The organism is Nocardioides sp. CCNWLW216, assembly GCF_037120545.1.
Taxonomy (GTDB): Bacteria; Actinomycetota; Actinomycetes; order Propionibacteriales; family Nocardioidaceae; genus Nocardioides; species Nocardioides lianchengensis.
In genome coordinates, this window is record NZ_JBBBBJ010000002.1 from 530415 (window position 1) to 635812 (window position 105398).

Sequence of the window (105398 nt, forward strand, 5' to 3'; positions counted from 1 at the left end):
GATCGCCATGGCGTCAGGTCTCCTTTCGTCTCACGGGGTGTCGAGACGGTCGCTGCTCGACCTCCTCCACCACCGGTGGGGCTAGATGTCGAGCGTGCAGTCGCCAACGACGGCGGTGACGCAGGTCTGGACCTGCTCGTTGGGCTGGCCGAACTCGTCGCCGTTGCGCAGGTCGCGCACCGTGCCGGAGACGAGGGTGACCGTGCAGGTGTGGCAGATGCCCATCCGGCAGCCGTAGGGCATGCCGACGCCGGCCTCCTCACCGGCCTCCAGGACCGTGGTGGCCCCGTCGACCTCGACGCTCTTGTTGGAGTTGCGGAAGGTGAGGGTGCCGCCCTCCCCGCCCTCGCCGCCGAGCTGGAGGGAGAACCGCTCGAGGTGCAGCCGCTCCTCCAGACCCGATCCCTCCCAGTGCTCGGTGATCGCATCGAGCATCGGGCCGGGCCCGCAGGCCCAGGTGTCGCGGTCGGCCCAGTCCTCGCAGAACGCCTCGATCTCGGCGAGGTCGAGCATCCCGTCGGTGTCGGTGTGCAGGCGGTGCACGGTCAGCCCGTCGTGCTGCTCCTCGAGCCGGGTCAGCTCGTCCCGGAAGATCATCCGGTCAGGCGTGGGCGAGGAGTAGTGCAGGACGACGTCGGGCATCGTGCCCCTCCGATCGAGGGTGCGCAGCATGGCCATCACCGGGGTGATCCCGCTCCCGCCGACCAGGAACAGCAGCCTCGGCGGCGGCGGGTCGGGCAGCACGAAGTCGCCCTCGGGGAGGGCCAGTCGGACGATGGTCCCCGGTTCGAGCCCCTTCACGAGATGCGCCGAGAGCAGCCCCTCGGGCATCGCGCGCACGGTGATCGCGATGGTCCGCCCGGAGCGCTTGGGCGGTGAGCTCACGGAGTACGAGCGCCACTGGAACCTGCCGTCGACCTGGACGCCGATGCCGACGTACTGGCCGGGGCGGTGGTCGTAGCGCCACCCCCAGCCCGGCCGGATCACCAGGGTCGCGGCGTCGTCGGTCTCGGGGACGACCTTCTCGACCCGACCGCGCAGCTCGCGGCTGGTCCACAGCGGGTTGAGGAGGCGGAGGTAGTCGTCGGGGTCCAGGGGCGTCGTCAGCTTGGACCCGAGGCCCCGGACGCGGTCCCACGGAACGGTGCTGGCCATCGGGTCAGTGAACACTTGTTCTCTGAATGCGTCAACGCCCCGGACGGGTGAGGCGCGCTGGTGTGCCGCCGTACGCTGGAGCCATGGGTTATGACGTGGAGAAGACCGACGCCGAGTGGCGCGAGCAGCTCTCCCCCGACGAGTACGCCGTGCTGCGCCAGGCCGGCACCGAGCGCGCCTTCACCGGCGAGTACACCGACACCGAGACGACCGGCGTCTACCGCTGCAAGGCCTGCCAGACCAAGCTCTTCGAGTCGGACACCAAGTTCCACTCGGGCTGCGGCTGGCCGAGCTTCTACCAGCCGATCACCGACACGATCGAGTACATCGAGGACGTCTCGCACGGCATGAAGCGGGTGGAGGTCCGGTGCGCCAACTGCGGCTCCCACCTGGGCCACGTGTTCCCCGACGGCTACGGCACGCCCACCGGCGACCGCTACTGCATCAACTCGATCAGCCTGACGCTGGAGCCGGTCGAGTCGAGCTGATCGGGGCCGGTCTCGAAACGCTGGCTGGCGCTCACGAGACAAACGAGCGCCTCGACCGAGGAACCGACTCGTTGGTCGAGTAGCCCCGCGAGGAACGAGCGGGGCGTATCGAGACCTCACGCGTACCAGCCCGACGGGCTGAGCTCAGAGCCCATCCGCGGGACGTACTGGTCGAAGTAGATCCGCGAGATCAGCTCGCGGCGGCTGCGGACGTCGGCCTTGTCGAAGACCGACTTCAGGTGGTCCTGGACGGTGTACGTCGAGACGTGCAGCGTCGCCGCGATCTCCTTGGTGTCGACGCCCTGCAGCACCAGCTGCGTGACGTCCCGCTCGCGCTGGGTGAGGTCGAAGGCGGCGACGACCAGGGCGACGATCTCCGGCGGCCGGGCCTCCTCGATGGTGACGACCACCTCGCCCTCCCGGTCACCGGCGCCGCTCAGCGGTGACGCGTGCACGACCAGCCACATGCCGGACTCGCCGCGCACCCGCGCCCGCGGGGGTACGGCGGACTCGCCCCGGGCGTAGCGGCGGGCCGCGCCCACGACCGCACCCACGACGCTGGTCGGGTCGCACGAGCCGTCGCCGACCCGCAGCCCGCGGATCCGGTCCTCGGCCCCGGCGCTCATCTGCAGGACCCGGTCGTCGGTGCCGACGATGAGCACCACCGGGCCCTGCTGGGCCGGCGGCGAGGTCGTGGCCATCCGCTCCAGCAGTCCGCCGCGGACGCCCCGGGCGAACAGCTTTGACAGGGACGCGAGGTAGGCGACGTCCTCGGCCGCGAAGGCGGTGTCGTCGCTGCCGCGGAAGAGCGCCATCGCGCCCCAGGCCCGTCCGTTCTCGCGGAAGAGCAGGCGCGCCTCGTCGCCGAACCCGAAGTGCGGGACCATGAACGAGCTCATCCGGACCGAGCGCTCGATCTCGCCGTCGTGGGTGAGATGCACGCCGGCCGCGGGCCGCTCGGCCGCGGCGATCTCGTAGAACCCGGTCGGCTCGACCGCGCCGTACTCGATCAGCGCGAACTCCTGGTCGTGGCTGTCGACGTCGCGCAGGCCGCCGTACTTCCGCGCGCTGGTCAGCAGGTGGATCCCCGGGTCGTGGGTGGCCAGGCAGGCGGCCTCCCAGGGGACGGCGCGGCGCACCGACTCGGCGGCCTCCTCCAGGAAGGTCTCCAGGTCCAGGCCGCCACGGGACAGCACCTCGACGTCCTGGCGGACGCGCTCGGCGGTCAGTCCTCGGGGCATGGCAGCAGTGTCGGCGCGACCGGCCCGCCCGCACATCCCAGATTTCTGGGTGGGCTGGACCACCAGGGTCGTCGACGCGGAAGTCCCCGCTGGCCGGGGATGGTCGGGCGCCGCCTCCACGCCGGAGGGTTCTGGCCATGACGACGATCTCCCTCACCGGGCCGGTGGACGACGCCGGGCGGCTGCTCCACGAGGACGACCTCGCCGCCCAGGTCGCGCTCTCGCTGGCTCGCCTCGAGGCGGCACTCGCCGAGCGCGGGTGCCGCCCCGCCGACCTCGCCGCGCTCCGTGTCCTGGCCCTGGACCCGGTCGGGGCCACCGGCGCACTCGACGTGCTCGGCGAGCGTCTCCAGGCGACCGGCGCCGATCCGGCGATCACCGTCGTCGCGCACCGCCTCCCGCTCCCGGGCATGCAGGTGGCCCTCGAGGCCGTGCTCCGGGAGCCCCGTGGTCCAGACCACGCAACCAGGCGCCCGACCCGGGCGTATCTGTCACGCCTCTCCCGCCTCCTCACCCGGAAGCCGAACGAAGGAAGCCCCATGACCGTCACCACCCCCTCCTCCCCCGCCGCCATCCTGCGCGGCGCCTGCGAGGTCCACCTCCCCGGCGACCCCGGGTACGACGTCGCGCGCCGTGCCTGGAACCTCGCCGCCGACCAGCGACCCGCCGCCGTCGCCATCCCCACCTCGGTCGCCGAGGTCGTCTCGGTCGTCCGCGCCGCCGCCGCGGCCGGCCTCCGGGTGGCCCCGCAGAGCACCGGCCACGGCGCCTCGGCGCTGGCCGAGCAGGACCTCTCCGAGGTCGTCGTCGTCCGCCTCTCGTCGTTGACCGGTGTGAGCATCGACGCCGCGGCGCGGACCGCGTCGGTCGTCGGCGGCACGCTGTGGCAGGACGTCGTGGACGCGGCGGCGCCGTACGGCCTGACGGCGCTGCACGGCAGCGCCGCCGACGTCGCCGTCGCCGGCTACGCCCTCTCGGGCGGACTCTCGTTCTACGGACGCACGCACGGCGTCGCGGCCAACTCGGTCCGGGCGGTCGACGTCGTCACTGCGGACGGCGCGCTCGTGCACGCCGACGCCACGGAGCACGCCGACCTCTACTGGGCCGTCCGTGGCGGCGGGGGCAACCTCGGCGTGGTGGTCGGGCTCGAGCTCGACCTGCTCCCCTACGCCGACGTGTACGCCGGCATGCTGCTCTGGGACCGCGAGCGCGCCCCGGAGGTGGTCCGCGCCTGGGCCGCCTGGTCCCGCGAGGCGCCGGAGTCCGCCACGACCAGCCTGCGGGTGCTGAGCTTCCCGCCGCTGCCGGAGCTGCCGCCCTTCCTCAGCGGCCGCGACCTGGTGATCGTCGACGGGGCCGTCCTGGAGGACGACGACCGGGCCGCCGAGGTGCTGGCGCCGCTGCGCGCGCTCGCCCCCGAGATGGACACCTTCGCGCGGATGCCGTCGTCGGCGCTCCTGCAGGTCCACCTGGATCCCCCCGCCCCGACCCCCGCGGTCTCCGACCACCGCGTGCTCGGCGAGCTGACCGACGCCGCGCTCGGCGCGTTCCTGGACCAGGTCGGCCCGGGGACCGCGAGCGGCCTGACGTTCGCCGAGCTGCGGCACCTCGGCGGTGCCTTCGCCCGACCGGTCGAGGGCGGCGGCGCGGTGTCGCACGTGCCCGGCGAGTACGCCCTGTTCTGCGTCGCGGTCGCCCCGTTCCCCGAGGCCGCGGTCGCCGGCCGGGCCGCCGCCCGCGGCGTGGTCGCGGCGATGGCGCCGTGGTCGACGGCCAGCCTGGTGCCGACCTTCGCGGAGAGCCGGGTCGACACGAGCGCGTTCTACGACGGCGAGGACTGGGTGCGTCTGGCGCGGCTGCGCGAGCAGCTCGACCCGACCGGCGTCATGGTCGCCAACCACCCGGTCTGACCCCCTGACCGGCCGGGCCCGGCTGTCCCCCTCCCGGGTCCCGGTCAGGCGTCGACGAGGAGTGCGGTGACCAGCACGACCCCCACGCCGTACTCCTCGTCGGCCCACTCCTGCAGCGAGCCGTCGTCGTACATCACCTCGACGGTGACCTGCCCCTCGCCCACGTAGGCGCCCTGAGCGCCAGGCAGCTGCTCCACCTCGGTGCGGATGCCCTCCAGCTCGCCCGCGGAGTAGACCTTCTCGGGGGTCGGGGTCGCGCTCGGCTCCAGCGGGGCCGGGTCGTAGAGCGGGCCGGGGACGGCGTCGGTGACCTCGAAGGCCGTGCCGTCCCAGGCGCCGGTGACGGAGTAGGTCCCCCAGCGGGTGCCGTCCTGCTCCTCGAACATCTCCTGCCCGTGCGTCGCCCAGTCCCAGTTGGCGATCTCGGGGCCGCCGCACTGCGGCGGGTACGACTCCGCGACCGGGCCGAGGCACAGCTCGGGCGTCCCGGTGTCCATCACCGTCGCCAGGTTGGCGGTGTGGACCGAACCGGCCGGCAGCGGAGCCTCGGACGGCACAGCGGAGGCGTCGCTCGTCGAGCCACCGGAGGCGCCCGGGTCGGCGGCGGTGTCGTCCCCGTCGGAGCCGCAGGCGGTCAGTCCGGTCAGAGCGAGCAGCAGGGCGGCCATGGCCACGAATTTCCTCATGGCCCTGAGACGCTAGCCCGCGCGGCCCGGTTCCGAGACCGGCCTCAGCACCGACTCCACCGCGACCATCCCGGGTCCGTGCTCCTCGTCGAGACGCCGCTGCAGGCGTCCGTCATCGTGGGCGACGGTGATCTCGACCCGCTGGTCGCCGATCCCGGACACGAGCAGCCCCGGGAGCGCCCGGACCTCGCGCAGGAGCCGCCGGAGCTCGCGCGCGCCGTGCTCGGCGCCGGTCACGCACAACGCGCCGCGCCAGAGCTCGCGCAGCTCGGTCTCCGCCGCCGCCGGGTCACCGCTCACCCGGACGTTGACCGTCCAGCCGGAGACGTCCCCGACGCCGGCGGCGAGGTCCTCGTCGGTCTGCTCCGGCGACCGGCCGTCGCGGGTGGAATCGAGCCACGAGTCGGCGTACCCGTCGAGGCGGGAGGCCGCGGCGAACGTCCGGTCGACGGTCGCCTGCGTCGCGCCCTCGTGCACCGGCCAGCCTCCGTCCGGCTCCGGGCAGGGGGTCGTGAACCCCGCGGGCTCGTCGATCTCGGGCTCGCCCACGAGCGTTGCTGCCACGACCTCGGTCGGCGTCATCGTCGCGCCGTCGTAGGTCCCGGTGACCACGAACTCGCCCCACCGCGTGCCGCCGACCTCCTCGAACCGCCCCTCGTGCTCCGTCCAGTCCCAGCCGACCAGCCGGGGCCCACCGCACTGCGGCGGAATCGACTCCAGCACCGAGCCCAGGCAGAGCTCCGCGCCGCCACCGTCGTCCAGCACCGTGAGCGGGTACGCCGTGGTCAGCAGCGGGTCGACCGCACCCTCGGGCTCGCCCCCGGGCGGGTCGGCGTACCGGTCCGAGCCGCAGGCGCACAGTCCGCTCAGGGCGAGCAGCAGGGCGGCCGGGGTCGCGCAGATCCTCATGGGCCTGGGACGGTGGGGCGGGCGGTGGGGTTCCGGCCGCCTGGATGATTCACCGGCCGGCAGGTGAACCTGGCACTGGGAGGCCGAAGTTTCAGCCGCCCAGTGCCGGGGTTGCCCATCAGGAACCGCGACTCGCCGGACCGGCGGTGCGTCAGCCACCGATCGGCGCTGGCAAACGGTGGCCAGCTCACCGCCACGCGGCCCGTCCCCGACCGCCTGGATGATTCACCGGCCGGCAGGTGAAGCCTGCGCTGGGAGGCCAAAGCATCCAGCACCGAGACCCCTCCGGTCAGGGCAGCAGCTGGACCAGGTCGGCGATGGGGGTGAGCGCGCCGGTGTAGAACGGCACCTCCTCGCGGACGTGCCGGCGGGCCTCGGAGCCGCGCAGGTGCCGCATCAGGTCGACGATCCGGTAGAGCTCGTCGGCCTCGAAGGCCAGGATCCACTCGTAGTCGCCGAGCGAGAAGCTGGCCACGGTGTTGGCGCGGACGTCGGCGTAGTCGCGCGCCATCTTGCCGTGGTCGGCGAGCATCCGGCGGCGGTCGGCGTCTTCGAGGAGGTACCACTCGTAGGAGCGGACGAACGGGTAGACGCTGACGTGCCGCTTCGGCTCCTCGTCGCTGAGGAAGGCCGGGACGTGGCTCTTGTTGAACTCCGCCGGCCGGTGCAGCGCCATCTGGGACCAGACGGGGGCGAGCCGGCGGCCGAACGCCGTACGACGGAACCGGTGGTAGGCCGCCTGCAGCTCCTCCGAGGTCGTCGCGTGCACCCAGATCATCACGTCGGCGTCGGCGCGCAGACCGCTCACGTCGTAGGTGCCGCGGACGACGACGTCGGCCTCGGCGAGCTCGGCGTACAGCTTCTCGACCTCGGCCGCCTCAGCAGCGCGGTCGGCGTCCTCCCCCAGCACGGAGTCGAGCCGGAAGACCGACCACATCGTGTAGCGGATGGAGGCGTTGATCTCCTTGACCCGGGCGGCGTTCGACGTCATGGCCCCATTCTGCCCCGCGCCTCCCGCCCGACCGGAGCGGGCACGGATGATCGGGACGTAGGTCCCGGGGATCGGTGACGCTGGTCCGGACAGAGAGGAGGCGGCCGTGATCGCGGAGCTGAACCGGGTCGTCGCGGTGGTCGAGGAGCACCTGACGACGGACCCCGGCGAGCTGGACGTCGCCGTACTCGCCCGGGACCTCGCGACCACCGAGCACCACCTGCGCCGGATGTTCTCGGCCCTGGCCGGGATGCCGCTGTCGGAGTACGTCCGCCGGCGCCGGATGACGGTCGCCGCGGGCGCCGTCGTCGCCGGGCGCGAGGACCTGCTGACGATCGCGGTGCGGCACGGGTACGGCTCGACCGAGGCGTTCGGCCGGGCGTTCCGCTCGGTGCACGGCGCCGGCCCGTCCGACGTACGACGCGACGGCGGCCCCCTCCGCACACAACCGCGGCTCAGGTTCGCCCTGAGCGTCGAAGGGAGCACCCCCATGGACACCCGCATCGTCGAGTCCGACGCGTTCCGGCTGGTCGGCCGGGCCACGCGCGTGCCGCTGGTCCACGCCGGCGTCAACACCGCCATCCAGAGATTCGTCGGCGCCGTCGCGCCCGAGGAGCACCTCCGGCTGAAGGCCCTCTCCGACCGCGAGCCCGCCGGCCTGCTGGCGGTCAGCGACGACCTCGACCCGGACCGGCACGAGGGATCACCGCTGACCTACCTGCACGGCGTCGCCCGCGACGGCGACGTCCCGGACGACCTCGACGTGATCGAGGTCGCCGCCGGGACCTGGGCGGTCTTCCGGAGCAGCGGGTCCTACCCCGCGGCGCTGCAGGAGACCTGGGCCGCGACCGCGACCAGCTGGTTCCCGTCGAACCCGTGGCGGCTGCGTCCCGGGCCGGAGATGGTGGCGGTGCTGGAGCGCGCCGACGACTTCAGCACCGCCACGACCGAGCTGTGGCTGCCCGTGGAGTCCGCTCAGCGCACCCGCACCGTGTAGGCCTTCGCCGCGGAGGCATGCGTCGCGGAGCCCGCGTAGGCCACGGCGACCTTCCACCTCCCCGTCGCCAGCCTCGGGAGGCGGACCGTCGCCCGGCCACGCGTGAGCGTGGCCCGGACCGCCTTGCGGGCCTTGCCGGACGTCAGCTTCAGCGTGACCCGGCCGCTCGCGGCGGCGGGCGTCGCCGACGCGACGGTGACCACCACCTGGCCGCGCTTGCGGCGGGTCGGCTTGGTGGTGACCTTCAGCCGCGGCTTGGCGACGCCCGCCTTGGCGACGCTCAGCGCCCCGGCCGCCGAGGCGGCCAGCAGCCGGTCGTCGCCGGCGTACGACGCCCGCAGCGCGTAGCGGCCCGGGCGCAGGGCGGCCGGCAGCGCGAAGGTCGCGCGACCGCCCGCGACGGGTGCGGTCAGGGCACCGCCCACTCCGGTCAGGGTGACGGTGCCGGTCGCGGTCGCAGGGGTGACCGCGACGGTGACGCGGCTCGCGCGACCGTACGACGTGGCCGGGGCCGAGACGCCGAGCGTGGACGCGGCCTTCGGCTCCTCGTGGGGGGCCGGGGTGGTGTCGACGGTCAGCGGGAGCGCCAGCTTGTTCTTGTCGACCGAACCCCCGGAGGAGTACCAGTACGCGCCCTGGCCGGTCAGCTGCTGGAAGTTCGCGAAGCTGGTCGGGAACGAGCCCCACCAGTCACCGGTGCGGACCTGCTGGACCCCCTGGGCGGGCGCGTCGTACACGACCTCGCGGTAGGCCGGCGTGGCGACCAGGCCCTCGGCCGTCACGTCGACACCGGACAGCGTGGCCAGGGTGACCTGGGTGTCGGGCAGCTGGACCCACTGCGACATGTCGTCCATGTCGGTGCCGTAGCCGCCCAGCGTCGCGGTCACCGTGCCGACGCCGTCCTCGACGGTCAGCGTCGGGTCGCTGACGTAGAAGAACGTGTAGCCGGAGTAGTAGACGACCGTGAAGTCGCCGTCCCAGCTGATGTCGACGGAGTCCGCCTCGGCGTCGAGCGTGCCCGTGCCGTTGTCGATCACGACCTGGTGCTCGGAGAACTTGGTGCTGCTCGAGTACGGCGCGAGGCTCACGCCGTCCTTGTCGGTCTTCGTCCCGGCCCAGGTCGCCGGGGCGTAGCCGCCGTCGGCCCGCAGCTTCTCGATGTGGACGTTGCCCAGCCGGGGCTTCCAGCCAGCGGCCTGGCCGCCTGCCCAGGTGGTGCCCTCGTTGGCGTTCGACAGCAGCTGGGAGGACCCGGGGTTCCCGAGCTTGCCGGCCGAGAACAGGTTGAACGTGCCCGGGGCCGCGCCGCGGTTGTTGGACTCGTGGTTGAAGCCCCAGCGGAACTGCACGCCCGTGACGGAGACCTCCGCGGCCTGGGCCGGCGCGGCGGTGACGGACAGGGCGGCGGTGGCGGCCACCAGCGCGGTGAGCGCGGCGGCCGTACGGGTGGGGCGCATGGATCCTCCGAGGACAGATGAGTTAGGTAAGCCTCACCTTACTAGGAGTCCTGACTGGTCGCGCCCCTGCTGTCGAGTGACGCGAGATGGCTCGCCCGGGGCGTCCTGAGGAGCCATCTCGCGTCGTTCGACGAGGACCCGGGCTACCGGGCGGCCGCCAGCTCAGCCTCGGCCTGCGGGCCGGGGACGACGTGGGTCCGGGCGCGCACGACCGGGACGAAGAGGGCCACGATCGCGGCGAGCGTCGCCGTACCGACCAAGACGGCGAAGCCGTGGGTGTAGCCGGCCTCGACGGGGATCCCGTCGGGGCGGGCGCCGGAGGTGACGACGGTGGCGAGCACGGCGCTGCCGATCGCGCCGCCGACGGTGCGGATGTTGGCGTTCATGCCGCTGGCGACACCGGTCTGCGACTGCGGCACGGCCTCGACGACCAGGTTCGACATCGCGGCGAAGGCCAGGCCGAAGGCGAAGCCGAGGATCGTGGTCTCGACGACGACCTGCCAGACCTGGTCGTGGGCGACGACCAGTCCGAGGGTGCCCAGCGCGGTGAGCGCGGCGCCGACGAACAGCAGCGGCTTGGAGCCGTAGCGGGCGGCCAGCCGACCGGAGAGCAGCCCGGCCAGGAAGGTCGCGACGGTCTGGGGCAGCAGGAGCAGGCCGGACTCGGTGACCGACGCACCGAAGCCGTAGCCGGCCGCCTCGGGCACCTGGAGGAAGGCGGGCAGGAAGGCGAACATGCTGTACATCCCCATGCCGAAGAGCAGGGCGACCAGGTTGACGGTCCACACCGTGGGGATCCGCATCATCTTCATGTCCACGAGCGGATCGGCGCTGCGGGCCTCGGCCAGCACCCAGACCGGCAGCAGCACCGCGGCGGCCACGAACAGGGCGACGACCTCGACCGAGCCCCAGCCCCAGCTGTGGCCCTGGCTGACGCCGAGCAGCAGCGCGACCAGCCAGGCCGAGAGCAGCAGCGCCGAGCCGACGTTGATGCGACCCGGGGTGCGCTCCGGCGACTCCGGCACGAGTACGGCGGCCGCGACCGCGGCGAGCACGGTGATGATCATGGGCAGCCAGAAGAGCCAGTGGTAGCTCAGCGCGTCGACCAGCGGGCCGGCGAGGACCAGGCCGATGCCACCGCCGACGGCGAGCAGCGCGCCGGAGACGCCGACCGCGCCCGCGACCTTCTCGCGCGGGAACTCGTCGCGGATGATCCCGAAGGTCAGCGGCAGCACGCCGCCGCCGATCCCTTGCACCGCGCGGGCGGCGATCAGCACCCCGATGGACGGCGCGAGCGCGGCGACCAGGGAGCCGACCGCGAGGGCGGACAGCGCGAAGACGAGCATCTTCTCCTTGCCGACCTTGTCGCCGACCCGGCCGATGATCGGGGTGAAGACCGAGGCGGAGAGCAGGTACGCCGTGAGCACCCAGGTCGCGGTCGCCTGGTCGGTCTCGAGCTCGCGCGCGATGGTCGGCAGCACCGGGTTCACCATCGACTGGAGCAGCGAGAACGACGCCACTCCCAGCAGCAGCACCACGAAGGTGATCCGGTAGTCGGTCCGTCGATCCAAGGCAGAGGTCACGGACCGTTGCAACCGTCAACCATCAGGGGGCATTCCCCGGTCAGCCGGTGATCTGCGCCACCGCGGCCCGGGCCGAGCCGATCACGGCCGGGATCCCCACCCCGTCGTACGACGCCCCGCACACGGCCAGGCCGGGGACGGAGGCCACCGCCGCGCGGGCCCGCGCGATCCGGTCGAGGTGCCCGAGGGCGTACTGCGGCAGCCCACCGCCCCACCGCTGCACGTGCACGTCGACGGGCACGGCCCGCAGGCCGGTGGCGTCGGCCAGGTCGGCGAGCGACCACGCGACCAGCTCCTCGTCACTCGCCTGGAGCGCGACCTCCTCGCCGTGCCGCCCGAGCGAGGTCCGCAGGAACAGCAGTCCGGCCTCGCGCCCGGCCTCGCGCACCCAGGCCCACTTGGCGAAGGAGAAGGTCGACGCCTTGATCCGGCGCCCCTCGACCGGCGGCACCAGGAAGCCGGACGAGCCGAGGTCGTCCAGATGTCCCGCGTCGGCGACCCGGAACGCGAAGGTGACCACCACCATCGACGCCGCCTCGATCGCGGCCAGCTCGGTCGCCGCAACCGGCGCCACGTCCGCCAGCAGCCGGGCGCTCGGCGCGGCCGGCGTCGCGAGCACGACCGCGCCGGCCTCGACGGCGACCGGGTCGGTCGTCGGACCGGTGACCAGCCGGAAACCGGTGGGTGTCCGCTCCAGGGCCCGCACGGTCACGCCGGTGCGGACGTCCAGTCCGGCCGCCACCGCCTCCGGCAGCGACCCCATCCCGCCGGGCAGGCCCGCGAAGACCGGCCCGTCGTACGACGGCGGCAGGGCCGCGGCCCGCTCGAGCACGGACCCGCGACGGGCCAGCGCGAGCAGCTGCGGCACGGCCGCGCGGGCCGAGATCCGGCGGGCCTGGCCGGCGTACACGCCGCCGAGCAGGGGCTCCACGAGCCGGTCGGTGACCTCGGGCCCGAACCGTCGGTCGACCAGGTCGCCGACCGTCAGGTCCTCGTCGAACGCCGCCGCGGGCTCCGGGGGCAGCGACGGCTCCTGCCGGACCCGGGCCAGTCCCTCGGGGCTGAGCACCTCGGAGGCGGCCAGCGCGTCGAGGTCGAGCGGAACGCCCATCAGCGAGCGCGGGAGCGGGCGAAGCACACCCCGCGACCAGATCCGCGAGGAGACGACCGCCGGGTGCTCGACGGCCAGCCCGACCGCCCGGGCCAGGTCGACGCCCTCGGAGCGGCGGTGCAGCATCGCCTCCGCACCGACGTCGACCGTGACGCCGGCGACCGGCTCGCGGCGGAGCTTCCCACCGACGCGGTCGGTGGCTTCCAGCACGACGACCTCGTGGCCCGCGGCCACCAGGTCGCGGGCGGCGGTGAGGCCGGCGATGCCGGCCCCGACGACGACGGTGCGAGGGCTCACGCCCCGAGGCTATGCCCCGGGGTCAGGCGGTGTCGGAGAGCCGCCCGAAGCCGCTGCGGTGGAAGACCAGCGGCAGCGAGGTGTCGGCGTGCTCGACCGCGTGCAGCTCCAGCAGCACGATCGTGTGGTCGCCGGCCTCGACCTCGCGGTAGATCGTGCAGTCGAAGCGGGCCAGCCCCTCGTCGAGGGTGACCGCGCCCTCCCCGCTCACGCTGACCGGTACGCCGTCGAAGCGCTGCGCGACCGGTCCGGCGAGCTGGCGGCAGAGCGGGCCGTGGTGGTCGGCCAGGATCGTCACGCCGAGGTGGCTGGCCCGGCGCAGGTCGGGCCAGGTCTTGGAGCTGTTGGCGATCGAGAACGACACCAGCGGCGGCTCCAGGCTCACCGAGGTGAAGGAGCTGGCGGCGAGCCCGGTCAGGGCGCCGTCGACCTCGGCCGCGACCGCCACCACCCCGCTCGGGAAGATCCCGAAGGCCTCCCGCAACCGGGTGGGGTCGAGGTCCTGGTTGGTGGTGAGCTCGTGGGCGACGGCCGTGCCGGGGCGACTCACGACGCGGCCGCCTTCCGTGCCGGGGCACCGAACGGCACCGAGGCGGTGGCGCCGGTCGTGGGCGCGGGGTGCTCCCAGAGGCCGCGGCGGGCCAGCTCGGGCAGCACGCCCTCGCCGAACCAGTAGGACTCCTCGAGGTGGGGGTAGCCCGAGAGCACGAACTCCTCGATGCCGACCTCGGCGTACTGCTCGACGAGGTCGGCGATCTCGGCGTGACTGCCGACCATGGCCGTGCCCGCGCCCCCGCGGACCAGGCCGACCCCGGCCCAGAGGTTGGGGTGGATCTCGAGGCCGTCCTTGCTGCCCTGGTTGAGGTCGAGCATCCGACGCTGGCCCTCGGACTCCGAGCGCTTCAGACCGGCCTGGACACGGGCGATGTCCTCCTCCGAGATGTTCTCGAGCAGCCGGTCGGCCTCGGCCCAGGCGGCCGCGGAGGTGTCGCGGGCGATGGTGTGCAGCCGGATGCCGAAGCGCAGCTCGCGGCCCTGCTCGGCCGCCTTCTCGCGGACCCGGGCGATCTTCTCGGCGACGGCGGCCGGCGGCTCGCCCCAGGTGAGGTAGACGTCGGCGTGCTTGGCCGCGACGTCCAGCGCGGCCGGCGACGAGCCGCCGAAGTAGATGAGCGGCAGCGGGTCCGGGATCTGGCTGAGGACGGCGTCCTCGACCCGGAAGTGCTCGCCCTCGAAGTCGACGGTGTCGCCGGTCCAGAGTCGGCGCACGACCTCGAGGAACTCGTCGCAGCGCGCGTAGCGGCCGTCCTTGTCGAGGAAGTCGCCGAACATCCGCTGCTCGTGGCTCTCCCCGCCGGTGACGACGTTGAGCAGCAGCCGGCCACCGGAGAGGTTCTGGAAGCTGCCCGCCATCTGGGCCGCGAGGTACGGCGCCGTCAGCCCGGGGCGGAAGGCCACCAGGAACTTCAGCCGCTCGGAGAGCGAGCTGAGCATCGCCGTCGAGATCCAGGCGTCCTCGCACCACGCGCCGGTCGGGGTCAGCGCGGCCTCGAAGCCCAGCTGCTCGGCACTGCGGGCGATCTGGCCGAGGTAGGCCACCGAGGCCGGCCGGCCCGAGCCGATCACGTCGGCCCCGTGGCCGCCGCCGACGACGTTGCGTCCGTCGCCGCCGTTGGTGGGGAGGAACCAGTGGAACTTCAGGTGGCTCATACGTTTCTTCCTTCCGGTGGTCGAGTAGCCCGTGAGGAACGAGCGGGCGTATCGAGACTCAGAGCTGGCCGTGGTTGGGCGGGAGGGTCCCGTCCACGGCGTACCGGCCGAGGTGCTGGACCTTCCAGGCAGCCGGGTCGTGCAGGGTGTGGGTGCGGGCGTTGCGCCAGTGCCGGTCGAGGTTGAGCGACGCCAGCGCGGAACGGGTGCCGGCGACCTCGAAGAGCCGACTGCTCACCCCGACGGCGGCCCGGGCCCCGGCGGCACGCGCGGCGGCCACGGCGAGGCTGGCCTCGCCCGCGCTCTCGGGCCCCAGGTCGCGGTCGGCGTCCTCGACGGCCAGCCCGGCCTCGGCGAGCAGCGCCTCCGCCGCGCGCACCTCCAGCTCCATCTCGCCGAAGGCCTGGACGACGAGCGGGTCGTCGGCGGCCCGGTCGACCCCGGCGTCGGGGTAGGGCCGGCTGCGGGTGCTCACGAAGTGTGCGGCCTCGCTGAGCGCGGCCCGGGCGATGCCGGCGTCGATCGCGGCGTGCAGCAGCTGGGCGAAGGCGCCGAAGGTCTGCGGCCCCTCGAAGGTCAGGTGGTACGGCGTGATCCGCGACGCGTGGACGCTCACGCCCTCGAGGCGGACCGTGCCGCTCGCGGTCGTGCGCTGGCCGAGCCCGTCCCAGTCGTCGAGGACGCTCACGCCGTCGGCGTGGCGGTCGACCCAGGCCACGTGCATCGGTCCGTCCTCCCCGAGGTGCGCGAGCACCGGAATCCAGTCGGCGAAGAGAGCGCCGGTGCTGTACCCCTTGACCCCGTCGAGCACCCAGCGGTCCTCGCCGGCCGGGCGCAGGGTGGTGCGGAAGTCGCGGACGTGCTTCGTCCCGGTCTCGGACTGGGCGTTGCCGAGGCGGCGGCCGGCCAGCACCTCGCCGAGGAAGAAGGCCTGCTGGGCGCTGGTGCCCTGGTGGCGCAGCACCCCGACGTAGACGAAGTGGCTCTGCGGGATCTGGGCCACGCTGGGGTCGCCGACCGCCAGCAGGCGCATCACCTGGGCCACCGTGCCCGCGCCGAGCCCGGCACCGCCGTACTCCTGGGGGACGGTGATCGCGAGCAGGCCGGAGCGCGACAGGACGTCGAGCTCCTCCGCGGGCAGCAGGCGGTGGGCGTCGCGCTCCGCGGCGTCGACGGCCAGCGCGGCACCGAGCCGCGCCGCCTCCTCGACCGCCCGTTCGGCGTCGAGGACGGGGACGGTGCCGGGGGTGACCAGCGTCGTCATCCCACCCGCTCCAGCTCGGCGGCCTCGAGCTCGCGGACGATCGGGAGGACGTGGGTGCCGAAGTACTCGACGTCCTCCAGGTAGTGCAGGAAGCCGCAGAGGATGAGGTGCACGCCGCGCCGCTTGTACTCGAGCATCCGCTCGGCGATCTGCTCGGGCGTGCCGACCAGGCCGGTGCGGAAGCCGTCGTTGTACTGGACGAGGTCGGCGAACTCGGAGTCCTGCCACATGCCCTTCTTGTCCCCGGTCGCCTGCCCGGCCTGCTTGACGGCCGAGCCGAAGCCCTCGACGGCCTCACGATCGGCCTTGTCGATGATCTCGCGCAGCACGTCGCGGGCCTCGGCCTCGGTGTCGCGGGCCACGACGAAGCCGTTCACGCCGAAGCGGACCGACCGGCCGTGGACCTGGGCGACCTCGCCGACATCGCTGACCTGCTCGGAGATCCCCTCGGGGGTGTTGCCGTTCATGAAGTACCAGTCGGCGACCCGGCCACCCATCCCGCGGGCGTCGGTGGAGTTGCCGCCCATGAAGATCTCGGGGTGCGGGCGACCCTCGGCCGCGACCGGCTTCGGCTTCAGGTCGAAGTCGTGGAGCCGGTAGAAGTCGCCGGAGTACTCGGCCTGCTCGGAGGTCCAGATCTCGCGCAGGTAGCGGATGAACTCCTCGGAGCGGCGGTAGCGCTCCCCGTGCTCGAGCCACGGCTCGCCCAGCTTGGTGAACTCGTCCTTGAACCAGCCGCTGACGACGTTGACGGCCATCCGGCCCCCGGTCATCACGTCGGCGCTGGCGACCAGCTTGGCGAGCACCCCGGGCTGCCACAGACCGGGGTGGACGGCGGCGATCACCTTCAGCCGCTCGGTCGCCAACGCGATGGCGAGGCTGATGCTGGTGGACTCGTGCTGGTAGGCCGCGCCGTACGACGCGATGTAGCGCACCTGCGACAGGGCGTACTCGAACCCGTTCACCTCGGCGAGCTGGGCCAGCCGCTTGTTGTAGTCGTAGCCCCAGTCGGTGCGCTGCTCGATCTTGCTGACGACGAGCCCGCCACTGACGTTGGGCACCCAGTACGCGAACTTCAGGGGCTCACGGACCGGTTCGTTCGCTGCGTTCATCGGGGCGACTCCTCCACTTGACCTCTTATGTTCATAACCTTGATGGACATTGACGCCCGATGCAAGGCAAGGCGGCTCACGGCGCGGCAGAGCGTGGCGACGGGGTGATCGGCGAAACCGATCACCCCGCTGCCCTTCAGTCCCGAGCGGCCGGATCGTGTCGTCGTCGGGCGTGCAGGCCGCGCCACCAGGCCTCGGGACCGTCGACCCAGACGTCGAGCGCGACACCGACCTCGAGACCCAGGTCGAGGGCGACCCGACGAGCCGCACCGGCCGAGGCCGTCAGCTCGGGGTCGCGATCCCCGCCGAGCAGGCCGACCGCCCGCTCGACGAGCGCCTCAGCGACCGCGAGGCGGCCACGCAGCTCGGACGACGCGGCGAGCACGGCGTGCCGGCGGTCCGGAAGGTCCCGGACGCCCGCCGCGGCCGTCGCGAGCGCACCATCGACGAGGCCGAGGTAGAGGTGGGCGAAGAGCAGCTGCACGAGCGGGAAGAGTCGCTCGGGCTCCTCGTCGGACGCGCCCACCCCTACCCGCACCCCGTCGACCAGGGCGTCCCCGACCTCCGCGCGACCCGCCTCGCCCGGTGCACCGAGGAAGTGGATCCCGGCCTGGTCGGTGGGGACGACCGTGGCGACCCGCCGTCCACTGCCGTCGACGACGCCGACCAGCACGGCCCGGTCGCTGGCGCAGCCACCCGCGGGGAACGAGGCGGCACCCAGGAGCACCAGGTCGTCGCCGACCTCACGGGCCCGCAGGCCGACCGCGCGCGGGTCGAGGGCGCCCGTGACGAGCAGGGCCTCCTGCGTCAGGCGGGCGAGGGTGGCCGCATCCCGGGTCGCCGCCCACAGGTAGTGGTAGCCGAGCAGCTGCGCGACCACGCTGTCGGCGGCCGCGACGGCCCGGACGACCCGGAGCGCGGTCGACCAGGTCTGCCCGCCGCCGCCGTACTCCTCGGGCCCGAGCAGTCCGACCAGGCCCGAGTCCTTCAGCAGCCGCACCTCGGCGTCCGGCGCGGGTGCGACCTGGTCACACCCGATCGCGCCGACGGCGAGCTGGGTGGCGACGGCGCACGCGCGCGCGACCCACCCCTCGCCGGTGACGGGCGCGGTCGAGACGGACAGGTCCGGCACGTGCCGGGCCGACTGGGTGGTCATGGCCGACCCCTCCTGGTGGTGGAGCAGTAGAATCCTGAACTTCACATACTTTCTAAACTAATTTACTAGACTTAACGCAGAGAGCAAGAGGCAGTCCGTGCGCATCGAGCAGCTCGAGTACATCGCCGCCGTCACCCAGTACGGCTCGCTCCGCAAGGCGAGCGAGAGCCTCCACGTCTCCCAGCCCGCCCTCAGCGAGGCGGTCTCCAAGCTGGAGCGCGAGCTCGGCGTGATCCTGCTCGACCGACGCCGCTCCGGAGCCCGGATCAGCCGCCGCGGCCGCGAGCTGCTGCAGAACATGGTCGAGGTCCTGGAGGCCGTCGACCGGCTGCGCACCGCCGCAGGCGACCAGGCCGCCGGCCACCACGTGGTCCGGGTCGGCACGGTGAGCGCGGCGACCTCGACCGTGCTGGTCCCCGCGGTCCGCGACTTCCGGGCCGCCCACCCCGGCCGCACCGCCGAGGTCCTCAACATCCAGCAGGGCGAGATCGACCAGGGGCTGCGGGAGGGGGCCCTCGACCTCGGCCTGGTCAACGTGCTCGCCGGCGACGACACCCCACCCGACCTGGTCGACCTCGGCCTGGTGCACGGACGCCCGGTGGCGGTGCTGCCGGCCGGCCACCCGCTGGCGGCGTACGAGGAGGTGACGACCGAGCAGCTGCGCGCCGAGCCTTTCGTGGCGATGCGGGCCGGCTACCTCATGCACCGCTTCGCGCACCGGCTCTTCGGCGTCGACATGCCCGAGATCTCCTACACGACCGACGGGGCCGAGCTCGGCAAGACCATGGTCGCCGAGGGCCTCGGGGTCACCGTGCTCCCCCACTACAGCGTCGCCGGCGATCCCCTGGAGCGGGCCGGCCTGATCACCCATCGTCCGCTGCGACACGACAGCACCGCCGTGACGCTCGTGCTGCGGCAGCGCCGCCAGCAGCACGTCCCGCAGCCGGTGCGCGACCTGGCCGCCGCCCTGGTCGCCCGGGCCCGCACGCAGGAGGGAACCACCTCTCGCCCGGTGGCGTCCGAGACCGCATGAGACGCACCCTCGCCGCCGTCGCCGCCACCGCGCTCCTCGCCCTCACCGCCTGCTCGTCCTCGGACGGCGACGGGGGCGGCGACTCGGCCGGCGCGAGCGCCCAGTACGACGAGTCGACCTCCGAGGCGCCGGCCGAGCCCGAGGCCCTGACGGCGTACGACGAGGACAGCGCCGCCGACCCGGCGCGCGCGGACGTCGTGTCGCAGACCGCCCCCGACGCCGAGGCGCGCTCGGTGATCTCGACCGGCGACGTCGCGCTCCGCAGCAAGGACGTCGCCCAGGCCGTCCTCGACGTCCGCCGGGTGGTCGACACGGTGGCGGGCCGGGTCGAGACCGACCAGGCCGAGACCGACCGGAAGGGCGCGCTGGTGCGGTCGCAGATGGTGCTCCGCGTGCCCTCGGCCCGCTTCGACGAGGCGATGCAAGCGCTGAAGGGGACCGCCACCCTGGTCTCGTCCGGCGCCGACAGCAAGGACGTCACGACCGAGGTCCTCGACGTGGACGTCCGGGTCCGGGTCCAGCGCCGCAGCATCGAGCGGATCGCCCTCCTGCTGGACCGGGCCGAGAGCATCCGCGACATCGTGAGCATCGAGGCCCAGCTCTCCCAGCGCCAGGCCGACCTCGCCGCTCTGGAGCGGAAGCAGACGGTGCTGGCCTCGCAGACCTCGATGTCGACGATCTCCGTCTCGGTCGAGCGCACCGAGAAGAAGCCGGCCGCGGACGAGAAGGAGCAGGACGAGGCCGGCTTCCTCACCGGGCTCGACGCCGGCTGGGACGCGCTGAGGACGTTCGGCGTCGGCTTCGCCACCTTTTTCGGCGCAGTGCTGCCGTGGACCCTGGTGCTGCTCGTCCTCGCCGTACCCGGTGTCGCGCTGCTGCGCTGGCTGCGCCGCCGCCCGGCCGCACCGCCGACCGCGCCCGCGGCCTAGGCCGATCGGCCCGGTCGGGCCGATGAGAGTTTCATCGGCTGGCCGACGAAACTCCTCCCTGGACGATGAACCTTTGTCGTCCCGGCATGAGGTCTGTCGGCCAGCCGATGAAACTCTCTGGCGCCGACCCGCTCAGCCCTCGTAGGTCTGCACGAACTCCGTCAGCCGCGCGAGCTGGTCGGGGTCGGTGGACGGGATCACGCCGTGCCCGAGGTTGAAGATGTGCCCCTTCGCCGCGCGGCCGGCCTCGATGACCTCGGCGGCGCGGGCGGTCATCACCTCGGTCGGGGCGAAGACCAGGGTCGGGTCGAGGTTGCCCTGCACGCCGCGATCGCCGACCTGCGGGATCGCGGAGGCCAGCGGGGTGCGCCAGTCGACGCCCACGACGTCGGCGCCCGCCTCGCCCATCAGGCCGAGCAGGTTGCTGGTGCCGACCCCGAAGTGGATGCGCGGGACGCCCAGCGCGCCGGCCCGCTCCAGCACCCGGGCGGAGTGCGGCATCACGTGCTCGCGGTAGTCGCCGGGCGTCAGCGCCCCGGCCCACGAGTCGAAGAGCTGGACGGCGGAGGCGCCGGCCGCGACCTGGACCTCGAGGTACGTCGCCGCGATGCCGGCGATCTTGCGCATCAGCGCGTCCCACACGTCGGGGGCGCCAAACATCATCGCCTTGGTCTTGGCGTGCTCCTTGGACGGCCCGCCCTCGACGAGGTACGACGCCACGGTGAACGGCGCGCCCGCGAAGCCGATGAGCGGCGTGCCGCCGAGCTCGCCCACCAGGCCGCGGACCGCCTCGGTGATGAACGGGACGTGCTCGGGCGTGAGGTCCGGGATCGCCTCGACGTCGGCCAGGGTGCGCACCGGGTCGGCCACGACCGGGCCGATGCCGGGCTTGATGTCGAGGTCGACGCCGACCGCCTTCAGCGGCAGCACGATGTCGGAGAAGAAGATGGCGGCGTCGACGCCGTAGCGCCGCACGGGCTGCATCGTGATCTCCACGACGAGCGACGGGTCCATGCAGGACTCGAGCATCCCGACGCCCTCGCGGAGCTTGAGGTACTCGGGCAGCGAGCGGCCCGCCTGGCGCATGAACCAGACCGGCGTGTGGGGCACCGGCTCCCCCCGGGCCGCCTTCAGGAAGGCGCTCGCGGCGAGGTCGGGGTGGGGCTGATCGGTGCTCACGACCGCAAGGGTGACACCTGTCCCGGCGTGTTCGCACATCGGTTCGAGCGAGGCGGACCTACTGTGGAGCCATGGTCGTGCGTCAGGAGACGCACCCGGACACGGGTGCGGCAGGCAGCCCCCCGGAGTTCCGCGCCGCCGTGAGCACCATGCAGGCCGCCCGGCTGCGGCCCGAGGTGCTCTGCGAGGAGATGCCGGCACCGCAGCGGATCGCCCCGCACGCCGCAGCGCTGTCGGCCGACGTCACCGTCGACGACACCGACCTCGGCACCGGCCGGCTGATCCTGCTCCACGACCCCGCCGGCAACGACGCCTGGGACGGCACGTTCCGGTGCGTGGCCTACGCGCGCGCCGAGATCGAGGTCGACCTGATCACCGACCCGATGCTCGCCGACGTGGGCTGGTCCTGGCTCACCGACGCGCTCACCGGCCACGGGGCGTCGTACGCCGCCGTCTCCGGGACGGTCACCCGGGTCGCGACCGAGAGCTTCGGCGGGATGTCCGACGAGGACGGCACCGCCCAGATCGAGATCCGCGCCTCCTGGACGCCGGTCGCCGTCGGCGACGCTCCGCTCGACCTGGCCCCGCACGTCGAGGCCTGGGGCGAGCTGCTGTGCACCGCCGTCGGTCTGCCGCCGGTGCCCGAAGGGGTCGCCGTGATGCCGAGCCGGCGGGGGCAGCGGGGCTCGACCCGCTGATGACCGACCCCGTCGACCCCACACCGGAGCCCGGTCCCGAGGCCCCGGTGGAGCCCGAGGCCGAGCCGGCACCGCTGCTGACCCTGCGGGACGGCCTGCCGCCCGTCATCGACACGCCGCCCGCGCTGGCCGACTACTGCCGGCTGCTCGCCGCCGGCAGCGGCCCGGTCGCGATCGACGCCGAGCGCGCGTCCGGCTACCGCTACTCCAACCGCGCCTACCTCGTGCAGCTGCGCCGCGAGGGCGCCGGCACCGCCCTGGTCGACCCGATCGGGCTCGACATGGCCCCGCTGCAGGAGGCTCTGGCCGGCACCGAGTGGATCCTGCACGCCGCCACCCAGGACCTCCCCTGCCTGGCCGAGATCGGCCTGCACCCCGACGCCCTCTTCGACACCGAGCTCGCCGGCCGGCTGCTCGGCCACCCGCGGGTCGGGCTGGCCACGCTGGTGGAGACGGTGCTCGGCTTCCGGATGAAGAAGGAGCACTCGGCGGTCGACTGGTCGACCCGGCCGCTGCCCGGACCCTGGCTCGAGTACGCCGCGCTCGACGTCGAGGTGCTCGCCGAGCTGCGCGAGGCCCTCGGCCGCGAGCTCGACGAGGCCGGCAAGGCGGAGTGGGCGCGCCAGGAGTTCGACCACCTGCGCTTCTTCGAGCCGACCCCGCGCGTCGACGCGTGGCGTCGTACCTCCGGCATGCACCGGGTCCGCGGCCGCCGCGGGCTCGGCGCCGTCCGCGAGCTGTGGACCACCCGCGACGAGCTCGCCGAGCAGCGCGACGTGACGCCCGGCCGGATCATCCCCGACGCCGCGATCGTCGCCGCCGCGCAGGCGCTGCCCGAGGACCGGGCCGCGCTGCTGGCCACCAAGGGCTTCCACGGCCGCGGTGCCGAGCGCTACTCGTCGAAGTGGATCGCCGCGCTGCGCAAGGTGGCCGAGCTCGAGGAGCGCGATCTGCCGACCCGCTCGCCGCGGGGCGACGGCCCGCCGCTGCCGCGCGCCTGGGCGGAGAAGGACCCCGTCGCCGCCCGCCGCCTGGTGATCGCGCGCGAGGCGATGGCCGCCCTGGCCGAGCAGCACCACCTGCCGGTCGAGAACCTGCTCACCCCCGACTTCCTGCGCCGTACGCTCTGGACGCCGCCGAGCAGCCGCGACCCCGAGCAGCTCGCCACGGAGGTCGACGCCGCGCTCACCATGCTCGGCGCCCGACGCTGGCAGGTCGACCTGACCGGTCCCGTGATCGTCGACGCGATCCTGCGTGGCGACGAAGAGCCGCCTGCCGCCCCGGCCGAGGTCGAGTCGGACTAGCGCCGACTAGTCCGTCGACTCCGGGTCGGCCGGGCTCTCGGTGCCGTCGGACTCCTCGGGCTCCTCCGGGTCCAGCACCGTCCGGGAGGCCTCGTCGATGCGGCCCGTGAGGTCGTCGAGGTCGTCGAGGACCGGGACGGTGAACATCTCGTCGAGCAGCGGCGCGACGGACTGGTCGAGGGCCGGCCACACGTCGAGGCGCGGGAGGACCTGCAGGTCGCCGACGCTCGAGGTGAAGACCGCGGCGTGCTCGGGCTGGCGGTCGGGCTGGAGGAAGTCGTCGGTCAGGGCGACCGCCTGGTTGACCGGCACGATGTAGCCCGACCGGGCGACCGTGCGGACCGCGTCGGTCGAGAGCGCATAGACCAGGAAGTCGGCGGCCGCCGGCACGTTGTCGCCGCCGCTCCCGATGCAGGCGCCGGTGATCTCGCCGATCGTGGCGGGCGAGTCGAGCGTCGGCATCGGCATCACGTCGAAGTCCAGGCCCTCGACCTCGCGGAGCTCGGGCACCATCGAGCGGTAGCCCTCGATCATGCCGAGCCGGCCCCGCTCGAACCACTCCAGCGGCGTACGACGCGCCAGCTGCTGGTCGGAGAGGGTGACCGTCGGGTCGCGCAGCACCTCCAGCGTGCGGGTCAGCGCCTCGCGCGAGCTCTCGTCGGAGAACGCGAACGAGGTGGGCTCCTCCTCGTCGTCGAAGAGCTTCCCGCCCCCGGAGTAGAGGAACGGCGCGAGGCTGTGAGCGGTCGGGTCGACGTGGACGCCCTTGTTGCGGGGGCGTCGGGCGGCGAAGCGGGCCGCCTCCTCGAACTGGTCGAACGACCAGCGGGCGTTCTCGGCCGACGACGGCACGTTCAGGCCGCGCGCGGCCATCCGCTCGAAGTTGACGAGCCGGGTGTTGTAGAAGATCACCATCGGCGAGATGGAGTAGGGCATGCACTGCAGCCGGCGGTCGTCCGAGAAGGCCTCGAGCGCGGCGCGGGAGTACTGGTCGCCGAACTCGACGCCCCGCTCGTCCAGCATCTCGTCGACGGGGACGTTGAGGTCCTCGTCGCGCAGCCAGACCAGGTCGTCGCGGTCGGCGAGGAAGACGTCGGGAGCCTTGCGTCCGCCGGCGCGGACCGCGGCCTCCAGGGCCGTGTTGTCGGGGTAGGCCAGGACCTTGACCTGGGTCAGCTCGGAGGTGGCGTTGTAGGCGTCGACCATCTCCTGGTACGACGCGACCTCGGCCTCGCTGCCCCAGACCCCGAAGGTCAGCCGGCTCTTCTCGACCGCGGCGGTGGTGGGGGCCGGCGACGGGCCGACGTCGGGGCCGGACTCCGTGTCGCACGCGGCCAGCCCGAGGGCGACCCCCAGGGCCAGGCCGGCCGCCAGGACCCGTCGTACACGCCTCGCAGTCACCCGCACCCTCTCCGTCACACCCGTCCACTCACGCCGGGCACACCCTACCGACCGAGCGCCAACGGTTGCGCTCCTCAACCGAGGAACGGGAGAGCGGCGTTGATCACGCTGTCGAAGACCGCACGGTCGAGGGCCGCGCCCTCGCGGCGCACCGCGGCCGGCTCCAGCACCAGGAGCCGGTCCAGGCGGACCTCGCTCGGGCGCCGCTGCCGGTCCCAGCCACCGGACCCGACGTCCATCCAGTGCCGGCCGTAGCGGGCCTCGTCGGCCGCGTCACGGTCGTGATCCTTGCTGGTGAGCATCAGGCCGAGCAGGCGGTCCCCGCGCCGACCGATGACCACCACCGGACGGTCCTTGCCCTGGCGCGGGTCGTCCTCGTAGGCGACCCAGGCCCACACGACCTCGCCGGGGTCGGGGTTCCCGTCAGGTCGGGGGTCGTAGCCGAGCTGGTCGCCCCGGTCGGCGGCGGGCCGGCGGACCGACGTCGAGGCGGGCCGACGGCTGGGCAGGAGACGGGCGAGGAGGCGACGCATGCCCCGAGACTAGAGAACACGCCGGACCGGGAGCGCCTCACGGCGCGTGGCCGCTCGTAGCGGCTTATTTTGGGACCCGGGGCTGCCACGGCCCGACGTGCTCTCCTTGAGTCTAACGGCCGGGGCCAGGCGGATCTAAGAGAGTCGGTGCTCGAGCTCGAGGTGGCCCGCGGCCTCCAGCTGCTCCGAGACCAGCAGCATCCGGCGCAGGTCGCCGTCGTCGCCGCTCGCCCGGCCGGCGGCCACGACCCGGGCGAAGGCCGCCCCGCGGAACAGGACGTCGGCGAAGTCGCCCTCGACGATGCCCCGCAGCACCTGGTCGACCATGGCCTTCAGCTGCTCGGGCCCGGGCGGGTCGGCCACGCCGGCCACCACCCGCGCCACCTGGGCCCGACTGCGGCCCTCCTCGAACTCCCGCGCGGCGGCCACCGGGTCGGCGTACACCCACGACCGGAGGACGAAGAGCCGCCACAGGCACCCGGCCAGCGAGTCGGCCGGCGACCCGGCCCAGACCTCGGCGATGGTCTCGATGCCCTCGGTCTCGGCGAGGTGCAGCAGCCGCTCCGCGACCGCGTCGTCACCGCTCGCCCGGGCCCCGCGCACCAGCAGGGTCGCGGCCCGGTCGGCGGCCTCGCTGACCAGTGCCGGGTCGGTGCCGCCGACCAGGTCGTCGAAGTACCGGTCACCCGGCTTCATCGGGCGGTGGTGGCGGCGCTCGGACATGCGGTCAGGCTACGACGCCACCGTCAGCCGAGCGCCTTGCGGATCCGCTGGTCGCTGACCGGCGCCGGGGTGCCGAGCTGCTGGGCCCACAGCGAGACGCGGTACTCCTCCAGCATCCACCGCACCTGTCGCAGCCGCTCGCCCGGCGGGCGGCCCTCGGGGAGGGCCGCGAGCTGGTGGAGGTAGGCCTCCTGCAGGTCCCCGACCCGATCGGCCAGCTGCCGGTCGCGGGCGGCCGCCTGGCCGCCGTCGTCGAGCCGCGCGCGACGTTGCTGGAGCGCCGCGAGGTACGTCGGGTACCGCCGCAGCTGGGTCGGCCCGGCCTCCCCCACGAAGCCCCGGTGGACCAGGCGGGCCAGCTGGGCCTTCATGTCCGACAGCGCCGGCAGCTGGTGCATCTCCGCCCGCCCGCTGAGTGCCTTCTCGGCCTGTCGCCACGCGTCCAGCACCCGGATCACGTCGGCCAGCAGCCCGCGCAGCGCGGCCTCCTGGTCCCGGGCCGCCTCGGCGCGGAGGGCGGCGTACGCCTGCTCGTCGCGGACGGCCGGGCGGGCGTCGACGACCGCGCCGACCACCGCGGACCGGCAGTCCTCGAGCAGCTCGGCGACCGTCGGGTACGGCGACCCCGCGAGCCCGAGCTTCTCGGTGTTGGAGAGTCCGTCGAGGATCGCCTTGACCGGCGAGCGGGTCTCCAGGAGCAGCAGTCGCCGGACGCCGAGCCGGTGCCGCGCCTCCTGCTCCTCGGCGGAGCCGAAGACCTGCAGCCCGACCGTGGTGCCCTCGTCGACCAGCGCCGGGTGGGCCTGCACCTCGTGGCCGGCCCGCTTCTGGGTGAACGAGCGCTCGACGGTGCCGAAGGCCCAGGTGGTCTCGCCGGTGCGGGCGAGCCCGCTCTGGGTGGCGACCTCGGCCATGGCCTGCGCGAACTTCGGGCGCAGCGGCTCCTTGAGCGCCTCGAGGTCCTTGCCCCGGGCCTGCTCGCGCCCGCTGTCGTCGACCACGCGGTACGTCGGCCGCAGGTGCTCGGGCATCTTGGTCCAGTCCCAGGCCCCGCGCGGGACGACGACACCGGCGGTCGAGCGGCACCAGCGCTCCAGGGCGTCCAGCAGCGGCTCCTCCCCCGCCGGGACGCTCGCGAGGAACTCTCGTGCCTTGTCGGGCGCGGGCACGAAGCTCACCCGGAGGTTCTTGGGGAGGCTGCGGATCAGCCCGGTGACCAGCTCGTGCCGCAGGCCCGGGACGTTCCAGGAGAAGTCGTCGGCCTCGACCCGGTTGAGGGTCGCGACGGGGACGTCGATGGTCAGCCCGTCCTCGGCCGCGCCCGGCTCGAAGTGGTAGCTGATCGGGAAGGTCAGGCCCTCGGCCTCCCACTGCTGCGGGTAGTCGCCCGCGGCGACCTCCTCGACCGTGTCGTGGGTCAGCATCGCGGGGTCGAAGGTGAGCAGGTCGGGCTGCTCGCGCCGGGTCTGCTTCCACCACTGGTCGAAGTGGGCGCCGCTGACGACCTCGCGACCGACGCGGGCGTCGTAGAAGTCGAACAGGGTGTGCTCGTCGACCACGATGTCGCGGCGCCGGGCGCGGTGCTCCAGCTCGGCGGCCTCCTCGAGGAGCCGCTGGTTCTCGGCCAGGAACCGGTGGCGGGTGTGCCACTCCCCGTAGACGAGGGCGTGCCGGATGAACAGCTCGCGCGACAGCTCGCGGTCGACCCGGCCGTAGGAGATCAGCCGGTCGGCGATCAGCGGTACGCCGTACAGCGTGGCCCGCTCGTGGGCCATCACGGACGCGCGCTTCTTGGACCAGTGCGGCTCGCTGTAGGTGCGCTTGACCAGGTCGCCGGCGAGCCTCTCGGCCCACTCGGGCTTGATCGCGGCGTTCTGGCGGGCCCAGAGCCGGCTGGTCTCGACGAGCTCGCCGGCCATCAGGAACTGCGGGTTCTTCCGGGCCAGACCGCTGCCCGGGAAGATCGCGAACCGCGCGCCGCGGGCGCCGAGGTACTCGCGCATCGGGCGGCGACCGCGGGGGCTGCCCTTGCCCTTGTCGACCTCCTCCAGGAGGCCGATGTGGCTGAGCAGGCCGGACAGCAGGGCCTGGTGGATGCCGTCCGCGTCGTACGCCGCGCCGCCTTCGGTGGTCGAGTGCCCCGCGAGGGACGAGCGGGGTGTGTCGAGACCCATCTCCTTGCAGACCTGGCGGAGCTGGGACTCGAAGTCCTGCCACTCCCGGACCCGCAGGTAGTTGAGGAACTCGGCCTTGCACATCCGGCGGAACGCGCTGCCGGAGAGCTCGCGCTGCTGCTCCTTCAGGTGCCGCCACAGGTTGAGCAGGGTGAGGAAGTCGCTGGTCTCGTGCTTGAACCGGGCGTGCAGCTGGTCGGCCTGGGCGCGCTGCTCCTCGGGCCGTTCGCGCGGGTCCTGCAGCGACAGCGCGGCCGCGATCACGATGACCTCGCGGACGCAGCCGAGCCGCTCGGCCTCCAGGATCATCCGCGCCAGCCGCGGGTCGATCGGCAGGCGAGCCAGCCGCCGGCCGAGCTTCGACAGCCGGCCCTCCCGGAGCGCGCCGAGCTCCTCGAGCAGCTGGACGCCGGACTGCACGTTGCGCTTGTCGGGCGGTTCGACGAACGGGAACCGACCCAGGTCGCCGAGGCCGAGCGAGGCCATCTGCAGGATGACGCTGGCCAGGTTGGTGCGCAGGATCTCGGGGTCGGTGAACTCCGGGCGGCCCTCGAAGTCCTCCTCGGAGTAGAGCCGGATCGCGATGCCGGCCTCCACGCGGCCGCAGCGGCCGGAACGCTGGTTGGCCGAGGCCTGGCTGATCGGCTCGATGGGCAGCCGCTGGACCTTGGTGCGCAGCGAGTAGCGCGAGATGCGGGCCACGCCGGTGTCGACGACGTACCGGATGCCAGGGACGGTCAGCGACGTCTCGGCGACGTTGGTGGACAGCACGACCCGGCGGGTGGCGTTGCCGTGGGAGGAGAAGACACGGTGCTGCTCGGCGGCGGAGAGGCGGGAGTAGAGCGGCAGGATCTCGGTGCGCGGCAGGTCGCTGAGCGCCTCGGCGGTGTCGCGGATCTCGCGCTCGCCGGGCAGGAAGACGAGCACGTCGCCCGGCCCCTCCTGCGCCAGCTCCTTGACCGCCTCGACGATCGCCTCGGTCTGGTCGCGGACGACGGCCTCCCCCTCGTCGTCCTCATCGGGCAGCTCCATCAGCGGCCGGTAGCGGACCTCGACGGGGTAGGTGCGCCCGGAGACCTCGACGACGGGGGCGTCGAAGTGCTGCGCGAACCGGTCGACGTCGATGGTCGCACTGGTGATGATCAGCTTCAGGTCGGGACGCCGGGGTAGCAGCCGCTTCAGGTAGCCGAGCAGGAAGTCGATGTTGAGGCTGCGCTCGTGGGCCTCGTCGATGATGATCGTGTCGTACTTCTTCAGGTCCCGGTCGCGCTGGAGCTCGGCCAGCAGGATGCCGTCGGTCATCAGCTTGACCCGGGTCGCCCGCGACGTGCGGTCGGTGAAGCGGACCTGGTAGCCGACCACCCCGTCGGCGCCACCCAGCTCGGTGCCGAGCTCGCTGGCGATCCGCTCGGCGACCGACCGCGCGGCGATCCGGCGCGGCTGGGTGTGGCCGATCAGTGCCTTCTCGCCGCGACCGAGCTCGAGGCAGATCTTCGGCAGCTGGGTGGTCTTGCCGGAGCCGGTCTCACCGGCCACGATCACGACCTGGTGGTCCCGGATGGCCTCGGCGATGTCGTCGCGACGCTGGCTGACCGGCAGCTCGGACGGGTAGGTGATCTTCACAGCCCGACCATCATCCCAGGCCACGCCAGCGGTTTCGCCCTCCCGGGTTCCGCTTGACTAGAACCTGTTCTAGATTCAGCGGGTGAGCGAGACGCAGCAGTACGACGTGGTCGTGGTCGGGTCCGGCGGCGGGGCGATGACCGGGGCGCTGCTCGCGGCCCGGGCGGGCCTGCGCACGGTCGTCGTCGAGAAGACCGACCTGATCGGCGGCACCTCGGCGTACTCGGGAGGCGCCTGCTGGCTCCCGGGCAGCGCCGTGCAGCAGCGGGCCGGGATCGGCGACTCGACCGAGGGCGCCCGCGCCTACCTGGGCGCGATCCTCGAGTCGCCCGACGCCGCCAAGGTCGAGGCCTTCCTCGCCCACTCCCCCGAGCTGGTCACGGCCCTGGAGGAGGCCGGCCTGCCATTCGAGTGGCTGCCGTTCGCGGAGTACTACGACGCGCCCGGCCGGGTCGCCATGGGGCGCTCGATCCAGCCGGTCAGCATCAAGCGCGGCGAGCTGCCGGCCGAGGTCGCGGCGCTGGTGCGGCCGCCGGTCGAGCGCGACCGCGCCGGCGAGGGCGGACGCAACACGCTCAGCGGCGGGCAGGCGCTGATCGCCCGCCTCGCGGTGCTGTACGTCGAGGCCGGGGGCGAGCTGCGCACCAACCTGCCGGTCACCGGCTTCGTGCTGGACGACTCCGGCGACCGGGTCGTCGGCGTGGCCGCCATGACCCCGGAGGGGCCGGTCGTCCTGCACGCCTCGCGGGGCGTGCTCGTCGCGGCCGGTGGGTTCGAGGGGAACGCGGCCCTGCGCGCGGCCCACGCCGTACCTGGAAAGGTGGCGTGGACGATGGCGCCGCGCGACACGAACACCGGCGAGCCGATCGAGGCCGGGCTGGCCCTCGGCGCGGCCGGGGACTTCAGCGGGGTCGGGTGGTTCTGCCCCGGGCTGGAGCAGCCGGACGGCGGCGGATCGTTCACGCTCGGCTTCCGCAGCGGCCTGATGGTGGACGGCCACGGGCACCGCTACGGCAACGAGTGCCTGCCCTACGACCGGTTCGGACGCCTGATGGCCGAGGCGCCGGAGCGGATCCCGTCGTGGTTCGTCTTCGACTCCCGCGAGGGCGGCCGGCTGCCGGCGATCGCGATGCCCGAGGGCGACCCGGCCGAGCACCTGGCCGCCGGGACGTGGGTCCGGGCCGACACCCTCGAGGACCTGGCCGCCGCGACCGGGCTGCCCGCCGCCGACCTCGTCGCGTCGGTCGAGCGGTTCAACAAGCTCTGCGCCGACGGCGTCGACGAGGACTTCGGGCGCGGGGAGGACGAGTACGACACCTTCTTCACCGGCGGACCGGGCACCGCGCTGGTGCCGTGCGACCAGGCGCCGTACTACGCCGCCCGGTTCGTGCTCTCCGACCTCGGCACCAAGGGCGGCCTGGTGACCGACGCCGCCGGCCGGGTGCTGCGCCCCGACGGGTCGGCCATCGCGGGCCTCTACGCCTCGGCCAACTCGGCGGCCTCGGTCTTCGGCGGCGTCTACCCCGGCCCCGGCGCGCCGCTCGGCAGCGCGATGGTCTTCGCCTCGCTGGCCGTGCGGGACCTGCTCAGCTGACCCGTTCACGGATCGCCGCGACGACCTCGCGCGGCTCGTCGGCGAAGAAGCGCACCTCGGCGACGTCGTACGACGTCCCGTGGACCTCGACCACCAGCGGCGCGACAAGCCGGAGCGTGACGTTGGTGCGACTGCCGACGACGACGTGCAGGACGCCGTCCTCGACCTGGACGCTGCGCGACGACTCACGCCCCTTCTCGGCGACGACGACGGCGGCGACCTGCGACCAGGGCACCTCGACCGCGGGCATGCGCTTCGCCGTCCGCAGGCGGAGGCCGGCGTCGTCGAGCAGGTGCGGGTAGACGTAGTGACACGCGGTCATACCGAGGCACCAGGCCAGGCCCCAGATCCCCACGACGTCGGCGGCCAGCCGCACGGCGTGCCACGGGATGATCAGGTGCAGGACCACGAGCTCGACCGCCGAGACGATCGTGATGCCCCAGAGCAGCGCCGCGACGGCGCCGACGTAGCGGACGGGCATCGTCCCCGGCGGTACGTCGGGCCGACGGCGGACGAGTCGGAGCAGGCCGCCGTACATCTGGAGCTCGAGGCGGACGACCAGCACCACGAGGTCCCGGACCCGCCTCATGCCGACCCCTCCGTCAGCGCGCGGAGCCGGGCCACGACCTCGCCGAGGACCCGCGTGAAGGCGGGCAGGTCCTCGTCGAGGCCGGCGAAGAGTCGGCCGGCGAGCTCCCGCTGCCCGGCCACCAGCCCGGCGCCCAGGGCCGCCCCGTCCTCGGTCAGCGTCACGAGCGTCGCCCGCCGGTCGGTCGGGTGCGACTCCCGCGTGACCACCCCCGCAGCGCCGAGCTCGTCGACCAGGGTGGTGACCGTCCGCGGCGTCACCCCCAGCGCGTCGGCCAGGACCCGCTGGGTGGTCGGCCCGGCGTGCTGGACGGCGAAGACGAGGTGCGCCTTGGTCTCGGTGAGCCCGAGCTCCCCCAGGCCGCGGCGCATGTCGTCGCCGAGCAGCACGGTGAGCTCAAGGACGAGGTCGAGGGCAGCGGTCTGAGCACTGGCCATATCGTGAGCCTACTTCACCATGAGATGTTGCCACTAAAAGCACGCGCGCCCGTGGCCCTGCCGAAGGATCTCGGTCAGGGCTGCGGGGTGGTGGTGCCGGTGTGGTCGCGCGTGAAGGTCAGTCCGTCGGGGCTGCGCCAGACGAACGTCGTGTCGTCGACCTTGTCGTAGCGCCAGCGCGTGTGGGTCTTGGCGCGGTGATGTCGTCGGCACAGGGGGGCGATGTTGCAGTCGTAGGTCGGACCGCCGTGGGCGGCTGGGTCGCTGTGGTCGTGGTCGCAGGACCTCGCTCGCCGTCGGCACCACGGGAACACGCAGGAGTGCTGGAGCAGGGCCTGGCGTTCCTTCAACCTGTCCGGGACCTCGTAGGCGTCCACGTGGACGTGACCGGCCAGGTCGATGAGGGGCTTGATGACGACCTGGCTGTCGCTGTCCTGGCACCAGCTCTTGACCTGCTCGACGGAGATCATCGACCGGGTGTTCTCGACGCGGGCGATCGCGGCGTCGGCGAGGTGGACGTGCACGACGACCTGACGGGGGCGTTGGCGGTCCGGGTCGGGCTCGGCATTCAGGTCGAGGGCGAGCTGGCGGCGGGCGAGGGGGGTCTAGACGGGCGTTCAGGACTTCGTCCTTCACTGCTCGACCACCTGCGACAGGGACCGGCGGCAGGGGTCGACCTACCGGCGGTCGCTTGTTGGCTGCGGGGGTCTCGACGGGCGTTCAGGACTTCGTCCTTCACTGCTCGACCACCGGAGGGCGACCTGCTCGAACGAGGACGGAGTGAGGGCTGCAGGGGTCTCGACGGGGTCGAGCACCGGCGGGACCACCGGGAACGCAGAGGACGCCGTACCGGGGCTGTTGGGGCGCTGTGCGAGTCCTGAGATCAGCACAGAGCCGTCACAGGAATCCCACAGGTAGCCTCGCCATCGTGTCCGGCATGGAGCTGACCCGACCCGATGGATCCCCGCTGCGCGTGCTCGTCGTCGACGACGAGGTCAACATCGCCGAGCTCATCTCGATGGCGCTGCGCTACGAGGGCTGGCAGGTGACGACGGCCCACACCGGCACGAAGGCGGTGGCCGCGGCGAAGGAGACGCAGCCCGACGCGGTGGTGCTGGACATGATGCTGCCTGACTTCGACGGCCTCGAGGTGCTGCGCCGGATGCGTGGGCTGGACCCGGGCCTGCCGGTGGTGTTCCTGACCGCCAAGGACGCGGTCGAGGACCGGGTCGCCGGCCTGACGGCGGGCGGTGACGACTACGTGACCAAGCCGTTCTCGCTGGAGGAGCTGGTCGCCCGGCTGCGCGGCCTGATGCGCCGGGCCGGCGCCCAGCAGGCGGCCGAGTCGTCGGTGCTCAGCGTCGGCGACCTGACTCTGGACGAGGACAGCCACGAGGTCTTCCGCGCCGGGCAGGAGATCTCGCTGACGGCGACCGAGTTCGAGCTGCTGCGGTTCCTGATGCGCAACCCCAAGCGGGTGTTGAGCAAGGCGCAGATCCTCGACCGGGTCTGGAACTACGACTTCGGCGGCCAGGCCAACGTCGTCGAGCTCTACATCTCCTACCTGCGCAAGAAGATCGACGCCGGCCGCGACCCGATGATCCACACCATGCGCGGCGCCGGCTACGTGCTGAAGCCGGCGGCCTGAGCTCGTGCTGACCCGACCCCGGTCGCTGACGTCGCGGTTGGTCGTCACCGCGGTCGCGCTGGTTGCCTTGGTGTCGCTGCTGATCGGGGCGGCCACCACGGTGGCCATGCGCTCCTACCTCTTCTCCCAACTCGACGATGAGATCGAGAACGCCAGCAACCGGGTGGCCCTGGTCGACCCGACCCGGTTCAACCCCTCGGACCGCAGGGATCCCCCGATCGGCCGGGGTCCCCGACAGACCAACGGCTCACTGTTCGCCAACGACGTGACCGGCGAGCTCAGCGGGGGCGTCGTCACCGACGACCCGTCTCCGAGCCCACTCTCCGACGCCGTCCTCGATGCCCTCGACGACATTCCGGCCGACGGCCAGGCGCACGCGGTGGAGCTCCCCGGGCTCGGCAACTACCGGGTGGCGGCCGCCACCAACGCCGACGGGATCACCCAGCTCAACGGGCTCCCCACCTCCGAGGTCGACGACACCGTCTCGTCGCTGATCCAGGTCGAGGCATTGCTGACCACCCTCGGCGTCGTACTCGCCCTCGGCGCCGGCCTGGTCGTCGTACGACGCCAGCTGCGGCCACTGCGCGAGGTCGCGGCGACCGCCCACACCGTCGCCGAGCTGCCGCTGGCGGAGGGCGAGATCGACCTGTCCGAGCGAGTGCCCGCCCACCTGACCGACGAGCGGACCGAGGTCGGCCAGGTCGGGTCGGCGCTGAACACGCTGCTCGCCCACGTCGAGGACTCCCTCTCGGCCCGGCATCGCAGCGAGATGCAGGTGCGGCAGTTCGTCGCCGACGCCTCCCACGAGCTGCGCACGCCGCTCGCGACGATCGCCGGCTACACCGAGCTGGCCCGCCGCCGGCCCGGTGACACCGAGGCCAGCACGATGGCGCTCGGCAAGGTCGAGGAGGAGTCGCGGCGGATGACGGCGCTGGTCGAGGACCTGCTGCTGCTCGCCCGACTGGACGCCGGCCGGCCGCTCGAGCGCGAGCCCGTCGACCTGACCCGACTGCTGCTGGAGGCGGTCTCCGACGCCCGAGTGCTCTCCCCCGGCCACCATTGGCGCCTGGACCTTCCCGAGGAGGAGGTCGAGGTCGTGGGCGACGAGCAGCGGCTGCACCAGGTGGTGACCAACCTGCTGACCAACGCCCGCAAGTACACCCCCGAGGGCACCACGGTCACCGTCAGCGCCCGTCCGGGCGGCTTCGCGGTGCACGACGACGGGCCCGGCTTCGCGCCGGAGCTGGTCGACCACGCCTTCGAGCGCTTCGCGCGCGGCGACGCCTCTCGCCATCGAGAGGGCGGAGCGGGTCTCGGCCTCGCCCTCGTGCAGGCGATCGTCAGCGCCCACGGCGGCACCGTCTCGCTGACGAGCACGCCCGGGGACACGCGGATCGCCGTACAGCTGGGCTGATCCGGCGAAGTGCCCCCGTGGGCATCGAGAACCTGGCAGCCTGTGCGCACCCCGGCCGACCCACGGCCGCCCCCTGGGAGCTCTCGTTGCGCCGTGTCCTCACCGTCCTGATGACCCTCGCCGCCCTGGTGGCCGGCCTGCTGGCCGCGAGCCCGTCGACGGCCCAGGTCGCTGCCGTGGCCGCCGATCCCGGACCTGCCCAGGAACGACTGAACCGCGGGCGCTACGAGACGGGCACGGTGCCGACCCCGGCCCCCTTCCCGACCGTGGAGCTCAGCCAGAACGGCGTCTTCCACCTCCACGCCGGGATCGTCCACTCCCAGCGGTACGGCGCACGCACCCGCTTCCCCGGCGCTCCCGTCGACTGGTCGCCGGGGCCGCAGTCGGCCTCGGCCGCCAGCGGCAGCGGTGACTACGTCGTGGCGGCCACCGCGCTCACGAACGGCGCGGCGGTGCAGGTACGGGTCGAGACGGTCGCCGTGGCCGCCACCACCGCGGTCGACCGGCCCTCCCCGTCCGTCCCGTCGACCGACGGCGCGACGACGCGTCGCCTCGACCTCGCTGCGTCCGGCGACCACGTCTTCGTCGCCGTGGTCCAGGGCAGCGCGGACGGCGCCCGCTCCGCCCTCCTCCTCCGCAGTCCGGACCGCGGCCAGACCTGGGAGGCACCGCTCGACCTGCTCGCGCTCGCCGGGCTCGACGCCGAGGGCGGTGTGCCCGTGGTGAGCCTGGCGGCGGAGGGCTCCACCCTGGCGATGGTCCTGGGTGACGCCGACGAAGCCGGTTCGGCACTCGTCAGCGACGACCGGGGTGCGACGTTCGACGCCCCCGTGAATCTCGATGCCCTGGAGGCCACGCCGGGCGCCGTACGACGTCCGGCCGCCGTCGGGACGGACGGCTCGTCAGTCCGGGTCGCGTGGCTGCGGAGCACCTCCGGCTCCGCACCGGTCCTGCTGAGCGCCCTGGTGGGCGCCCCCGGCTCGCCGGTGACCGTCCCGACCGCACCCAGCACCTTTCCCGACGGCGTCGGCGCCGAGGTCGTGCTCGCCCACCTCGGTTCGACGTACGCCGTCCAGGTCGAGGGCGGGCGACTCTTCTCGCTCGACCCGGACGGCGTCTGGCGCTGGCCGCTGCCCTTCGAGCCCACCGACACCGAGGCCGGCTGCGAGCCGTCCTGTCCGACGATCCTGCCCGCCGCGGTGTACGGCGACCGGCTGGTCCACCGGGATCACGGCTACTTCTCCTACTGGTTCATCGACCGAACGCCCGCCCGGATGACTGTCCAGCAGAATCCCGGCGGCCTGCTCGAGGACTGGCAGACCGTAGTGCTGGAGTTCCAGGACGCCGGTGGGATCGACTCGACCCGGAGTACCTGCCACTTCGACGGCCGGCGCCGCGAGTTCCAGCAGAACTGGCCGGGCATCACGTGCTCAGGCCCACCCTCCGTCCGCCCCGGCCGGCACGAGATGACCGCCACCATCGTCGACCTGGCCGGGAACGTGACGACATTCCGGCACGCGTGGACCACCGTCACGCGGAGTCGGGCCCGCTGGGTTCGCAAGCCGCGGCCGGAGAGCATGCCCGGACGCTCCACGGTGCGATGGCGGGTGGCCACCAAGCTCCCGTTGCAGCGCCAGTGGCTGGTCGTAGAGACCACGGAGCGCTCGCGCACCGTTCAGCAGCGGATCCCGGTCTCTCCCGGCCACGGCCAGCGCAGGATCCGCCTGCGCGCGGGCACGCGGATCTGCCTCGGCGTGCAGGCAGTCGGGACCGGCGTGGTCCAGCACTGGCCGGCCCGCACCTGCACGACGGTGCTGACCGACGACGCGCGCGGCATCGCGGGCGGTCGCCGCGTCACCGGCAGCCTGTTCCACCGTGGATCGGCCACCGAGCTCGTCACCGGGAGCACGGCCACCGCCCGCAAGATCACCCGCGGGAAGGCCCGTTCGTGGCACCTCCGGGTGCTCACCTGTCCGACCTGCGGCGAGCTTCGTGTCGTCGACGGCGAGCGCACCCATCGCTACCGCCTGGACTCACCCCGGCCGCGGATGGTTTCCCTCCGGTGGTCCCCCCGCCGTACCCACCGCACGATCCGGCTCCATGGATCTGGCGGGCGGGTGGTGGTCGACGGGTTCTGGGCGGAGTAGGCACTCAGAGACTGACGCCGTGCTCCTTCAGCACCGCCACCGGGTCGACGGCGTCACCGCCGTCGGGGTGCACCTCGAAGTGCAGGTGCGGTCCGGTGGAGTTGCCGGTCGAGCCGACGAGGCCGACGACCTGGCCGGTGGTCACGGCGTCGGTCGCGGTGACGTCGATACGGGAGAGGTGGGCGTACCAGGTGACGGTGCCGTCGGGGTGGGTGATCTCGACCTTGTTGCCGTAGGGCCCCTGTCGGCCCGCGAAGGTGACGATGCCGGCCGTGGCCGCGCGCACGTCGGTGCCGGTGGGCGCGGAGAAGTCCTGGCCGGTGTGGATCGACTCCCAGTGCGGGCCGGTCTCGCCGTAGTGGCTCGACAGCCGGCGGTACGACGCCACCGGGAGCACCCAGGTCGCTGAGACCGGGCCCCAGTCCTTCATGGTCTCCCGCGCCAGCGCGGCGAGCTCGCGGGCCGCCCGGCGCTCGCGGCGCAGCTGGGCACGCCGCTCGGCCTTGCGGGCGGCCTTGCGGGCGGCCTTGCGGGCGGCCTTCCGGGCCTGGGCCGCGGTGGTGACCGGAGCGACCGACGGAGCCGCGGCGACCGGAGCAGCGGGCGCCGGCGAGGCCGGGGCGGACGACGACGGTGCGGCCGGTGCCGGCGCCGCGGAGGCCGACTCAGCCGGGGCGGGCGGCTCGTACGACGCCGAGCGCGGGTAGGCGGGTGCGGCTGCCGGCTCGACGTCGTCGACCAGGGCATCGGCGGGACGCTCGGCCGCGGGCTGCTCGAGCAGCGGTACGGCGACCTGGGCGGTCGCCGTACCGACGACGACGAGAGCCGCCACGCCGAGGGCGCTGCCGACCAGACCGGAGGTCCACCACGGGGCGTCAGCGGACACGGAGCGCTTCCTGAACAGGGGTCACGTGGGGCCCTTCGGCGCGCTCACGCCGGACCTGACCACTTCGCAGGTTCGTGATCCGACGTCATCTTCGTTAGCCTGGACCCCAGATTGTCAGACAATCCTGGTGAATGATCCGAGGAGGCGAAACGATGACGGCCATGGCCACCACGACGAGCACGACGAGCACGCAGCACGAGTCGAGCACCGAGCTGTTCCAGCGCGCGGAGTCGCGCACGGCGCACAACTACCACCCGCTGCCGGTGGTCGTGGAGCACGCCGCCGGCGCCTGGATGACCGACGTCGACGGCACCCGCTTCCTCGACCTGCTCTCGGGCTACTCCGCCCTGAACTTCGGCCACAGCCACCCGGTCCTGCTGCAGGCGGCGCACGCCCAGCTCGACAAGCTGACGCTGACCAGCCGGGCGTTCGTGCACGACCAGTTCGCCGACTTCTGCGCCGCGCTCGGCGACCTGTGCGGCAAGGACCTCGTCCTGCCGATGAACACCGGCGCCGAGGCCGTCGAGACCGCGATCAAGGTCATCCGCAAGTGGGGCTACGAGGTCAAGGGCATCGCCCCCGACCAGGCCGAGATCATCGTTGCGGCCGGCAACTTCCACGGTCGCACCACCACCATCGTCGGCTTCTCCGACGACCCCGACGCCCGCGACAACTTCGGTCCGTTCGCGCCCGGCTTCGTCATGGTCCCGTACGGCGACCTCGCCGCGGTCGAGGCGGCGATCACCGAGAACACCGCGGGCATCATCATCGAGCCGATCCAGGGCGAGGGCGGCGTGGTGATTCCGCCGGACGGCTTCCTGCGCGGCCTGCGCGAGCTGTGCACGCAGCGCGACGTGCTGTTCGCGGCCGACGAGATCCAGGCCGGCCTGGGTCGCACCGGCAAGACCTTCGCCTGCGACCACGAGGACGTCGTCCCGGACCTCTACCTGCTCGGCAAGGCCCTCGGCGGCGGCATCGTGCCGGTCTCCGCGGTCGTGGCGAACCGCGAGATCCTCGGTGTGCTGCGTCCGGGCCAGCACGGCTCGACCTTCGGCGGCAACCCGCTCGCCTGCGCGGTCGGCACCGCCGTGGTCGGCATGCTGGCGACCGACGAGCCCCAGACCCGCGCGGCCGAGCTCGGCGTCGTCCTCCGCGAGCGCCTCGAGGCGATGATCGGCCACGGTGTGCTCGCCGTACGCACCCGCGGTCTGTGGGCCGGCGTCGACATCGACCCGCAGGTGGGGACCGGCCGCGCGGTCTGCGAGAGGCTGATGGCCCGCGGTGTCCTGGCCAAGGACACCCACGGCTCGACCATCCGCCTCGCTCCCCCGCTGGTCGTCTCCGAGGAGGACCTCGTCTGGGGCCTCGACCAGCTCGCCGCGGTCGTCCGCGGCGACTGAGCCCCTCGCCGAGTCAGCATCAGTTGCGGGCCGAGTCAGCACTACTAGTGCTGACTCGGCCCCACGTCAGGGCTGGAGGAGGGTGGCCTCGACGAGGGGGCGGAGGCTGCCGGCGAGGATGCCGATCAGCTCCTCGCGGGTGACGCCGTTCGGCTCGACCTTCCAGGTCAGGACCAGCTCCTCGGTCATGGCCGACCACCCCCGCACGACCAGCCGGACCGCCGGCGTGTCGGGCAGGATCTGGTTGCCCGCGTCCTCACGGAAGATTCGGTCGGTGAGCGCGGCCCGCGCCTCCTCGTAGATCGCCCGCAGGGCGGCGTTGCCGCTGGCCGCCCCCTTCACCAGCGAGAGGTAGCCCTCGTAGTTGGCCACGACGTAGTCGAGGTAGGCGGCCATCGAGACCAGGAGCCGCTCCTCCGGCTCGCCGTCGACCGGCGGTGCGGTCTGGGCGATCAGGTCGTCGGCGGCCCGTCGTACGACGGCCTCGCGGAAGTCGTGCTTGCTCCCGAAGTAGTGGTAGAGCAGCCCGCGCGAGATGCCGGCCTCCTCGGCCAGCAGGTCGATGCTCAGCTCGTCGAGCGACCGGGTCGCCAGCAGGCGCACGCCGAGGTCGAGCAGCTGCTCACGGCGTTCGGCCGGGCTGAGCCGGGTGCGTGCGGACTGGGTCACGCCGACCATCCTATCTATTGACAGTCGTTCAATAGGAGGTACGGTCAAATGCATGTCCCTCCCTCCCCGGAACGCGCCCGCCCGCGTCGAGCACCTCGTCGTGGGTGCCGGGTTCGCCGGCCTCTGCACCGCGATCAAGCTGCAGGAGGACGGCGAGACCGACTTCCTCGTGGTCGAGAAGGCCGACGACGTCGGCGGCACCTGGCGCGACAACACCTACCCGGGCGCGGCGTGCGACGTCCCGAGCCAGCTCTACTCGTTCTCGTTCGCGCCCAACCCCGACTGGACGACGTCCTTCTCCCAGCAGCCGGAGATCCAGGCCTACCTGCAGCGGGTCGCCCGCGAGGCCGGCGTGCTGGACCGGTTCGCCTTCGGGACCCGTCTCGAGGACGCCCGCTGGGACGACGACGCCCGCGAGTGGGTGACCGTGCTGTCCGGGACGGTCGCCGGCGAGGTCCGCTCCCGCACGCTCGTGCTCGGCGCGGGTGCCCTCTCCGAGCCGAAGCTGCCCGACATCGACGGCCTCGACGGGTTCGGCGGCGAGATCTTCCACTCGGCGCGCTGGGACCACTCCGCCGACCTGACCGGCAAGCGGGTCGCCGTGATCGGCACCGGCGCGTCGGCGATCCAGATCGTCCCGGAGCTGCAGCGGACGGTCGGCCACCTCGACGTCTACCAGCGCACCGCGCCGTGGATCATCCCGCGCGCCGACCGCCGCTACTCCTCGCTCGAGCGCGCCGCCCTGCGCTCGGTCCCCGGCCTGCAGCGGGCCTACCGCACCGGCATCTACCTCGCCCGCGAGAGCTACGTCCCGGCCTTCACGGTCCAGCCCAAGATCGCCTGGCCCGCCAAGCAATTGGCGCTGGCCAACATCCGCCGCGGCATCAAGGATCCGGCCCTGCGCGCGCGGGTCACGCCGACCTTCGAGCTCGGTTGCAAGCGGGTGCTGATCTCGAACACCTACTACCCCGCGCTCGCCGCCGACAACGCCGAGCTGGTCACCGACGGCATCGCGAAGGTCACCGCCGACGCGGTGGTCACCACCGACGGCACTGAGAGGCCCGTCGACGCGATCGTCGTGGCGACCGGGTTCCACACCACCGACCTGCCGATCGCCGCCCAGGTCACGGGCCGGACGGGCCGGACGATCGCGGAGGTGTGGGACGAGCGCGGCATGTCGGCGTACAAGGGCGCGACCGTCCCGGGCTTCCCCAACCTGTTCTTCGTCGTCGGGCCGAACACCGGGCTCGGCCACTCCTCGATGGTCTTCGTCATCGAGTCCCAGGTCGCCTACCTGCGGGCCGCCGTACGCGCGATGCGGGAGAAGCGGTACGCCGCGGTCGAGCCGACCGAGTCCGCCACGGACCGGTGGAACGACCGGCTCCAGAAGCGCATGTCCCGGACCGTCTGGAGCACCGGTGGCTGCTCCAGCTGGTACCAGGACAAGCACGGGCGCAACACCACGCTCTGGCCGCGCGCGACCTTCACCATGCGCGCGCAGCTGGCCTCGTTCGACGAGGCCGCCTACACCTGCACCCCGACCCCCACCCGCACCCCGACACGTGAGGACGTGACCGCATGAGGACCCTCGACGGCAAGGTCGTTGTGATCACCGGCGCCGGATCCGGCATCGGCCGGGCCCTGGCCCTGGACGCCGCCGGACGCGGCGCACTGCTGGCGATCTCGGACGTCCACGAGCCCGGCCTGGTCGAGACCGTCGACCTGGTCAAGGCCGCCGGCGCCCGCGAGGTGCGGGCCGACACGCTCGACGTCGCCGACCGGGCCGCGATGGCGTCGTACGCCGCTGCGGTGGCCGAGCAGTTCGGCCGGGTCAACGTGGTGGTCAACAACGCCGGCGTCGCGCTCGCGGGCGACTTCACCGACCTGGCGTACGACGACATCGACTGGATCATCGGCATCAACCTGACCGGCGTGCTGAACGGCACGAAGGAGTTCCTGCCGCACCTGATCGCCTCCGGCGACGGCCACCTGGTCAACCTGTCGTCCCTCTTCGGCCTGGTGGCGATGCCCGGCCAGAGCATCTACAACGCGACCAAGTACGCCGTCCGCGGCATGACCGAGGCGATCCGCATCGAGATGCTGGCCGCCGGCCACCCCGTCGGCGTCACTGCCGTGCACCCGGGCGGCATCAAGACCGCGATCGCCCGCAACGCCCGGGTCTCCGCGAAGGAGGACCAGGCCAAGACCGCCCAGCTCTTCGACAAGAAGCTGGCCCGGATGACGCCCGAGAAGGCGGCCTCGATCATCGTCGAGCAGGGCATCCTGGGCGGCAAGGCCCGCGTGCTCGTCGGTCTCGACGCGCATCTGCTGCACCAGTTCGGCCGGGTGCTGGGCTCGCGCTACCAGGACGTGGTCGCGCGGGTGTCCACGCGGGTCATGCCGGAGAAGGCCAAGATCGTCTGAGGGGGCCGGCCCCCAACCGGCGCAATTGCGCTGGTGACGGGCGGGTAGCCGACGTACCCGCCCGTCGCTGGCGCAATTGCGCTGTTCTGGGGACGCCGCTCAGCGCGGCTGCCGCTTGGCGCGGGCCGCCTGGACCTTGGCGACGCCCGCCTTGATGCGGGCCTGGTTCTGGGGCTTGCGGGCCTCGTCGTAGACCTTCTTGGCGATTCCGAGGGCAGCGACCTTGCGCATGATGCTCATGCCCACACTTGTACCCGGTAGAAAGAAGCCCGTGCCTCCTCAACCGGGTGATCCCGTTCGCATCGCGATGAGCAAGTGGGGCGACCGCCCGCACTGGGAGCTCGACGCGACCTTCCTGGGCGCGGACGAGCACGGCGACTGGATCGGCGTCCCGGCCGGCACCCACCACGCCCGCCCGGGGGCGCAGTTCGACTCCGAGGTCGACTCGGTCACCCTCGCGCCGCGCGGCAGCCCGTGGTGCGCGACGTTCAACGCGCCCGGGATCTGGTGCACCGTCTACGTCGACATGACCACGCCGCCGTACTGGGACGGGGCGACGCTGCGCGCCGTCGACCTCGACCTCGACGTCATCCGCGGCTCCGACACGATGGTGTGGGTGGACGACGAGGACGAGTTCGCCGAGCACCAGGTCTCGCTGGGCTACCCGCCCGAGATCGTGATGATCGCCGAGGCGAGCCGCGACGCCGTGCGGGACGCCGTACGACGCCAGCAGCCGCCGTTCGACCTCGCGACGCCGCAGGCGTGGCTCCGGCAGGTCGCCGGGCTCAGCCCTCGCTGACCGACCGGCGCCTCGACCGGCGGCTCGACCGGCCGGTCATGGTCCGCACCGGTCCGACCAGGCGCGGGCCGGCGAGCCGCGACTCGACCTTGCGGGCCTCGCGCTTGAGCGGCTGGGCGACGTACTCGCCGAGGATCACGCCGGAGGAGAGCGCGATCGCGACCGATGCCGCGGTGACCATCGCCAGCAGGCCGGCGGAGGTGTAAGCGCCACCCTCGGCCAGCAGGGTCAGGCCGCGGTAGATCGACAGGCCCGGCAGCATCGGCACCACCGCCGACACCACGACGACCAGCGGAGGCACCCGCATCCGGCCCGCCACCGTGTAGCTGACCAGGCCGACGAAGAGCGCGGCCATCGCGACCGACCAGGTGCGGCCGATGCCGGGGAACTCCACGGACTGCGAGATCCCGATCGCGACCGCCGCGACGATCGCGATCGGCAGCAGGATCCGACGAGGGGCGTACGACGCGTAGGCGAACGCGCCCGCGCAGAGGGCCGACCCGAAGGCCAGCATGGTCGCGCTCTGGAGGTCGCCGCGGCCGGGGTCGAGCTGCGGGATCTCGACGCCGAGGGCGCCCGCGAGGCTGAGACCGCCGCTGACCCCGCCGATGATGCCGGCGGTCGCCAGGATCGCCTCGGTGAGTCGCGCGGTGGCGGTGATGTAGAAGCCGGTGAGGGCGTCCTGGAGCGCGCCCATGAACCCGATGCCGGCCAGCAGCATGATGATGTTGGCGGTGACGACCAGGGAGACGTCCACGTCGAGCGGGGTCGCCGCGGCCGCGAGGGCGATCAGCGTCGCCACCCCGCCGCCGGCGACCTGCTGGTAGAAGGTCGGGATCCGGCGCCGCGAGATCGCCAGCTGCAGCCGGTCGATGAGCGCCGAGGCGACGAACGCCAGCGCGACCACCACCGGCCCACCGCCCAGCTGGATCGCCACGCCCGCGCACATCAGACCCCACGCGAGGGTGATCGCCCAGCGCGGCCGGTCGTGGCCCGAGGAGACGATCCGGGCCAGCGAGGCGCGGGCCTCCTTCAGCGTCACCTCGTCGCGCAGCACCGCCCGGACCAGGTGGTCGACGCGGGTGAGGTGCTCGTAGTCGATCACCCGCTGCCGCACCTGGCGGGTGGCCAGCAGCGGCACCTCCTCGGGGTCCCGCTGCCAGCTCATCGACAGCGAGGTGAAGGTGACGTCGATGTCGGCGTCGCGCAGGCCCAGGTGGTAGGCCACGGTCTGCATGGTCGCCGTCACGTCGGCCGCTCCGGCGCCCGAGGCGAGCAGCAGCTCGCCGATCCGGAGACAGAAGTCGAGCCCGAGGTTGACCTCCCGCACGTCTCCCCTGATCTGCGCCATGGCCGCGATGGTGCCAGACCACCCTGACCACTGTGGAAGGCTGGGGACCGTGCGGATCGACTTCAGGGGATCACCCGAGCCCACGCTCGGCGTGGAGTGGGAGCTCGCGCTCGTCGACCGCCGCAGCCGTGACCTCCGCAACGACGCCAGCCACCTCTTCGCGCGGGCCAAACCGCGACTCGCCGAGCCCGAGCGACTCCACAAGGAGCTGTTGAAGAACACCATCGAGCTGGTCACCGGGGTCTGCCACACCGTCGACGAGGCGATGACCGACCTGCGCACCACGCTGGGCGCCGCGATCGCGGCCGGCGATGAGCTCGACATCGACCTGTACGGCGCCGGGACCCACCCGTTCGCCGACTGGAGCGGGCAGCAGCTCAGCGAGGGGCACCGCTACGAGGAGCTGATCAACCGCACCCAGTGGTGGGGCCGGCAGATGCTCATCTGGGGCGTGCACGTCCACGTCGGGCTGCCCGAGCGCGCGCGGGTGATGCCGGTGCTGTCGGCGCTGCTCAACTGGTACCCCCACCTGCAGGCCCTCTCCGCCTCCTCCCCCGTGTGGGCCGGCGTCGACACCGGCTACGCCTCCAACCGGGCGCTGATGTTCCAGCAGCTCCCGACGGCGGGCCTGCCGTTCCAGTTCGAGACCTGGGCCGAGTTCGAGTCGTTCGCCCACGACCAGATGACGACCGGGGTGATCGACGAGCTCTCCGAGATCCGCTGGGACGTCCGCCCCGCGCCCCACCTGGGCACCATCGAGAACCGGGTCTGCGACGGCGTCTCCAGCATCGACGACCTGGCCGCCCTGGTCGCGCTCGTGCACTGCCTGGTCGTCGACCTCGACACCCGGCTGGCCGCCGGCGAGACGCTGCCGACCATGCCCCCGTGGCACGTGCAGGAGAACAAGTGGCGGGCCGCCCGCTACGGCCTCGACGCCATCATCATCCTGGACGCGCAGTCACAGGAGCGGCTGATCACCGACGACCTGGCCGAGCTGCTCGTCCGGCTGGAGCCGGTCGCCGATCGGCTCGGCTGCTCGGCGGAGCTGGCCTCGGTGGCCGACATCCCGCGCCGCGGCGCGTCGTACCAGCGCCAGCGCGCGGTCGCCGCGCGCACCGGCGGCGACCTGGTGGCGGTCGTCGACTCGGTGGTGCGCGAGCTGCGCGCCAGCCTCTGAGCCCCTACCGCACGTAGCCGCCGTCGGGCGGCACCATCTCCAGCCGTACGCCGAGGAGCCGCACCGGTCGGTCCCGGTCGCGCTCGTCGAGGCGGTCGAGCAGCGCGACCGCTGCCGCGGCCAGCGTCTCCGGGTCGTTGCTCGCCGCCGGCAGGGTCAGGCTGCGACTGACCGTGAAGAACGGCCGGTAGCGGACCTTCAGCCCCACCCGGACCGCTGGCCGGCCCTCGCGGACGATGTCCTCGACCACCCGGCGGGTCAGCACCCGGACCTCCTCGGCGATCCGGTCGGCGTCGACCAGGTCCTCCTGGAAGGTGGTCTCGCGCCCGTGGGCCCGCGGCGTCCACGGGGTCGCGTCGACCGGGCTGGTGTCGGCGCCGCGCCCCAGCCGGTGGTACCAGGGCCCCATCGTCGGACCCAGCTCCGCCGCCAGCACCCGGGCGTCGGAGTCGGCCAGCTGGCGCACCGTCTCGATGCCCAGCGCGGCCAGCTTCTTCTCGGTCTTGGCGCCGATCCCCCACAGTGCCCGCGTGGGCCGCTCCCCCATCACCTCGAACCAGTTCTCGGCGGTGAGCCGGAACGTCCCGCGCGGCTTCCCGAGGTCGGTCGCGACCTTGGCACGCAGCTTGGTGTCACCGATGCCGACCGAGCAGTGCAGCCGGGTCGCGGCCAGCACCTCCTCGCGGACCCGGTCCGCGAACGCCTGCGGGTCGAGGTCGGCGTCAGGGACCGAGGCGGCCACGAACGCCTCGTCCCAGCCCAGCACCTCGACCACGATCGGAGCGCCGCCCCAGGTCAGCGAGCGCAGGGTGTCCATGACCTCGGCCGAGGCGGCGTCGTACGCGTCCTTGTCGACCGGCAGGAAGACCGCGTCGGGGCACTTGCGGGCGGCCAGGCGCAGCGGCATGCCGGAGCCGACGCCGTGCTCGCGCGCTTCGTACGACGCCGTCGACACCACGCCCCGCTCGCTCGGGTCGCCCCGCCCGCCGACGACCACCGGCCGCCCGGCCAGCTCGGGCCGCCGCAGCACCTCGACCGCCGCGATGAACTGGTCGAGGTCGACGTGTAGGACCCAGGCGGTCATCGCCGGGCTCATCGCGGGGGTGGCGGGAGCGCTTCGGTGGACTCGCGCTGGTCGAGGCCGGTGAGCAGCAGGAGGTCGACGACGACCGAGCGCAGCTGGGCCAGCACGACCTCGGCGTTCATCTCGTCGGCCCGCTCGACCCGGCCGGTCGCGTCACCCACCGCGAGCAGCTCGTCGCGCGCCCCGACGGCCATCCGGTCGGCGGCCAGCTCGTCGGCGACCCGCTCGGCCGCAGCGGCCAGCTCCGTCGCCAGCATCGAGTACGACGACGGCACGGGCCGTCGGTGGTAGGCCGCGACCGCGACCTGCCGGACCAGCACGCGGGTGCTGCGCAGCGCCCGGTCGAGCGGGTCGACCAGCTCGGCCATCCGCCGGATGTTGCCCTTGTGGCGCACCCGGAACGGCGAGGAGGCGACCACGGCCATCCCCTCGTCGGCCGCCGCCTGGAGCTCGCGGATCAGCCCGTCGGTGGACCGGGCATCGGCCAGCAGCTCCAGTCCGTGCTCGACCTCCCCGTCGACCATCACCTCCCCCGCAGCACGCAGCAGCCCGGCGATCTTGCGCATCACCACGGCCGCCTGCTCGCGCGGTCGCCGCAACGGCGCGGCCGGTACGACGGTCGCCGCGACCAGCGCGACCGCCCCGCCGATGACCGCGTCGGTCCAGCGCGTGAACGCGGCGTCGGGCTCCGGGACGAGGGTGCTGACGATGATCGACTGCACCGCGGCCTGGGTGACCAGCAGCTGGCCGCCGTCGAGCAGGAAGGCGCTGGACATCGCGAGCCCGACGATCAGGGCGATCTGCCACCCGCCGGTGCCGAGCTCCAGCACCAGCAGGTCGGCGATGAGCACCCCGACCGCGACCCCGACGGTGATCTCGGCGACCCGACGCAGCCGCTGGCCGTACGACGTGCCGAGCGCGACCACGGCCGCCACCGGCGCGAAGAACGGCGTCGGGTGGTCGAACAGGTCGGCCGCGACGACCCAGGCGACGCCGGCCGCGATCGCGCACTGGGCGATCTGCCAGCGCTTCGAGCTCAGCCGGGCGATGCGGGCCCGGACGGACAGCCGGCTGCGGCTCCACATCCGGTCGAGCGGTCCGGCCTCCATGGGGTGATGGTCCCACGTCGATTCAGGTCGTCTGTCGTCTCACCGGGTTTCGACACGGTTGCTGCGCAACCTGCTCAACCACCGGCGACACGGTTGCTGCGCAACCTGCTCAACCACCGGCGACACGGTTGCTGCGCAAACCTGCTCAACCACCGGCGACACGGTTGCTGCGCAACCTGCTCAACCACCGGCGACACGGTTGCTGCGCAAACCTGCTCAACCACCGGTTGGGTCAGGAGGCGTGGGCCCAGTCGAGGGCCTGCTTCAGGTCGCCGAGGTCGCGGTACCAGACCCGGACCTCGGTGCGGCAGCGGACCCGGGCGACGCGGGTGTCGTATTCGCCGCACTCGGCCCGGGCCTCGGAGTCGGTCGGCGGGTAGAGCGCGGAGCCGTCGTAGTGGTGGATTTCGAAGCCGTTGGCGGCGTCGCCGGTGATCTCGACGATGGTGTCGGGCGCGGGCGCCTGGGCGGTGCTGCTGCTGGCCGGCAGGCTGACGCCGAGCAGGAGCAGGACCGCGCAGCCGGCGGCGGCGAGCAGGGCGAGGAGCTTGGACATGGGTGGACCCCCGAGGGTGACGGGCCGGCGAGTTCCGGCGTACCGACGACGCTAGGGACGAGCGGGGACGCGGGACGGCGGCGCCGTCGTATTTGGGGAGAACCCGTGCGGGAGAGCCGCCTGTGGACGGTCAGCGGGCCGATCAGCGGGCCAGCGTCACCGTGATCGTCACGTCGCTGCACCCGGAGGCCAGCGAGGTCAGCGCCGAGCGCTCGGCGGTGTCGACGGCGAGCCCCCACCGGTGCTTCACCGCGACCCACTCCTCCAGGTAGCGGCACTGCTGCAGCTCCGGCAGCCACTCCGCCGGGTCCTGGTCGCCCTTGGCCTGGTTGACGCTGTCGGTGACCCCGACCAGCGTGCGCCGGTCGTCGAGGTCGTTGGCGTAGGTCTCCCGATCGGCCGACGACCAGCCGCTCGCCCCGGAGTCCCAGGCCTCCGCCAGCGGGACCATGTGGTCGATGTCGACGTCGCCGGTGGCCGTCCAGGACTCGCCGTCGTAGTAGGAGTACCAGCGCCCGCCCGCCAGCGAGCAGCCCGAGCCCACGGTCACCGGGTCGTCGGCCTCCTCGATCAGCACCTCGTTGCGCGTGCTGCAGCCGTCGCCGTCGGCGTCGACCCAGTGGTTGAACAGGTCGCGCGAGTAGCCGGTGCGGTCCTCGGTGGTCCCGGGGAGGTCGGCGATGGCGGTGGACAGCGGGGCGGAGTAGTCGGCCGCATGCGCGGGAGCCGGTACGGCGACCAGCACGACGGGCACGACAGCGGCGGAGACGGCGGCGGACAGCAGGCGGCGGATCGTCATGCGACGACCCTGGGCCGGGCCGCGCAGCACCGACAAGACCTCCGGCGAAGGACGAGGGAAACCCCGCAGAGCGTGTCCGGCTTGTGGCCGGCGTCACCATTGGCGAGAGTTGCCCCCTCACCACCCGGCGTCATCCTGCGAAAGGCCCTCCGTGGTCACACCGATCGACCCCACCTCGGCCGCGTTCCTGCTCGCCGAGAACCGCAGCCAGCCGATGCACGTCGGCGGACTCCAGCTGTTCGAGAAGCCGGACGGGGCCGGGCGCGACTACACGCGGCTGATGTACGAGGCGATGCGCGACGAGGCCGAGATCAGCCCGCTGTTCATCAAGCACCCCTACCGCTCGCTGTCGACCGCCGGCCAGCTGGTGTGGCGCGAGGACGAGCAGTTCGACATCGAACACCACGTCCGGCACGCCGCGCTGCCCAAGCCGGGCCGGATCCGCGAGCTGCTCGAGCTGTGCGGCCGGATGCACGGCACCCGGCTGGCCTGGGAGCGCCCGCTGTGGGAGTCGACGGTGATCGAGGGCCTCCGCGACGGCCGGGTCGCCTGGTACACCAAGTCCCACCACGCCCTGGTCGACGGCGTCTCCGCGATGCGCCTGCTGCAGAGCGTGCTGAGCACCGACCCCGACCAGCGGCAGATGCCGGCGCCGTGGGGCGCCCGCCCCGCGCGCACCCCCCGGACGACGGACCTCGCCGAGGTCCCGCAGGACCTGTTCCGGCACGCGCTCTCGACCGGCATGGGCCTCACCGCCGAGGCCGCCGGCCTGCCCGGCGCGCTGATCAAGACCCTCAACAAGGGCATCCGCAACGAGACCTCGGCCGTGTCCTTCCACGCCCCGCGGACCATCTTCAACCAGCGGATCACCGGCTCGCGCCGCTTCGCCGCCCAGGACTGGCCGATCGCCCGGCTGCGCGCGATCGGCAAGGCGGGCGGCGCGACCATCAACGACGTGGTGCTGGCGATGTGCTCGGGCGCCGTGCGGCAGTACCTCCTCGAGATCAGCGCCCTCCCCGAGACGCCGCTGGTCGCGATGGTCCCGATCGGCCTCAACGCCAAGGAGTCGCACATCGCGTCGGCCGACGGCGGCAACGCCATCGGCGCCGTCATGTGCCGCCTGGGCACCGACCTCGCCGACCCCGCCGACCGGCTGGCCGAGATCAGCCGCTCGATGAGCACCGGCAAGGACGCCCTGTCGAGCATGACCCCGCTGCAGATCGTCGCGATGAGCGCGCTCGGTCAGGCCCCCGCGATCCTGCCGCCGCTGCTGCGGTTGCAGGGCATCGTGCGGTCGCCGTACAACCTGATCATCAGCAACGTGCCCGGCCCGCGCACCACCCACTACTGGAACGGCGCCAAGCTGGTCGGCACCTACCCGCTGTCGATCCCGATCAACGGGATGGCGCTCAACATCACCTGCACGTCGTACGACCAGAAGATGGGCTTCGGGCTGACCGGCTGCCGTCGTACCGTCCCGCACCTGCAGCGGCTGCTCGGCCACCTCGACGCCGAGGTCGCGGCGCTGGAGAAGGCGGTCGGAGTTTCCTAACAGGCGGTGCCGCGATCGACAGAGAGCACCGCGCCGGTCACCGAGGCCGCGGCGTCCGAGCCGAGGTAGGCGATCGCGTCGGCGATGTCGCGCGGCGGCATGAAGCCGTAGCGGCCGCCGGCGGTCTCGCTGAGCAGCCCCCAGTCGAGCTGGGAGTCGGCGTGCTCGGCGGCCGCGGTCATCGGCAGGTCGGTCTCGACGCCGCCGGGGCAGATCGTGTTGACGCGGATCCCGTCGGCGGCCAGCTCGAGGGCCAGCGACTTCATCAACATGATGACGCCGCTCTTGGAGGCGCAGTACGCCGCCTGGTAGGGCTGCGCGCGCAGTCCGGCGATCGAGGCGATGGTGACGATGTTGCCGCGGCTGGCCCGCAGGTGGGGCAGCGCCGCCTGACTCATCAGCATCGGCCCGGTCAGGTTGACGCCGAGGTGGCGCTGCCAGACGTCGAGCTCCAGGTCCTCGAAGCGGCGGAACTGGTCGATGCCCGCCACGTTCACGAGTACGTCGAGCCCGCCCAACCGCTCCGCCGCGGTGGCCACCGCCGTCGTCACCGATCCGGCGTCGCTCACGTCGCAGGCGACGACGTCCTCACCTGCGCGGAGGTCGACGCCGACGACCTGCGCGCCCTCCTCGGCCAGCAGCTCGACCGTCGCCCGACCGACGCCACCCGCCGCGCCGGTCACCAGTGCCCGCTTGCCCTCGAAACGTCTCGTCACGGCGGCATCGTGTCAGCGCCCGACGCCACCCGCCGGGGTCGACGCACTCAGCGGGACGTCGTCGTCGACCCACTCCAGGAGGTCGCCGGGCTGGCAGTCGAGCACCCGGCACATCGCCTCCAGCGTGCTGAACCGGACCGCCTTGGCGCGGCCGTTCTTCAGCACGGCGACGTTGGCGGGGGTGAGCCCGACCTGCTCGGCGAAGTCGCCGACCGACAGCTTGCGCCGGGCGAGCTGGACGTCGATGCGCACGACGATCGCCATCAGATCACCGCCTCCAGCTCCAGGCGCAGGTCGGTGGCCTGGTGCAGCAGCGCCCGCATCACCACCAGGACCAGCGTCACCACGCCGCCCACGAGACCGACGCCGATCAGCAGGATGGGGGTGCCGGGGTCGTCGGCCTGCGCGATCGCCCAGGCCGCGCCGGCGGCGTACAGCAGCCAGGCCGCGGCGATCGCGCCGACGATGCCGTCGACCCACGCGAACGCCTCGGCGCTGAAGATCCGGTCGGCGTGGGCGAGGCTCAGCAGCCGCCACGTGCAGACGACCACGACCTGCAGCGCCAGCACCTCGAGGACGAAGAACGCCGTCAACGGCCAGCGCAGGTGGGCCAGGTCCGGCTCCTCCTGCGCGAGATGGGCGAACTGGCCCGGGATGCTCACGAGCTGGCCGAAGACCAGGCCGGCGAGGAGCAGGACCAGCAGCACCCGGAGCGGGAGGACGACACGATCGAGCAGCTTCATACATCGAATGTCGCTCGAGAACTATCGAATGTCAATAGATTCCGGATCGTGCGAACCTGAGAGCCGACCGATCGCGTAGGAGAGGTGTGACGAGACGCGAGCGACGTGAACGCGAGTTCACCGACTTCTTCACGGCGCACGCCCCGGGCCTGCGGCGTACGGCGTACCTGGTCGTCCGGGACTGGCACCTCGCCGAGGACCTGACCCAGCAGGCGATGGCCAAGCTGTACGGCGCGTGGTCGCGGACCCAGGAGCCGACCCGGCTGGCCTACGCCCGACGGATCGTGGTCAACGAGTGCCTCAGCCACCTGCGGCGACGGCGCCCGGAGACCGCCGTCGAGGCGGTCCCGGACCGGGCACACGCGGGACCGGCCGACCACCCGCTGGACCTGGGCCGGGCGCTCGGGCTGCTGCCGCCCCGGCAGCGGGCCATCGTCGCGCTGCGCTTCCTCGACGACCTGCCGGTCGACGAGGTCGCCCACCTGCTCGACATCGCCGACGGGACGGTCAAGAGCCAGACCGCCCGCGCACTCGACACCCTGCGACGGCACCTGCCCGACCTGGTCGCCACGATCCCCGAGGAGCCCCGATGACCCACGACGACCTCTCCACCCTGCTGCGCGACCACGTCGCCCACGACGAGCCACCGGCTCCCCTGCCCACCCGCTCGGTCAGCGCCGGCCGACGCCGGGTCCGCAACCGCCGGCTGCTCGCCACCGGCGGCACCGTCGCCGCGCTGGCGCTGGCCGGCGCGATCGCCGTACCCCTCGTCAGTGGTGACGACGCGCCCGGCCGCGGGTCGGGGATCGACCCGGCGTCCGCCGCCGCCCTCGAGGCGTACGACGCCCGGCGGATGCCGACCCTGATGGACGACCACGTCCGCGCCGTCCTGGGGCGCAGCGCGCCCGACCTGGGCCCGTCGACGTTCGCGGCCCGCGACGCCGACGGGACCGACCTGCCCGAGCGCTACTGGAAGAAGGCCAGCAACCTGTCGGTCACCTACGGCGGTCCGGAGCAGCAGTGGGAGGTCTCGATCAGCCACGCCCGCAGCGACGCCGAGGGCGACCCGGAGCGCCACTGCCGCGAGGGCCTCGCCGACGGCTCGTACCTGGAGTGCACGGTCGACCGCACCGACGACGGCGACGTGGTGGTCATCAACCTGTGGGCCCTGCGTCCGATGCGCGGTGGGGCCTCGAAGGTCGTCAACGCGTCCCGTCTCGACGCCGCCCGCCTCGAGACGCTCTCCTTCGAGCGCCGGGTCAAGGTGATCAAGTCGGAGACCCTGATCACCTACGCGTCCGAGAAGGTGCGGGCCACCGACCGGGACCCGGCGACGGCGGTCTTCGCGACGTCGTACGACGACCTGGCCGAGATCGGGACCGACCCCGAGCTGGTGATGCCGGTCCCGCCGCGGGGCGAGAACGGCTGCCCCACCTGGACGTGGAGCCGTCCGGGCGAGTCGGTCAGCTGCGAGTGACCTCGAGGGGCGCGGGGGTCCGGGCGCCGGTGCGCTCGGCCCCCACCCCCGCCCCCACCACGAACCCGATCCCGACCACGGCGAGCACGTCGGGCACCTGGTCGAGCAGCGCCAGCCCGACCAGCAGCGCGAAGGCCGGCTCCAGGCTCATCAGGGTCCCGAACGCGGTCGTGGTGAGCCGACGCAGCGCGAGCATCTCGAGCGCGAACGGCACCACCGGCAGCAGCACGGCCAGCCCGAGCCCGACGAGGACCAGCTCCGGGGTGAGGTCCGGGATCACCGAGTGACCGACGGCCACGGTCGCCACCAGGCCGGCGACCGGCATCGAGATCGCGAGCCCGGTGAGGCCGGGCAGCCGGTCGCCGACGTGCTGGGTGAGCAGGATGTACGCCGCCCAGCAGACCGCGGCCCCGAGCGCGCAGGCGACGCCTACCGGGTCCGCACCACCGGCCCACGGCTGGGTCAGCAGGAGTACGCCGACCGCCGCGAGCACCGGCCAGGTCCGCACCGAGCCCCGGCCCCGCGCCACGGCGACACCGAGCGGCCCCAGGAACTCCAGCGCGCTCGCCGTACCGAGGGGCAGCCGGGCCACCGCGGCCATGAAGAGCAGGGTGATCGCGGCCGTCACGACGCCGAGCAGCACGGCGGGCACCACGGTCTCCCGGGTCAGCACGGAGCGTCGTGGTCGGACCACCAGCAGCACGATGACCCCGGCCCAGGCCAGCCGCAGGAAGGCCGCGCCCTCCGCACCGATGTCGTCGATCAGCCCGACGGAGACCGCCAGGCCCAGCTGCACGCACAGCATCGACGCGGTGGCCATCAGGGCGCCCGTGCGGGCCTGGGTCCTCATGCCGACCAGTGAAGCCGACCGACACCGTTCAGGTCCACGTGACAATCATGGACATATCGTTCATGATCCTGCGATGGATGTCCGACGCCTGCACCTCCTGCTCGAGCTGTCCCGGCTCGGGTCGATGCGCGAGGTCGCCGAGACCCACCACCTGACCACTTCGACGGTCTCGCAGCAGGTCGCGGCCCTGGCCCGCGAGGTCGGCACCGCCCTAGTCGAGCCCGAGGGCCGCCGGGTCCGGCTGACGCCGGCCGGGCGGCGGCTCGCCGAGCACGCCGTCACGATCCTGGCCGCCGTCGACGCCGCCCGGCTCGACCTCGACCCCGACGCGGAGCCCGCCGGGACCCTGCGGGTCGCCGGGTTCGCCTCCGCCGTACGGCGCTCGCTGCTTCCCGCGATGGCCGACCTCGCGACGTCGTACCCGCGGGTGGAGGTGATGGTCCACGAGTACGAGCCGCTGGAGGCCTTCGCACTGCTCGCTCGCGACGACCTCGACCTGGCGCTGACCTACGACTACGACCTCGCACCCGCCTCCCTGCGCGACGACCTCGTCGCCACCGAGCTGTGGTCGCTGCGCTGGGGCCTCGGCGTACCGGCCGGAGAGCCGCGCGGCCCGTTCGCGTCGTACGCCGACCGCGACTGGATCGTGAACTCCCGCAACACCGCCGACGAGGAGGTGCTGCGGACCCTGGCCTCGATGGCCGGCTTCGTCCCGCGCGTCGTGCACCGCATCGACAGCCTGGAGCTGGTCGACGACCTGATCGTCTCCGGGCATGGCGTCGGCCTGCTCCCCCACGGCCGCGCCTCGCGACGCGGCGTGCGCGTGCTGCCCCTCACCGACCCGCCCGTGCGCCTCCGCGCGTACGCCGTCACCCGCCGCGGGCGGGACCGCTGGCCACCGCTACGGGCGCTCCTGGAGCGGCTCTCCACCCCCACGCCGACCCGTCACTCAAGTACCGGGATCGACGGCGTGTCGGACGACGATTGACGGGTCAGCGGAGGGGGTGGGCTCAGGGAGCGAGCTCCTGGTAGCCGCCGCCGACGGTGTCCGCGACCGCCTGCAGACGGGCCCGGGTGATGTCGGCGACCGTGGCGTAGCCGGCGAGCTGGGCGTTGGAGCCGGTCCGGGTCGGCTCGGCCGAGTTCACGCTGGTGCAGCGACGGGTGCCGCCGTCGGCGGCGTTCTGGAGGGCGACCGCGTGACCCGTCGTACCGCTCCCGGCGAAGAAGTCGAGCACCCGGGCGTCGTCGGGCATCGTGCCGAGCAGGCGGCGGATCAGGCCGGTCGGCTTGGGCGACTCGAAGACGTGGCCGACGATCTCCTTCAGCTCGGCGACGGCGGTGTCGGTCGAGCCGACCTCGGCAGCGAGCCAGATGGTGGTGAGCTTCTTGCGCCGCCCGCCGGTCTCGTCGCGGAGCAGCCAGTCGCGCTGGAAGACGTCGACCCGCTCGCCCTCGCGGCCCTTGATCCAGCGGCAGACCAGGTCGTCGGGGCGCTCGTCGATGCGCGGTCGGCTCCAGCGCCACACGGCCGCGGTCCCGTCGCCGAACACCGGCGCGATCTCGACCGCGGCGCCGAACGGCGCCGTCCGCACCTCGCCGGTGTCGGGGTCGCCCCACACGCTGAAGTGGAGGGTGCGAGCCGTGACCGGGTTGAACTTCTTGTTGGTGTTGCGCAGCGGCAGGTGGCGGAACCGGCGACCGTCAGACGTCTCCAGCGGGAAGTCGCGCTCGTCGACCGTCTCCGAGCTGCTCGCGTCGAGAACGCAGCGCCGGGCGTCCCGGGCGTAGACCAGGAGGTACTCGTGGCTCGTCGCGAACCCCTTCCCCAGCTGCCGGCCCTTGGCGTTGAGGTTGACGACCACCTGGGCCAGCCGCTGCTCCTCGCCGTACAGCTCGTCCATGAGCAGGCGCAGGTGCGCCGCCTCGTTGTCGTCGATGCTGACCGCGATCGCGCCCGTCGGCGCCAGCAGGTCCCGGGCGGCCGCCAGCCGCGGGCGCATCATCGCGACCCAGGCCTGGTGGCGGTCGGTCGTCCCGTCGCCGCGGATGTCGTCGCGGTAGGCGAAGTCGTTGCCGGTGTTGTAGGGCGGGTCGATGTAGACCAGGTCGTACGGCGCCGCGTCGCCCGTGATCGTCGCCAGCCGTGGCAGGACGTCGAGGTTGTCCCCCTCCACGAACGTGTTCCACGGGTCGGCCACGCGCTGAGGTTAGTAGCCGACGAGCGTGGGACTGGCCGTTCTCACCTGGAGAGCGACCGGCGCGCCGGTCATCGTCACCGTGCCGACCACCGGCTCCCAGGGCCCGCCGTTGACCCGGAAGTCCGCGCTGTACGTCGTGTCTACGCTCGGCCCGACCCGCCCGGCGCGCGCGTACTCGTGGGTGACGTCGAGTGCCGGGTACGCCGCCCCCGGGGTCGTCGTGCGCGTCGCGGTCCCGTCACCGAAGGACCAGCCGAACCCGCTGGGGCGGATCCGCAGGTCGACCCGCTGGCCGACCAGGGTCACCGACCGCTCGAACGGCGCGGCCTCGGTGTAGAAGTTGGTCGCGAAGTTGACCAGGGTCTCGCCGCCCGGGGGTTGGACGACCAGCGTCGACGCCGGCAGGGGGATGCGCTTGAAGGCCCTCGCGACCATGGCGTTGGTGATCTGGGGTGGCGCGGCGGTCTCCTCCTCAGGACAGACATACGAGTGCGCGTCGGTGATTCCGTTGACCACGTGCCACCAATGGACCATCACGCTTCCGTCATCACACCTCATGGCCTCGACGCAAGTCGCGCGTCCTCCGAGTTCGCACATGGGCGCGCTGTGCCATTCACCCAATGCACTAGCCGTGTATGTCGCCTCGTGAGGCTCGGCACCTTCACTGGCAGTTGTGCCGGCGGCTGTGAAGTGCGAACCTCCGGCCCCGGCAGAACCTGCTCCTTCGTCGTTGGCGGCCACTGCTGGAACGGTCCGGAGCGAAAGGACAACGAGCAACGCTGTGGTGATAGCGCCGCGGATCATGATGTGGGGTCCCAGCGACCTACCAGCCATACACCGCTATCGCGTTGGACAATGAATCGAAATTGGTTGGGTCCGCCGCTATATCGCTGGACTTTCTCGCCTGGCACCTTCACAACCTGCGGAGCGATGGTCACGTCAACCGTGACGGCAAAGCCCCGGGACGGGCCTGATTCGAACGGAGCCGACTTAGTTCCGCGAACTTTGATCTCACCGCCGCTCACGGAACCACCGGCTTCATAGATTCGCTTGATGTCGGCAGATCCACCTTCACATGCGACGCATGTCTGCAAGGCCAGCGCCGCAAGACCTTCGACCTCGCCGGTCGCCTCGGCGTAGTTGACCATCTCCCAGTAGAACCGCACGAACGCCTCAGCCGCCGCCGCATCCTCCCCCTCCGCCTCAGCCGGCAGCGTCGGCTCGACCGGCCCGGAGGGCGTCGGCGAGGGGGTGGGCGTGCTCGCGACCGACGAGCTGTCGGTGGGCGAGATCTTCGGCTCCGGGTCGTCGTCGCCGGAGCAGCCGGCGAGCAGCACGAGACCCACGGCCAGGGCGGCGGGCAACAGTCGTCCCATGTCGAGTCCTTCCCGAGTGCGCAGCGTCCAGACCCGAGACGCCAACCCGGAAACTACCCACATCCACCCCCGCCACGCACCGCCGAAAGTGAAGTCTGTGGAGAGGCGAGGGGGACTCCGGACGTCCTGCGGACCGGGTCCTGCAGCGCCCGTTCCGCATGACGTCCCGCGCGACGTCGTTTGGCAAGAACCGGCGGCGGGCTAGGCACGCCCGTGGAGAATGGGGCGGTGGGCTTCGCGGAACGACGTGCGCAGCGTCGATGGCGGCGCGAGATGGAGCGACGCCTGCGCGAGCTCGACCGGCTCGACGAGCAGTTCGGGCTCGGCGAGCACCAGGTGCACCGGCCGGTCGGCGCGCCGATCCCGCTGCCGCGGGGCCGGCGGGCGCGGAAGGTGGGACGCGAGCGGAAGGCCCGCGGGCCCGTCGTACCCGGGCTGCTGATCGTCGGCCTCATCATGGCCGGGGTCTTCCTGGTCAACCCGTCCGACTCCGGGCGACGGCTGCGCGAGCTGGTCGGGTTCGACGGCCGGCTGGGCGAGCTGGTGGGCGTGCCGGACGGCGACGGGGAGTACGCGTTCGCGACCACGCAGCCGGGCGACCGCGACGAGCCGGTGAGCTGGAACCCCTGTCGCCCGATCCGGTACGTCGTCAACCCCGCCGGTGCCCCGGACAACTGGGAGGACCTCCTCGCCGGATCGATCACCGCGATCTCCGACGCGACCGGGTTCCAGTTCGAGGACACCGGCACCTCCGACGAACGCGACTTCGACGACCGCATCGACGGGCTGAACCGGCCCCAGCCGGTGCTGATCGGCTGGGCCGACGAGGAGGAGGTGCCGCGGCTCGCCGGCAACGTGGCCGGCCTCGGCGGGAGCACCTACCTGGAGCGCCAGCGGCACCGCACCTACGTCACCGGCGCGATCACCCTCGACAGCGAGCTGTTCGCGGAGCTCGCCGAGGAGCGGAACGGCGACGCCCTGATGCAGGCGATCATCACCCACGAGCTCGGGCACGTCGTGGGCCTCGACCACGTCGACGACGACAACGAGCTGATGTACGCCGACAACGTCGGCCAGACCGAGCTCGGCCCGGGCGACCTGGAGGGACTGGCCCGGCTGGGGTCCGTCGACTGCGCCTGACCGACGGGCCCACCCGGAGGCGCCTCCCCGTCCCGCCCCGTGCGTCCCTTAGCCTTTCCGGGGTGACCACGCGCCGACTGACCCTGACCGCCGGCCTTCTCGGGTGTGCGCTGGCCGTCTCCGGACCGGCCTTCGCCGACCCGACGGTCTCCGCCGACGGCTACCCGCAGCACTCCTCCGACGGCGTCCGCGGCCCGATCGCGCCCGCCGTCCCGACGTACGCCCGCACCGTCGAGCGGCGCAGCGCCGTGACGGGGTGGCGGGTGGCGCCGGGCGTCCGCTACCAGACCTGGGCCGAGCGGGACGCCCGCGGCCGGATCCGGGCGCACCTGCTGCGCATCAAGTACCGGACGCCGGGGCTGCGCCTCAACTACGCCACGCCCGGTCGGGTCGCCCGCACCGAGACGGTGCGGGGGATGCTGGCCCGCCAGGCCGTCGCCGGGATCAACGGCGACTTCTTCGACATCAGCGACTCCGGCGCGCCGTTCGGGATCGGCGCCGGGCGCGCGAGCGGCCTGCTGCACGGCCCGAGCGACGCCTGGAGCGCGGGCTTCACCGTCACCAAGGCCGGCGCGCCGTCCGTCGGGCCGATCCAGGTGCGGGCGCGGATCCGCCAGCACCCCGCCTGGACCGTCTCGGGCTTCAACTCCCCCACCGTCGCCGACGGCACCATCGGGGTCTACAGCTCGCGCTGGGGCACCACCCCCGGGTACGGCGTCACCGACGGCGTGAAGAGCCGGATCGTCCAGGTCCGGGTCAAGAACGGGAAGGTCGTCTCGAAGCGGGTCCGGCTCCGGGCCGGCCACCGGATCGACGGCTTCCTGCTCATCGGACGGGGGGCCGGCGCCCGGGCGCTGCGGCAGCTGAAGATCGGCGACCCCATCAGCGTCGCGAAGGGCGTGACCGAGCACCCCGGCGTGGCCATCACCAGCAACAGCTTCCTGGTGCAGGACGGCGCGATCACGGTGACCGACGACGCGCAGATGCACCCCCGCTCCGCGATCGGCATCGACCGTGACACCCACCAGATCCTGATGCTGGTCGTCGACGGACGGTCGAAGTACAGCCGCGGCTACACGATGGTCGAGCTGGCGGACGAGATGGTCCGGCTCGGGGCCGACAGCGCGCTCAACCTCGACGGCGGCGGGTCGTCCACGCTGGTCGCGCGCAAGCCCGGCGGGGCCAAGCCGGTCGTCAACAAGCCGTCCGACGGCCGTCCGCGCAAGGTCGCCAACGGCATCCAGGTGCTGTACTCGAAGCCCTGACCTACTTCTCGACGAGCACCAGCGCCACCGTCGTCACGACGGCGAGGCACTGCACCGACGGGCTCTCCTTCTCGACGCGGGGCCGGACCAGCACGTCGTCACCGTCCCGGGTCACGACCACCGCGGTCGGGGGCGTGCACTCGAGGGAGACGACGGCGCCGTAGAGCGCCTGCCCCTCGGGCGCGTCGACCGCCTGCGCGGCCTCGGACACCTCGGCGGCCAGACCGTCGTCGAGCCCGCCGGTGAACGCGGTCACCGCAGCGTCGTCCGGCAGCGGCGTCGCGGTCTCGGCGACCACACCCCCACCGTTGGACCCGGTCAGGAGCGCGACCTGGCTCCACCCCGAGCCGCCGGACCCGTCGGAGGCATCGGAGCCGGGCGCGCTGCTGCTGGGTCCGGGGTCGGTCGCCTCGCTGCCCGACCCGTCGTCGGACCCGCAGGCGGACAGGGCGGCGATGAGCACGAGGATCCCGAGAGAGCGGCGCATGATCGTGGGACGGTACCCCGGGCGATAGGGTTCCAGGCCCGTGGCAGGCTGCCCGCGTGCGCCGTACCTTCACCCGGGCCGAGCTGGAGTCCTACCGCGACGCAGAGGTGCCCGACTTGCTGCCCGGCCCCGACGACCCGCCGCTGCGGCTGCTCTTCGTGGGCATCAACCCGGGCCTGTGGACGGCCGCCACCCGGACCCACTTCGCGCACCCCGGCAACCGCTTCTACCCGGCGCTGCTGCGGGCGGGGATCCTCATCGAGGCGATCGACCCCGCGAACGGGATGACCGACGAGGACCGCGACCGGCTCCGGGCGCGCGGGCTCGGCATCACCAACGTCGTACGCCGGGCGACGGCCAAGGCCAGCGAGCTGACGAACGACGAGCTGCGGGCGGGCGGTGAGGAGCTGCTCGCGACGATCGCGCGGGCTCGGCCGGCGGTGGTCGCGATCGCCGGCATCACGGCGTACCGCACGGCCTTCGGGCTGCCCAAGGCCATCCTCGGCCGGCAGCCCGAGCCGCTGGAGGGCGCCGAGCTGTGGGTCGTGCCGAACCCGAGCGGGCTGAACGCGCACGAGACCGTGGCCTCGCTCGCCGAGGCGTACGCCGCGCCCGCGCGGGCCGCGGGCGTCCTGCGGCCGCCGCCCACTGGCTGAGGCGGGGTCCGGGCCGACGCTCGGTACGACGGGTTTCGAGGCTCCTCCGCTCCTTCGTCGCTCCGGAGCACCTCAACCAGCGGTCGGGAAGGCCTGGTCCTTCCCGAGCACGGTGAGGCCGTCCTCGACGAGGAACCCGTTGGCGCGGTCGGCCTCGGGGTCGACGCCGATCCGGGCGCCGGGCGGGACGATGACGTTCTTGTCGAGGATGGCGTTGCGGACGATCGCGCCGGCGCCGACCCGGACGCCGTTCATCAGCACCGAGCCGTCGACGGTCGCGCCGGCGGCCACGCTCACCGCGGGCGACAGGACCGAGCGGGTGACGATGCCGCCGCTGACGACGACGCCGGGCGAGAGCACCGCCTCGTCGACGCGGGCGTCGACGCCGTCGGCGCCCTGGACCACCTTGGCCGGCGGCTGCGGGCCGTAGGAGGTGTAGATCGGCCACTCGAAGTTGTAGAGGTTGAAGACCGGCAGCGGTGAGACGACGTCCATGTGGGCGGCGTAGTACGACGCCAGCGTCCCGACGTCGCGCCAGTAGCCGCGGTCGCGGTCGGTCGCGCCCGGGACGACGTTGTCCTTGTAGTCGTAGACGCCGGCCTGCGAGCGGCGTACGAACGCGGGGACGATGTCGCCGCCCATGTCGTGCTTGGAGCCGGTCGTGGTCGAGTCGCGGGTGACCGCGTCGACGAGCGCGTCGGCGTCGAAGACGTAGTTGCCCATCGAGGCCAGCACCTCGCCGGGGCTGTCGGGCAGCCCGACCGGGTCGGTCGGCTTCTCCAGGAACTCGCGGATCCGCCGCGGCTCCTCCGGGTGTACGTCGATGACGCCGAACTGGTCGGCCAGCCCGATCGGCTGTCGGATCGCCGCGACCGTGCAGGCGGCGCCGCTCTCGACGTGCTGGGCGACCATCTGCGAGAAGTCCATCCGGTAGACGTGGTCGGCGCCCACCACCACGACGATGTCGGGCTTCTCGTCCTTGATCAGGTTGAGCGACTGGTAGATCGCGTCGGCGCTGCCGAGGTACCAGTGCTTGCCGACCCGCTGCTGCGCGGGCACCGGCGCGACGTAGTTGCCGAGCATCGTCGACATCCGCCAGGTCTGGGTGACGTGGCGGTCCAGGCTGTGCGACTTGTACTGGGTCAACACCACGACCTGGAGGTAGCCCGAGTTGACGACGTTCGACAGCGCGAAGTCGATGAGCCGGTAGATCCCCGCGAACGGCACCGCCGGTTTCGCCCGGTCGGCGGTCAGCGGCATCAGCCGCTTCCCCTCCCCACCCGCGAGGACGATGGCCAGGACCTTCTTGCGGGCGGCGCTCATGCAGGAAACCTAGCGCGCCGGCCGGTGGGGGCCGCCGTGAAGGTTTGTCGGCTGGCCGATGAAACTCACGCCGGGACGATGAACCTTCGTCGTCCCGGGATGAGCTTCATCGGCCAGCCGATGAAACTCCCGCCGCGCCACGCCCGGCCCGGCGACCCGGGAGCGATAGGTTCGGCGGGTGCGAATCGACGTGCTGAGCAAGGAGTACCCGCCCGAGGTGTACGGCGGCGCGGGGGTGCACGTCGCCGAACTGGTCCGGGCGCTGCGCGGCCGCGGCGACCTCGACGCCCGTGTGCACGCCTTCGGGGCACCGCGGACCGAGGCCGGCACGTCGTCGTACCCCGACCTGGCGGAGCTGGCGGACGCCAACGGGGCGCTGAGGACGCTCGGGGTCGACCTGACGATCGCCGACGCGTGCAGCGGGACCGACCTGGTGCACTCGCACACCTGGTACGCCAACATGGCCGGCCACCTGGCCGCGCTGCTGCACGGCGTCCCGCACGTCGTGAGCGCGCACTCGCTGGAGCCGCTGCGGCCGTGGAAAGCCGAGCAGCTCGGCGGCGGGTACGCCGTGTCGTCCTGGGTCGAGCGGACCGCCTACGAGTCCGCCGCCGCGGTGATCGCGGTCTCGGCGGCGATGGGTCGCGACGTGCTGGCGTCGTACCCCGCGATCGACCCGGCGCGGGTGCACGTGGTCCACAACGGCATCGACACCGAGGACTGGCAGCCGATCGTGGCGCCCGACCGGGTGCGGGAGCTGGGCGTCGACCCGGACCGCCCGTCGGTCGTGTTCGTGGGGCGGATCACTCGCCAGAAGGGGCTCCCGCTCTTCCTGCGCGCGTGCGCGCTGCTGCCGCCGGACGTGCAGGTGGTGCTCTGTGCCGGCGCCCCCGACACCCCGGAGATCATGGCCGAGGTGGAGGGACTGGTCGCCGAGCTGCGCGCCACCCGCAGCGGCGTCGTCTGGATCGCCGAGATGCTCCCCCGGCCCGACGTCGTCGCCCTGCTGACCGCGGCCACCGTGTTCGCGTGCCCGTCGATCTACGAGCCGCTCGGCATCGTGAACCTCGAGGCGATGGCCTGCGAGACGGCGGTCGTGGCGACCGCCACCGGCGGCATCCCGGAGGTCGTCGTCGACGGCACGACCGGTCGCCTGGTCCCCCTCGAGCAGGCCACCGACGGCACCGGCACCCCGCTCGACCCGGAGCGGTACGTCGCCGACTTCGCGGCCGCCCTCGTGGAGGTGGTGACCGACCGTGAGCGGGCCGCCGCGATGGGTCGGGCCGGGCGGCAGCGCGCGATCGAGTCGTTCAGCTGGGCCGCGATCGCCGAGCGGACCGTGGAGGTCTACCGCTCCGTGCGGTGAGCCCGGCCGGGCGACAGCTCGACCACCGTGGCCGGGCCGGGGCGCTGCTCGCCGTCGACCGGGAACAGCTCGTCGTCGAGGCGGACCTCCCGGACCCGGCTGGCCACGACGGCCAGCAGCACCGGCGCCGGTGCGCCGACCAGGACCCGGCCGTCGACCCGGTGGTCGCCGAGGCCGACCGACCCGGCACGCTCGCGGGCGGCCACGGAGCGCGGGCTGAGCAGCTCGCGCAGCCAGAACCGCAGCCAGCCGGCCGCGGCGACCAGGCCGGCGTCGGCCGCGAGGTCGAGGCAGCACCCGTCGGCGCAGAGCGTCCACGGCGACCGGCCACGCGGCCGGCCGGGCCACAGGTCGAGCCCGGCGACCAGGGCGCGCTCGGCGCCGTCGAGCGGCGGGCTCACCACGAGCCGTTGCGGCAACGCGAACGGGTCCGGCACGAGGACACCTCCTGCATCCAAGCCTGCATCCGAGCATGCTCCGAGATGCCCCCACCCTCCCCGACGCGGTCGGGTGCCCGCACGCCGGGTCCGTCGTACCTGTGGAGGAGCGGTCGCGCGAGCCGCCGTACGACGGCAGCGTGGCCGCCATGACCTACACCCCCACGATCACCTGCCAGGCCGACCTCGAAGAGGCCTGGCGCCATCTGATGCGACCGCTCGGCTTCTCCGGACCGAGCCTGTGGTTCATGGCCGTCACCCCCGACGATCGGGCCTTCCCGCACCTCACTCAGATCGAGGACTGCCACCGGGTGCCGGCGCCCGAGGAGGTGCTCTCGATGGTCGCCGGCGTCGGCGCGATCCTCGACGACGTGACGCCCGGGGCCCGGATCGCCTTCCTCCGGACCCGCCCCGGGCGCGGCGGGGTCGACGCGGAGGACCGCGCCTGGGCGCGCGCCCTGTACGGCGCCGCCCGCGCGACCGGCGTCGCCCTGGAGGTCGTGCACCTCGCGACCGACCGCGACGTGTGGCCGCTGCCGGCCGACGCGGCCTGAGCGGTCGGTCCTGTCAGCGGGACGCGCTCCCCCGCGGCCGGGGATCCGTTCTAGTTTCGCCCGGTGACCAAGCTGATGCTCGCCCTGTGGGGAGCCGACCACGCCGCGCTGCGCGAGGCCGCGCTGCGGACCGACCTGGCCGCGGCCGGCGTACGACGGCTGCAGCTGAACCTCGACGACGCCGACGTGGCGCCAGCGATGCGGATCCCCACCGACGAGCCGATCAGCGCGGTGGTGAGCACCTGGACCGAGGGCGACCCCGCAGCGGTCCCCGCGCTGCTGGCCGGCGCGGCCGACCGGGTCGCGGGCTGGTCGGTGGACGAGCGGCGCCGGCTGGACCCGCCCGAGGTCGCCGACGGCGAGCGGGCGGACACGCTGGCCAACGTGGCGGTGCTCCGCAAGCCCGCCGAGCTGGAGACGGCCGAGTGGATGCGGCGCTGGATGGTCGACCACACGCCGATCGCGATCCGCACCCAGGCGACCTTCGGCTACCTGCAGAACGTGGTCGTCGAGCCGGTCACCCCCGACGCGCCGTACGTCAGCGCCTTCGTGGAGGAGCTCTTCCCCAGCGCCGGGATGACCGACATGCACGCGTTCTACGGCAGCGGGGGCGACGACGCCGAGCTCGGCCGCCGGCTGGAGCTGCTGATGGGCAGCGTGGCCCGGATCGGGGCCGACCGCAACCTCGACCTGGTGCCGACCAGCCGCTACACCTACGCGCTGGGCTGAGAGGTCTGCCGGACCGTCCCGTCGAGCGCGGCGACCAGTACGGCGGAGTCGCTCTGCGCGGTCAGCACCGAGACCCGGATCGCGTCGCCCGCGGGGTCGCGGGGACCGGACACGTCGACGGTCCAGCCGGTCGGCTCCTCGACCTGCGCCTCCGCCCGGTCGGCGAGCGAGCGGAGCACGGCGACGTCGAGGTCGGCGAGGTCGAACCGGGCCGCGCCCGTGCTGCCCTCGGAGTCGGGCGTCAGCTCGCCGTCCCACCGCCAGGTCGCGCTGCGCTGCGAGGACGCGTCGCGCAGCAGGTCGACGAAGGCCTCGTCCGCCCGGACCAGGAGGGCGAAGGCCTCGGTGCCGTCCTGCTCGTCGCAGACGGCGTCGAGGAGCACCGCGAGCGCGGCGAGCAGCGGAACGAGGGGCCGGCGCACGGGTTGACTCGCGTGACGTCCCGACCCCGCACGGACGTCACACGAACAGGGACAGCACCATCACGAACCCGAGGCCGCTGACCGAGAGCACCGTCTCCATCAGCGACCAGGTCTTGATGGTCTGGCCGACGGAGAGCTTGAAGTACTCCTTGACGAGCCAGAACCCGGCGTCGTTGACGTGGGAGAAGAACACCGAGCCGGCGCCGACCGCGAGCACGACCAGCGAGGTCTCCGCGGTGGACATGCCCTCGACCAGACCCAGCATCAGCGACGCCGCGGTGATCGTCGCGACGGTCGCCGAGCCGGTCGCGAGCCGGATCAGCACGGCCACCACCCAGGCCAGGAGGTAGACCGAGATGTTGGCGTCCTTGGCCCAGTCGGCGAGCAGGGTGCCGACGCCGGTGCGGACCAGCACCTCCTTGAACCCACCGCCGGCGGCGACGATGAGCAGGATCCCGGCGATGCCCGGCAGGGCCGACTCGACGGTGCCGCTGACCTTCTTCAGGTCCATGCCGGAGCCGACGCCGAAGGTGAACATCGCGACCAGGACGGCGATGAGCAGGGCGACGACCGGCTCGCCGATCACGTCCATGACCTGCTGGAACGAGTTCTCCTCGTCGTTGACGACGATCTCGGTCACCGCCCGGCCGAGCATGAGGACGACGGGCAGCATCACCGTCGACATCGTGACGACGAACGACGGCCGCGGCCCGGACTCGTCCTGCTCGCGCCCCTCGAACGTGTCGGGGGCGGGGACGTCGACCCAGCGCCCGGCGACCGCGCCGAAGAGCGGGCCGGCCACGATGACGGTCGGGACGGCGACCAGCAGGCCCAGCCCCAGGGTCACGCCGAGGTCGGCGCCGAGGGTGTCGACGGCCGCCACCGGCCCGGGGTGCGGCGGCACGAACCCGTGCATCGCCGAGAGGCCGGCGAGCGCCGGGATGCCGACGGTGATCAGCGAGACCTGGGCCCGGCGGGCGACCAGGTAGATGACCGGCATCAGCAGCACCAGGCCGATCTCGAAGAACATCGGCAGGCCGATGATCGCACCCACGGCCGCCATCGACCAGGGCAGCATCCGCGTGCTCGACCGACCGACGATGGTGTCGACGATCTGGTCGGCGCCACCGGAGTCGGCGAGCAGCTTGGCGAACATCGCGCCCAGGGCGATCAGGATGCCGACGCCGGCCGTCGTGCTGCCGAAGCCCTCGGTGAACGTCGTCAGCACGTCGCCGACGTTCTGGCCGGCGACGATGCCGACGGTCAGGCCGCCGATGATCAGCGCCAGGAACGGGTGCAGCTTGGCGACCGAGATCAGCAGGATCAGCAGGGTGATCGCCCCGAGGGCGGCCACGACGAGCTGCCAGCCCGGCGCCACCGGGTCGTAGATGTCACCGGTGGCCAACGGGAGCACGGCTGTGGTCATGCCCGGACGTACCCCTCCACGATCTCGTCGACACCCTGCGCGACGTCGAGGACGACGCCGCCCTCGTCGGGCTCGAGCGGCTCCAGGGTGGCCAGCTGGGAGGTCAGCAGCGAGGCGGGCATGAAGTGCCCGGGCCGGGCGGCCTGGCGGCGCTCGATCACCTCGCGGCTGCCGGTGAGGAGCACGAACTCGATGCCCGGGGCGTGGTGGCGGAGCTGGTCGCGGTACTTCCGCTTCAGCGCGGAGCAGCTCATCACGCCACCCTCGGCGTGCTCGGCCAGCCAGCCGCCGACGGTCTCCAGCCACGGGTAGCGGTCGTGGTCGTCGAGCGGCTCGCCGCGGCTCATCTTGGCGATGTTGGCCTCGGGGTGGAGGTCGTCCGCGTCCGCGAAGGGCACCCGGAGGCGCTGCGCGATGGCGGCCCCCACGGTGGACTTGCCGGAGCCCGAGACGCCCATGACGACGATGGGATGGGTCACCCCGACACCGTAGACGACCGGTGCCGGGGTGATCCGGGGTGATCCGGGTGGGACGTCAGGCGGTGGCGCCCTGCGACTCCCAGTACTCGTTCAGCGCGCCGTTGGTCTTCACGAACCAGATGATCGGGCCGACGATGATGAACATGCCGGGGAAGTACCAGAGGCCGGTGATGCCGCTGACCTTCGGGTCCTGGCCGCGCAGCTTGCGCAGGTTGCCGACCTCGGACGACAGCAGGTAGGGGTTCACGATGCCGACGAAGATCGCGAGGATCAGCGCGATCGCGCCGCCGATGCCCTGGCCGCTGTGCTGCTTCATCTCGTCGTGGGTCTTGAAGTAGTAGAACCAGCCGTAGATGCCGAAGGTGACGATGAACAGCAGGATGCAGACGCCGGTGCTGCGGATCTTGCCGACGGGACCGGCCGTCGGGACACCGCCGTACGGCGGGGGCGGCGGGGCGGCGTACTGGGGATCGGACATGGTCGCTCCTGGTGCGAAGGGGACGAGAGTTCGCCGAACCCTAGCGGGGTAAGAGCGCGTCCGAGACGAATTCGGCGGCTGCTCGCTCGAAGACCGATCCGTGGCGCAGCATCGCGTGCTTGCCGCCGGGCACCGTGCGCCACTCGACCTCGGTGGTGCGGGCGAGCCGCTCGGCCACCGCGGCCGCTCGCTGCGGGCTGGCGATCCGGTCGGCGTCCCCGTGCACGACCAGCACCCGCCGCCCCCGGAGGTCGGCCCCGTCGGTCGGGTAGACCCACGGGTTCAGCGCCACCACGCCGACGACGTCGGGCTCGGAGCCCGCCAGCAGCGCGGCCCGGCCGCCGAGCGAGTGGCCGACCAGGCAGGTCGGCAGCCGCCGACCCAGCCGCTCGCGGATCTCCCCGAGCGCCCAGTGGGCGTCCATCACCGGCGTGTGCTCGGCGTCCCAGCCGCGGTGGGAGTTGAGCAGCCGATAGACCCCCACCCGCCCGCGGGTCGCCCGCGCGATGCGCCGGGCGACCGGCACCATCCGCAGGACCGACAGCTGGGTGGGCTGGACCATCGGGTTGCCCGGGCGGGAGGCGCCGCCGTGCAGCACGAGGACGGCCCCCTCGGGCCGACGTGGTTCGGCGACCGGGACCAGCCGGGGCTCAGCCACGCTGCGCCCTCGCGATCGACACCCTCACGACCGACGTCGCAGGGCCTCGGGCTTGTGCACGGCCGTGCCGCCGGACTTCTCGCTCCGGACGAGGTACTGCGGCTCCTCCTCGCTGGCCCGGACCGTGCGGCCGCCGGCCTCGGTGTCGCTGGTGATCTTCTTCTCCACCTTGCCGACGGCCGTGCCACCGTGGCTGTCCCACTCGACCTCGTCGCCCTGGCGGAAGCTCTTCGCGCTCATGTCCTGCGGGTACCCCGAGCGCAGTCGACGCACGTCGCGGCCGCGGGTCGGGCCTCCAGCCGCTCCTCGGGGATCGCTCGACGGCACGTCGCGCAGGTCCCGTAGCTGCCGTCGGCCACCCGGGCCAGCGCCGTGTCGACCTCCTCCAGACGGGCCAGCGCCTGCCGGATCAGGGTGTCGAGCTGGGAGCGCTCGAAGGCGATCGTCTGGCCCTCGGGGTCGTGCTCGTCGTCGGCGTTCGAGTCGCGGGACGCCTCGACCATCCCGCCGAAGTCGCCCCGCAACGCGGCGAGGCGCCGTACGACGACGTCGCGCTCGGCCCGGAGTCGCTCGGCGGGGTCGGTCATCCGCCGGGGCTCGTGCTGGGAGCGGACGGGGACGGTGAGGTCGAGCCGCTCGGCGCCGGCGTCTCCGACGGGGTCGGCGTGGGGCTCTGCGACGGGGTCTCGCTCGGCGTCTCGGAGGGCTCCGCCTCGGTCGGCTCGCCGCTCGGGGTCGGCGTGGGGTCGTCGGACGGCTCGACCGGCTGGTCGTCGTCCTGGTCCTGGTCGCCCCGGTCCGGCCGCTTCTGGTCCCCCCGGTCGTCGTCCTGGGACTGCCCGCCCGAGCCGGTGAGCCGGCTGAAGGAGGTTCCGCCGCTGCCGTCCGTCCCGCCGGTGTACGACGACACCGGCTTGCCGCCGAGCAGCTCGAACGCGCTCAGCGCCAGCACCACCGCGACGAAGGTCCCCGCGGCGAGCAGGCCGATCCGCTTCCAGGGCAGTCCGGTCCGAGGCCGCTCCTTCACCGCGTCGAGGTCCTGCCGGGCCTCGGCCAGCTGCTCGTCGGCGTGCTCGAGGTGAGCCTCGACGGCCGGGGCGTCGTCCTGGCGGCGCGCGGCCCGTCGTACCTCCGCCTGGGCGATGCCGACCTTCTGCAGGGCGCTCCCCTGGACCCGCGCGACCTGCTCCCGGCTGGTGGCGAGGCCGCGCGTGTAGAGGGCCGTGCCGACGGTGGCCGCGACGCTGCCCAGGGCCGCGCCGACGAGGGTGCCGGCGGCGCCGAGGGTGGAGAGCAGCACCGCGGTGGTGACCGCGGCGAGGGCGCCCGCGAGGGTCTTCAGCCAGTCGATGTCGAGCTTCGGGTCCGGGTCAGGTGGTGCGTCAGTCATCCCTTTCGACGGTACCGACCGGCACCCCCCGACCCCGACTCCTCAGGACGTCGGTCGCGTCACGTTCGCCGGCCCACCCGCTCCAGCAGCGTGACCACCTCGAAGTGCGCGGTCTGGGGGAACATGTCGAGCAGCCGACCCGTGACCGGGCGGTACGACGGCATCGCGGCCAGGTCCTTGGCGAGCGTGACGGCGTTGCAGCTGGAGTAGAGCACGTGCGGCACGCCCGACGACTCCAGCCAGCCGGCCAGCTCGGGGCCGATGCCGCGGCGGGGCGGGTTCACGACGACCAGGTCCGGCGCCGCCGGCTGGGCCGGCGCCCAGGCGGTCGCGTCGGCGGCGACGAAGGCGACGTCGGGCAGCTCGGCCGCGCTGGTCCGCGCGCTGCTGACCGCCTCCTCGCTGATCTCGACGCCGGTGACCCGACGCCCGGGAGCGGCGAGGTGGAGGGCGAAGCCGCCGACGCCGCAGTAGAGGTCCCAGACCGTGGCCGGGGCGAGGTCGGCCACCCAGGCCGCGGCCTGCCGGTAGAGCTCGGCCCCGACGTGGCCGTTGGTCTGGAAGAAGCTCTGCGGGCGCAGCTGCAGCAGCACGTCGCCGGTGCGCATCGGCAGGGTCGAGCCGACCAGCAGCTCCTCTCGCTCCCCCTCCAGCACCGCCTTGTGCGCCGGCTGCAGGTTGACCGACACGACCTCCAGCGGCAGCTGCTCGGCCAGCCACGGGAGGTGCTTGCGGATCCGGGCCACCGACTCCGTCGAGCGCAGCACGAACCGGACCATCAGGCCGCCGTCGGGCGAGACCGTGACGATCAGGTGCTTCAGCTCGCCGCTGCGCTGCGGGACGTCGTACGGCGTGAGCGCGGCGCGGGTGACGAACGCGGCGAGGACCGGCATCGCGTCGGCCAGCCGCGGGTCGTGCAGGCCGCAGCCGCGCAGGTCGACGCCGCCGCCGGCCCGGTCGAGGATGCCCAGCGTGGGCGCCTCGACCGTCCCGGCGACGACCATCTTGGCCTTGTTGCGGAACCCCGACTCCGGGCTGGTGACCGGCGGCAGCCAGACCGTCCCGGGCCACGGGGCGAGCAGCTCCGCGTTGCGCGCCTGCTTCGCCGCGACCTGCCCGTCGTACGCCTGGCCCATCCAGGTGCACGACCGGCAGGCGCCGGCGTCGAAGTAGTCGCACTGCATGACGGGTCCTACCAGCGGTCGTGGATCGCCTCGCGGAAGTAGGTGTCGTAGAGGCGGGTCACCCCGTCCAGCAGCTCGGGGGCGAGCGCGGGCAGCGAGCCCGCGGCCGCGTTGGCCCGCGCCTGGTCGGTGTTGCGGGCGCCCGGGATCACGGTCGAGACGCCGTCGAGCTGGGCCACCCAGGCGAGCGCGACCTGGGCCGCGGTCGCGTCGGCCGGCCCGTGCTCGGCGACCAGCTGCGTGAACTCGCGGGCCGCGGCCACCCCGGCCGCGTAGTCGACGCCCGAGAACGTCTCGCCGACGTCGAAGGCGCTGCCGTCGCGGTTGTAGGTGCGGTGGTCGTCGGCGGCGAACGTCGTGCGCTCGTCGTACTTGCCGCTGAGCAGTCCGGAGGCCAGCGGCACCCGGGCGATGATGCCGACACCGGCCTCGCGCGCGGCCGGCAGGACGGCGTCGAGCGGCTTGAGCCGGAACGCGTTCAGGATGATCTGGATGCTCGCGACGTGCGGCCGCGCGATGGCGCTGAGGGCCTGGTCGACGGTCTCGACGCTGACGCCGTACGACGCGATCGCGCCCTCGGCGACCAGCGTGTCGAGGGCGTCGTACGTCGCGTCGTCGTCGATCGTCGCGCTCGGCGGGCAGTGCAGCTGGACCAGGTCGAGGGTGTCGACGCCGAGGTTGCGGCGCGAGCGGTCGGTCCAGGCGCGGAAGTTGTCCATCACGTAGTTGGCCGGGACCTGGTCCATCCGGCGGCCCATCTTGGTGGCCACGGTGATGTCGTCGCGACCGGCGATGAAGCGACCGATCACCTGCTCGCTGCGGCCGTCGCCGTAGACGTCGGCGGTGTCGAAGAAGGTCACGCCGGCCTCGACGCTGGCCTCCAGCACCGCCGTCGCGTCGGCCTCGGTCACCTCGCCCCAGTCAGCCCCCAGCTGCCACGTGCCGAGCCCGATCACCGACACGTCCCGGCCGGTGCGGCCGAGCCTCCTGTGCTCCATCTGCGTCCCTTCGAGAGTCCGGCCCCCATTCTGCGGGTCGGCGGAAGGGACGACGCATCCGGGGACGACCACGATGCGTCAATTCTGGCGATGACAGCGCTGTGGCACGGGGCTTCGCTGGATCGAGGGCCGACTCCGACCCGCTCGTCCCCCACCCCCGGAGGTCCTCGTGCGTCACCTGATCGCTGCGGCCAGCGCCGCCACCCTGTCCCTCGTCGCCCTGGCGCCCGCTCCCGCGCCGGCCGGACCGCCCGGGCACGGCGGCCACCATCACGCCTCCTCGCTCCGGCCCGTCACCTCGCTCGACGGCCCGCGCGGCGTCGACGCGCTCGGCCGGGGCCGCACCCTGGTCACCGAGTCCGACGGCTCGTTCAGCCTGGTCGTGGAGCGTCACCGCAAGCGCGCGCGGGTGATCCCGCTCGGCAGCGTCGCGCCCGGCTTCGCCCCCGCCGTGGCGGCCGGCAGGCGCGGCACCGTCTACGTCCTCACCGGCGCCGCCGGCGAGCCCGGCAGCCCGCCGGTCCCCGGCTCGGCGACGCTCTTCAAGTGGCGCCCCGGGTACGACGCCCCGGTCGCCGTGGCCGACATCGCGGCCTACCAGGCCACCGACCCGGACCCCTACGACCTGGAGGACCTCCCCGAGGACAGCAACCCGTTCGGCCTGGCCGTGCTCCGCAACGGCTCGGTCCTGGTCGCCGACGCCGCCGGGAACGACGTGCTGAAGGTCGCCCAGGACGGCACCATCACCACGGTCGCCCGGATCAAGCCGCGCACGGTCGAGGTGCCGGACGGATTGCCGCCGACAGGCCCGGACGGCAGCCCGCTGCCGCCGGCCGGCACGCCGATCCCGTCCGAGGGCGTGGCGACGTCCGTCGCGGTCGGCCGCGACGGCTCCATCTACGTCGGCGAGCTGCGCGGGTTCCCGGCCACGCCGGGCACCTCGCAGGTGTGGCGGATCAGGCCCGGGGCCACGGGGGCCGTCTGCGACCCGGAGGCGCCGTACCGGGGGGCCTGCAAGCGGTTCTCCGACGGGCTGACCTCGATCGTCGACCTCGCGACCGACGACCGCGGCACGGTCTACGCACTCTCGCTCTCGAAGCTCAGCTGGCTGGCCGTCGAGCTGGGCGTGCCCGGCGCCGAGGAGGGCGAGCTGCACGCCCTCCAGCGGTCCCGTCACGGGGTCCGCGCGAAGGAGCTGGCGCCGGGCGCGCTCATCACCCCGGGCGGCGTCGACGTCACCGGCCGTACGGCGTACCTCACCGGGCCGGTCTTCGGTCCCGGGTCGTTGAGCAAGCTGAAGATGGACCTCGGCCACCAGCGACGGCACCGCCGCCGGTAAAGACCGCGTTCCTCAACGAGTGCTCGGATCTTCCCGAGCGGATCAGCAGATTCCCCGCGGGACCGCTAGGCACGGAGTTAAGGTTCCCCGTTCCGGAGTCAGCGGCAGAGGGTGAAGATGCGGCGTTACTTGGTGGTCACGATCATGGCGATCGCTGTCGTCTGTGGGTTGACGCCCGCAGTGCCGGCGCAGGCAGTGACTGGCACTGCGGTCGTCAACCCCGTGGACGGGGGAACCGTTGTCACTGGGTTCACGACGTTCTCGGTCCAGATGAACGAGCCGGCCGGCAACTACCACCTGCTGGTCTTCGGCTGCGACTCTCGCTATTACCGGTGGGTCGACTTCGTCCACGACGGCACGGCCCGACGCGTCACCCTCACCTTCCCGGCTCTCACCTGTGCGGGCTGGGACTACCACGCCAACCTCTTCACCGGGACGAGCACGGACCCCGGCAACGAGACCGAATTCATCACGGGCAACGGCTTTCGCGTCCGACCGCCAGCACCTCGACCCGTGATCGATAGCTTCTCGTTGTCAGAGACCACCATCTGGCCGGCTGTCGTTGACGGCTACAAGGACGAGGTTCAGATCCAGTGGGATGTCGCCAACTACGAGGACCGGGTCCGTGTCGACATCGTCAACTCCCGTGGGGAGGTCGTCGCCTCCCGACACGATTGGATCGGCTACTGGACCTGGAAGGGGCGTACCGACGGCCGGGTCCGCGTCGGCCAGTACCGGGTTCGGATCACTGCCACGAACGAGGACGGAGTCACCGTCCAGCAAATCAAGAACCTTCGCGTGCGACACGGACGGATGCCGGGGACGCGCACGTACGACTACGCCGGGGCCAGCGCCACGAGGCGCACGGTCAAAGGCAACTGTTTCAAGAGTCGGTCCGAGGGCGAGCTCACACTCGACTGCTGGAACGGCGCTTACGCAGAGGCGGTCTTCGACTTCCGGGTGCACAAGAAGGCGCGAGGCCTGAAGTGGAGAGTGTCCGGCAGGAACAACTGCTGTGACAGGGGGACAGTGACCAAGACAGGTCGGCGCGTGAGCCCGACGACCTTCCGGGTGACGGTTCGCGTGACCGGGTGGCGTTCCTACACCATCCGCCGCGTGCGTCTGCGCTACGACGCCCGCATGATGTTCCGAGACCAGTCAGGTCGTTGAGCCGGCGTCGCGTAGACCCGTCCCATCTGTTCGCGCGGACTCGCCCAGCCTCTCGTGGAGCTGGGCGCGGACCTGCTCCGGCGTGACCTGCGCACGCTGACGCTGTCCGCGCGCGATGATGGCGCCGGTGGCGGCGACTCCCGCCACGCCGGCGATGCCGAGCACCTTCCACAGCTTCACGAGGAGCTCCCTTCCATGATCGAGCGTCGATGAGCGACCTGTCCCTGGACGAGGCCGTCGACCTGACGCGCACGGGCGACCTGTGGCTGTTCCGCGGCCGCTCCGCCGCCGACCACGCTATCCGGGTGCTGACCAATGCGCCGGTCAACCACGTCGGCATGGCGATCGTGATCGACGACCTGCCGCCGCTGATGTGGCACGCCGAGCTGGGCAGGGGCCTGCTCGACGTGTGGGCCGGCAAGCACCAGCGCGGCGCCCAGCTGCACGACCTGCGCGAGGCGGTGGTGCAGTGGACCGGCCGCTACGAGCAGCACGGGTGGCTGCGGCAGCTCGACGTACCGCCGACGGGCGAGGTGACCCGGGCGATGGAGGACGCCGCGCTCCGCACGGTCGCGCGCCTGGACGGCACGCCGTTCCCCGCGACGGCCGCGCTGGCCGGCCGCTGGTTGCGCGGCCGGGCCCACCTGGTCGCGCCGGCGGAGACGACGTACTGCGCCGAGGTGGTGGCCGCGGCGTACTCCGCCATGGGGCTGCTCGACGACTGGCCGCCGACGAACTCCTACGACCCGGGCCGGTTCTGGTCCGGCGACGACCTGGACCTGCGGCTCGGTGCCCGGCTCAGCGAGGAGATCCGGATCAGTCCCTCGTCGTGACCCGCAGCAATCCGTGGTCGGCCCCGTCGGACTCCCAGGTGGAGCCGCCGATCCGGGCGAAGGCGGCCAGGTCGTCGACCATCTCGTCGTCGCCCTCGAACACCGACGGCAGCCAGTCCCGGATCGCGTCCAGGTCGAGGTAGAACGCGGCGTTCGCGTCGTCGGCGTGCTCGACCACCTCGTCGAACCCGTCGACGTCGCCCAGCCCGTGTTCGGACAGCAGCCGGTCGCGCCAGGCGTCGTTCGGCCCGACCGCGAGCGCGTCGTCGCCCGAGCTGGACGCGAGGAGCTCGCGCCCCTCGGCCGGCACCTTCGGCGTGACCCGGTCGAGCAGGTCGACCAGCGGCGCGGGGTCGCCCGAGACCGTCAGTCCGCCGGCGATGTCGCCGAGGTCGCCGGACTCGAAGGCGGCGACGTCGGTCCCGCCGGACAGCGCGAAGGCGAGCGTGCGTCCCGTGAGCAGCTCGGTGTCCTCGGGGAGCCGGAGACCGGTGGCCTTCTCCAGCTCCTCGACCAGGTCCTCCGGACTCAGGAAGAGGCCGAACCCCGTGAAGGGCGACATCGCGCCGTCCAGGAGGACGTCGAACCAGCCCTCGCCGAAGCCGGCGGAGTAGGCGACCGCGGTGTCGGCCGGCAGCGCGCGCAGCGCCTCGCCTGCTCCGGGACCGCCGAAGGACTGCGGCCCCAGCACGCTCAGGTCACCCGCGGTCTCGACCTCGACCGCGCCGCCGTCGAAGCGCAGCGTGACCGCCGCGCCCTCGAACGCACGCAGCCGCTCCTGGAGGGCGAGGACCTCGGGCGACGGCTCCGGCGTGGCCGGCTCCTGCTCCTCCTGCTGCTCCTGCTCCTCCTCCTGCTGCTCGTTCAGCTCGGCGTAGAGCGGGTCGGCGCACGCCGACCACTCCTCCATGAGGGCTTCGAGCCGCTTCTCGTCGACCTCCTCGTCGGTCATCAGCTCGTCGGGGTAGGGGCACTTCTTCTCCACCTCGGCGTAGGCCGCGCTCATCTCATCGTCGACCTCGGCATCGAAGTCGGCGTGGAACTCCGTGACCATCGCGCCGACGGTGTCGGCGTACCAGGCGCCGGCCTCGGGGGCGGCGTACAGGTGCACGACGCCGGGGTCGCCGGCCGCCTCGGTCCACTTCTGGAAGTCGGCGTCCTCGGCGAGGGTGCCCTTCTCGCGGTCGGCGACCACCCGGTCCACGGTCTTCTGGTCCTCCGCCACCACGGCCCACTCGCCGTCGATGTCGAAGCCGATCTCGTCCTCCGCTCCGCCGCAGGCCGCCAGCTCGGAGAGCCCGTCGCGGGCGGCGTCGGCGTCGGCCAGCTGAGCGACGACCACGACGGTCGGCTCCTCGCCGTTCGGCAGCGCGGCGATCGCACCCCGGTCGCCCAGCCAGTCGGTGACGTCGTCGGCCGAGACGTCGCAGCCCTCGGACTTCAGCACGGCGTCGAGCACGGTGTGCGTCACGTCGACGCTCGCGGGGTTGCCGCCGAGGTCGAGCTCCTTCGAGAGCGACGGGACCTTCTTCAGCACGTCGAGCGCCGCCAGCTTCTGCTCCCCCGACGGGTCGAGGTCGATCGCGGCGTACCCCAGGACGCCGGCGGGCAGCGCCTCGGCCGGCTGCGGACCCGTGCTGGAGTACCAGTAGGCCCCGAAGGCGGCCGCCGTGATCGCGCCGACGCCGAGCAGGCCGCCGCCGGTCAGGAGCCAGCGCTTCCGTCGTCCGGGGCGGGGCGCGCGCGGCTCGCGGATGAAGCGGCCACCGCCGCCGGACTCTAGGACCTCGGCAGCGCCGGTGGCGTGGTCGGGAACGGAAGCGTCGGAGCGGGGGGTCTCAGGCACGCGCGGAGCGTGTCACGCGTCGTACGACGGCGCGGGCGAACCCGCGAAGCGGCACCGAAGGTTCACCGACTGGTCCAGGCCAGTGCCGGCCGGCCCTCGGGCTTCAGGCCTCGGGCGTGACCGTCCGCCGGCCCAGGTCGCTGAGCCGCCATACGCCGGGGGCTGCGTCGACCAGACCGTCGTCCATCAGTGCCTTGCGCGCCTTGCGGGCGGCCGCGCGCCACCGCAGCTCGCCCTGCGGGTTGGTCTCACGGTCGCCGGGTCGCAACCGCTCGCCGATCCGCTCCTCGAGCTGCTCGAAGACGTCCTCCGCGTCCAGCTCGCCCCCGGCGTCCTGCAGGGTCGCCAGGATGGCCGGTCGCAGCTCCTCGGGCGAGGTCCACTTCCGCGGGGCGGTCGAGCGGACCGGCGCGGCCGCCGCCCGGGTGCCGGGGACCCGCGGCGGTGCCTTGACCCGGGGTGTCCGCGGAGCGGGGGCCGGAGCCGGCGGCGGGACCGGCTCGGGCCGGCCGTGCACGCACTGGCTCAGCGGGAGGTCACAGAGCTCGCAGTAGTCCGCATCAGCCACGGGGACGACGGTACGGCGTCCGGGTGACGGCCGCTGCACCGGGCATCACTTGCCAGACCGGAAAGTGCGACGTACGGTTTCCGACATGGAAAGCGATCAGCTCGACCCGCACGAGGCACGCCGCATCGCCGAGCGCGCGGAGGCCGCGCCGTACGTCGACTACCCGCCCACGCCGTGGTGGTACCCGCCCGCCGCGGGAGCGTGGGCCGCTGCCCTGGTGCTGACCATGGGGCTCGCCCAGGACCACCCGGTGGCCGCCGTCGGGATCGTGGCCCTGGTCGCGATCGAGTCGGCCTTCCTGGGCTGGTACGTCCGATACCACGGAGCCTTCCCCTCCCTGCGCCGGGCGCCCGCCGAGTTCCGACCCGCGTTCGTCCGGTACTTCGTGGGCGTCGTCTCGGTGTTCGTGTTGGTCGGGGCGACCTGGTGGCTGGTCGGGTACGTGGCCGCCGGCGGCGTCGCCCTCGTCCTGGTCACGACGGGCCTGGCGCTCTACGAGCGAGCCTTCGCCGGCGCGGCCGAGCGGACCCGGGCGCGGCTGGCGTGATCGAGGACCTCGACCCGGTCATCCACGCACCCAAGCGACTCGCCGCGATGGCGGTGCTGTCGACCGCGACCACCGTGACCTTCCCGTTCCTCCGCGAGCACCTCGGCGTCTCCGACTCCGACCTGTCGAAGCAGATGGCCACCCTGGAGAGGGCGGACTACGTCGAGGTCCGCAAGGACGGGCGCGGTCGCGGCGCGACCACGACGTACCGCATCACTCGGACGGGGCGGGCGGCCTACGACCGACATCGTCGGGCGCTGGCGGCGATCCTGGACGGCTGAGCCGTCCGGTTGGCTCAGCGCTGGCGCAACCGCCGGGCCTCACGCTCGATCTGGACCTGGTGCCGGAGGCGGACCTCGGCGAGGCGCTCCTGCTTCTCCTCGTCGCTGAGGGCGTGCCACGACAGCCGACGCACCGCGAGCTGCTGCTTCATGAATCGAGACCTCCATCCCCTGGTTGACTGCCACAACGGTAGGCATCGGCCGGTCCTTCCCGCATCCGACTTTTGTCTGGACCAGACCGTTCGGGAATCCGTCTTTCGGTGGGGGCGCACCCCCGCCCGACGCTCAGGGGGCGCGCTCGACCAGCTCGAACGGGACGGTCAGGACGCCGATCGGGGTGTGCAGGTGGTAGCGGGTGCGCCCGCGCTTGACGACCGAGCCGACCGTGCCGTGGTAGCGCCCCTGGGCGACCACCCGGGCCCGCTCCCCCGGGCGCAGCACCACGGCCGGGTGCGCGGCCGGGACGGGGCGGGCGCGGAGCCGGCGCAGCTGGGTCTCGTAGGCCGGCGACATCGCCACGGTCTCGCCGTGATGGGTCCAGGCGAGCAGATGGGCGAGGTCGAAGGTCGGACCGCAGCGGCGGCAGGCTGCGGGCCGGTCGGGACGGCGGTGCCGGGTGACGCGGTGACCGGCGGGGCAGGTGCCGACCCAGGCGCCCTCCAGCTCGGGCGCCTCACGGCTCACGCAGCGCTCGCCGCTGCACCCGATCCGCCGCGCGGTCGCGCGCCACACGGCGTCGTGGCCGTGCCGGACGCCGACCAGGGCGTGGGCGATCTCGTGGAGCACGGTGTCGCGCACGTCGGCCTCGTCGTGCAGCTCGGTGAGCGGGGCGCTCAGTCCGATCTGACGGCGGTCGTAGCGGCAGATCCCGGCGCGCCGCTTGGCCCGGTCGAAGACCAGGGTCCAGCCGCGCAGGCCGTGCTCGGCCATCAGCGCCCGGCCCATCCGGGCCGCCTCGTCGAGGTCCACGGGCAGGACGCTAACCGTCCCCACCGACATCGTCCGGGACCACCCCCGACGTCGCGATGAGTTCATCCCGTCCCGGCAGTCTGACCAGCCATGACGAGCATCCTGAACCCCTACCTGCACTTCGACGGTGACGCCCGCGCGGCGCTGACCTTCTACCACTCGCTCTTCGGCGGCGAGCTCCACGTGATGACCTACGGCGACATGGGCACCGAGGGCGACCTGGCGACCCAGGTGATGCACGGTCAGGTCAGCAACCCGGGCGGGATCACCCTGATGGCCTCCGACGGCGCCCCGGGCGAGTCGCTGGTCCGCGGCAACGCCTCCAACCTCAGCCTCAGCGGGGACGACGAGGCCGAGCTGCGCGGCTGGTTCGAGGCCCTCGCCGACAGCGGCGCGGTGCACGTGCCGCTGGAGAAGCAGATGTGGGGCGACGTGTTCGGCCAGGTCCAGGACCGCTTCGGCGTGATCTGGCTGGTCAACATCGCCCAACCCGCCTGATCCGACCGCAACCGGGTCAGCGACCGGGTCAGCGACCGGGTCAGTGATTGGGACGCAACCGTCGTACGTCGTCCTCGACAGCCGCGCGCTGCTGATCGCGCAGCCGCTCGAGACGGGTCCGCCGCTCGTCCTCGGACAGGCTGCGCCACACCCGGCGGGCCACCACCAGCGGGTGCTCCGCGACGTCGCCCCGCTGCCTCACCTCTCCCATTCGTCAAGGCTAGCCTGACGAGAGGGTGGGGTGGGGCAGAACTCCCGGAATCAGTCGGTCGGCGCCGACGACACCTCGGCCGGAGCGCCGGCCGCCTTGCCGACCGCGGTCTTCACGAGCGCCTCGAGGTCCAGACCGGTCGAGGTCTTGAGCATCGAGAGGGTCTGCACGATGTTGTCGTTGACCTGCCGCGGCAGCGCCCCCGCGCCGTCCGGGGAGATGACGGTGAGCTGGTCGATGGCGCTGATCGGCGCAGCGACCTCCCTGGCGATCTGGGGCAGCACCTCGATCAGCATCTGCAGGACGGCGGCGTCGTTGTAGTTGGCGAACGCCTCGGCCCGCTTGTCCATCGCCTCGGCCTCGGCCTGTCCGACCGCGAGGGTGGCGGCCGCCTGGGCCTCACCCTCGGCGCGGGTGGCGTCCGCCTCGGCGGTACGCCGGGCCTTCTCCGCCTCACCGCGCCGGGCACCCTCGATCGCCTCCGCCTCGGCCAGCGCGGCCCGGCGGGCCTTCTCGGCCTCACCGGAGAGCCGGGCCTGCTGAGCCTCGGCCTCGGCCGCCGCGATGGTGGAGGCCTTGCGGGCGTCGGCGGCCGCGATCTCGGCCGACCGCTTGGCCTCGGCCTCCTGCTCGACCTTGTAGCGCTCGGCGTCCGCAGGCTTGCGCACCTCGGTCTCGAGCTTCCGCTCGGTCAGCGCCGCCTGTCGTACGGCGACCTTCTCCTGCTCGAGCAGGATCGCCTGGTCGCGGTCGGCCTGGGCGAGCGGGCCGGCGGCCGCGGCCTGCGCGGAGGCCGCGTCGGTCTCGGCCTTGATCTCGGCCTGCTTCAGCGCCAGCGTGCGCTGGGCGATGGCGATCTCCTGCTCGGCCGCGATCTGCGCCTGCTCGGCGGCCTGGCGCGCGTTCGCCTCGGCGATCCGCGCGGTCTGGCTGACCCGGGCCGCCTCCGGCCGACCGAGGTCGGCCAGGTAGCTGCCGTCGTCGGTGACGTCCTGGATCTGGAAGGTGTCGAGGATCAGGCCCTGGCCGGTCAGCGAGTTCTCGGACTCGTCGGCCACCCGCTGCGCGAACGCCGCCCGGTCGCGGATGATCTGCTCGACCGTCAGGCCGCCCACGATCGAGCGCAGCGCACCGGCGAGCACCTCCTGGGTGAACGGCTCGACGTCCTGCTGCTGGCTGAGGAAGCGCTGCGCGGCGAGCCGGATCTGGTCGGCGTTGCCGCCGACCTTGACGATCGCGACGCCCTCGACGTTCAGCTTGATGCCCTGACCGGAGACCGCCCCGCGGATCTGGACCGAGATCCGCCGTGAGGACAGGTCCATCGTGGCCTGCTTCTGCACGAACGGGATGACGAAGACCCCACCGCCGAGGACGACCTTCTGCCCGGAGAGGTCCGTGCTCAGCTGCCCGGTCTCGGGGTTCAGCACCGCCTTGCCCTTGCGCCCGGTGATGATGAACGCCTGGTTCGGCCCGGCGACCTTGTAGCGGCTGGTCACGAGGAGCACGAGCAGGATGAGGAGCAGGACGAGGCCGCCGACGGGGATCAGCAGGTCGGTCATAGGGAGCCTTTCGGGTGGGTCGTCAGGGCAGGGACATCACGGGGGGACATGACCGGGGGGGACATCACCGGGGGGACATCACGGGAGAGGACGCCACACCGGGGCGACCTCGACGGCGGTCGGCGAGAGCACCGTGGTCACGTAGACCTCGGTGCCGGCCTCCAGGGGCTGGTCGCAGCGCGCGTTGAGCCGGACCGGGTTGCCGCCGACCAGCACGTCGACGGTCCCGAGGCCGGCGTCCGGGATCGCGCTGACCACCCGACCGGCCTGGCCGACGGTGTGGTCGACGGACGGCGTCGCATCACTGCCGCCGTCGCGGATCAGCCGGGTCAGCCAGGCGGCGAACCAGGCGAAGACGACGCCCGCGACGATGCCGACGGGCAGCGACACCACGGCCGGCGCACCGGCCGCCTCGGCGGTCGCGCCGCCGAAGCCGGTCGCCGCCACGAACGCACCGATGACGGCCGTGGAGAAGACGTCGCCCGGCAGGGCGTCGGCGACGCCGTCGAGCAGGTCACCGAGGACCAGGCTGACGGCCAGCAGCACCAGGCCGATCACCCCGATCACGAGGAAGACGGTCACGCCGGCTCAGCTCCTGTCGTCGACGGGCCCCGATGCTTTCACAGCCGCCGCGCGGTTCGCACCCGGATACCCCACCCCTTATCCGACAGTCGTCGCTTTTGTCGTACGGTCGGGGGGTGACCGAGACGTATGCACAGGTGGTCGGGGTGTCCCGGGTCGAGCTCGGGACGGAGAGCAGCCCGCCGGACCTCGGGCCGGACCAGGTCGAGGTGGGCATCACCTATTGCGGCGTCTGCGCGACCGACACGCACAACTACACCTCCGGCGGTCAGGTCCCGCCGGCCGTCTTCGGGCACGAGTGGACCGGCACCGTGCGCCGGATCGGTGCCGAGGTCACCGCCGTCGCCGTCGGCCAGCGCGTCGTCGCCGCCGTCGGCGCCGCGTGCGGCCGCTGCGCGATGTGCCTGGCCGGTCACGCCGACCACTGCGACACCGCGTTCGCCGAGGCCAACGGCGTCACGCCCGACGCTCCGGCGCACGGCGGGTTCGCCACCGCGCTCGTGGTCTCCGAGCGGCGGGTCCTCCCCGTCCTCGACGGGCTCACCGACGTCCAGGCGGCACTGGTCGAGCCGACCGCCGTGACCTTCCACGCCGTACGACGCACCCGCCAGCCGCTCGGCGCCGTGGTCGTCGTCCAGGGCGCCGGTCCCATCGGCCTGCTCGCGGCGCAGCACGCCCGGCACGCCGGCGCCGGTCGGCTGGTCGTGATCGAGCCCAACCCGGAGCGCCGTACCGCCGCTCTCGACCTCGGGCTGACCGAGGTCTTCGAGCCCGGCGACCGGGTCCGCGAGCACCTCGACGCGATCACCGGCGGCCTCGGCGCCGACGTCCTCTACGAGTGCACCGGCGTCGCCGGGCTGCTCCAGTCCTCGGCCGAGCTGGTCCGCCGCGGCGGCACCCTGTCGCTGCTCGGCTTCCCGATGACCGACTCCCAGGTCAGCTACGGCGACTGGCAGCTGCGCGAGCTCACCGTGATCGGGTCCCTCGCCTACACCCGGGCCGACTTCGTCGGGGCGATGCGGGCCATCGCCGACGGCGCGGTGCGCGTGGACGGCCTGCACACCGGCACCGTCGGTCTCAGCGAGCTGGCCGCCCTCATGGACGAGCTCGACTCGGGCCGCACCACCCACGCGAAGGTGCTGGTCGACCCCCGCAGCTAACGCCCCTCCGGCTCCAGGTCCTGGCTGAACAGCACGGCCCCGGTCAGGTCGCGCAGGCTCACCGTCAGCCGCCCGTCGGCCGCGATGTCGGCGTGGCCGAAGAACTGGTTGCCGTGCCGTGGCGACTCGTTCGGGGTCGCCGCGTGCTTGCGGAAGACGACCTCCGGGCCGAAGGTGCCGTCGAGCTCGTTGGGCCCGAACGTGCCCGCCGCGATCGGCCCCGCGACGAACTCCCAGAACGGGTCGAAGTCGGTGAAGCCCGCGCGCTCGGGCGAGTAGTGGTGGGCCGCGCAGTAGTGCACGTCCGCGGTGATCCACACGACGTTGCGGACCCGGTGCCGCTTGAAGGCCGCCAGGACGCCGGCGATCTCCTGCTCCTTGCCGAGCGGGGCGCCCGGGTCGCCGTTGGCCAGGCTCTCCTGCGCCTCCCCGTCGGGTACGACGACGCCGAGCGGGAGGTCCGCCGAGATGACCTTCCACGTCGCGCGGGAGCGCCGTACCTCGCGGACGAGCCAGTCGGCCTGCTCGGGACCGAGGATCCGGGTGCCGTCGGGCTCCAGGCCCGCGGTGTTCGGGTCCTTGTGGGTGCGCATGTCGAGGCAGAAGACGTCGAGGTGCCGTCCGCGCTCGACCTTGCGATAGATCCGGGCGGGGGCGAATCCGCCGTCGCGGCGGTGCGCCGCCGGGTCGGCGATCGGCTGGTACTCCTGCCAGGCCCGCCGGGCGCGCTGCGCCAGGACGTCGACCCGCCGCTCCTGGGTGTAGCGCGGGTCCTCCAGGACCTCGCCGGGGTACCAGTTGTTCGTGGTCTCGTGGTCGTCCCACTGCGCGACGACCGGGGTGTCGGCGTAGAAGGCCCGGACGTTCTCGTCGAGCAGCGTGTAGCGGTGCCGGCCGCGGAACTCCCCCAGCGTCTCCGCCACCTTGCTGACCTCCTCGGTGACCAGGTTGCGCCACACCTGCCCGTCGGGCTCGGTCACCGTGGCCGCGATCGGGCCGTCCGCGTAGATCGTGTCGCCGGCGTGGACGAACAGGTCGGGGCGGGTCTCGTGCATCGCGCGGTAGCCCACCAGCCCGCCGATGTCGGGGTTGATCCCCCAGCCCTGGCCGCAGGTGTCGCCCGTCCACACGAAGCTGGTCGCGGCCTCGTGCAGCGACGCCGTCCGGAAGCTCGCAGTCCGGGTCTCGCCCAGCAGCCCGTGCTCGTCCTCGAAGCCGAGGCGTACGTCGTACTCACGTCCCGGCGCCAGCCGGTCCAGCGCCAGCTTGGCCGTGTGGTCGGAGGTCGCGGTGGCCCACGGGCCGCGGAGGCGGTGCCGACGCCGGCCGCTGACCACCTCGGCGACCAGCCGACCGCGACCGGAGGAGCGTGCCCACAGCACGGCGCTGCGGGTCGTGACGTCGCCGGACTGGACGCCCGACGGGAGGGTGAGCCGGCGGCGGACCAGCCCGGCGGAGGCGGACGCCGGCGCGGCGGCGAGGAGGCCGGCCGCGGAGCCGGCGAGCAGGGTACGACGGAGGAGGTGCTGCCCGAGATCAGTCATGTCGTCACGCTGCTCCCGCCGGGTGGCGAGGGCGTGAGCAGCCGGTGGCGGGCGGGTGAAGCCGCTCGGCCTACGCCGGCCGGGCGGTCAGCTTGCGCAGCTGAGGCAGCAGGTTGCGCGGCCGGGTCTCGGCGAGCCAGCCGTTGGGCAGGGACAGTCGGACCACCTTGTGCCAGGCACTGGCGACCTGCCGGACCAGCGGGCGCGAGCAGTAGGCCAGGTCGAACTTGTCGAAGACCTCGCGCACCCGGGGCGCGATCTCGCCGTACCGGTTGCTGGGGAGGTCGGGGAACAGGTGGTGCTCGATCTGGTGGGAGAGGTTGCCGGTCAGCAGGTGCAGGGTCGGCGGGCCGGAGATGTTGGCCGAGCCGAGCATCTGGCGGACGTACCACTCGCCGCGGCTCTCGTCCTCGTCGAGCTCGGGCAGCTCGAACGCCTCGACGCCCTCCGGGAAGTGCCCGCACATGATCACCGAGTGGCTCCACACGTTGCGGACCAGGACGGCGGTGACGTCGGCGGCCAGGGTCGCGCGCCAGCCGGGGCCGGAGAGGACCGGCCAGACCACGAAGTCCTTGGCGGCCTGGCGCAGCGCCCGGCGCAGGGTCACCAGCGCCTCGGCCCGCTTCTCCGGCGACAGCCTCCGCCCACCGCGGATGTGGTCGCCGAGGTCGAGGTCGTACATCGCGATGCCCCACTCGAAGATGCACGCGGTGACGGCGTTCCACAGCGGCTGCACCAGGTAGCGCGGCCTCCACTCCTGGGCCTCGTCGACGCGCATGATGCCGTAGCCGAGGTCGTTGTCCATCCCGATGATGTTCGTGTACGTGTGGTGCACCTGATTGTGCGCGCGCTGCCACTGCTTCGGCGGCGAGGCGTGGTCCCACTCCCAGGTCGACGAGTGGATCTTGGGGTCGCGCATCCAGTCCCACTGCCCGTGCAGGACGTTGTGGCCGATCTCCATGTTGTCGAGGATCTTGGCCAGGCTCAGCGCCGTCGTCCCGACCACCCAGGCGCCCTTGTTGCGGCCGAGGAGCAGCACCAGACGGCCCCCGATCTCGAGGGAGCGCTGCACTCGGATCACCCGCCGGATGTACGCCGCGTCCCGCGCCCCCCGGTCGTCGAGGACGGCCTGGCGGATCGCGTCGAGCTCCTGCCCCAGCAGCTCCACCTCCGCAGGAGTCAGGCCCCCCGGCCGGCGGTCGATCACGCTCGTCATGGCCCTACTGTGCCTGGTCCGACGAGGCCGGTGGTGACCGGGATGTGAAGTCTCGGACCTGGTTCGTTCACAGCGATCGCACAGGTCGGGCCGAAGTCCCTGCCAGCCCACGGGCGGACAGTCGGGTCCATGAACCAGCACCAGCCGGGCGACCAGCGCCCCCAGGACGAGACCGGTCCGCTCGCCGCCCAGCAGCCCGCCGCGGGCGCCACGGCGGTCGCGGACGCACCGCCCCCGCCGCCGCCGTACCCGCCGGCGGCCGCCGCCCCGAAGCGCCCGAACCCACTGCGCCGGGTGCCCCGCACCGCCTGGCTCGCCGCCGCGGCCGTCGTGGTCCTGGTCGGCGTCGGCCTGGGCGGTTTCTTCCTCGGCCGAGCCACCGCGGACGACGACGGCGGCTTCCCCGACCGCGGCCAGCGTCCGGACTTCCCGGGTGGCGGCGGTCCCGGCCGGGACGGCCAGATGCCGGGGATGCCCGGCCAGGACGGGCAGCTCCCGGGTCAGGGTCAGCAGGGCCAACCCGGCAGCAGCACCGACGACGGCACCGACAGCGGCACCCAGGAGGACTCGGCCGACACCACCGCCTGGTACGTCGTCCCCTCCGCCGCCTGAGCCGAGTCGGCTCAGCCCGGGCTCAGTCCCCCAGCAGCGCTCGTACGTCGTCGGCGGTGACGGCCGTCGCCATCGCCCCGTCACCGTCGACGACCTGGGCGAAGAGCGCGGCCTTGCGGGCCTTCAGCTCCATCACCTTCTCCTCGATGGTGTCGGTGGCGACCAGCCGGTAGACCATCACCGGCTGGTGCTGGCCGATCCGGTGGGCCCGGTCGACGGCCTGCGCCTCGGCCGCGGGGTTCCACCAGGGGTCGAGGACGAACACGTAGCTGGCCTCGGTGAGGGTCAGGCCGACCCCGCCGGCCTTCAGGCTGATCAGGAACGCCGGGGCGTCGCCGTGACGGAACTCCCCGATCGCCGCGTCGCGGTCGCGGGTGCGACCGTCGAGGTAGGCGTGGCCGATGCCCTCGGCGTCCAGGCGCCGGCGTACGCGGGCCAGGAAGCTCGTGAACTGGCTGAAGACCAGCGCCCGGTGCCCCTCCGCCGCGAGCTCGCGGAGGTGGTCGACCAGGACGTCGATCTTGGCCGAGCCGATGCCCTCGTGCTCGTCGTCGACCAGCGCCGCGTCGAGACTGAGCTGGCGCAGTTTGGTCAGCGAGCGGAAGATCGCGACCCGGTTGCTGTCGAAGTCGCCGATCAGGCCCAGGATGTGCTGGCGCTCGCGCTGCAGGTGGGTGTCGTAGACCCGCCGGTGCTTGGGGCCGAGCGCCACGTCGAGCACCTGCTCCTGCTTGGGCGGCAGGTCGGCGGCCACCAGCTCCTTCGTGCGACGCAGCAGGAACGGCCGGATCCGGGTGCGGAACCGGGCCAGCGCCCGCTCGTCGCCCTGCTTCTCGACCGGGTTGGCCACCAGCTCGGCGAACTTGCGCGGCCAGGGGTAGAGACCGGGCGCCACGATCGACAGCAGCGACCACAGCTCCATCAGCCGGTTCTCGAACGGGGTGCCGGTGAGGGCCAGCCGGAAGGGCGCGTCGATCCGACGGACGGCCTGGTAGGTCTTGCCCTGGTGGTTCTTGACCTGCTGGGCCTCGTCGAGGACCAGCCCGCCCCACGGCAGGGCGACGTACTCGTCGGCCTCCAGCCGCAGCAGCGTGTACGACGTCACGACGACGTCGGCGCCGCGCGCCACCTCGGCCAGGCTGCTCCCCCGGCGGCTCCGGCCCGCACCGATCGAGCGGACCACGAGGCCCGGCGCGTGCTGGGCCGCCTCGCGCACCCAGCCCGGCACCACGCTCGTCGGCGCCACGACGAGGAACGGTCCGGTGCCCTGCGCACGGGCGTGGGTGATCAGCGCCAGCGCCTGCAGGGTCTTGCCGAGCCCCATGTCGTCGGCCAGGATCCCGCCGAGCCCGGCGTCGTGGAGGAAGGCCAGCCACCGGAAGCCGTCGAGCTGGTAGTCGCGCAGCTCGCTGTCGATCCCGACCGGGTCGACCTCCGGCAGCGCGGCGAGCCCGCTGAGCTGCTGGGCCGCGGCGACCCAGCGGGCGGCCTGCTGGTCGACCAGGCCGATCTCGGCGAGCTCGCCCCACAGGCCGAGGTCGTGACGGCCGACCCGCAGGGTGCCGTCGTCGTCCTGCTCGGTCAGCTCGGCCGCGGCCCGGACCGCGTCGGCGAGTCGGGCCAGCGCCGGGTGGTCGGCCGGCAGGTAGCGCCCGCTGGGCAGGAACACCTGCTCCTGGTCCTGGGTGAGCGCCTCGAGGACGTAGGCCAGCGGGACCTCCTCGCCGTCGACGTCAACGACCACCCGCAGGTCGAGCCAGTCGACCGGGCCCGCCGCGTCGTCCTCGGCCGCCAGCTCGAACCGGATCTCGGGCTCGGCCACGGCGGGCCGGTAGTCGGGCTGCACCCCGACCTCCTCGACCTCGACCAGCGGGTCCTCGCGCAGCGTCGGCAGCACCTCGCCGACCAGCGTCAGCAGTCGGTCGCCGCGCAGCTCGTGGCGCGGACGCAGCGCGCCGGACCCGTCGCGCAGCAGCCGGTCGCCGGTCGCGCCGAGCGCCAGCCGCTCCAGGTGGGCCTGCTCCCGCTCGGGCCGTCGTACGTCGCCGCGGGTGCCGCCGAGGTCGACCTCCTGGACGTCGTCGCCGGTGCGGTAGCGCCAGGTCCAGGCCACGTCGGCGACCCCGGGGCCGCGCCAGCCCACGGTCAGCACGAGCGCCGGGGGGAGCTCCTCGGGCAGCGCCACCGCCCCGTCGCTGGAGGCCACCGCGAGGTGGCGGCGCAGGCGGGGCAGGTAGTCGCGCACGAACTGCTCGCCCTGGCCGGCCGGGATCCGGATCGGGTCGGGCGACTCCACGAGCTGTCGCACCGTCTCGGGGACGATCCGGTCGAGCGGCGCGAGCACCAGCGCGGAGCTCGCCGGGTCGACCAGGGCGACCCCGTGGCCCTGCCGGCCGACCACGAGCAGGTCGTCCCCGGACCACCAGCGCCCCTCGTGCTCGACCCCCACCTCGACCCGCGCGGTCCCGTCGCCGGTGTCGTCGCCGCGCACCTCGACCCGCAGCGAGAGCGGTCCGTCGAGCAGCCGCACGGAGGGTACGTCGGCCGCGCCGAGCAGCTCGACGCCCGCCTCGCGGGCCCGCGACAGCATCGACCACACGCCCGAGCCGAGGTCGTCGAGCGGCGTCTCGCCGCGGTAGTAGTGGGGCGAGCGACGAGCCGCGGCGAGCTCGGCCATCGCCGCGAGCTGGGCCGGGTCATGGCTGTGGGAGTACGCCGCCCGCGGCAGGTCGTCCCAGCCGATGCCGCGACGGATCCAGGTCCCGCGGCGACCGGTCGTGAGCGGGTTGACCCGCACCGTCGGGCGCATCGCCCGCACCTGCCACGACGGCGCCCGTCGCCGGTCGCCGGTCGCCTCAGGCCGGTCGAGGCCCACCTCGAGGGCGAGCGGCTTGAGCTCCTCGGCCGGCACCGAGCGGCCGAGCTCGTCGAGGACCGCGTCCAGCCGTCTGCCCCAGTCGGACTCCTCGCCGCCGGCCGCGCTCTCCGCCTGGCCGGCGATCAGCACCGCGGCGGCGTGCTTGCACGAGCGACCGACGAAGCAGGTGCAGCGCCCGCGCACCAGCACGGTGCGGGCCGAGCGGACCAGGGTGACCGACACGTCGTAGGGATCGGGCTCGCCGCCCTGGACCTCGCCGGCCAGCACGACCTGGTCACGACCGGGGCTGACGACGTCGACCCAGTCGACGCGGCCCTCGGCGACGTAGGCCTGCGCTCGCGCGAGGGTCCCGGCGTCGAACGACAGGCCCAGCATCGCGTCGTCGAGCAGGCGCAGCAGCGGGACGGTGTCGGGCATCCCCCGATCATGCCGTGCCGCGCGGACAGCCCGTGCGTCCGCACGGTCTGCCTGGGGAGAACCCCCGACCGGCGTGGGGCTCAGGAGGCGTAGGAGCGCACCCGGCGGCTCAGCCGCTCGGTGCCGGGCGCCCAGTCGGCGGCGCTCGCCGAGTCACCGTGCCGGAAGGACCGGGCGGTCACCGCGAAGACCCGCGACGCCCCCAGGCAGTCGGGGTCGAAGCGCACGATCGCGTGCCGCTTGCGCATGGTCAGCGAGAAGCAGCCCTTGGCGCTGATGTCCTTGCCGTGCCGCTTGAACGATCGGGCGCGGAAGACGGCGTACTCGGAGTAGGCCAGACCGGTGAGGTAGACGTCGGGTGCGCGGTCCCCGTCGAGGTCGAACCACAGGTCGATCCCGTCGCCGGAGCGGACCCGCCGGTCGTGGCTGACCACGACCTTGGCCTTCGCGCCGGGCTCGGCGGCCGAGACCAGCGTCGTCCTCAGGATGTCGTACGACGCCCCCGCGTCCACCGGGTCGACCACCACCCGCTCGGTCGGCGGCTTGGCGACGGCGGCCGGCGTACCCGCCAGGACGGTGAGGGCGGCGGCGCCGGCGACGGAGGCGGCGAGCAGGCGGGTGCACTTCATCGGGTGGCCTTCCGAGCGAGGTCAGGAGTGGTCCGGTACCCCTATCCTCGCTCCGTGACCGAGCGCAACGTCCTCGGCGGTGAGCTGGAGCCGTGCGGCACCGAGCCGCTGACCGGCTTCTACCGCGACGGGAGCTGCTCCTGCGGGCCCGACGACGTCGGCCTGCACGCGATCTGCGCCATCGTGACCCGCGAGTTCCTGGACCACCAGGCGTCGGTCGGCAACGACCTGACGACGCCCCGGCCGGAGTACGGGTTCGCCGGCCTGCACCCGGGCGACCCGTGGTGCGTGGTCGCGGCGCGCTGGCGGCAGTCCTACGAGGCGGGCGCGGCGACCCCGGTGGTCCTGGCCGCGACGAACCAGCGGGCCCTGGAGATCGTGCCCCTCGACGTGCTCCGCGACCACGCGGTGGACGTGCCACCGGATCTCAGCGGGCTCCCCGGCCTGGACGGCCCGGAAATGTAAGTGACCCCGCTGGCGTCTCGGGTCACCAGCGGGGTCGAGTAGAACTCTAGGCCGCGGATTCGCCCGCTGAGAAGCCGAAATGGCGATCTTGCGGAAGCCTTGAGGAAACGTTGAGTTTTCTCCTAGATATCCCCGGCCCGGGCCCGCAGGTAGGCCTCGACCAGCTGCCCCGGCACCCGGCCGCGGTCCGAGACCACGTGCCCCTCGCGCGGGGCCCACGCCCGCACCTCCGCCGGGCTGGGCGGAGCGGCGAGGAACCGGTAGGTCCACTCCTCCGCGAGCTGACGGGTCTCGGCGAAGATCACCGGCACGCTCGGCCAGGGGACCTGGCGCTCGGCCAGCCCGTCCGCGACGAGCGCCGGACGCACCCGGTCCAGCTTGAACACCGCGGAGTGGCCGTCCTCCACGACCACCGCCGCTCGCGGCACCGCCGCCAGCTCGGCCAGCTGGGACCCGAGCCGGCCCGAGGTCAGGGCCGCGACCCGGTCGGCCAGGCCCTCGTCCCCGAGGACGGCGTCGCCGGCGGCCAGCCGGCCGAACCTGCCTCGACGTGCGCGCGGTCGGCCAGAAGCGGCTCCGGTCGAGCACCAGGTCGATGGCGGCTCCGCGCCGACACCCAGCTGCGGACCGCGACCCGCGCGACGACCTCGGTGTCCTCCGGCCAGTCCTTCGACCCGATGGCCGTGAACCTTGGCCGTGCGCGGCCAGGTCTCCCTGGCCTGGAGGATGACGCCGTCCCCGAGGGAAACGCGCAGCAGGTAGGGAAGCGTCGAGTCGGGGTCCGAGAGTCTGGCACCGCGACGGGTTTGCGGACACCGCCCCCGCGGCAAGACCCCTCCTGACGACTCGACGATTCGAAGGAACCACAGATGGACACTCGGGCGATCTCGGCGTACCGGCGCACCAGACGTGCCGGCCGCCTGCTCATCACCGGCGGCGTGACTGCCGTCCTGCTCGCCGCCCAGCTGGCCGCGACCCCGGCCACCAGCGCGGCGGAGGAGCCCGAACCGGACCTCCCCACCCTCACCTGGACCACGCACCCGGCGACGCCGACGCTGGAGCGGACCGCGGCGGGCGTCGTACGCCGCTTCCCGGTCCCCACCAGCACGGCCGGCCTGGGCCGGATCCGGACGGCCCCCAACGGGGACATGTGGTTCACGATGGAGGACGCGAACAAGATCGGGCGCATCACGCCCGCGGGGCGGATCACCGAGTACACCATCGAGGACCGTGACGACATCGGCGGCGGCGTGCCCGACCTCGCTGTGGCGGCGGACGGGACGGTCTGGATCATCTGGGACCATGGCCGGAGGGCCTTCTCCTTCCGCCCGAGCACCAACCAGGTGACCGGCAACTACTCGCTGGGCTCCTACCCGTACGGCAAGCAGGTGGCGATCGGCCCCGGCCAGGTCCCCTGGATCACCATGTCCTACGACGACGACGGTCTGGCCCGGATCGTCAACGGCCAGGCGGTCTGGCTGCAGAACGCGCCGCCCTGCGACGGCGCGATCGCCTACGGCCGCGACGGCGCCATGTGGTGCCAGGCCGACGACACCCTGATCCGCAGCAACGCGGACGCGTCCGCCGGGACGACGTACCCGCTGCCCGACGGGCTCGCCGACCCCAACTCCCTGGCCGCCGGACCGAACGGCTCGGTCTGGTTCGCGCGCTACGACACGGCGACCTGGTTCACGTCGGCCGACGAGGGCGACGTCGGGTGGATCGACCACCGCAGCGGCGCCACGCGGATCATCGACACCGGCGACAAGACGGCGCCGACCAGCCTCACCTACGGTCCCGACAGGAAGATGTGGTTCACCAGCGTGGGCCGCGACCACGCGATCGGACACGTGGACGCCCGCGGGCGCGGAGCGCTGGTCAAGATCGGCAACTACGAGCCGGAGTACCTCACCTTCTCCAGGGCCGGCGACGTGTGGTTCACCGACAAGAAGAGCAACAGCATCGTGCGGATCGCGCGGCGCCACCTGCAGCGCACCAACGTCGACCCCGGCCGTGGCTCGGTGTTCAAGATCGCTGCCCCGCTGGGCAAGGTGAAGGCCTCCCGCAAGCCGATCGTCGCCCGCAAGGGCCGGGTGCCGGTGCGCGTGGCCTGCCCGAAGGGCGGCCGGACCTGCCGCGGCACCGCGCTGCTGCAGCACCCGAAGCGCGGCAAGGCGTGGACCAAGAAGGTCCGCTACGCCGTGAAGCCGGGCAAGCAGAAGACGGTGCAGCTGCGGCTGACGAAGGCCGGGCTGAAGGCCGTGCGGGGCAAGCCGAAGAAGGCCCGCGTCACGCTGACCGCCCCCGGCGCGAAGGTCAGCAAGCAGGTCCGCGTCCGGCGCTGACCTCCTCCAGGTACGACGACGCCCGCACCCCGATCGGGGTGCGGGCGTCGTCGTACGACGGGGTGGGTCGGCGTTAGCGGACCCGACCGAAGAAGACCGAGCCGGTCCAGATCGTGGCCTTGGTGACGCTCTGGCCGGAGCCGGGTGCGTGCCAGACCTGGTTCTTCCCGGCGTAGATCGCGACGTGGTAGACCCCGCCACCGTCGTGGAAGAAGACCAGGTCGCCCTTGCGGGCGTCCGCGCGCTTGATCCGCTTGGTCGCGCCGACCTGGGCGCTGCTCGTGCGGGGCAGGTTCTTGCCGAGCGCCTTCTTGTAGACGTACTTGGTCAGGCCGGAGCAGTCGAAGCGGCTCGGCCCGGTGCCACCCCAGGAGTAGGGGTCCCCGGCCTGGTCGCGGGCGACCTTGAGGACCCGCTCGCCGCGGGGCGGAAGCGGCTTGGCGTTCATCTGCTCGACCTGACGGCCCTCGTGGCGCTTGCCGACCGCGGCGTCCGCCGTGGCGGTCGGGGCGAGAGGGCTGACGCCCAGAGCGAGGGCGAACGCGAGGGCACCGGTAGCGGTGCCGCGAAGGATGCGGGCGCGCACGAGCGCGCCGTCGGAGGCGTGGTTCAAGGGTGTTTCCTCGGCGATCGCCTGCGAAGGATGACCTGTCGGATTCGGACGCCGTGCCCGGCCGAGCGCTGCTCGGCTTCACCCCCAGCCCTTGCGGGCGTACTGCTTGGGTCCCCCGTGCCCGTCTCTACTTCCTGATGTCGGTGTCCGCCTGGCGACGTGACGGGCCTCGGCGCGTTCCAGGCTGTTTCGTGACCTCAACCGTGGGTGGTCCGTGGACGAGGTTTTGTCCACCGTCGCACACGACTTCGGAGAAGCCCAAAGCCCGCTCGGGGTGAGCCTGGTCACCCTCCGAGGTCAGCCAGCCGTTCCGCGAGCCAGGTCGCGGGCTCGGTCACGACGTCCGGATTGCTCACCACGACGGCGAACACGGCCAGCAGCGCACCGGCCCGCAGCATGTCCTTGACGACGCTCTCGCCGCCCGATCCGGCCCGTGCGGACCGGCTTCCGCCGGCGCGCGTCCCGACCCGGCTCGGCCGCAGCCCGGCCCGCAGCTCCCGGACCACCGCCCGGGCCCGGCGCCGAGACAGCTCCCGCGGCCGCGACTGCAGCAGCTCGCGCACGTTCCACGTCGAGCAGACGAAGACGTCGCCGACCACACCCACGATCGGCTCGTCACGGGCCACGCAGACGACCGGGTGCACGCAGCCCGCCGTACGACGGTCGAGGAGAGCGGCGACGTGCCCGGCCGCGTCGACCGCACCGCCCACGCCACGGACCTGGCCGGCCTGGATCAGCATCCCGCCCTTGACCCGTACCGGACCCGACCAGTTCTTGGTGTCGACCACGTAGATCCCGCTGCGGCCCACGACGACGTGGTCCGCGCTCCCCCGGAGCCCCTCGGGCCAGCGCAGGCCCTGCAGCACCGTCCAGCGGGACGCCGGCAGCGACGCCAGCGCGTCGGTCGTGACCCAGACGCCCACGGAGGTGCGCTCCCACCGGGCGAGGCCCTGCCCCAGCCTCTGGGTGCGCGCGCGCCGGGCGCGCGCGTCGTCGTCCGATGGCGTCCGTGCCATGACACTGCTCCATCCGTGGATCCGTGTAGGGGAAGACCATCGGCGGAACAGGGCCGGACCTGAGGAGCGCGGGCCGGGCGATCGGTTTGCCGAGGGCGTCCCGATGGGAAGGAACCGCCCGCCAGCCCATTTCTTTACCTTGCGAAGGACACCCATGACCCCGCTCTCCCGCCGGTCCCGCTCCCTCCTCGGCGGCCTCGCCACCGTCGCCGTCCTGTCCCTGTCGGCCTGCTCCGACGGCGACCCCGGCGGCTCGGACGACACGGCGTCGGACACGTCGTCGAGCGCGCAGGCCGAGGAGACCCCGGAGGCTGAGGAGGTCGAGCCGAGCGAGTCTGCCAGCGCGTCGGAGGACGCGGCCGCGGCCCCGGCCGCCGGGACCGGCGGCAATCCCGCCTGGGCGCTGCCGCCCGTCGAGAAGGGCGACCTGCTCACCACCATCGAGGTCGGCGAGGTGTCGGTCGCCGTCTACCAGGTCGGCACGGCCAAGGCCGACGACACCGGCTCCTTCGTCGACCCCGACACCAACAAGCCCTTGATCGAGGTCGGCGACGAGCTCGTCTTCGTCAACTATGTGATCACCAACAACGGCGCCCCGATCGACCTCGGCTCCAGCCTGGTCGACATCTCCCCGCGCTACGACGACTGGCCCTACATGCAGGGCATGGACGGCCTGACCGGCGACGACCTCTACGCGGCCCAGGGCATCAACGACTTCGGCCTGGCCCCCGACGGCTACAGCGACGCCGGCGTCTACACCTTCGGCACCGGCGAGACCTTCTCGTACGGCGAGAACTTCGAGCACCAGCCCGGCTCCCCCATCACCTTCGACGTCTCCTACGTCCCGGTGGACGCCGCGGGCGACCTGCTGCACGACGACAAGGTCGAGGCCGAGGGCAAGGCCACCATCGCCTGACGTGTACGTCCTCTGGACGTCCGCCGACCTCGCGGACCTCGACGCGGCCCGGGACCTCCCCGGGCCGTGGGTCGAGGTCCGCGTCGCGTCCGACCACCTGGCCTTCATCGACAGCGACGACACCCTGTCGCGGGTCTACCACGCCCTGAAGTGGGCGCTGCCCGAGGGCGCTGCGCTCACCGTCGCTCCGCTGGCCGGGCTGCCGAAGGCAAAGGGCCTGCGGCCCGGCACGACCTCGTGGCTGCGGGATCGACTGTCAGGCAACGCTCGCGAGCCCTGAGCCCCTCCCACCTCCGGACGGCATGCGAAGCGAGCCTCTGAGCGCTCTGTTCGCACGACGTCCGGAGCCGCCGCCGAGGCGCCCACCAGACGCCGACGGCCCCGGCACCCTCACGGGTGTCGGGGCCGTCGGACGGCTGGCTCAGGTCAGCTGCAGCCGGAGGTGCTGCCGCAACCCTCGCAGACGTAGCAGGAGCCGGCGGGGCGCATCTTGGTGCCGCAGGTGAAGCACAGCGGGGAGTCGACGGCCGTGCCGCTGAGCTGCTCGAGCAGCTCGGCGGTGGTGTGCGCCTCCTTGGGAGCCGGCTTGGCCGCCGCCGGGGTCTCGGTCGCGTCGACCGGGGCATCGGTGATCTCGACCTCGACGACCGGGGTCGTCTTGGCGGCCGGGGCCTCCTCGATCAGCTCCGCGGCGCCACCGGTCTCCTCGACGAGCTCGTAGGAGCCGGTCTCGAGGTGACGCTGGCGCTCCTCGGCCGAGAAGATGCCGAGGGCCGCACGCTGGTCGAACGGCATGTAGTCGAGGGCCAGACGACGCCAGACGTAGTCCATGAGGGACTGCGACATGCGCACGTCGGGGTCGTCGGTGAGACCGGCGGGCTCGAAGCGCAGGTTGGTGAACTTCGAGACGTAGGTCTCCAGCGGCACGCCGTACTGGAGGCCGATGCTGACCGCGATCGAGAACGCGTCCATCACGCCGGCCAGGGTCGAGCCCTGCTTGCCGAGCTTGAGGAAGACCTCGCCGAGCTGGCCGTCGTCGTGAGCGCCCGAGGTGAGGTAGCCCTCGGCGCCGCCGACCGTGAAGGACGTGGTGCGCGAGACGCGGGACTTCGGGAGCCGCTTGCGGGTGGGGGCGTAGACGACCTTCTCGATCACCTTGGTCTCGACCTCGGCCGGGGCTGCGGCGGAGACGTTGGAGTCGGTGCCCTTGTTCTCGCCCTTGCCGGACGACATCGGCTGGCCGACCTTGCAGTTGTCGCGGTAGATCGCGGTGGCCTTGAGGCCCAGCTTCCACGACTGCAGGTAGACGTCCTCGATCTCCTCGACCGTGGCGGACTCCGGCAGGTTGACCGTCTTGCTGATCGCGCCGGAGAGGAACGGCTGCGCCGCGGCCATCATCCGGACGTGGCCCATCGGCTTCAGCGAGCGGGCGCCCATTGCGGTGTCGAAGACCTCGTAGTGCTCCTGGCGCAGGCCGGGGGCGTCGATCACGTGGCCGTGCTCGGCGATGTAGGCGACGATCGCCTCGACCTGCTCCTCGACGTAGCCGAGCTTCTTCAGCGCCCGCGGGATCGTCTGGTTGACGATCTGCATCGAGCCGCCGCCGACGAGCTTCTTGAACTTGACCAGCGAGAAGTCGGGCTCGATGCCGGTGGTGTCGCAGTCCATCATGAAGCCGATGGTGCCGGTCGGCGCGAGCACCGAGGCCTGCGCGTTGCGGAAGCCGTTCTTCTGGCCGGTCTTGATCACGGCGGCCCACGCCTGGGTGGCAAGCTTGTGGACCTGGCTGTCGGCGATCGAGAGCGTGCGGACGGTGTCGTTGGCCGCCTGGTGCTTGCGCATGACCCGCTGGTGGGCCTCGGCGTTGCGGGCGTAGCCGGCGTACGGGCCGACGATGCCGGCGAGCTCGGCCGAGCGCTTGTAGGACGTGCCGGTCATCAGCGAGGTGATGGTCGCGGCCATCGCGCGGCCGCCCTCGGAGTCGTAGCCCAGGCCCATGGCCATGAGCAGCGCGCCCAGGTTCGCGTAGCCGATGCCGAGCTGGCGGTAGTCGACCGTGGTCTGGCCGATCGCCTCGGTCGGGAAGTCGGCGAAGCAGATGGAGATGTCCATCGCGGTGATGATGAACTCCACGGCCTTCGCGAAGAGCTCGCCGTCGAAGGTGTCGTCGTCCTTGAGGAACTTCAGCAGGTTCAGCGACGCCAGGTTGCACGAGGAGTTGTCGAGCGACATGTACTCCGAGCAGGGGTTGGACGCGGTGATCCGGCCCGTCTCGGGGTTGGTGTGCCAGTCGTTGATCGTGTCGTCGTACTGCAGACCCGGGTCGGCGCACTCCCACGCGGCCTCGGAGATCTTGCGGAACAGGTCACGGGCGTCGACGCGCTCGATGATCTCGCCGGTGGTGCGGGCACGCAGGCCGAAGTCGGTGCCGTCCTCGACGGCGCGCATGAACTCGTCGCTGACCCGGACCGAGTTGTTGGCGTTCTGGTACTGCACCGAGGTGATGTCGGCCCCGCCGAGGTCCATGTCGAACCCGGCGTCGCGGAGCGCGCGGATCTTGTCCTCCTCGCGCGCCTTGGTCTCGACGAACTCCACGATGTCGGGGTGGTCGACGTCGAGGACGACCATCTTGGCCGCGCGACGGGTGGCGCCACCGGACTTGATGGTGCCGGCGGAGGCGTCGGCGCCGCGCATGAAGGAGACCGGGCCGGAGGCGGTGCCGCCGGAGGAGCGGAGCAGTTCCTTGGAGGAGCGGATCCGGGAGATGTTGAGGCCGGCACCGGAGCCGCCCTTGAAGATGAAGCCCTCCTCCTTGTACCAGTTCAGGATGGAGTCCATGGAGTCGTCGACCGCGAGGATGAAGCAGGCCGAGACCTGCTGCGGCGACTCGGTGCCGACGTTGAACCAGACGGGGCTGTTGAACGAGAAGTACTGGTGGACCAGCAGCCAGGTGAGCTCGTGCTCGAAGACCTCGGCGTCGACATCGGCGGCGAAGTAGCCGTTCTCGATGCCGGCCTTGGTGTAGGTCTTCACGACCCGGTCGACGAGCTGCTTGAGGCTCCACTCGCGGGCGTCGGTGCCGACGGCACCGCGGAAGTACTTCGTCGTGACGATCGTCGAGGCGTTGACCGACCAGAAGTCGGGGTACTCCACGCCGCGCTGCTCGAAGACGGTCTCGCCGGTCTTCCAGTTGGTCTGGACGACGTCGCGACGCTCCCAGGCGATCTCGTCGTAGGGGTGCACGCCCGGGGTGCTGAACACACGCTCCAGGGTCAGGCCCTTCCCCTTCGCGGACGCGCCCGTCGCTGCGCCGCTGACCGTCTCCGTCATGCCATCTCCTTGGTCCCGTGAGTACTCGTACGTCGTTGCAGTCGATGGTCGTCGAGGCCACCGACATTTCTGTGTGTCGGTCGTGCGGTCGTGCTGGTGGGGTGCTTCAGAGGTGGTGCGCCCGGCACGCAGCTTCCCCACTACGTGCCGGGCGGATCGTGGTCAGCCCGTGGTGACGGGCTGCGGGGGCTCCGGGACGACCACCGGCGTGCGCTCGGCACGCAGCATGGCGATCTCGTCCTCGAAGTCGTCGGCGGACTCGAAGGCCCGGTAGACGCTCGCGAAGCGCAGGTAGGCCACCTCGTCGAGCTCGCGGAGCGGGCCCAGGATGGCCAGACCCACCTCGTTGGCGGGGATCTCGGCGGCTCCCGAGAGACGCAGCGCGTCCTCGACGGCCTGACCGAGACAGGCGAGCTGGTCCTCGGTGACCGGGCGGCCCTTGCAGGCCTTCCGGACCCCGGAGATCGCCTTGTCGCGGGTGAAGGGTTCGGTGGCGCCCGAGCGCTTGAGGACCGTCAGCTGCATCAGCTCGACGGTCGTGAACCGCTTGGCACATCCCGAGCAGGTGCGCCGACGTCGGATCGATCCGCCGTCGTCGGCCACCCGGGAGTCGAGGACCCGGGTGTCGGTGCCACGGCAGTAGGGGCAGTGCATCAGGGTGTCTCCTTCCGGGCGCGCCAAGCGCACCCCCGGCAGGGGTGCGAGGTTGTGAATATCGGGGGGATCTCTGTGGAGAACAAGCCCTCCACATGTTCAGAACAAGCACCGGACTGTGAGTCTTCCGCATCTGACTGTGCACTAGATGTGGATAACTACAGCGATGTAAGTACTAGATGTGGTGAACCGTACGCCTGCTCGCGACGGGGCGCAAGCGCGTCGGCGTGTCGCCGGGCAGTCCCGGTAAAAGTCCAGGTCAGCGGCTCGCGGGAGACGCCGAACGGCCCCGCCACCACCCGGATTCGGGTGGCGGCGGGGCCGTCGTCAGAGGGAGCGGGACTCAGTCGGTCACGGGATCGGCAGCGGGAGTCCGCCGCCGCCGAGAAGACCACCGAGCACGTCGTCCAAGACGTCCTGCACCTGCTGCAGGATCGGGTTCAGCTCGGCGAGCGGCGTGCCGGCGAGGCCGTCCTGCAGGGCGTCGATCACCAGGTTGAGCAGTCCGGTCGGGTCGCTCGGCAGGTTGCCGCCGGCGAGCGCGCCCAGCACCTGCGCGAGGGCCGCGGAGACCTGGTCGGCCGGCAGGCCTGCCTCGGCGAGGGCGTCGACGACCGGCTGCAGCAGGGCCGCGAGGTCCTCGGGCGACAGGTCGCCGCCGGCCAGGGCCGCGACGATCTGGTCGACGACGGCCTGCAGCTGGGCCGGGTCGAGGCCGAGGTTGCCGAGCTGCTGCAGCAGCCCCTGGAGCTGCTGGGGGGCGCCCGGCGGGGGCGTGGTGGTTCCGCTGTTGTCGTTGTGGCAGCGGACGGCCGCAGCGCGCGCGTTGTTGTTGCGGATCTGCGCGGCGCGCAGCTTCTTGGTCGCGCGACGGTTCACCTTGCGGGCGTGGACGAGCTTCCGCTTCGAGGCCTTGGTGTGTCGCTTGGCGTGGACCCGCTTGGCCTTGCGGACCTTCTTGACTGCCTTCTTCTTGTTCGTGCGGGCGGCCGAGTAGCGCACCTGGGTCTTGCCGTACTGCTGGTCGACCGCCGAGCACGGGGTGGCGGCGGAGGCCGGCGCGGCCGGAAGTGCGGTGGCAACGCCGAGAGCGAGCGCGAGGCCGGCGACGAGCGTCAGCAGCCTCTTCACGATGATGGGCATGGGGAGGTCTCCTAGTCCGGGGGCCGGCCGCCGTGTCCCAACGGCCGGACGATCCTCACGAGAGATGTCGCAAGTTCCGAGTTGCCCCAGCGTGACCCCCGCCATGCCCGTTGTGGAGGCTTTCCTCCTCAAACAGACCGATCGGTCATTTCTGGCCCACCCGATGGGGTCAGCGGACCGCTGCGAGAGACGGAGACGCGCGCCCTCAGCCGGCCACGTCACGGGTCAGCGCGGCGAGGTCGCGCCACCACGACAGTCGGTTCGGGCGACCGTCGTAGTCCCGTCGCTGGTTGGCACCGCTGGTCCCGGGCAGCACGAATACCTGCGCAGGTCCGACGTACCAATCCTGCACGCCGAGCGAGATCCTGCCTCGCCGACCGAGGGCACGGGCCGCCTCCTGGGCCACCCCCTTGCTGGTGAAGGCCAACCAGTCGGGACGCCACCTCTCGACCTTCGCGACCAGGTCGTCGATCTCCACCCAGCGCGGGTCCCAGTGGCCCACCAGGTCGGTGAGACCGAGTCCGAGATCGGCCACGACCTCGTCCTCGTCGGGGCGCAACCGGCGCGACGAGAGCCCGCTCAGGTGCAGCGACTCCCAGAAGCTGTTGCCGGGCGAGTCGTAGTAGTGGTCGCGACTCCTGGTCGACTCGGCACCCGCCAGGCCGCAGAACACGACCACGGGTTCCCGCGCGACGATGTCGGGGAGCACCTCCATGCCCGGTCAGTACCCCGCGGGGGTCAGCCGGCGGCGCTACGGTCCAGCTCGACCCAGACGGTCGTGCCGGACTCGTCGTGCTCGGTTCCCCACCGGTGCGCGAGCGCGTCGACCAGCTGCAGACCGCGACCGTGGACCCGCAGCGGGTCCGGGTCGCCGTCGGGACTCGGGAGGGCCTGCACCCGGCCCTGGTCGCGCACGAGCAGGGTGAGGGTGGGGCCGTCCAGGGTGACTCGCAGCTCCGAGGGGGTCCCGGTATGCATCACGGCGTTCGTGACCAGCTCCGAGACACACAGCACGGCGACGTCGGAGAGCTCGTTGCCGACCTCCCAGGCCGCCAGCTCGCGCCGCAGGAACTGACGAGCCGTGCGCGCCGCACGGGGGTCGCCGTCGACGACGGTGGAGGCAACGAACGCCCCATCGGGCGCCGCGACCGAGGGCGGATCCGAGTCCTGCGGGGTCTGTCGGGGCTCGAGTCGCACCGCCACCTCCTGCGCCGTCGCCGTCAGCACCTCGACCTGCCCGGGGTCGAACGCCGGGGCCTCCGCGAAGTAGACCACGAGGCCGCCCAGGCACCCGCTGCCGCCGGGTATCGGCAGGACAGCGACGGCGGCGACACCGTCCTCCGCCTGACGCCGGGCGAAGTCGGCGTAGCGGGCGTCGAGGTCGCCGACCGCCGCCAGCAGCGTTTTGCCGGTCCGCACCACCGAAGTGAGGGGGACGTCTTCGTAGGCGTCCACCAGGCACCAGTCCGGAACTCCGTCGTCCCCGAGCCGGTCGCTGGAGGTGAACCGCAGCCGCCGCCCGACACCCTCGAGCAGCGCTATCGCCACCCGCGCCACGCCCGGACGGGCCAGCACACTCCTCAGCACCCAGCGCGCCACCGCGTCGACCTCGACGTGCGGCCCCTTCTGGTCGCTCGCCCCCACGAGATCGTCCACACGACGACTGTAGTGGAGGCAGTTGGGCAGGTCTGCCCCCGCGGTTGGGACGGGTGAGACACAATGACCGCCGTGTCGGGTGAGGGAAAGCGTGCAGGCTCCAGGCGGGCGGCGCGCCCGACCCGGACCTTCCGCCCACGACTCCTCCTGCTCGCGGTCGCGGTCACCCTCGCGGTGGTCGCGTGGGGCTACCTCGTCTACGCCGCGATCGACTTCGGCTCGACCGCGCGGTCCGGCGACGACCGGGCCTGGCTGTTCCTCGCCCTGGCCTCCGCCGGTGCGGTCGCCTGCCTGTTCATCGGGTTGATGCTCATCGCCCGGCTGCTCCGCGGACTGGGCATCACCGCCCCTCCCCCGCCCCGCGACACCGGCGGGTCGGACCTGCCCGCCGCGCCTCGGGCACCGGGTGGACGACGAGCGGCTCGCTGAGTCTCGATACGCCGCTCCTCTGTCACGGCTACTCGACCACCGAAAGCCCGCGACACCACTCCTCCGTCACGGCTACTCGACCACCGAAAGCCCGCGACACCACTCCTCCGTCACGGCTACTCGACCACCGAAAGCCCGCGACACCACTCCTCCGTCACGGCTACTCGACCACCGAAAGCCCGCGACACCACTCCTCCGTCACGGCTACTCGACCACCGAAAGCCCGCGACACCACTCCTCCGTCACGGCCACTCGACCACCGAAAGCCCGCGACACCACTCCTCCGTCACGGCTACTCGACCACCGAAAGCCCGCGAC

109 protein-coding genes (1 of these 109 only partly in view) are annotated in these 105398 nt (G+C 72.8%); 39 read left to right on the forward strand and 70 right to left on the reverse strand.

Going from position 1 to position 105398, the window contains the following annotated elements:
* On the reverse strand, positions 1 to 9 hold the 5' portion of the coding sequence (locus V7S47_RS07035; protein WP_336560902.1) for a fatty acid desaturase family protein. It extends 1209 nt beyond the left edge of the window; the window shows 9 of its 1218 coding nt (coding positions 1–9); it begins with the start codon at positions 7 to 9; its stop codon lies beyond the left edge, outside the window.
* Positions 10 to 81: 72 nt separating this feature from the next.
* Positions 82 to 1155, reverse strand: coding sequence for a ferredoxin reductase (locus tag V7S47_RS07040; RefSeq protein ID WP_336560903.1), 1074 nt, complete (start codon positions 1153 to 1155; stop codon positions 82 to 84).
* Between the two features lie 83 nt (positions 1156 to 1238).
* On the opposite strand from V7S47_RS07040, the gene msrB reads away from it, so the two are divergent.
* A complete protein-coding gene (gene msrB / locus V7S47_RS07045) occupies positions 1239 to 1643 on the forward strand; it encodes a peptide-methionine (R)-S-oxide reductase MsrB (RefSeq protein ID WP_336560904.1) in 405 nt (134 codons plus the stop codon).
* A gap of 116 nt (positions 1644 to 1759) precedes the next feature.
* On the opposite strand, the gene V7S47_RS07050 is transcribed toward msrB, so the two are convergent.
* Positions 1760 to 2884 carry a response regulator transcription factor gene (locus tag V7S47_RS07050; RefSeq protein WP_336560905.1) on the reverse strand — a complete coding sequence of 375 codons (1125 nt, stop codon included), beginning with the start codon at positions 2882 to 2884 and terminating at the stop codon, positions 1760 to 1762.
* Between the two features lie 137 nt (positions 2885 to 3021).
* Between V7S47_RS07050 and V7S47_RS07055 the strand changes: the two genes are divergently transcribed.
* A complete protein-coding gene (locus V7S47_RS07055) occupies positions 3022 to 4794 on the forward strand; it encodes an FAD-binding protein (protein ID WP_336560906.1) in 1773 nt (590 codons plus the stop codon).
* Positions 4795 to 4838: 44 nt separating this feature from the next.
* Here V7S47_RS07055 and V7S47_RS07060 read toward each other — a convergent pair whose 3' ends face one another.
* The 3 genes from V7S47_RS07060 to hemQ all read right to left on the reverse strand — a co-directional run bounded on the left by V7S47_RS07060 (position 4839) and on the right by hemQ (position 7380).
* Positions 4839 to 5480 (reverse strand): hypothetical protein, encoded by a 642-nt coding sequence (locus tag V7S47_RS07060; protein ID WP_336560907.1) that lies wholly within the window; start codon positions 5478 to 5480, stop codon positions 4839 to 4841.
* A 12-nt stretch (positions 5481 to 5492) separates the two neighbouring features.
* Positions 5493 to 6389 (reverse strand): hypothetical protein, encoded by an 897-nt coding sequence (locus V7S47_RS07065; protein WP_336560908.1) that lies wholly within the window; start codon positions 6387 to 6389, stop codon positions 5493 to 5495.
* A gap of 289 nt (positions 6390 to 6678) precedes the next feature.
* Positions 6679 to 7380 (reverse strand): hydrogen peroxide-dependent heme synthase, encoded by a 702-nt coding sequence (hemQ, locus tag V7S47_RS07070; RefSeq protein ID WP_336560909.1) that lies wholly within the window; start codon positions 7378 to 7380, stop codon positions 6679 to 6681.
* 106 nt (positions 7381 to 7486) lie between these two features.
* On the opposite strand from hemQ, the gene V7S47_RS07075 reads away from it, so the two are divergent.
* Positions 7487 to 8377 carry an AraC family transcriptional regulator gene (locus tag V7S47_RS07075; protein ID WP_336560910.1) on the forward strand — a complete coding sequence of 297 codons (891 nt, stop codon included), beginning with the start codon at positions 7487 to 7489 and terminating at the stop codon, positions 8375 to 8377.
* On the opposite strand, the gene V7S47_RS07080 is transcribed toward V7S47_RS07075, so the two are convergent.
* From V7S47_RS07080 to V7S47_RS07115, 8 genes are all read right to left on the reverse strand, one after another.
* Positions 8356 to 9834: an Ig-like domain repeat protein gene (locus tag V7S47_RS07080; protein WP_336560911.1), complete on the reverse strand. Its 1479-nt coding sequence runs from the start codon at positions 9832 to 9834 to the stop codon at positions 8356 to 8358. The genes V7S47_RS07075 and V7S47_RS07080 overlap by 22 nt on opposite strands.
* 143 nt (positions 9835 to 9977) lie before the next feature.
* Positions 9978 to 11417, reverse strand: a complete 1440-nt coding sequence (locus V7S47_RS07085) for an MFS transporter (protein WP_336560912.1) — start codon at positions 11415 to 11417, stop codon at positions 9978 to 9980.
* A gap of 40 nt (positions 11418 to 11457) precedes the next feature.
* Positions 11458 to 12825: a protoporphyrinogen oxidase gene (hemG, locus tag V7S47_RS07090; protein ID WP_336560913.1), complete on the reverse strand. Its 1368-nt coding sequence runs from the start codon at positions 12823 to 12825 to the stop codon at positions 11458 to 11460.
* A 22-nt stretch (positions 12826 to 12847) separates the two neighbouring features.
* Positions 12848 to 13375, reverse strand: coding sequence for a flavin reductase family protein (locus V7S47_RS07095; protein ID WP_336560914.1), 528 nt, complete (start codon positions 13373 to 13375; stop codon positions 12848 to 12850).
* On the reverse strand, positions 13372 to 14535 hold the full coding sequence (locus tag V7S47_RS07100; protein WP_336560915.1) for an LLM class flavin-dependent oxidoreductase: 1164 nt from the start codon (positions 14533 to 14535) through the stop codon (positions 13372 to 13374). Before V7S47_RS07100 ends, V7S47_RS07095 begins: the two co-directional genes overlap by 4 nt.
* Positions 14536 to 14593: 58 nt before the next feature.
* Positions 14594 to 15799 carry an SfnB family sulfur acquisition oxidoreductase gene (locus V7S47_RS07105; protein ID WP_336560916.1) on the reverse strand — a complete coding sequence of 402 codons (1206 nt, stop codon included), beginning with the start codon at positions 15797 to 15799 and terminating at the stop codon, positions 14594 to 14596.
* Positions 15796 to 16911, reverse strand: a complete 1116-nt coding sequence (sfnG, locus tag V7S47_RS07110; protein ID WP_336560917.1) for a dimethylsulfone monooxygenase SfnG — start codon at positions 16909 to 16911, stop codon at positions 15796 to 15798. The genes V7S47_RS07105 and sfnG overlap by 4 nt, the downstream gene beginning before the upstream one ends.
* A 136-nt stretch (positions 16912 to 17047) precedes the next feature.
* On the reverse strand, positions 17048 to 18067 hold the full coding sequence (locus tag V7S47_RS07115; RefSeq protein WP_336560918.1) for an acyl-CoA dehydrogenase family protein: 1020 nt from the start codon (positions 18065 to 18067) through the stop codon (positions 17048 to 17050).
* Positions 18068 to 18164: 97 nt separating this feature from the next.
* On the opposite strand from V7S47_RS07115, the gene V7S47_RS07120 reads away from it, so the two are divergent.
* Positions 18165 to 19100: a LysR family transcriptional regulator gene (locus V7S47_RS07120; RefSeq protein ID WP_336560919.1), complete on the forward strand. Its 936-nt coding sequence runs from the start codon at positions 18165 to 18167 to the stop codon at positions 19098 to 19100.
* Complete coding sequence (locus tag V7S47_RS07125; RefSeq protein ID WP_336560920.1) at positions 19097 to 20029, forward strand: DUF4349 domain-containing protein; 933 nt, start codon at positions 19097 to 19099, stop codon at positions 20027 to 20029. Before V7S47_RS07120 ends, V7S47_RS07125 begins: the two co-directional genes overlap by 4 nt.
* Positions 20030 to 20161: 132 nt before the next feature.
* On the opposite strand, the gene hemE is transcribed toward V7S47_RS07125, so the two are convergent.
* Positions 20162 to 21247, reverse strand: coding sequence for a uroporphyrinogen decarboxylase (gene hemE, locus V7S47_RS07130; RefSeq protein WP_442945332.1), 1086 nt, complete (start codon positions 21245 to 21247; stop codon positions 20162 to 20164).
* 32 nt (positions 21248 to 21279) lie between these two features.
* Between hemE and V7S47_RS07135 the strand changes: the two genes are divergently transcribed.
* Together V7S47_RS07135 and V7S47_RS07140 are read left to right on the forward strand one after the other, a co-directional pair.
* Positions 21280 to 21906, forward strand: a complete 627-nt coding sequence (locus V7S47_RS07135) for a DUF3000 domain-containing protein (RefSeq protein ID WP_336560922.1) — start codon at positions 21280 to 21282, stop codon at positions 21904 to 21906.
* The gene (locus V7S47_RS07140) at positions 21906 to 23210 is read left to right on the forward strand and encodes an HRDC domain-containing protein (protein WP_336560923.1); all 1305 of its coding nucleotides are present in this window, start codon (positions 21906 to 21908) and stop codon (positions 23208 to 23210) included. The genes V7S47_RS07135 and V7S47_RS07140 overlap by 1 nt, the downstream gene beginning before the upstream one ends.
* A gap of 6 nt (positions 23211 to 23216) precedes the next feature.
* On the opposite strand, the gene V7S47_RS07145 is transcribed toward V7S47_RS07140, so the two are convergent.
* The 4 genes from V7S47_RS07145 to hrpA all read right to left on the reverse strand — a co-directional run bounded on the left by V7S47_RS07145 (position 23217) and on the right by hrpA (position 29664).
* Positions 23217 to 24611: an ABC transporter substrate-binding protein gene (locus V7S47_RS07145; protein ID WP_336560924.1), complete on the reverse strand. Its 1395-nt coding sequence runs from the start codon at positions 24609 to 24611 to the stop codon at positions 23217 to 23219.
* Between the two features lie 74 nt (positions 24612 to 24685).
* Positions 24686 to 25144, reverse strand: coding sequence for a type II toxin-antitoxin system PemK/MazF family toxin (locus V7S47_RS07150; RefSeq protein ID WP_336560925.1), 459 nt, complete (start codon positions 25142 to 25144; stop codon positions 24686 to 24688).
* Positions 25145 to 25279: 135 nt separating this feature from the next.
* Positions 25280 to 25867 carry a hypothetical protein gene (locus V7S47_RS07155; protein WP_336560926.1) on the reverse strand — a complete coding sequence of 196 codons (588 nt, stop codon included), beginning with the start codon at positions 25865 to 25867 and terminating at the stop codon, positions 25280 to 25282.
* Positions 25868 to 25890: 23 nt separating this feature from the next.
* Positions 25891 to 29664: an ATP-dependent RNA helicase HrpA gene (hrpA, locus tag V7S47_RS07160; protein ID WP_336560927.1), complete on the reverse strand. Its 3774-nt coding sequence runs from the start codon at positions 29662 to 29664 to the stop codon at positions 25891 to 25893.
* Positions 29665 to 29746: 82 nt separating this feature from the next.
* Between hrpA and V7S47_RS07165 the strand changes: the two genes are divergently transcribed.
* Complete coding sequence (locus V7S47_RS07165) at positions 29747 to 31258, forward strand: FAD-dependent oxidoreductase (RefSeq protein ID WP_336560928.1); 1512 nt, start codon at positions 29747 to 29749, stop codon at positions 31256 to 31258.
* On the opposite strand, the gene V7S47_RS07170 is transcribed toward V7S47_RS07165, so the two are convergent.
* From V7S47_RS07170 to V7S47_RS07180, 3 genes are all read right to left on the reverse strand, one after another.
* Complete coding sequence (locus tag V7S47_RS07170) at positions 31251 to 31847, reverse strand: hypothetical protein (protein WP_336560929.1); 597 nt, start codon at positions 31845 to 31847, stop codon at positions 31251 to 31253. The genes V7S47_RS07165 and V7S47_RS07170 overlap by 8 nt on opposite strands.
* Complete coding sequence (locus V7S47_RS07175; RefSeq protein WP_336560930.1) at positions 31844 to 32284, reverse strand: MarR family winged helix-turn-helix transcriptional regulator; 441 nt, start codon at positions 32282 to 32284, stop codon at positions 31844 to 31846. The genes V7S47_RS07170 and V7S47_RS07175 overlap by 4 nt, the downstream gene beginning before the upstream one ends.
* Before the next feature lie 74 nt (positions 32285 to 32358).
* Positions 32359 to 32808 (reverse strand): HNH endonuclease signature motif containing protein, encoded by a 450-nt coding sequence (locus V7S47_RS07180; protein WP_336560931.1) that lies wholly within the window; start codon positions 32806 to 32808, stop codon positions 32359 to 32361.
* Between the two features lie 413 nt (positions 32809 to 33221).
* Here V7S47_RS07180 and V7S47_RS07185 point away from each other — a divergent pair, with 413 nt between their 5' ends.
* From V7S47_RS07185 to V7S47_RS07195, 3 genes are all read left to right on the forward strand, one after another.
* Positions 33222 to 33932: a response regulator transcription factor gene (locus V7S47_RS07185; protein WP_336561007.1), complete on the forward strand. Its 711-nt coding sequence runs from the start codon at positions 33222 to 33224 to the stop codon at positions 33930 to 33932.
* A gap of 4 nt (positions 33933 to 33936) precedes the next feature.
* Entirely contained in the window at positions 33937 to 35346 is a 1410-nt protein-coding gene (locus V7S47_RS07190; RefSeq protein ID WP_336560932.1) for a sensor histidine kinase, read from the forward strand.
* A gap of 86 nt (positions 35347 to 35432) precedes the next feature.
* Entirely contained in the window at positions 35433 to 37493 is a 2061-nt protein-coding gene (locus tag V7S47_RS07195) for a hypothetical protein (RefSeq protein ID WP_336560933.1), read from the forward strand.
* A 4-nt stretch (positions 37494 to 37497) separates the two neighbouring features.
* On the opposite strand, the gene V7S47_RS07200 is transcribed toward V7S47_RS07195, so the two are convergent.
* Positions 37498 to 38379: a M23 family metallopeptidase gene (locus V7S47_RS07200; protein ID WP_336560934.1), complete on the reverse strand. Its 882-nt coding sequence runs from the start codon at positions 38377 to 38379 to the stop codon at positions 37498 to 37500.
* A gap of 161 nt (positions 38380 to 38540) precedes the next feature.
* Between V7S47_RS07200 and rocD the strand changes: the two genes are divergently transcribed.
* A complete protein-coding gene (gene rocD, locus V7S47_RS07205; protein ID WP_336560935.1) occupies positions 38541 to 39779 on the forward strand; it encodes an ornithine--oxo-acid transaminase in 1239 nt (412 codons plus the stop codon).
* 66 nt (positions 39780 to 39845) lie between these two features.
* Here the strand turns inward: rocD and V7S47_RS07210 are convergent, their stop codons facing one another.
* The gene (locus tag V7S47_RS07210) at positions 39846 to 40457 is read right to left on the reverse strand and encodes a TetR/AcrR family transcriptional regulator (RefSeq protein ID WP_336560936.1); all 612 of its coding nucleotides are present in this window, start codon (positions 40455 to 40457) and stop codon (positions 39846 to 39848) included.
* A 43-nt stretch (positions 40458 to 40500) separates the two neighbouring features.
* Between V7S47_RS07210 and V7S47_RS07215 the strand changes: the two genes are divergently transcribed.
* Both V7S47_RS07215 and V7S47_RS07220 read left to right on the forward strand, forming a co-directional pair.
* On the forward strand, positions 40501 to 42030 hold the full coding sequence (locus tag V7S47_RS07215; RefSeq protein WP_336560937.1) for a flavin-containing monooxygenase: 1530 nt from the start codon (positions 40501 to 40503) through the stop codon (positions 42028 to 42030).
* On the forward strand, positions 42027 to 42872 hold the full coding sequence (locus V7S47_RS07220; protein WP_336560938.1) for an SDR family NAD(P)-dependent oxidoreductase: 846 nt from the start codon (positions 42027 to 42029) through the stop codon (positions 42870 to 42872). Before V7S47_RS07215 ends, V7S47_RS07220 begins: the two co-directional genes overlap by 4 nt.
* Before the next feature lie 99 nt (positions 42873 to 42971).
* Here V7S47_RS07220 and V7S47_RS07225 read toward each other — a convergent pair whose 3' ends face one another.
* Positions 42972 to 43112, reverse strand: a complete 141-nt coding sequence (locus V7S47_RS07225) for a hypothetical protein (RefSeq protein ID WP_170867191.1) — start codon at positions 43110 to 43112, stop codon at positions 42972 to 42974.
* A 67-nt stretch (positions 43113 to 43179) separates the two neighbouring features.
* Here V7S47_RS07225 and V7S47_RS07230 point away from each other — a divergent pair, with 67 nt between their 5' ends.
* Entirely contained in the window at positions 43180 to 43671 is a 492-nt protein-coding gene (locus V7S47_RS07230) for a DUF402 domain-containing protein (protein ID WP_336560939.1), read from the forward strand.
* On the opposite strand, the gene V7S47_RS07235 is transcribed toward V7S47_RS07230, so the two are convergent.
* Positions 43658 to 45022 (reverse strand): threonine/serine ThrE exporter family protein, encoded by a 1365-nt coding sequence (locus V7S47_RS07235; protein ID WP_336560940.1) that lies wholly within the window; start codon positions 45020 to 45022, stop codon positions 43658 to 43660. The two genes, V7S47_RS07230 and V7S47_RS07235, sit on opposite strands and share 14 nt — an antisense overlap.
* A gap of 49 nt (positions 45023 to 45071) precedes the next feature.
* Between V7S47_RS07235 and V7S47_RS07240 the strand changes: the two genes are divergently transcribed.
* Positions 45072 to 46199 (forward strand): glutamate--cysteine ligase, encoded by a 1128-nt coding sequence (locus tag V7S47_RS07240; RefSeq protein ID WP_336560941.1) that lies wholly within the window; start codon positions 45072 to 45074, stop codon positions 46197 to 46199.
* Positions 46200 to 46203: 4 nt separating this feature from the next.
* Here V7S47_RS07240 and V7S47_RS07245 read toward each other — a convergent pair whose 3' ends face one another.
* The 4 genes from V7S47_RS07245 to V7S47_RS07260 all read right to left on the reverse strand — a co-directional run bounded on the left by V7S47_RS07245 (position 46204) and on the right by V7S47_RS07260 (position 49747).
* Positions 46204 to 47283: a DNA polymerase IV gene (locus tag V7S47_RS07245; protein WP_336560942.1), complete on the reverse strand. Its 1080-nt coding sequence runs from the start codon at positions 47281 to 47283 to the stop codon at positions 46204 to 46206.
* 8 nt (positions 47284 to 47291) lie between these two features.
* Complete coding sequence (locus tag V7S47_RS07250; RefSeq protein ID WP_090860354.1) at positions 47292 to 48392, reverse strand: FUSC family protein; 1101 nt, start codon at positions 48390 to 48392, stop codon at positions 47292 to 47294.
* A gap of 232 nt (positions 48393 to 48624) precedes the next feature.
* Positions 48625 to 48948 (reverse strand): hypothetical protein, encoded by a 324-nt coding sequence (locus V7S47_RS07255; RefSeq protein ID WP_336560943.1) that lies wholly within the window; start codon positions 48946 to 48948, stop codon positions 48625 to 48627.
* Between the two features lie 142 nt (positions 48949 to 49090).
* Positions 49091 to 49747 carry an HNH endonuclease family protein gene (locus V7S47_RS07260; RefSeq protein WP_336560944.1) on the reverse strand — a complete coding sequence of 219 codons (657 nt, stop codon included), beginning with the start codon at positions 49745 to 49747 and terminating at the stop codon, positions 49091 to 49093.
* Between the two features lie 151 nt (positions 49748 to 49898).
* On the opposite strand from V7S47_RS07260, the gene V7S47_RS07265 reads away from it, so the two are divergent.
* On the forward strand, positions 49899 to 51299 hold the full coding sequence (locus tag V7S47_RS07265; RefSeq protein ID WP_336560945.1) for a WS/DGAT/MGAT family O-acyltransferase: 1401 nt from the start codon (positions 49899 to 49901) through the stop codon (positions 51297 to 51299).
* Here the strand turns inward: V7S47_RS07265 and V7S47_RS07270 are convergent.
* Genes V7S47_RS07270 through V7S47_RS07280 form a run of 3 tightly spaced genes read right to left on the reverse strand, consistent with a single transcriptional unit; the run spans position 51296 to position 52758 of the window.
* Positions 51296 to 52015 carry an SDR family NAD(P)-dependent oxidoreductase gene (locus V7S47_RS07270; protein ID WP_336560946.1) on the reverse strand — a complete coding sequence of 240 codons (720 nt, stop codon included), beginning with the start codon at positions 52013 to 52015 and terminating at the stop codon, positions 51296 to 51298. The two genes, V7S47_RS07265 and V7S47_RS07270, sit on opposite strands and share 4 nt — an antisense overlap.
* A 12-nt stretch (positions 52016 to 52027) precedes the next feature.
* Complete coding sequence (locus V7S47_RS07275; protein ID WP_090860351.1) at positions 52028 to 52279, reverse strand: helix-turn-helix domain-containing protein; 252 nt, start codon at positions 52277 to 52279, stop codon at positions 52028 to 52030.
* Complete coding sequence (locus tag V7S47_RS07280) at positions 52279 to 52758, reverse strand: DUF2975 domain-containing protein (protein ID WP_336560947.1); 480 nt, start codon at positions 52756 to 52758, stop codon at positions 52279 to 52281. The genes V7S47_RS07275 and V7S47_RS07280 overlap by 1 nt, the downstream gene beginning before the upstream one ends.
* Positions 52759 to 52844: 86 nt before the next feature.
* Here V7S47_RS07280 and V7S47_RS07285 point away from each other — a divergent pair, with 86 nt between their 5' ends.
* Complete coding sequence (locus tag V7S47_RS07285; protein WP_336560948.1) at positions 52845 to 53351, forward strand: RNA polymerase sigma factor; 507 nt, start codon at positions 52845 to 52847, stop codon at positions 53349 to 53351.
* Positions 53348 to 54235: a hypothetical protein gene (locus V7S47_RS07290; protein ID WP_336560949.1), complete on the forward strand. Its 888-nt coding sequence runs from the start codon at positions 53348 to 53350 to the stop codon at positions 54233 to 54235. The genes V7S47_RS07285 and V7S47_RS07290 overlap by 4 nt, the downstream gene beginning before the upstream one ends.
* Here V7S47_RS07290 and V7S47_RS07295 read toward each other — a convergent pair.
* Positions 54222 to 55085 (reverse strand): EamA family transporter, encoded by an 864-nt coding sequence (locus V7S47_RS07295; RefSeq protein WP_336560950.1) that lies wholly within the window; start codon positions 55083 to 55085, stop codon positions 54222 to 54224. The two genes, V7S47_RS07290 and V7S47_RS07295, sit on opposite strands and share 14 nt — an antisense overlap.
* Positions 55086 to 55158: 73 nt before the next feature.
* On the opposite strand from V7S47_RS07295, the gene V7S47_RS07300 reads away from it, so the two are divergent.
* Positions 55159 to 56073 (forward strand): LysR family transcriptional regulator, encoded by a 915-nt coding sequence (locus V7S47_RS07300; protein ID WP_336560951.1) that lies wholly within the window; start codon positions 55159 to 55161, stop codon positions 56071 to 56073.
* Positions 56074 to 56095: 22 nt separating this feature from the next.
* Here the strand turns inward: V7S47_RS07300 and V7S47_RS07305 are convergent, their stop codons facing one another.
* From V7S47_RS07305 to V7S47_RS07315, 3 genes are all read right to left on the reverse strand, one after another.
* Complete coding sequence (locus V7S47_RS07305; RefSeq protein WP_336560952.1) at positions 56096 to 57286, reverse strand: site-specific DNA-methyltransferase; 1191 nt, start codon at positions 57284 to 57286, stop codon at positions 56096 to 56098.
* Positions 57287 to 57295: 9 nt separating this feature from the next.
* On the reverse strand, positions 57296 to 57823 hold the full coding sequence (locus V7S47_RS07310) for a hypothetical protein (protein WP_336560953.1): 528 nt from the start codon (positions 57821 to 57823) through the stop codon (positions 57296 to 57298).
* Between the two features lie 263 nt (positions 57824 to 58086).
* The gene (locus V7S47_RS07315; RefSeq protein WP_336560954.1) at positions 58087 to 58662 is read right to left on the reverse strand and encodes a DUF6318 family protein; all 576 of its coding nucleotides are present in this window, start codon (positions 58660 to 58662) and stop codon (positions 58087 to 58089) included.
* Positions 58663 to 58935: 273 nt separating this feature from the next.
* Between V7S47_RS07315 and V7S47_RS07320 the strand changes: the two genes are divergently transcribed.
* On the forward strand, positions 58936 to 59802 hold the full coding sequence (locus V7S47_RS07320; protein WP_336560955.1) for a matrixin family metalloprotease: 867 nt from the start codon (positions 58936 to 58938) through the stop codon (positions 59800 to 59802).
* Between the two features lie 62 nt (positions 59803 to 59864).
* Complete coding sequence (locus V7S47_RS07325) at positions 59865 to 61067, forward strand: phosphodiester glycosidase family protein (RefSeq protein ID WP_336560956.1); 1203 nt, start codon at positions 59865 to 59867, stop codon at positions 61065 to 61067.
* Position 61068: 1 nt separating this feature from the next.
* Here V7S47_RS07325 and V7S47_RS07330 read toward each other — a convergent pair whose 3' ends face one another.
* Positions 61069 to 61554, reverse strand: a complete 486-nt coding sequence (locus V7S47_RS07330; protein ID WP_336560957.1) for a hypothetical protein — start codon at positions 61552 to 61554, stop codon at positions 61069 to 61071.
* Between the two features lie 56 nt (positions 61555 to 61610).
* Between V7S47_RS07330 and V7S47_RS07335 the strand changes: the two genes are divergently transcribed.
* A complete protein-coding gene (locus tag V7S47_RS07335) occupies positions 61611 to 62210 on the forward strand; it encodes a mismatch-specific DNA-glycosylase (protein ID WP_336560958.1) in 600 nt (199 codons plus the stop codon).
* 72 nt (positions 62211 to 62282) lie between these two features.
* Here V7S47_RS07335 and glgC read toward each other — a convergent pair whose 3' ends face one another.
* Positions 62283 to 63533, reverse strand: a complete 1251-nt coding sequence (gene glgC, locus V7S47_RS07340) for a glucose-1-phosphate adenylyltransferase (RefSeq protein WP_090860340.1) — start codon at positions 63531 to 63533, stop codon at positions 62283 to 62285.
* A 178-nt stretch (positions 63534 to 63711) separates the two neighbouring features.
* Between glgC and glgA the strand changes: the two genes are divergently transcribed.
* Entirely contained in the window at positions 63712 to 64899 is a 1188-nt protein-coding gene (gene glgA / locus V7S47_RS07345) for a glycogen synthase (protein ID WP_336560959.1), read from the forward strand.
* Here glgA and V7S47_RS07350 read toward each other — a convergent pair.
* Positions 64881 to 65336 carry a hypothetical protein gene (locus tag V7S47_RS07350; RefSeq protein ID WP_336560960.1) on the reverse strand — a complete coding sequence of 152 codons (456 nt, stop codon included), beginning with the start codon at positions 65334 to 65336 and terminating at the stop codon, positions 64881 to 64883. The two genes, glgA and V7S47_RS07350, sit on opposite strands and share 19 nt — an antisense overlap.
* A gap of 35 nt (positions 65337 to 65371) precedes the next feature.
* Here V7S47_RS07350 and V7S47_RS07355 point away from each other — a divergent pair, with 35 nt between their 5' ends.
* Both V7S47_RS07355 and V7S47_RS07360 read left to right on the forward strand, forming a co-directional pair.
* Positions 65372 to 65890 (forward strand): hypothetical protein, encoded by a 519-nt coding sequence (locus V7S47_RS07355; protein ID WP_336560961.1) that lies wholly within the window; start codon positions 65372 to 65374, stop codon positions 65888 to 65890.
* Between the two features lie 63 nt (positions 65891 to 65953).
* Positions 65954 to 66619, forward strand: coding sequence for a hypothetical protein (locus V7S47_RS07360; protein ID WP_336560962.1), 666 nt, complete (start codon positions 65954 to 65956; stop codon positions 66617 to 66619).
* Here V7S47_RS07360 and V7S47_RS07365 read toward each other — a convergent pair.
* The 10 genes from V7S47_RS07365 to V7S47_RS07410 form a co-directional block, all read right to left on the reverse strand.
* Positions 66604 to 67041, reverse strand: a complete 438-nt coding sequence (locus tag V7S47_RS07365) for a hypothetical protein (protein ID WP_336560963.1) — start codon at positions 67039 to 67041, stop codon at positions 66604 to 66606. The genes V7S47_RS07360 and V7S47_RS07365 overlap by 16 nt on opposite strands.
* Before the next feature lie 37 nt (positions 67042 to 67078).
* Positions 67079 to 68467 (reverse strand): GntP family permease, encoded by a 1389-nt coding sequence (locus V7S47_RS07370; RefSeq protein ID WP_336560964.1) that lies wholly within the window; start codon positions 68465 to 68467, stop codon positions 67079 to 67081.
* Complete coding sequence (locus V7S47_RS07375) at positions 68464 to 68925, reverse strand: gluconokinase (protein ID WP_442945334.1); 462 nt, start codon at positions 68923 to 68925, stop codon at positions 68464 to 68466. The genes V7S47_RS07370 and V7S47_RS07375 overlap by 4 nt, the downstream gene beginning before the upstream one ends.
* Before the next feature lie 76 nt (positions 68926 to 69001).
* Positions 69002 to 69424 carry a DUF4234 domain-containing protein gene (locus V7S47_RS07380; RefSeq protein ID WP_211753124.1) on the reverse strand — a complete coding sequence of 141 codons (423 nt, stop codon included), beginning with the start codon at positions 69422 to 69424 and terminating at the stop codon, positions 69002 to 69004.
* 40 nt (positions 69425 to 69464) lie between these two features.
* Positions 69465 to 70082, reverse strand: coding sequence for an alpha/beta hydrolase (locus V7S47_RS07385; RefSeq protein ID WP_336560966.1), 618 nt, complete (start codon positions 70080 to 70082; stop codon positions 69465 to 69467).
* 24 nt (positions 70083 to 70106) lie between these two features.
* Positions 70107 to 70322: a DUF2945 domain-containing protein gene (locus V7S47_RS07390; protein ID WP_336560967.1), complete on the reverse strand. Its 216-nt coding sequence runs from the start codon at positions 70320 to 70322 to the stop codon at positions 70107 to 70109.
* Positions 70319 to 70669, reverse strand: coding sequence for a TraR/DksA family transcriptional regulator (locus V7S47_RS07395; RefSeq protein ID WP_336560968.1), 351 nt, complete (start codon positions 70667 to 70669; stop codon positions 70319 to 70321). Before V7S47_RS07395 ends, V7S47_RS07390 begins: the two co-directional genes overlap by 4 nt.
* On the reverse strand, positions 70666 to 71472 hold the full coding sequence (locus tag V7S47_RS07400) for a hypothetical protein (protein WP_336560969.1): 807 nt from the start codon (positions 71470 to 71472) through the stop codon (positions 70666 to 70668). The genes V7S47_RS07395 and V7S47_RS07400 overlap by 4 nt, the downstream gene beginning before the upstream one ends.
* Positions 71473 to 71531: 59 nt before the next feature.
* Complete coding sequence (gene rlmC, locus V7S47_RS07405) at positions 71532 to 72656, reverse strand: 23S rRNA (uracil(747)-C(5))-methyltransferase RlmC (protein WP_336560970.1); 1125 nt, start codon at positions 72654 to 72656, stop codon at positions 71532 to 71534.
* 8 nt (positions 72657 to 72664) lie between these two features.
* Positions 72665 to 73654, reverse strand: a complete 990-nt coding sequence (locus V7S47_RS07410; protein ID WP_336560971.1) for an aldo/keto reductase — start codon at positions 73652 to 73654, stop codon at positions 72665 to 72667.
* A gap of 169 nt (positions 73655 to 73823) precedes the next feature.
* Here V7S47_RS07410 and V7S47_RS07415 point away from each other — a divergent pair, with 169 nt between their 5' ends.
* A complete protein-coding gene (locus tag V7S47_RS07415; protein WP_336560972.1) occupies positions 73824 to 74993 on the forward strand; it encodes a ScyD/ScyE family protein in 1170 nt (389 codons plus the stop codon).
* 111 nt (positions 74994 to 75104) lie between these two features.
* On the forward strand, positions 75105 to 76163 hold the full coding sequence (locus V7S47_RS07420) for a hypothetical protein (protein ID WP_336560973.1): 1059 nt from the start codon (positions 75105 to 75107) through the stop codon (positions 76161 to 76163).
* Here V7S47_RS07420 and V7S47_RS07425 read toward each other — a convergent pair.
* Positions 76152 to 76343, reverse strand: coding sequence for a hypothetical protein (locus V7S47_RS07425; RefSeq protein ID WP_336560974.1), 192 nt, complete (start codon positions 76341 to 76343; stop codon positions 76152 to 76154). The genes V7S47_RS07420 and V7S47_RS07425 overlap by 12 nt on opposite strands.
* 29 nt (positions 76344 to 76372) lie before the next feature.
* Here V7S47_RS07425 and V7S47_RS07430 point away from each other — a divergent pair, with 29 nt between their 5' ends.
* Positions 76373 to 76996, forward strand: coding sequence for a hypothetical protein (locus V7S47_RS07430; protein ID WP_336560975.1), 624 nt, complete (start codon positions 76373 to 76375; stop codon positions 76994 to 76996).
* Here V7S47_RS07430 and V7S47_RS07435 read toward each other — a convergent pair.
* Together V7S47_RS07435 and V7S47_RS07440 are read right to left on the reverse strand one after the other, a co-directional pair.
* Positions 76980 to 78842 carry a hypothetical protein gene (locus tag V7S47_RS07435; RefSeq protein WP_336560976.1) on the reverse strand — a complete coding sequence of 621 codons (1863 nt, stop codon included), beginning with the start codon at positions 78840 to 78842 and terminating at the stop codon, positions 76980 to 76982. The two genes, V7S47_RS07430 and V7S47_RS07435, sit on opposite strands and share 17 nt — an antisense overlap.
* A gap of 103 nt (positions 78843 to 78945) precedes the next feature.
* Complete coding sequence (locus V7S47_RS07440; RefSeq protein ID WP_336560977.1) at positions 78946 to 79410, reverse strand: hypothetical protein; 465 nt, start codon at positions 79408 to 79410, stop codon at positions 78946 to 78948.
* An 85-nt stretch (positions 79411 to 79495) separates the two neighbouring features.
* Between V7S47_RS07440 and V7S47_RS07445 the strand changes: the two genes are divergently transcribed.
* Together V7S47_RS07445 and V7S47_RS07450 are read left to right on the forward strand one after the other, a co-directional pair.
* On the forward strand, positions 79496 to 79957 hold the full coding sequence (locus V7S47_RS07445) for a hypothetical protein (protein ID WP_336560978.1): 462 nt from the start codon (positions 79496 to 79498) through the stop codon (positions 79955 to 79957).
* Positions 79954 to 80238, forward strand: a complete 285-nt coding sequence (locus V7S47_RS07450; protein WP_336560979.1) for a transcriptional regulator — start codon at positions 79954 to 79956, stop codon at positions 80236 to 80238. The genes V7S47_RS07445 and V7S47_RS07450 overlap by 4 nt, the downstream gene beginning before the upstream one ends.
* A 14-nt stretch (positions 80239 to 80252) precedes the next feature.
* Here the strand turns inward: V7S47_RS07450 and V7S47_RS07455 are convergent, their stop codons facing one another.
* Both V7S47_RS07455 and V7S47_RS07460 read right to left on the reverse strand, forming a co-directional pair.
* Entirely contained in the window at positions 80253 to 80390 is a 138-nt protein-coding gene (locus V7S47_RS07455; RefSeq protein WP_336560980.1) for a hypothetical protein, read from the reverse strand.
* A gap of 133 nt (positions 80391 to 80523) precedes the next feature.
* Entirely contained in the window at positions 80524 to 81207 is a 684-nt protein-coding gene (locus V7S47_RS07460; RefSeq protein WP_336560981.1) for a SprT-like domain-containing protein, read from the reverse strand.
* A 90-nt stretch (positions 81208 to 81297) separates the two neighbouring features.
* Between V7S47_RS07460 and V7S47_RS07465 the strand changes: the two genes are divergently transcribed.
* A complete protein-coding gene (locus V7S47_RS07465; RefSeq protein ID WP_336560982.1) occupies positions 81298 to 81705 on the forward strand; it encodes a VOC family protein in 408 nt (135 codons plus the stop codon).
* A 40-nt stretch (positions 81706 to 81745) separates the two neighbouring features.
* Here V7S47_RS07465 and V7S47_RS07470 read toward each other — a convergent pair whose 3' ends face one another.
* From V7S47_RS07470 to V7S47_RS07480, 3 genes are all read right to left on the reverse strand, one after another.
* On the reverse strand, positions 81746 to 81916 hold the full coding sequence (locus tag V7S47_RS07470) for a hypothetical protein (protein ID WP_336560983.1): 171 nt from the start codon (positions 81914 to 81916) through the stop codon (positions 81746 to 81748).
* Positions 81917 to 81966: 50 nt separating this feature from the next.
* On the reverse strand, positions 81967 to 83475 hold the full coding sequence (locus tag V7S47_RS07475) for a flotillin family protein (protein WP_336560984.1): 1509 nt from the start codon (positions 83473 to 83475) through the stop codon (positions 81967 to 81969).
* Between the two features lie 78 nt (positions 83476 to 83553).
* Positions 83554 to 84057 carry an NfeD family protein gene (locus tag V7S47_RS07480; RefSeq protein WP_336560985.1) on the reverse strand — a complete coding sequence of 168 codons (504 nt, stop codon included), beginning with the start codon at positions 84055 to 84057 and terminating at the stop codon, positions 83554 to 83556.
* A gap of 116 nt (positions 84058 to 84173) precedes the next feature.
* Here V7S47_RS07480 and V7S47_RS07485 point away from each other — a divergent pair, with 116 nt between their 5' ends.
* Complete coding sequence (locus V7S47_RS07485) at positions 84174 to 85217, forward strand: zinc-dependent alcohol dehydrogenase (RefSeq protein ID WP_336560986.1); 1044 nt, start codon at positions 84174 to 84176, stop codon at positions 85215 to 85217.
* On the opposite strand, the gene V7S47_RS07490 is transcribed toward V7S47_RS07485, so the two are convergent.
* Together V7S47_RS07490 and V7S47_RS07495 are read right to left on the reverse strand one after the other, a co-directional pair.
* Positions 85214 to 86761: an alkaline phosphatase D family protein gene (locus V7S47_RS07490; protein WP_336560987.1), complete on the reverse strand. Its 1548-nt coding sequence runs from the start codon at positions 86759 to 86761 to the stop codon at positions 85214 to 85216. The two genes, V7S47_RS07485 and V7S47_RS07490, sit on opposite strands and share 4 nt — an antisense overlap.
* 70 nt (positions 86762 to 86831) lie before the next feature.
* Positions 86832 to 87977 (reverse strand): fatty acid desaturase family protein, encoded by a 1146-nt coding sequence (locus V7S47_RS07495; protein ID WP_336560988.1) that lies wholly within the window; start codon positions 87975 to 87977, stop codon positions 86832 to 86834.
* 129 nt (positions 87978 to 88106) lie between these two features.
* On the opposite strand from V7S47_RS07495, the gene V7S47_RS07500 reads away from it, so the two are divergent.
* Positions 88107 to 88589 (forward strand): hypothetical protein, encoded by a 483-nt coding sequence (locus tag V7S47_RS07500; protein ID WP_336560989.1) that lies wholly within the window; start codon positions 88107 to 88109, stop codon positions 88587 to 88589.
* Positions 88590 to 88611: 22 nt separating this feature from the next.
* On the opposite strand, the gene V7S47_RS07505 is transcribed toward V7S47_RS07500, so the two are convergent.
* The gene (locus tag V7S47_RS07505) at positions 88612 to 91884 is read right to left on the reverse strand and encodes a DEAD/DEAH box helicase (protein WP_336560990.1); all 3273 of its coding nucleotides are present in this window, start codon (positions 91882 to 91884) and stop codon (positions 88612 to 88614) included.
* A gap of 80 nt (positions 91885 to 91964) precedes the next feature.
* Positions 91965 to 92513 carry a hypothetical protein gene (locus V7S47_RS07510; RefSeq protein WP_336560991.1) on the reverse strand — a complete coding sequence of 183 codons (549 nt, stop codon included), beginning with the start codon at positions 92511 to 92513 and terminating at the stop codon, positions 91965 to 91967.
* 54 nt (positions 92514 to 92567) lie between these two features.
* Here V7S47_RS07510 and V7S47_RS07515 point away from each other — a divergent pair, with 54 nt between their 5' ends.
* Complete coding sequence (locus V7S47_RS07515) at positions 92568 to 92978, forward strand: DUF2237 family protein (protein ID WP_090860311.1); 411 nt, start codon at positions 92568 to 92570, stop codon at positions 92976 to 92978.
* Positions 92979 to 93100: 122 nt separating this feature from the next.
* Here the strand turns inward: V7S47_RS07515 and V7S47_RS07520 are convergent, their stop codons facing one another.
* Positions 93101 to 93406, reverse strand: a complete 306-nt coding sequence (locus tag V7S47_RS07520; protein WP_336560992.1) for an Lsr2 family DNA-binding protein — start codon at positions 93404 to 93406, stop codon at positions 93101 to 93103.
* A 441-nt stretch (positions 93407 to 93847) separates the two neighbouring features.
* Here V7S47_RS07520 and V7S47_RS07525 point away from each other — a divergent pair, with 441 nt between their 5' ends.
* Positions 93848 to 95323, forward strand: coding sequence for a Vgb family protein (locus V7S47_RS07525; protein WP_336560993.1), 1476 nt, complete (start codon positions 93848 to 93850; stop codon positions 95321 to 95323).
* Positions 95324 to 95396: 73 nt separating this feature from the next.
* On the opposite strand, the gene V7S47_RS07530 is transcribed toward V7S47_RS07525, so the two are convergent.
* Both V7S47_RS07530 and V7S47_RS07535 read right to left on the reverse strand, forming a co-directional pair.
* Positions 95397 to 95936 (reverse strand): C40 family peptidase, encoded by a 540-nt coding sequence (locus V7S47_RS07530; protein WP_090860309.1) that lies wholly within the window; start codon positions 95934 to 95936, stop codon positions 95397 to 95399.
* A gap of 284 nt (positions 95937 to 96220) precedes the next feature.
* A complete protein-coding gene (locus tag V7S47_RS07535) occupies positions 96221 to 96952 on the reverse strand; it encodes a nuclease-related domain-containing protein (RefSeq protein WP_336560994.1) in 732 nt (243 codons plus the stop codon).
* 154 nt (positions 96953 to 97106) lie between these two features.
* Here V7S47_RS07535 and V7S47_RS07540 point away from each other — a divergent pair, with 154 nt between their 5' ends.
* Positions 97107 to 97868 (forward strand): hypothetical protein, encoded by a 762-nt coding sequence (locus V7S47_RS07540; RefSeq protein WP_336560995.1) that lies wholly within the window; start codon positions 97107 to 97109, stop codon positions 97866 to 97868.
* Between the two features lies 1 nt (position 97869).
* Positions 97870 to 98148 carry a hypothetical protein gene (locus V7S47_RS07545; protein ID WP_336560996.1) on the forward strand — a complete coding sequence of 93 codons (279 nt, stop codon included), beginning with the start codon at positions 97870 to 97872 and terminating at the stop codon, positions 98146 to 98148.
* A gap of 146 nt (positions 98149 to 98294) precedes the next feature.
* Here the strand turns inward: V7S47_RS07545 and V7S47_RS07550 are convergent, their stop codons facing one another.
* The 5 genes from V7S47_RS07550 to V7S47_RS07570 form a co-directional block, all read right to left on the reverse strand.
* Positions 98295 to 101198: a vitamin B12-dependent ribonucleotide reductase gene (locus V7S47_RS07550; protein WP_336560997.1), complete on the reverse strand. Its 2904-nt coding sequence runs from the start codon at positions 101196 to 101198 to the stop codon at positions 98295 to 98297.
* Between the two features lie 162 nt (positions 101199 to 101360).
* On the reverse strand, positions 101361 to 101852 hold the full coding sequence (gene nrdR / locus V7S47_RS07555) for a transcriptional regulator NrdR (RefSeq protein ID WP_090860304.1): 492 nt from the start codon (positions 101850 to 101852) through the stop codon (positions 101361 to 101363).
* 351 nt (positions 101853 to 102203) lie between these two features.
* On the reverse strand, positions 102204 to 102995 hold the full coding sequence (locus V7S47_RS07560) for a hypothetical protein (RefSeq protein ID WP_336560998.1): 792 nt from the start codon (positions 102993 to 102995) through the stop codon (positions 102204 to 102206).
* A gap of 205 nt (positions 102996 to 103200) precedes the next feature.
* Positions 103201 to 103710, reverse strand: a complete 510-nt coding sequence (locus V7S47_RS07565) for a mismatch-specific DNA-glycosylase (protein WP_336560999.1) — start codon at positions 103708 to 103710, stop codon at positions 103201 to 103203.
* Positions 103711 to 103733: 23 nt separating this feature from the next.
* Entirely contained in the window at positions 103734 to 104651 is a 918-nt protein-coding gene (locus V7S47_RS07570; protein ID WP_336561000.1) for an ATP-binding protein, read from the reverse strand.
* A gap of 72 nt (positions 104652 to 104723) precedes the next feature.
* Between V7S47_RS07570 and V7S47_RS07575 the strand changes: the two genes are divergently transcribed.
* Complete coding sequence (locus tag V7S47_RS07575; RefSeq protein ID WP_336561001.1) at positions 104724 to 105080, forward strand: hypothetical protein; 357 nt, start codon at positions 104724 to 104726, stop codon at positions 105078 to 105080.
* The last annotated feature ends 318 nt before the right edge of the window (positions 105081 to 105398 follow it).

Coding starts and splice junctions, on each gene's coding strand:
- V7S47_RS07400 (WP_336560969.1), bottom strand. CDS start 71,472: ATGACTGACGCACCACCTGACCCGGACCCGAAGCTCGACATCGACTGG.
- V7S47_RS07375 (WP_442945334.1), bottom strand. CDS start 68,925: ATGGGCGTCTCGGGCTCCGGCAAGTCCACCGTGGGGGCCGCCATCGCG.
- V7S47_RS07150 (WP_336560925.1), bottom strand. CDS start 25,144: ATGCGTCGCCTCCTCGCCCGTCTCCTGCCCAGCCGTCGGCCCGCCTCG.
- V7S47_RS07470 (WP_336560983.1), bottom strand. CDS start 81,916: ATGGGAGAGGTGAGGCAGCGGGGCGACGTCGCGGAGCACCCGCTGGTG.
- V7S47_RS07500 (WP_336560989.1), top strand. CDS start 88,107: ATGAACCAGCACCAGCCGGGCGACCAGCGCCCCCAGGACGAGACCGGT.
- V7S47_RS07135 (WP_336560922.1), top strand. CDS start 21,280: ATGGTCGTGCGTCAGGAGACGCACCCGGACACGGGTGCGGCAGGCAGC.
- rlmC (WP_336560970.1), bottom strand. CDS start 72,656: ATGCAGTGCGACTACTTCGACGCCGGCGCCTGCCGGTCGTGCACCTGG.
- V7S47_RS07255 (WP_336560943.1), bottom strand. CDS start 48,948: ATGTCCAAGCTCCTCGCCCTGCTCGCCGCCGCCGGCTGCGCGGTCCTG.
- V7S47_RS07250 (WP_090860354.1), bottom strand. CDS start 48,392: ATGGAGGCCGGACCGCTCGACCGGATGTGGAGCCGCAGCCGGCTGTCC.
- V7S47_RS07510 (WP_336560991.1), bottom strand. CDS start 92,513: ATGAAGTGCACCCGCCTGCTCGCCGCCTCCGTCGCCGGCGCCGCCGCC.
- V7S47_RS07040 (WP_336560903.1), bottom strand. CDS start 1,155: ATGGCCAGCACCGTTCCGTGGGACCGCGTCCGGGGCCTCGGGTCCAAG.
- V7S47_RS07245 (WP_336560942.1), bottom strand. CDS start 47,283: ATGACCGCCTGGGTCCTACACGTCGACCTCGACCAGTTCATCGCGGCG.
- V7S47_RS07260 (WP_336560944.1), bottom strand. CDS start 49,747: ATGACGATCCGCCGCCTGCTGTCCGCCGCCGTCTCCGCCGCTGTCGTG.
- V7S47_RS07355 (WP_336560961.1), top strand. CDS start 65,372: ATGCTCCGAGATGCCCCCACCCTCCCCGACGCGGTCGGGTGCCCGCAC.
- V7S47_RS07370 (WP_336560964.1), bottom strand. CDS start 68,467: ATGACCACAGCCGTGCTCCCGTTGGCCACCGGTGACATCTACGACCCG.
- V7S47_RS07535 (WP_336560994.1), bottom strand. CDS start 96,952: ATGGCACGGACGCCATCGGACGACGACGCGCGCGCCCGGCGCGCGCGC.
- V7S47_RS07220 (WP_336560938.1), top strand. CDS start 42,027: ATGAGGACCCTCGACGGCAAGGTCGTTGTGATCACCGGCGCCGGATCC.
- hemE (WP_442945332.1), bottom strand. CDS start 21,247: ATGTGCGAACACGCCGGGACAGGTGTCACCCTTGCGGTCGTGAGCACC.
- V7S47_RS07105 (WP_336560916.1), bottom strand. CDS start 15,799: ATGACGACGCTGGTCACCCCCGGCACCGTCCCCGTCCTCGACGCCGAA.
- V7S47_RS07175 (WP_336560930.1), bottom strand. CDS start 32,284: ATGGCCAGTGCTCAGACCGCTGCCCTCGACCTCGTCCTTGAGCTCACC.
- V7S47_RS07550 (WP_336560997.1), bottom strand. CDS start 101,198: ATGACGGAGACGGTCAGCGGCGCAGCGACGGGCGCGTCCGCGAAGGGG.
- V7S47_RS07380 (WP_211753124.1), bottom strand. CDS start 69,424: ATGTCCGATCCCCAGTACGCCGCCCCGCCGCCCCCGCCGTACGGCGGT.
- V7S47_RS07565 (WP_336560999.1), bottom strand. CDS start 103,710: ATGGAGGTGCTCCCCGACATCGTCGCGCGGGAACCCGTGGTCGTGTTC.
- V7S47_RS07475 (WP_336560984.1), bottom strand. CDS start 83,475: ATGACCGACCTGCTGATCCCCGTCGGCGGCCTCGTCCTGCTCCTCATC.
- V7S47_RS07315 (WP_336560954.1), bottom strand. CDS start 58,662: ATGGGACGACTGTTGCCCGCCGCCCTGGCCGTGGGTCTCGTGCTGCTC.
- V7S47_RS07230 (WP_336560939.1), top strand. CDS start 43,180: ATGAGCAAGTGGGGCGACCGCCCGCACTGGGAGCTCGACGCGACCTTC.
- V7S47_RS07275 (WP_090860351.1), bottom strand. CDS start 52,279: ATGGCGATCGTCGTGCGCATCGACGTCCAGCTCGCCCGGCGCAAGCTG.
- V7S47_RS07235 (WP_336560940.1), bottom strand. CDS start 45,022: ATGGCGCAGATCAGGGGAGACGTGCGGGAGGTCAACCTCGGGCTCGAC.
- V7S47_RS07080 (WP_336560911.1), bottom strand. CDS start 9,834: ATGCGCCCCACCCGTACGGCCGCCGCGCTCACCGCGCTGGTGGCCGCC.
- V7S47_RS07210 (WP_336560936.1), bottom strand. CDS start 40,457: ATGGTCGGCGTGACCCAGTCCGCACGCACCCGGCTCAGCCCGGCCGAA.
- V7S47_RS07225 (WP_170867191.1), bottom strand. CDS start 43,112: ATGAGCATCATGCGCAAGGTCGCTGCCCTCGGAATCGCCAAGAAGGTC.
- nrdR (WP_090860304.1), bottom strand. CDS start 101,852: ATGCACTGCCCCTACTGCCGTGGCACCGACACCCGGGTCCTCGACTCC.
- msrB (WP_336560904.1), top strand. CDS start 1,239: ATGGGTTATGACGTGGAGAAGACCGACGCCGAGTGGCGCGAGCAGCTC.
- V7S47_RS07295 (WP_336560950.1), bottom strand. CDS start 55,085: ATGAGGACCCAGGCCCGCACGGGCGCCCTGATGGCCACCGCGTCGATG.
- V7S47_RS07390 (WP_336560967.1), bottom strand. CDS start 70,322: ATGAGCGCGAAGAGCTTCCGCCAGGGCGACGAGGTCGAGTGGGACAGC.
- V7S47_RS07055 (WP_336560906.1), top strand. CDS start 3,022: ATGACGACGATCTCCCTCACCGGGCCGGTGGACGACGCCGGGCGGCTG.
- V7S47_RS07495 (WP_336560988.1), bottom strand. CDS start 87,977: ATGACGAGCGTGATCGACCGCCGGCCGGGGGGCCTGACTCCTGCGGAG.
- V7S47_RS07320 (WP_336560955.1), top strand. CDS start 58,936: ATGGAGCGACGCCTGCGCGAGCTCGACCGGCTCGACGAGCAGTTCGGG.
- V7S47_RS07290 (WP_336560949.1), top strand. CDS start 53,348: ATGACCCACGACGACCTCTCCACCCTGCTGCGCGACCACGTCGCCCAC.
- V7S47_RS07525 (WP_336560993.1), top strand. CDS start 93,848: ATGGACACTCGGGCGATCTCGGCGTACCGGCGCACCAGACGTGCCGGC.
- V7S47_RS07430 (WP_336560975.1), top strand. CDS start 76,373: ATGAGCGACCTGTCCCTGGACGAGGCCGTCGACCTGACGCGCACGGGC.
- sfnG (WP_336560917.1), bottom strand. CDS start 16,911: ATGAACGCAGCGAACGAACCGGTCCGTGAGCCCCTGAAGTTCGCGTAC.
- V7S47_RS07060 (WP_336560907.1), bottom strand. CDS start 5,480: ATGAGGAAATTCGTGGCCATGGCCGCCCTGCTGCTCGCTCTGACCGGA.
- V7S47_RS07490 (WP_336560987.1), bottom strand. CDS start 86,761: ATGACTGATCTCGGGCAGCACCTCCTCCGTCGTACCCTGCTCGCCGGC.
- V7S47_RS07465 (WP_336560982.1), top strand. CDS start 81,298: ATGACGAGCATCCTGAACCCCTACCTGCACTTCGACGGTGACGCCCGC.
- V7S47_RS07505 (WP_336560990.1), bottom strand. CDS start 91,884: ATGCCCGACACCGTCCCGCTGCTGCGCCTGCTCGACGACGCGATGCTG.
- V7S47_RS07100 (WP_336560915.1), bottom strand. CDS start 14,535: ATGAGCCACCTGAAGTTCCACTGGTTCCTCCCCACCAACGGCGGCGAC.
- V7S47_RS07560 (WP_336560998.1), bottom strand. CDS start 102,995: ATGCCCATCATCGTGAAGAGGCTGCTGACGCTCGTCGCCGGCCTCGCG.
- V7S47_RS07540 (WP_336560995.1), top strand. CDS start 97,107: ATGACCCCGCTCTCCCGCCGGTCCCGCTCCCTCCTCGGCGGCCTCGCC.
- V7S47_RS07050 (WP_336560905.1), bottom strand. CDS start 2,884: ATGCCCCGAGGACTGACCGCCGAGCGCGTCCGCCAGGACGTCGAGGTG.
- V7S47_RS07330 (WP_336560957.1), bottom strand. CDS start 61,554: ATGCGCCGCTCTCTCGGGATCCTCGTGCTCATCGCCGCCCTGTCCGCC.
- V7S47_RS07115 (WP_336560918.1), bottom strand. CDS start 18,067: ATGACCACCCAGTCGGCCCGGCACGTGCCGGACCTGTCCGTCTCGACC.
- V7S47_RS07280 (WP_336560947.1), bottom strand. CDS start 52,758: ATGAAGCTGCTCGATCGTGTCGTCCTCCCGCTCCGGGTGCTGCTGGTC.
- V7S47_RS07125 (WP_336560920.1), top strand. CDS start 19,097: ATGAGACGCACCCTCGCCGCCGTCGCCGCCACCGCGCTCCTCGCCCTC.
- V7S47_RS07170 (WP_336560929.1), bottom strand. CDS start 31,847: ATGAGGCGGGTCCGGGACCTCGTGGTGCTGGTCGTCCGCCTCGAGCTC.
- V7S47_RS07155 (WP_336560926.1), bottom strand. CDS start 25,867: ATGTCCGAGCGCCGCCACCACCGCCCGATGAAGCCGGGTGACCGGTAC.
- V7S47_RS07300 (WP_336560951.1), top strand. CDS start 55,159: ATGGATGTCCGACGCCTGCACCTCCTGCTCGAGCTGTCCCGGCTCGGG.
- V7S47_RS07445 (WP_336560978.1), top strand. CDS start 79,496: ATGGAAAGCGATCAGCTCGACCCGCACGAGGCACGCCGCATCGCCGAG.
- V7S47_RS07455 (WP_336560980.1), bottom strand. CDS start 80,390: ATGAAGCAGCAGCTCGCGGTGCGTCGGCTGTCGTGGCACGCCCTCAGC.
- rocD (WP_336560935.1), top strand. CDS start 38,541: ATGGCCACCACGACGAGCACGACGAGCACGCAGCACGAGTCGAGCACC.
- V7S47_RS07185 (WP_336561007.1), top strand. CDS start 33,222: ATGGAGCTGACCCGACCCGATGGATCCCCGCTGCGCGTGCTCGTCGTC.
- hemQ (WP_336560909.1), bottom strand. CDS start 7,380: ATGACGTCGAACGCCGCCCGGGTCAAGGAGATCAACGCCTCCATCCGC.
- V7S47_RS07140 (WP_336560923.1), top strand. CDS start 21,906: ATGACCGACCCCGTCGACCCCACACCGGAGCCCGGTCCCGAGGCCCCG.
- V7S47_RS07395 (WP_336560968.1), bottom strand. CDS start 70,669: ATGACCGACCCCGCCGAGCGACTCCGGGCCGAGCGCGACGTCGTCGTA.
- V7S47_RS07065 (WP_336560908.1), bottom strand. CDS start 6,389: ATGAGGATCTGCGCGACCCCGGCCGCCCTGCTGCTCGCCCTGAGCGGA.
- V7S47_RS07410 (WP_336560971.1), bottom strand. CDS start 73,654: ATGGAGCACAGGAGGCTCGGCCGCACCGGCCGGGACGTGTCGGTGATC.
- glgC (WP_090860340.1), bottom strand. CDS start 63,533: ATGAGCGCCGCCCGCAAGAAGGTCCTGGCCATCGTCCTCGCGGGTGGG.
- V7S47_RS07215 (WP_336560937.1), top strand. CDS start 40,501: ATGTCCCTCCCTCCCCGGAACGCGCCCGCCCGCGTCGAGCACCTCGTC.